This is a genomic window from Paenibacillus sp. FSL M8-0142, from assembly GCF_038597315.1.
GTDB classification, from domain to species: Bacteria; Bacillota; Bacilli; order Paenibacillales; family Paenibacillaceae; genus Paenibacillus_AQ; species Paenibacillus_AQ lactis.
Genome location: NZ_CP152008.1, coordinates 460973 through 576315, shown reverse-complemented (window position 1 = coordinate 576315; position 115343 = coordinate 460973). Strand labels below are relative to the sequence as shown.

Annotated in this window: 99 protein-coding genes and 1 riboswitch (2 of these 100 running past the window's edge); of the genes, 6 read left to right on the top strand and 93 right to left on the bottom strand. The window is 51.2% G+C overall.

The window, feature by feature from the left end:
* Positions 1–581: the 5' portion of an excinuclease ABC subunit UvrA gene (gene uvrA, locus NSQ46_RS02480; protein WP_342576300.1), read on the bottom strand. 2287 nt of this gene lie to the left of the window's left edge; the window shows 581 of its 2868 coding nt (coding positions 1–581); its start codon is at positions 579–581; the stop codon falls past the left edge of the window.
* Positions 582–758: 177 nt separating this feature from the next.
* Positions 759–2750 (bottom strand): excinuclease ABC subunit UvrB, encoded by a 1992-nt coding sequence (gene uvrB / locus NSQ46_RS02475; protein WP_007132260.1) that lies wholly within the window; start codon positions 2748–2750, stop codon positions 759–761.
* 307 nt (positions 2751–3057) lie between these two features.
* On the opposite strand from uvrB, the gene NSQ46_RS02470 reads away from it, so the two are divergent.
* Both NSQ46_RS02470 and NSQ46_RS02465 read left to right on the top strand, forming a co-directional pair.
* Positions 3058–3852 (top strand): flagellar motor protein, encoded by a 795-nt coding sequence (locus NSQ46_RS02470; protein WP_007132261.1) that lies wholly within the window; start codon positions 3058–3060, stop codon positions 3850–3852.
* Positions 3836–4648: a flagellar motor protein MotB gene (locus NSQ46_RS02465; RefSeq protein ID WP_028405460.1), complete on the top strand. Its 813-nt coding sequence runs from the start codon at positions 3836–3838 to the stop codon at positions 4646–4648. The genes NSQ46_RS02470 and NSQ46_RS02465 overlap by 17 nt, the downstream gene beginning before the upstream one ends.
* A 179-nt stretch (positions 4649–4827) precedes the next feature.
* On the opposite strand, the gene NSQ46_RS02460 is transcribed toward NSQ46_RS02465, so the two are convergent.
* The 3 genes from NSQ46_RS02460 to NSQ46_RS02450 are packed head-to-tail and all read right to left on the bottom strand — an operon-like array spanning position 4828 to position 8144.
* Positions 4828–5991, bottom strand: coding sequence for an ABC transporter permease (locus NSQ46_RS02460; RefSeq protein WP_028405459.1), 1164 nt, complete (start codon positions 5989–5991; stop codon positions 4828–4830).
* Positions 5984–7162, bottom strand: coding sequence for an ABC transporter permease (locus NSQ46_RS02455; RefSeq protein WP_210093978.1), 1179 nt, complete (start codon positions 7160–7162; stop codon positions 5984–5986). Before NSQ46_RS02455 ends, NSQ46_RS02460 begins: the two co-directional genes overlap by 8 nt.
* 43 nt (positions 7163–7205) lie before the next feature.
* Positions 7206–8144 carry an ABC transporter ATP-binding protein gene (locus NSQ46_RS02450; RefSeq protein WP_028405457.1) on the bottom strand — a complete coding sequence of 313 codons (939 nt, stop codon included), beginning with the start codon at positions 8142–8144 and terminating at the stop codon, positions 7206–7208.
* Between the two features lie 192 nt (positions 8145–8336).
* Here NSQ46_RS02450 and NSQ46_RS02445 point away from each other — a divergent pair, with 192 nt between their 5' ends.
* Complete coding sequence (locus NSQ46_RS02445) at positions 8337–9500, top strand: sensor histidine kinase (protein WP_007132266.1); 1164 nt, start codon at positions 8337–8339, stop codon at positions 9498–9500.
* Between the two features lie 52 nt (positions 9501–9552).
* Positions 9553–10206, top strand: a complete 654-nt coding sequence (locus NSQ46_RS02440) for a response regulator (protein WP_028405456.1) — start codon at positions 9553–9555, stop codon at positions 10204–10206.
* 208 nt (positions 10207–10414) lie between these two features.
* Here the strand turns inward: NSQ46_RS02440 and NSQ46_RS02435 are convergent, their stop codons facing one another.
* The 6 genes from NSQ46_RS02435 to ftsE all read right to left on the bottom strand — a co-directional run bounded on the left by NSQ46_RS02435 (position 10415) and on the right by ftsE (position 17546).
* A complete protein-coding gene (locus tag NSQ46_RS02435) occupies positions 10415–11491 on the bottom strand; it encodes a hypothetical protein (RefSeq protein ID WP_157462176.1) in 1077 nt (358 codons plus the stop codon).
* Between the two features lie 195 nt (positions 11492–11686).
* Positions 11687–13006, bottom strand: coding sequence for a PDZ domain-containing protein (locus NSQ46_RS02430; protein ID WP_007132270.1), 1320 nt, complete (start codon positions 13004–13006; stop codon positions 11687–11689).
* Positions 13007–13064: 58 nt separating this feature from the next.
* A complete protein-coding gene (locus NSQ46_RS02425; protein ID WP_007132271.1) occupies positions 13065–14534 on the bottom strand; it encodes a S41 family peptidase in 1470 nt (489 codons plus the stop codon).
* 126 nt (positions 14535–14660) lie between these two features.
* The gene (locus NSQ46_RS02420; protein WP_007132272.1) at positions 14661–15935 is read right to left on the bottom strand and encodes a M23 family metallopeptidase; all 1275 of its coding nucleotides are present in this window, start codon (positions 15933–15935) and stop codon (positions 14661–14663) included.
* 26 nt (positions 15936–15961) lie between these two features.
* Positions 15962–16870, bottom strand: a complete 909-nt coding sequence (gene ftsX / locus NSQ46_RS02415) for a permease-like cell division protein FtsX (protein WP_007132273.1) — start codon at positions 16868–16870, stop codon at positions 15962–15964.
* Positions 16860–17546, bottom strand: a complete 687-nt coding sequence (ftsE, locus tag NSQ46_RS02410) for a cell division ATP-binding protein FtsE (protein ID WP_007132274.1) — start codon at positions 17544–17546, stop codon at positions 16860–16862. The genes ftsX and ftsE overlap by 11 nt, the downstream gene beginning before the upstream one ends.
* 208 nt (positions 17547–17754) lie before the next feature.
* Here ftsE and NSQ46_RS02405 point away from each other — a divergent pair, with 208 nt between their 5' ends.
* Positions 17755–19200, top strand: coding sequence for a VanW family protein (locus NSQ46_RS02405; RefSeq protein ID WP_007132275.1), 1446 nt, complete (start codon positions 17755–17757; stop codon positions 19198–19200).
* Between the two features lie 147 nt (positions 19201–19347).
* On the opposite strand, the gene NSQ46_RS02400 is transcribed toward NSQ46_RS02405, so the two are convergent.
* Positions 19348–20076 (bottom strand): polymer-forming cytoskeletal protein, encoded by a 729-nt coding sequence (locus NSQ46_RS02400; RefSeq protein ID WP_007132276.1) that lies wholly within the window; start codon positions 20074–20076, stop codon positions 19348–19350.
* 375 nt (positions 20077–20451) lie between these two features.
* Here NSQ46_RS02400 and NSQ46_RS02395 point away from each other — a divergent pair, with 375 nt between their 5' ends.
* Positions 20452–21228, top strand: a complete 777-nt coding sequence (locus NSQ46_RS02395) for an alpha/beta hydrolase family protein (RefSeq protein ID WP_007132277.1) — start codon at positions 20452–20454, stop codon at positions 21226–21228.
* A 110-nt stretch (positions 21229–21338) separates the two neighbouring features.
* On the opposite strand, the gene argH is transcribed toward NSQ46_RS02395, so the two are convergent.
* The 81 genes from argH to prfA all read right to left on the bottom strand — a co-directional run.
* Positions 21339–22754, bottom strand: coding sequence for an argininosuccinate lyase (gene argH / locus NSQ46_RS02390; protein WP_007132278.1), 1416 nt, complete (start codon positions 22752–22754; stop codon positions 21339–21341).
* A gap of 203 nt (positions 22755–22957) precedes the next feature.
* A complete protein-coding gene (locus NSQ46_RS02385; protein ID WP_342576292.1) occupies positions 22958–24190 on the bottom strand; it encodes an argininosuccinate synthase in 1233 nt (410 codons plus the stop codon).
* A 158-nt stretch (positions 24191–24348) separates the two neighbouring features.
* A complete protein-coding gene (gene argF, locus NSQ46_RS02380; RefSeq protein WP_342576290.1) occupies positions 24349–25305 on the bottom strand; it encodes an ornithine carbamoyltransferase in 957 nt (318 codons plus the stop codon).
* 52 nt (positions 25306–25357) lie between these two features.
* Positions 25358–26596 (bottom strand): acetylornithine transaminase, encoded by a 1239-nt coding sequence (locus NSQ46_RS02375; protein ID WP_144878008.1) that lies wholly within the window; start codon positions 26594–26596, stop codon positions 25358–25360.
* A 190-nt stretch (positions 26597–26786) separates the two neighbouring features.
* Positions 26787–27593, bottom strand: coding sequence for an acetylglutamate kinase (argB, locus tag NSQ46_RS02370; RefSeq protein WP_341035078.1), 807 nt, complete (start codon positions 27591–27593; stop codon positions 26787–26789).
* Between the two features lie 60 nt (positions 27594–27653).
* The gene (argJ, locus tag NSQ46_RS02365) at positions 27654–28880 is read right to left on the bottom strand and encodes a bifunctional glutamate N-acetyltransferase/amino-acid acetyltransferase ArgJ (RefSeq protein ID WP_342576289.1); all 1227 of its coding nucleotides are present in this window, start codon (positions 28878–28880) and stop codon (positions 27654–27656) included.
* An 18-nt stretch (positions 28881–28898) separates the two neighbouring features.
* Positions 28899–29951, bottom strand: a complete 1053-nt coding sequence (gene argC, locus NSQ46_RS02360; protein ID WP_342576287.1) for an N-acetyl-gamma-glutamyl-phosphate reductase — start codon at positions 29949–29951, stop codon at positions 28899–28901.
* A 209-nt stretch (positions 29952–30160) separates the two neighbouring features.
* Positions 30161–30736 (bottom strand): GNAT family protein, encoded by a 576-nt coding sequence (locus tag NSQ46_RS02355; protein ID WP_342576285.1) that lies wholly within the window; start codon positions 30734–30736, stop codon positions 30161–30163.
* Positions 30737–30948: 212 nt separating this feature from the next.
* Complete coding sequence (locus tag NSQ46_RS02350) at positions 30949–31854, bottom strand: YitT family protein (protein WP_341034790.1); 906 nt, start codon at positions 31852–31854, stop codon at positions 30949–30951.
* Positions 31855–31878: 24 nt separating this feature from the next.
* Positions 31879–32992, bottom strand: a protein-coding gene (prfB, locus tag NSQ46_RS02345) for a peptide chain release factor 2 (protein ID WP_100085298.1) whose coding sequence is annotated in 2 segments (ribosomal slippage) — positions 31879–32919 and positions 32921–32992 — 1113 coding nt in all. Because the reading frame shifts where the segments join, the coding sequence is not laid out codon by codon here.
* A 553-nt stretch (positions 32993–33545) separates the two neighbouring features.
* Positions 33546–36059: a preprotein translocase subunit SecA gene (gene secA / locus NSQ46_RS02340; protein ID WP_251535742.1), complete on the bottom strand. Its 2514-nt coding sequence runs from the start codon at positions 36057–36059 to the stop codon at positions 33546–33548.
* Positions 36060–36752: 693 nt separating this feature from the next.
* On the bottom strand, positions 36753–37316 hold the full coding sequence (gene raiA / locus NSQ46_RS02335) for a ribosome-associated translation inhibitor RaiA (RefSeq protein ID WP_007132289.1): 564 nt from the start codon (positions 37314–37316) through the stop codon (positions 36753–36755).
* 394 nt (positions 37317–37710) lie between these two features.
* Positions 37711–37908 carry a cold shock domain-containing protein gene (locus NSQ46_RS02330; protein WP_007132290.1) on the bottom strand — a complete coding sequence of 66 codons (198 nt, stop codon included), beginning with the start codon at positions 37906–37908 and terminating at the stop codon, positions 37711–37713.
* Between the two features lie 214 nt (positions 37909–38122).
* Positions 38123–39328 (bottom strand): flagellin lysine-N-methylase, encoded by a 1206-nt coding sequence (gene fliB / locus NSQ46_RS02325; protein ID WP_342576280.1) that lies wholly within the window; start codon positions 39326–39328, stop codon positions 38123–38125.
* Positions 39329–39330: 2 nt separating this feature from the next.
* Entirely contained in the window at positions 39331–41103 is a 1773-nt protein-coding gene (locus NSQ46_RS02320) for a glycosyltransferase (protein WP_342576279.1), read from the bottom strand.
* A gap of 18 nt (positions 41104–41121) precedes the next feature.
* Positions 41122–42993, bottom strand: coding sequence for a glycosyltransferase (locus NSQ46_RS02315; protein WP_342576277.1), 1872 nt, complete (start codon positions 42991–42993; stop codon positions 41122–41124).
* A 9-nt stretch (positions 42994–43002) separates the two neighbouring features.
* Positions 43003–44097, bottom strand: a complete 1095-nt coding sequence (locus tag NSQ46_RS02310) for a glycosyltransferase family 2 protein (protein WP_342576275.1) — start codon at positions 44095–44097, stop codon at positions 43003–43005.
* A 69-nt stretch (positions 44098–44166) separates the two neighbouring features.
* The gene (locus NSQ46_RS02305; RefSeq protein WP_342576274.1) at positions 44167–48111 is read right to left on the bottom strand and encodes an IPT/TIG domain-containing protein; all 3945 of its coding nucleotides are present in this window, start codon (positions 48109–48111) and stop codon (positions 44167–44169) included.
* 22 nt (positions 48112–48133) lie between these two features.
* Complete coding sequence (locus tag NSQ46_RS02300; protein ID WP_342576272.1) at positions 48134–48463, bottom strand: hypothetical protein; 330 nt, start codon at positions 48461–48463, stop codon at positions 48134–48136.
* A complete protein-coding gene (fliS, locus tag NSQ46_RS02295) occupies positions 48460–48843 on the bottom strand; it encodes a flagellar export chaperone FliS (RefSeq protein WP_342576270.1) in 384 nt (127 codons plus the stop codon). The genes NSQ46_RS02300 and fliS overlap by 4 nt, the downstream gene beginning before the upstream one ends.
* A gap of 46 nt (positions 48844–48889) precedes the next feature.
* On the bottom strand, positions 48890–50425 hold the full coding sequence (gene fliD, locus NSQ46_RS02290) for a flagellar filament capping protein FliD (RefSeq protein WP_342576268.1): 1536 nt from the start codon (positions 50423–50425) through the stop codon (positions 48890–48892).
* A gap of 16 nt (positions 50426–50441) precedes the next feature.
* Positions 50442–50786 carry a flagellar protein FlaG gene (locus NSQ46_RS02285; protein WP_342576267.1) on the bottom strand — a complete coding sequence of 115 codons (345 nt, stop codon included), beginning with the start codon at positions 50784–50786 and terminating at the stop codon, positions 50442–50444.
* 64 nt (positions 50787–50850) lie between these two features.
* Entirely contained in the window at positions 50851–51684 is an 834-nt protein-coding gene (locus tag NSQ46_RS02280; protein WP_099478258.1) for a flagellin, read from the bottom strand.
* A 167-nt stretch (positions 51685–51851) separates the two neighbouring features.
* The gene (gene csrA / locus NSQ46_RS02275; protein WP_099478257.1) at positions 51852–52088 is read right to left on the bottom strand and encodes a carbon storage regulator CsrA; all 237 of its coding nucleotides are present in this window, start codon (positions 52086–52088) and stop codon (positions 51852–51854) included.
* Entirely contained in the window at positions 52066–52527 is a 462-nt protein-coding gene (locus NSQ46_RS02270; protein ID WP_342576263.1) for a flagellar assembly protein FliW, read from the bottom strand. The genes csrA and NSQ46_RS02270 overlap by 23 nt, the downstream gene beginning before the upstream one ends.
* Positions 52528–52601: 74 nt before the next feature.
* Positions 52602–53177 carry a DUF6470 family protein gene (locus tag NSQ46_RS02265; RefSeq protein WP_342576262.1) on the bottom strand — a complete coding sequence of 192 codons (576 nt, stop codon included), beginning with the start codon at positions 53175–53177 and terminating at the stop codon, positions 52602–52604.
* 12 nt (positions 53178–53189) lie between these two features.
* On the bottom strand, positions 53190–54050 hold the full coding sequence (gene flgL, locus NSQ46_RS02260) for a flagellar hook-associated protein FlgL (RefSeq protein ID WP_342576261.1): 861 nt from the start codon (positions 54048–54050) through the stop codon (positions 53190–53192).
* A gap of 45 nt (positions 54051–54095) precedes the next feature.
* Positions 54096–55667: a flagellar hook-associated protein FlgK gene (gene flgK, locus NSQ46_RS02255; protein ID WP_342576260.1), complete on the bottom strand. Its 1572-nt coding sequence runs from the start codon at positions 55665–55667 to the stop codon at positions 54096–54098.
* 19 nt (positions 55668–55686) lie between these two features.
* A complete protein-coding gene (locus NSQ46_RS02250) occupies positions 55687–56187 on the bottom strand; it encodes a flagellar protein FlgN (RefSeq protein ID WP_340898675.1) in 501 nt (166 codons plus the stop codon).
* Positions 56184–56480, bottom strand: coding sequence for a flagellar biosynthesis anti-sigma factor FlgM (flgM, locus tag NSQ46_RS02245; RefSeq protein ID WP_028405620.1), 297 nt, complete (start codon positions 56478–56480; stop codon positions 56184–56186). The genes NSQ46_RS02250 and flgM overlap by 4 nt, the downstream gene beginning before the upstream one ends.
* Before the next feature lie 86 nt (positions 56481–56566).
* Complete coding sequence (locus NSQ46_RS02240; RefSeq protein WP_007132309.1) at positions 56567–56977, bottom strand: TIGR03826 family flagellar region protein; 411 nt, start codon at positions 56975–56977, stop codon at positions 56567–56569.
* A 122-nt stretch (positions 56978–57099) separates the two neighbouring features.
* Entirely contained in the window at positions 57100–57969 is an 870-nt protein-coding gene (locus NSQ46_RS02235; RefSeq protein ID WP_342576259.1) for a ComF family protein, read from the bottom strand.
* A 221-nt stretch (positions 57970–58190) separates the two neighbouring features.
* Positions 58191–60080 (bottom strand): DEAD/DEAH box helicase, encoded by a 1890-nt coding sequence (locus tag NSQ46_RS02230; RefSeq protein WP_342576970.1) that lies wholly within the window; start codon positions 60078–60080, stop codon positions 58191–58193.
* A gap of 370 nt (positions 60081–60450) precedes the next feature.
* On the bottom strand, positions 60451–60873 hold the full coding sequence (locus NSQ46_RS02225) for a hypothetical protein (protein WP_213615917.1): 423 nt from the start codon (positions 60871–60873) through the stop codon (positions 60451–60453).
* A gap of 189 nt (positions 60874–61062) precedes the next feature.
* Positions 61063–61785 (bottom strand): response regulator transcription factor, encoded by a 723-nt coding sequence (locus NSQ46_RS02220; RefSeq protein WP_007133256.1) that lies wholly within the window; start codon positions 61783–61785, stop codon positions 61063–61065.
* Between the two features lie 4 nt (positions 61786–61789).
* The gene (locus tag NSQ46_RS02215) at positions 61790–62944 is read right to left on the bottom strand and encodes a sensor histidine kinase (RefSeq protein WP_007133257.1); all 1155 of its coding nucleotides are present in this window, start codon (positions 62942–62944) and stop codon (positions 61790–61792) included.
* A gap of 45 nt (positions 62945–62989) precedes the next feature.
* Positions 62990–65692, bottom strand: coding sequence for a stalk domain-containing protein (locus NSQ46_RS02210; protein WP_342576258.1), 2703 nt, complete (start codon positions 65690–65692; stop codon positions 62990–62992).
* Between the two features lie 338 nt (positions 65693–66030).
* Entirely contained in the window at positions 66031–67236 is a 1206-nt protein-coding gene (gene metK / locus NSQ46_RS02205; RefSeq protein WP_342576256.1) for a methionine adenosyltransferase, read from the bottom strand.
* Positions 67237–67807: 571 nt separating this feature from the next.
* Positions 67808–68092, bottom strand: a complete 285-nt coding sequence (locus tag NSQ46_RS02200; RefSeq protein ID WP_210093994.1) for an alpha/beta-type small acid-soluble spore protein — start codon at positions 68090–68092, stop codon at positions 67808–67810.
* A 166-nt stretch (positions 68093–68258) separates the two neighbouring features.
* A complete protein-coding gene (locus NSQ46_RS02195) occupies positions 68259–68783 on the bottom strand; it encodes a hypothetical protein (protein ID WP_342576254.1) in 525 nt (174 codons plus the stop codon).
* A gap of 77 nt (positions 68784–68860) precedes the next feature.
* Positions 68861–71821, bottom strand: coding sequence for an S-layer protein (locus NSQ46_RS02190; RefSeq protein WP_342576253.1), 2961 nt, complete (start codon positions 71819–71821; stop codon positions 68861–68863).
* 369 nt (positions 71822–72190) lie between these two features.
* Positions 72191–72535: a hypothetical protein gene (locus NSQ46_RS02185; RefSeq protein ID WP_007133263.1), complete on the bottom strand. Its 345-nt coding sequence runs from the start codon at positions 72533–72535 to the stop codon at positions 72191–72193.
* A gap of 238 nt (positions 72536–72773) precedes the next feature.
* Complete coding sequence (locus tag NSQ46_RS02180) at positions 72774–76436, bottom strand: S-layer homology domain-containing protein (RefSeq protein ID WP_342576252.1); 3663 nt, start codon at positions 76434–76436, stop codon at positions 72774–72776.
* Positions 76437–76653: 217 nt separating this feature from the next.
* The gene (locus NSQ46_RS02175) at positions 76654–77778 is read right to left on the bottom strand and encodes an MraY family glycosyltransferase (RefSeq protein WP_007133265.1); all 1125 of its coding nucleotides are present in this window, start codon (positions 77776–77778) and stop codon (positions 76654–76656) included.
* Positions 77779–77891: 113 nt separating this feature from the next.
* The gene (locus tag NSQ46_RS02170) at positions 77892–78650 is read right to left on the bottom strand and encodes a WecB/TagA/CpsF family glycosyltransferase (RefSeq protein ID WP_007133266.1); all 759 of its coding nucleotides are present in this window, start codon (positions 78648–78650) and stop codon (positions 77892–77894) included.
* 7 nt (positions 78651–78657) lie between these two features.
* Entirely contained in the window at positions 78658–79920 is a 1263-nt protein-coding gene (csaB, locus tag NSQ46_RS02165) for a polysaccharide pyruvyl transferase CsaB (protein ID WP_340898662.1), read from the bottom strand.
* Positions 79893–81914, bottom strand: a complete 2022-nt coding sequence (locus NSQ46_RS02160; protein ID WP_144868384.1) for a DUF5693 family protein — start codon at positions 81912–81914, stop codon at positions 79893–79895. Before NSQ46_RS02160 ends, csaB begins: the two co-directional genes overlap by 28 nt.
* Positions 81915–82052: 138 nt before the next feature.
* Complete coding sequence (locus NSQ46_RS02155) at positions 82053–83771, bottom strand: phospho-sugar mutase (protein WP_028405635.1); 1719 nt, start codon at positions 83769–83771, stop codon at positions 82053–82055.
* 130 nt (positions 83772–83901) lie between these two features.
* Positions 83902–84333 carry a 3-hydroxyacyl-ACP dehydratase FabZ gene (gene fabZ / locus NSQ46_RS02150; protein WP_342576247.1) on the bottom strand — a complete coding sequence of 144 codons (432 nt, stop codon included), beginning with the start codon at positions 84331–84333 and terminating at the stop codon, positions 83902–83904.
* A gap of 414 nt (positions 84334–84747) precedes the next feature.
* On the bottom strand, positions 84748–84996 hold the full coding sequence (locus NSQ46_RS02145) for a DNA-directed RNA polymerase subunit beta (RefSeq protein ID WP_007133271.1): 249 nt from the start codon (positions 84994–84996) through the stop codon (positions 84748–84750).
* 9 nt (positions 84997–85005) lie between these two features.
* Positions 85006–85827 carry a flagellar hook-basal body protein gene (locus NSQ46_RS02140; RefSeq protein ID WP_007133272.1) on the bottom strand — a complete coding sequence of 274 codons (822 nt, stop codon included), beginning with the start codon at positions 85825–85827 and terminating at the stop codon, positions 85006–85008.
* A 73-nt stretch (positions 85828–85900) separates the two neighbouring features.
* Complete coding sequence (locus NSQ46_RS02135) at positions 85901–86782, bottom strand: flagellar hook-basal body protein (RefSeq protein ID WP_007133273.1); 882 nt, start codon at positions 86780–86782, stop codon at positions 85901–85903.
* A gap of 324 nt (positions 86783–87106) precedes the next feature.
* Positions 87107–88105: a rod shape-determining protein gene (locus NSQ46_RS02130; RefSeq protein WP_028405638.1), complete on the bottom strand. Its 999-nt coding sequence runs from the start codon at positions 88103–88105 to the stop codon at positions 87107–87109.
* Positions 88106–88300: 195 nt separating this feature from the next.
* Positions 88301–88585, bottom strand: a complete 285-nt coding sequence (gene spoIIID, locus NSQ46_RS02125) for a sporulation transcriptional regulator SpoIIID (RefSeq protein ID WP_007133275.1) — start codon at positions 88583–88585, stop codon at positions 88301–88303.
* Positions 88586–89014: 429 nt separating this feature from the next.
* Positions 89015–89752: a M23 family metallopeptidase gene (locus NSQ46_RS02120; protein WP_028405639.1), complete on the bottom strand. Its 738-nt coding sequence runs from the start codon at positions 89750–89752 to the stop codon at positions 89015–89017.
* Between the two features lie 244 nt (positions 89753–89996).
* Positions 89997–91076 carry a stage II sporulation protein D gene (gene spoIID / locus NSQ46_RS02115; RefSeq protein ID WP_340898651.1) on the bottom strand — a complete coding sequence of 360 codons (1080 nt, stop codon included), beginning with the start codon at positions 91074–91076 and terminating at the stop codon, positions 89997–89999.
* A gap of 1202 nt (positions 91077–92278) precedes the next feature.
* Positions 92279–93625 (bottom strand): UDP-N-acetylglucosamine 1-carboxyvinyltransferase, encoded by a 1347-nt coding sequence (gene murA / locus NSQ46_RS02110; RefSeq protein WP_028405641.1) that lies wholly within the window; start codon positions 93623–93625, stop codon positions 92279–92281.
* Between the two features lie 488 nt (positions 93626–94113).
* The gene (locus tag NSQ46_RS02105; RefSeq protein ID WP_007128772.1) at positions 94114–94371 is read right to left on the bottom strand and encodes a DUF1146 family protein; all 258 of its coding nucleotides are present in this window, start codon (positions 94369–94371) and stop codon (positions 94114–94116) included.
* Positions 94372–94987: 616 nt separating this feature from the next.
* Positions 94988–95269 carry a hypothetical protein gene (locus tag NSQ46_RS02100; protein ID WP_007128773.1) on the bottom strand — a complete coding sequence of 94 codons (282 nt, stop codon included), beginning with the start codon at positions 95267–95269 and terminating at the stop codon, positions 94988–94990.
* A 229-nt stretch (positions 95270–95498) separates the two neighbouring features.
* Positions 95499–95903: a F0F1 ATP synthase subunit epsilon gene (locus tag NSQ46_RS02095; protein ID WP_007128774.1), complete on the bottom strand. Its 405-nt coding sequence runs from the start codon at positions 95901–95903 to the stop codon at positions 95499–95501.
* Between the two features lie 96 nt (positions 95904–95999).
* Positions 96000–97400 (bottom strand): F0F1 ATP synthase subunit beta, encoded by a 1401-nt coding sequence (gene atpD / locus NSQ46_RS02090; RefSeq protein WP_007128775.1) that lies wholly within the window; start codon positions 97398–97400, stop codon positions 96000–96002.
* A gap of 95 nt (positions 97401–97495) precedes the next feature.
* Entirely contained in the window at positions 97496–98356 is an 861-nt protein-coding gene (gene atpG / locus NSQ46_RS02085) for an ATP synthase F1 subunit gamma (protein WP_007128776.1), read from the bottom strand.
* A gap of 349 nt (positions 98357–98705) precedes the next feature.
* Positions 98706–100220, bottom strand: a complete 1515-nt coding sequence (atpA, locus tag NSQ46_RS02080; RefSeq protein ID WP_007128777.1) for a F0F1 ATP synthase subunit alpha — start codon at positions 100218–100220, stop codon at positions 98706–98708.
* An 18-nt stretch (positions 100221–100238) separates the two neighbouring features.
* The gene (locus NSQ46_RS02075; RefSeq protein WP_007128778.1) at positions 100239–100784 is read right to left on the bottom strand and encodes a F0F1 ATP synthase subunit delta; all 546 of its coding nucleotides are present in this window, start codon (positions 100782–100784) and stop codon (positions 100239–100241) included.
* A complete protein-coding gene (atpF, locus tag NSQ46_RS02070) occupies positions 100781–101269 on the bottom strand; it encodes a F0F1 ATP synthase subunit B (RefSeq protein WP_007128779.1) in 489 nt (162 codons plus the stop codon). The genes NSQ46_RS02075 and atpF overlap by 4 nt, the downstream gene beginning before the upstream one ends.
* Before the next feature lie 95 nt (positions 101270–101364).
* Complete coding sequence (gene atpE, locus NSQ46_RS02065) at positions 101365–101577, bottom strand: F0F1 ATP synthase subunit C (RefSeq protein WP_007128780.1); 213 nt, start codon at positions 101575–101577, stop codon at positions 101365–101367.
* A 102-nt stretch (positions 101578–101679) separates the two neighbouring features.
* Positions 101680–102441: a F0F1 ATP synthase subunit A gene (gene atpB / locus NSQ46_RS02060; protein WP_007128781.1), complete on the bottom strand. Its 762-nt coding sequence runs from the start codon at positions 102439–102441 to the stop codon at positions 101680–101682.
* Positions 102442–102476: 35 nt separating this feature from the next.
* Complete coding sequence (locus NSQ46_RS02055; RefSeq protein WP_007128782.1) at positions 102477–102854, bottom strand: ATP synthase subunit I; 378 nt, start codon at positions 102852–102854, stop codon at positions 102477–102479.
* The gene (locus NSQ46_RS02050) at positions 102847–103080 is read right to left on the bottom strand and encodes an AtpZ/AtpI family protein (RefSeq protein ID WP_007128783.1); all 234 of its coding nucleotides are present in this window, start codon (positions 103078–103080) and stop codon (positions 102847–102849) included. Before NSQ46_RS02050 ends, NSQ46_RS02055 begins: the two co-directional genes overlap by 8 nt.
* 175 nt (positions 103081–103255) lie before the next feature.
* The gene (wecB, locus tag NSQ46_RS02045) at positions 103256–104413 is read right to left on the bottom strand and encodes a UDP-N-acetylglucosamine 2-epimerase (non-hydrolyzing) (protein WP_028405643.1); all 1158 of its coding nucleotides are present in this window, start codon (positions 104411–104413) and stop codon (positions 103256–103258) included.
* Positions 104414–104505: 92 nt separating this feature from the next.
* Positions 104506–105135 (bottom strand): uracil phosphoribosyltransferase, encoded by a 630-nt coding sequence (gene upp, locus NSQ46_RS02040; protein WP_007128785.1) that lies wholly within the window; start codon positions 105133–105135, stop codon positions 104506–104508.
* Between the two features lie 312 nt (positions 105136–105447).
* On the bottom strand, positions 105448–106698 hold the full coding sequence (gene glyA / locus NSQ46_RS02035) for a serine hydroxymethyltransferase (protein ID WP_342576228.1): 1251 nt from the start codon (positions 106696–106698) through the stop codon (positions 105448–105450).
* A 283-nt stretch (positions 106699–106981) separates the two neighbouring features.
* Complete coding sequence (locus tag NSQ46_RS02030; protein WP_251535772.1) at positions 106982–107566, bottom strand: TIGR01440 family protein; 585 nt, start codon at positions 107564–107566, stop codon at positions 106982–106984.
* Positions 107567–107679: 113 nt separating this feature from the next.
* Positions 107680–108138, bottom strand: a complete 459-nt coding sequence (gene rpiB / locus NSQ46_RS02025) for a ribose 5-phosphate isomerase B (protein ID WP_007128788.1) — start codon at positions 108136–108138, stop codon at positions 107680–107682.
* Positions 108139–108250: 112 nt separating this feature from the next.
* Positions 108251–108332: riboswitch (ZMP/ZTP riboswitch) on the bottom strand.
* Between the two features lie 134 nt (positions 108333–108466).
* Complete coding sequence (locus NSQ46_RS02020) at positions 108467–109054, bottom strand: low molecular weight protein arginine phosphatase (protein WP_007128789.1); 588 nt, start codon at positions 109052–109054, stop codon at positions 108467–108469.
* Between the two features lie 177 nt (positions 109055–109231).
* Positions 109232–109795: a manganese efflux pump gene (locus tag NSQ46_RS02015; protein WP_007128790.1), complete on the bottom strand. Its 564-nt coding sequence runs from the start codon at positions 109793–109795 to the stop codon at positions 109232–109234.
* An 88-nt stretch (positions 109796–109883) separates the two neighbouring features.
* Positions 109884–110945 carry an L-threonylcarbamoyladenylate synthase gene (locus NSQ46_RS02010; RefSeq protein WP_341342659.1) on the bottom strand — a complete coding sequence of 354 codons (1062 nt, stop codon included), beginning with the start codon at positions 110943–110945 and terminating at the stop codon, positions 109884–109886.
* A 390-nt stretch (positions 110946–111335) separates the two neighbouring features.
* Positions 111336–112031 carry a stage II sporulation protein R gene (spoIIR, locus tag NSQ46_RS02005; RefSeq protein ID WP_144877966.1) on the bottom strand — a complete coding sequence of 232 codons (696 nt, stop codon included), beginning with the start codon at positions 112029–112031 and terminating at the stop codon, positions 111336–111338.
* 344 nt (positions 112032–112375) lie between these two features.
* Positions 112376–113566: an FtsW/RodA/SpoVE family cell cycle protein gene (locus NSQ46_RS02000; RefSeq protein ID WP_341342509.1), complete on the bottom strand. Its 1191-nt coding sequence runs from the start codon at positions 113564–113566 to the stop codon at positions 112376–112378.
* Positions 113567–113848: 282 nt separating this feature from the next.
* Complete coding sequence (prmC, locus tag NSQ46_RS01995) at positions 113849–114739, bottom strand: peptide chain release factor N(5)-glutamine methyltransferase (protein ID WP_341342510.1); 891 nt, start codon at positions 114737–114739, stop codon at positions 113849–113851.
* A gap of 4 nt (positions 114740–114743) precedes the next feature.
* Positions 114744–115343, bottom strand: the 3' portion of a protein-coding gene (gene prfA, locus NSQ46_RS01990) for a peptide chain release factor 1 (RefSeq protein WP_007128795.1). 468 nt of this gene lie beyond the right edge of the window; 600 of the gene's 1068 nt are visible here — the last part of the coding sequence; its start codon lies off the right edge, out of view; its stop codon occupies positions 114744–114746.

Genomic DNA, 115343 nt, shown 5'->3' with positions numbered 1-115343 from the left:
AGCTCAATACTCTCGGACAGGTCGCGAAGCTCGCCGTCGACCCGCACGCGGACGAAGCCCTGCTTCGCAATGTCCGTGAACAGGTTCTTATGCTCGCCTTTGCGCCCGGAAACGACCGGGGCTAAAATTTGCAGCCTTGTCTTCTCCGGGTACTGCATAATGCGGTCCACCATCTGCTCTACCGTCTGGGACGTAATCTCCACGCCGTGCTCCGGACAGTGGGGATGCCCGATCCGGGCAAACAGAAGCCGCAGATAATCATAAATTTCGGTGACTGTACCGACGGTCGAACGCGGATTGCGGCTGGTCGTCTTCTGGTCGATCGAGATGGCCGGGGACAGACCGTCGATCGAATCCACATCCGGCTTCTCCATCTGTCCGAGGAACTGCCGGGCATATGCGGAGAGCGATTCTACATACCGGCGCTGCCCCTCGGCATAAATGGTGTCAAACGCGAGGGAGGATTTGCCCGAGCCGCTAAGTCCGGTCAGCACAACAAACTTGTCGCGCGGGATCGTGATGTCGATATTCTTCAAATTGTGTGCGCGTGCGCCTTTTATCACAATATTCTCACTTGCCAAACGATATCATCTCCTACTCCGTGCATAAAAATATGAGCCTGTATATATGAACCAAGAAGAACGACCTCCTTGGGCCGTCCTCCTTGTTATCCAAATCCAAAATCCAGCATAATGCCCACGGGAAGCTAATTGCCGGGCATGACTCGCTTAATACGGAGCTCCGATAAGATAAGCTCCCTACTCGGCTTGCAGCTCCAGCAGCGCATCACGAAGCTCTGCGGCCCGCTCGAACTGGAGATTCTTCGCGGCTTCCTTCATTTCGGCTTCCAGACGCTGAATCAGGCTTTGACGCTCCTTCTTCGACATCTTCTGCTTGTCGCCGGCCAAATAGTCCGCCTTGCCCTCGGCCACCTTCGTCGCTTCAATGACGTCCCGCACCTTCTTGCGGATCGTCTGCGGCGTAATGCCGTGCTTCTCATTGTAAGCAACCTGAATGCTGCGGCGGCGCTCCGTCTCCTTGATCGCCCGATCCATCGAATCGGTGATCTTGTCTCCGTACATGATGACCTTGCCGTCCGAGTTCCGGGCAGCGCGGCCGATCGTCTGGATCAGGGACCGGTCGGAGCGGAGGAAGCCTTCCTTATCCGCGTCCAGAATCGCTACCAGGGACACCTCCGGCAGGTCAAGGCCTTCCCGGAGCAGGTTAATTCCGACCAATACGTGGAATGTCCCCAAGCGCAGGTCGCGCAGGATCTGCATCCGCTCCAGCGTCTTAATATCGGAGTGCATGTAGCGGACCTTGATGCCAATCTCCTTGAGGTAATCGGTCAAGTCTTCCGCCATCTTCTTCGTAAGCGTCGTAATCAGCACACGTTCGTCACGGTCAACCCGCTCCCGGATCTCGCCGATCAGATCGTCGATCTGCCCTTCCGTCGGCCGCACGTCAATGATCGGATCGAGCAGCCCGGTCGGCCGGATGATCTGCTCCACCATCGTATCGCAGTGCTCAAGCTCATAAGGCCCCGGCGTTGCGGATACATAGATAATCTGGTTGACCTTCTCCTCGAACTCCTCGAACTTCAGCGGACGGTTATCGAGCGCCGACGGCAGGCGGAACCCGTGCTCCACGAGCACTGTCTTCCTTGCGCGGTCGCCGTTGTACATGGCCCGGATCTGCGGCAGCGTCACGTGCGATTCGTCGATCACGATCAGCATGTCGTCCGGGAAATAATCGAGCAGCGTATACGGGGTTGCCCCCGGCTCCCGGAACGTCAGCGGCCCCGAATAGTTCTCGATGCCGGAGCAGAATCCGACTTCCTTCATCATCTCGATATCATAACGCGTACGCTGCTCCAGCCGCTGCGCTTCGAGCAGCTTGCCCTCGGAGCGGAGCTGCTCAAGGCGCTCCTCCAGCTCCCGCTCGATATTGATCAGCGCAACCCGCATCGTCTCTTCGCGGGTTACGAAGTGGGAGGCCGGGAAGATCGCAATATGCTCGCGCTCTCCGACCAGCTCTCCCGTCAGGACGTCAATCTCCGTTATTCGCTCGATTTCGTCGCCGAACAGCTCGACGCGAACCGCATGCTCGCCCTTCGAGGCAGGGAATATCTCGATGACGTCTCCGCGGACGCGGAACGTGCCGCGCACGAAATTGATATCGTTGCGCTGGTACTGAATATCAACAAGCCGCGCCAGAATCTGATTGCGCGGCTTCTCCATGCCTACCCGGAGCGAGAGCAGCAATTCCCCGTATTCCTTCGGCGATCCCAAGCCGTAAATGCACGATACGCTCGCAACGATGATGACATCCCGCCGCTCGAACAGCGAGCTCGTGGCCGAGTGACGAAGCTTGTCGATCTCTTCGTTGATGCTGGAATCCTTCTCGATATACGTATCGGAAGAAGGGATGTACGCTTCCGGCTGATAGTAATCGTAGTAGCTGACAAAGTAATCAACCGAATTGTTCGGGAAAAACTCCTTGAATTCGCTCGCCAGCTGTGCGGCAAGCGTCTTGTTATGCGCAATGACAAGGGTCGGCCGGTTGACTCTGGCGATGGTCTGCGCGATCGTAAACGTCTTGCCGGTTCCTGTTGCACCGAGCAGGGTCTGGTGCTTCTTCCCCTGGCGCAGCCCTTCAACCAGCTGCTCGATCGCAGCCGGCTGGTCGCCTTGCGGCTGGAACTCGGACTCAATCTCAAAGGATTTGGTACTGACAACTAAATCGCTCATTGTCCATCATCACCCTTATGCTCTAAAATGTAAATCATACTAAAAGATATGTCGAAATTTCCCGATGATATAGTTATTGGGAAATTAGTGGTGTCGGTTAACAGGAATAAGAATATCTGTTCCCGTCTCATTATACCCTTTACGTTTTTTTGATGCAAACAATTTCATGGAATATTCAGCAGCCCGCGATCCGGTAAATTTAGCGCGGGCAAACGCGCGCTTTTCGGTCCGTTTTAAATTGCCTTAAACGGTTTCTATTGAGTTCAATCATGGTTCAACTATAAATAAAGGAGATGATTACAGCATTATGGATATAACAATCATTATCGGCATCCTGGCCGGACTCGCGGCCCTCATCGGAGGCTTCCTCTGGGAAGGCGGACATATCGGCGGGCTGATGCAGGGCGCGGCAGCGCTGATCGTGTTCGGCGGAACCGTGGCCGCTGTCCTCATCAGCTTCCCGCTCTCCCGTCTCCGAACCATCCCCGCCGCCCTCCGGCTGGCCTTCGGCCGCAGCGTCCGTTCACCGGGCGAGCTTATCGATTCGCTGGCCGATATGTCGGTCATTGCGCGAAGAGACGGCGTTCTGGCCTTGGAGCGCGTCTCGGACGAGCATGCCGATCCTTTTCTGAGAGAAGGGATGCAGATGGTCGTCGACGGCACCGATCCCGAAATGGTCCGCCAAATCCTTGAGCTTGAAATCCAGGCCGCCGAGCAGAAGCACGAAGGCTACGCTAAAATTTTCGAATCTGCCGGAGGCTATGCGCCCACGATGGGGATTATCGGAACCGTCATGGGATTGATCCATGTGCTCGGCAGTTTGCAGGAGCCCACGAATCTCGGCCCTTCGATTGCCGTCGCGTTCACAGCTACCTTATACGGTGTTGCCAGCGCCAATATTATCTTTTTGCCCATTGCAACGAAGATTAAAGCACGTTCCGAAGAAGAAATTGTAAATATGGAGCTCCTGCTGGAAGGCATTCTAGCCATTCAGAACGGAGAGCACCCGCTTATCGTCCGCAAGAAGCTGGCCTCCTTCGCATCGGCGGGCAGGTTGGATGGACCGGCATCAAGGGGGTTCGCCCATGAGTGGACCGAATAGACGGAGGCGGCGCTCCCGTCCGCAGGCTGGCGGCGATCAGCGCGACCGCTGGATGATCACCTATGCGGATCTGATTACTTTGCTGCTGATATTTTTTGTCGTCATGTATGGGATGAGCCGTTTGGATCCGGAAAAATATCAATTGGTCACCGAGTCGCTGCAGGCCACCTTTCAGAGCGGGGACAGTATTCTGGAGATGGGCTCCGGCATAACCGGCACGGCCGATACGGAGAACCACAAGAACCCTCCTTCCAAGGCTGAGGAAGACAGCGCCGATGATGCCGAAGACGCCGGGCCGTTAAGCGAGCGTGAGCTCGCCTTCCGCGCCCAGGAAGAGGAGCTGGCGAGCTTCATGGGACTCATTCAGCAATATGTGAAGGATAACCAGCTCGAGGACGATATTTTCATCTCGGACGAGCCCCAAGGAATCGCCATTACGTTAAGCGACCGCTTCCTGTTCGATGTCGGCCGGGCGGAATTGAAGCCGGGTGCCGCTCCCGTGCTCGGCAAGCTGGCGAGCCTGTTTGAAAATTTGGATACCACCGTCAGCATCGAAGGCCATACGGACGATGTGCCGATCGGACGCGGCTCCATCTACAAGGATAATTGGGAGCTTTCCGGCGCACGCGCCATGTCGGTGCTTCGCTTCTTCTTAGAGAAGGAAGGGCTGGATCCAGCGGACTTCCAGTATGCGGGATATGCGGATACAAGACCGGCCGCGGACAATACCACTCCTGAAGGCCGACAGAAAAACCGCCGGGTCGAGATCACCGTGCTGCGACAGCTTCGCCAGTAGCAGGCACCGACTCTCAACGTGAGCGCGGCATTCAAATCTTGCGAGTTGCCGATAAAGCACTCCCTTTCACATCATCAAAGGCCAGGCCGCAGGTTGCGGTCTGGCCTTTGAATTTCTTAGCTATCACGATCGGTACTCGTCAACGAAGCTCGACAGACGAATCATTACAAGAACCGGCTCTAAGCGGCGGTTCCTGTCCCGCTCTCGCTTGGCCGTAGAACGGCAGAGCCGACGGCGAGCAAAATGACGGCCATCAAGCCGAGGACCGCAAGCGGCAGGCTGATATCAGCGAGCGTGCCGCCGGTCGCGGCGATCTCCACCGCTTCAATCGCCCACTTTTGCGGAATAAAGTTGGCGAGCTTCTGCATGAACTCCGGCATGATGGCCAGCGGCCAGAAGCAGCCGCCCAGCATGCAGCTCGGCGTGACGATCATGGAATTGATCATCGCGGCATTTTGATCGTTGCGGATGAGTCCCGCGATCGTGCTGGCAAGCCCCAGCGACACCAGCATGAAGGCCATCAGGATGAGAAAGTGCAGCATGAACGGAATGCCGTACTCGTAACGCAGCACATACCGGCTGAGCAGAAGCACGATGATTACCTGCAGCGAACCGACGACAAGGCTCCCCAGAAAGTTGCCGAGCGCGATCTCGTATGCCCGGACCGGTGCCGTATACATCCGCGACAGCGTGCGCTGCCTCCGGTCGTCCAAGATCATCGCCACGACGCTCGAGATCAGGGTCATCATGAACATAAGCGTAAATCCCGTCACATTCGACAAGCCCGGCTTGGCGTACAGATTCAGATCCGTCACCTTCGTATCCACCCGCTTCTTGGCGGATTGCTCCAGCACCTGGCTCAGCGCTTGCATGCGGCCCTCACCCGAGTCAGACATTTCCCGGATTGCCGAGGCCGATCCGTTCAGACGCTTAACCGTAGAGTCGGCGGTCATGCGGATCATGACCGACGCTTCCGACGTTGATACTTCATACACCTTGACGCTCGGCGATCCCCCTTCCATGATTCCGTCACTGAAGCTTCGGGGAACATAAACGCCGACCGTGCTTTTATTCTGAAGCAGCTCCTCGCGCAGCACATCCTCGGAAGCCGACTCCTTCAGCACATATTGTCCGCTGTGCTCCAGCTGCTCCATCAAGTATTGCCCTGCAGGACCTTCGTCCTCATTCACATAGGAGACAATGATACCGGCTGCCGTCGTTCTGCCCAGCAGAAACACCGTCAGCGTGACGACGACACAGGGCACCAGGACAAAGACAATCCAGCCCCGTCTCCGCCCAAGCGTCCGTTTCACCATATTCCAGGCGATAATCAAGCTAGGCATGGTATCCCACCTTTCGGTACGTGATCATGGCAAAGGCCGACAGCACGGCCGTTATGATCGCCAGCATCCCGATGCAGGAGAGGACGAGGCCGGTCTCGCTGTCCAGCATCATCCGCAGCATGCTCTGCATCGCCCAGTGGTTGACCGTAAAGGCTGCGATCTTCTGAAAAAACTCCACCGGCAGCGGCATAAAGCCTCCGCTGACAAACGTCATGGCGATGATTATGGCCTGCATCAGGCCCCTGGCTCCGGCCGCCGTGCGGGACACGAACGTAATGAGCGCCGCAATCGTCATGGAGGACAAGGTGAGCAGGACGCAGACCGTGATCAGCAGGAGCGGATGCCCTCCCCACTTCACGCCATAAAGCCACATCGATCCAAGCACAATGACAGCAGCTTTCACAAACGTGATCAGACTGCATCCAATGATTTTGCCGGCAAAGATCGTGCCGGGGGATACCGGTGCACTTTGCAGCCGGTACAGGGTCCGGCTCTCCCGCTCGCCCAGCAGGCTGCTGCTTGCCATCAGGCCTGAATACAGCAGAAACATGACCAGCATGGAAGCCGCATAGTATTGAGCGGCAGAATAAGACCCGCCCTTTTCGCTCAATTGTCCAACCTCCACGCTAGCTCCGCCTGGTTTCCCATCGGAAGCCGATGCTGGTACTGCCAGCGCCTGCACGCCGCCGAACACGATCGCCTCCGCCTGTTTATGATTCGCGTCCGCCATAAACGTTGTAAAGACGGTATCCGCCACGAGATTCAGATTATGGTCTCTGCCGGGAAGCAGCTCCAGCTTCACCGCTTCTCCCCGTCCCATCCGCTCGTCGAACGCTTCCGGGATCACCACCGCATAATCCAGCTCTCCCCGGCGGAGCTTTCCTACACCCTCCTCGCGATTCGATAGGATGTGCTGGATAACAATATCCTGAATTTCCGGCGCATTCACGAGTTCCTGCATGCTTGCAGGAAGCTCCCCCTGCGCTTCGGGCAATATGAAGCCCACATTCACCGGCGGCTGCTCAAATTCCTTTTCGTTTCCGAACCAGCCGGATAGCGCGTTACCTAATATAAAGATCAGTATAAGCGGCAGCAAAAATTGATTGATCAGCACCGTCCGGCTCGTAGCCATCCGCTTGAGCTCAAACCAGGCGATAATCGCAGTGTTCATGGTTTGTTTTCTCCCTTCATGTATCCGGAGACCTCCGGCCTGTTTAGTCCCGCAGCTTCCGTCCAGTCAGGCTGAGAAACAGCGTCTCCAAGTCAGGCTCCTCGCACTGCAGCGATCGGAGCGTCGTGCCGTGCTTGCCGCAAATGAACAGAATATCCTGCAGCTCCTCTTGCGCCGATGGAACATAAATCTCGAGCCGATGATCATGTTGCGTAACGCGCCCGACGCGCGGATGAAGCTTCATCTCCTGGATAAGCTCCTCCGTGATCCCATCTGCCGTGAGGATAATGCGCTCCTCTTGAGCCACCCGGGCCCGCAGCTCCTGCTGCGTACCGCAGGCGATGACATGGCCTTGGTCCATAATGGCCACCCGATCGCTGATCGCGGCAACCTCCTCCATATAATGGCTGGTATAAATGACCGTCGAGCCCATCTCATTCAACGTCCGGACAGATTCAAGGATATGGTTGCGCGACTGCGGATCGATGCCGACCGTCGGTTCATCCATGATGATGAGCTTCGGGCGATGGGTAATCGAGCAGGCGATGTTCAGTCTTCGCTTCATCCCGCCGGAAAAGGTCGACGGCCGGTCCTTGGCCCGATCCTGCAGTCCGACGAACGTCAATGCCTCCTCCACCCGTTCCTTCAGCTGCTGTCCCCGGAGTCCGTACAATTTTGCAAAAAAGGCGACGTTGTCCATCGCGGACATTTGCTCGTACAAGGCGAGATCCTGCGGAACCAATCCGATTCTTCGCTTCACCTCAAGCGGCTGATCTTCAATCGATATGCCATCGACCTTGATGCTCCCTTGATCCTTCGGCAGCAGGCCGCAGATCATGCTGATTGACGTGCTTTTGCCAGCCCCGTTCGGGCCGAGCAGTCCGAAGATTTCCCCCTCTTGCACCTCGAGATTCAGGTGATCCACCGACAGCTTGCTACCATATCGTTTCACGACATCCTTCATTTCCAGAAAGACCGCCATACGTACCATCCCCGTTTCCTTAATTCAGCTTTCTGACATTCATTGTATACAAGTTCGTCGTTTCTTTCAGGTAGAAGAAGTCACCTTATGGGGTGACCAAAGTCATCTCCTATCGCTCGAATGTCCTGTGATATAATGAAGCCACTGATGGACCGGGAGCTATAAGTTTATAAAAAAGGTTGCTGATCGCGCATGTCTTCTCCTCTCGCTTATCTTCGTTACGGCTTGATTCTCCTTCCGGCCGCGGCTGATATGTTCCTTCAGCAGCTGGATGACTACGGGGAATATATGGTGTTCGTCCTCCTGTTTCTCGCGGTGACGGTGCTGAGCCGTTTCCTGCCCACCCCGTCCGCGGCCAAGGCGGCTGCGGTGGTTGAAATCGCGTTATCCTTTTGGCTGTGCCATCAATACGGATTTATGATGGTGTTCTTGTCCGTGTCGACGATGTGCGTCTATCTGCCCCTGCTGGAGCGTTCCTGGCGGTGGTGGTTTGCGTTCGCTCACCTCGGGCTGCTGAACATCGCCATTGCCGGCTGGGATCCGCTCTTGACGACAACGGCCAATTTGGTATTTTTGTTCTTCGCGGCGGCTTTCGGCCAAATCCATCAACTGTTTGAAAAACAAGCCGATCACATCAAGCTGTACGATGAGCTCAAGCGGCTGCATTTCCAGCAGGATGAAGCGGGCAGACAGCTGCTGCAATTCGCGCACCAGGTGGAACGGGCGGCGCAAGCCGAGGAACGGAACCGGATCTCCCGCCAGCTGCATGACGATATCGGCCACCGGCTGATCCGCATCAAAATGATGATGGAGGCGGCCGTCCATACCGTCCCCCGCGATTCCGCTCGCGGCATGGAGCTGCTGCACCAGATCCGGGACCAGCTGGGCGACAGCATGGAGCAGCTGCGTTCGGCCGTTAAGCAGATGAGCCCGCACCGGCGCATGGCCGATGATTATTCCCTGGACCGGCTCCTTGCGGAGACCGGAAAGGAAACCGGCATCGAAACCGACCTTGAGCTGCAAGGAATGCCCTATCCGCTCTATCCGAGCCAGCAGGTGGTATTATATAAGAACGCCCGCGAGGCGATCACGAATGCCCTCCGTCACGGAGGCGCCACGCATGTCCGAATTTTTCTGCACTATGGGGAAGATGAGGTTCGCATGGAGGTCAGCAACAACGGCAAAGTGCCGGAGCCGGCCGATGGGCCGGACCCGGGCCAAGGCAAGCAGGGCATCGGCTTCAGCGGCATGCTGGAGCGGACCAAGGTCGTTGGCGGAACGCTTACGGTGCAGCAAAGCGCTCCGTTTACCGTGATCACCCGGCTGCCGGTTTACCGAAAGCGTGAGATCGTATAAATCGATCGCTGAAGGAACAAGCGTCCAATTAAAAGAAAAGGTAGTGCTTACCATGATTTCCGTACTGATTGTCGATGATGACCCGTTCATTCGGGAGAGCTTGAAGCTGCTCGTGGGGATGGATCCGGATATCGAAATAACCGGGGCGGCGGCTCACGGCGGGGAAGCGCTCGACTTGCTGGAAGGCGGGCTTGTGGCCGACGTCGTGCTGATGGACATCCGCATGCCGGTATGTGACGGCGTGGAAGGTACCTTGCGCATTAGGGAGAAATATCCCGACATCCGGGTGCTGATGCTGACCACGTTCGATGATGAGGATTATATTGCGGAGGCTTTGCGGAATGGGGCAAGCGGCTATCTGCTCAAGAACATCCCGCCGGACCGGATCATCCAGGGCATCAAAACCGTCCATGACGGCAATATGCTGATTCATCCCGATATCGCCCGCAAGCTGACCGGCATGCTCCGCCCTGCCGCGCAGCCCGATCCGCAGACGCCGGCCAAGCTGGAGGCGTTCGGTCTGACGCCGGCGGAGTGCAACATCGTCACCCTCATTGCTGATGGCCTGTCCAACAAAGAAATTGCCGGCCGGCTCTTCCTTAGCGAGGGCACCGTCAAGAATTACGTGACCGATATTTTGGGGAAGCTGAGTCTGCGCGATCGGACGCAGATTGCGATCTTTTATTTGAAGAAAGTTCAGAGTTAACAAATAATCGATTTAACCGTCAATAAGGCCTGCAAAGCGGAGTCCCCCCACATGGAGAGCCGCGCTTTGCAGGCCTTGGTTATGATACGGTTGGGTTTACGGACGGTTTACGGTTTGCGGTTAGCGGATTACAGTTACAGGCTACGGTTAGAGGTTACGATTACGGGTTACGGGTTCCATTTACGGTTTGGTTACGCGACTCTATGCTTCAGCGCTGCTCGGAAGCTCTCAGATTGAACCAGCGCTGCAGCTCCTTCACCGATTCGGTACGAAAGAGCAGGTCATCACGGTCGAACACGAGATAGGCCGGCAATCTATCCAGCCCGAGCTCCAGCTTATAATCGACAGCATCTCCCTCACGGTATTCGATGGCGGAATAACCGCCAAATAAAGCTCCAGGCACTTGTGCCGCAAGCTCATCCCATTGCTGGCTTGCGTCACTTCCCGCTTGATCCATCAGAACCGTATGGATTCCGCCCGGCCCTTGGGCAATCAACCTCCTGAGCTTTTCCTTCCTAGCCTGCTCCAGCCTTGTGATCTTATCTGCCCGTAAAGGCTGTTGGCTGCCATCTCGGTCATACCGGTAGCTTCCTCCCGCCGGCACAACATTCAGTTTATCTCCAGTCTTGATGGAGGACAGCTCCAGCTTTCTCTCCTGCTCGTCAAGAAGCTCTGTCTCCTCATCAATGCTCATCCCTATCACGTGCCCGATGTCATCAATAGCACCCTTCTTATCCCGGTTCACCCAAGCCGAAACGTCCAGCTCGATCCGCCTTGCATTGACGTCCAGTGAACGCACCGTACCCGTTATGACATCATCCAGAAAATTAAAATGGAACCGTCCTTCCGGTTCCTGTACAATATCCACGGTTTGTGCCAGGCGAACGGGGGGACGCATATCCAGCTGCTCGTTCGTCGATACCGCCTTTACGCGCTGACCGCGCCGGATGAGATCAAACTGCTCCCGGCTTACCTCATACCACGCTCCATTTGAAGCTACCGCCAGCCGCTCCAGATCGCGCTGCCTGCCGTTCACTGCCGTCTGTTCATTGACCTCACGAAGGATCAGAACTCGGTATTTGATCTTATTCGTGCCCAAGATCGTACTTTTTCCGGCTACCAGCCCTTCATACACGACCGCTTCCTCGGGCCCTGCCGCAGTTTCGGAATCTCTCGTGTCTGCATGGCTCGCGGCAACCCCCGTTGCCGGACCCTGTGGGGCTTCGTGCGCCGGCTTCGGCTGGGAAGATGATCCTCCCGACTCGCATCCAATGATCGATAACACCCCTGCGACGACAACGGTTCAGATCACAGCTGCCTTAGATAATGAAGCCACTTCATTCCCCCCTCTACGCCATCACTGGCTATTTGTGGATACAGACGTACATGACTTCCATTAGGTTGCAAGTGAATTGAAGGACAGCCTGAAATGAAATAAAAAAACGATGCTTGTCTCTTCGACAAGCACCGTCATTTGCATTTATGAATCAAATCCCGCTTCTTCCGATCGGAGAGCCTTCTCGCCCGCCGGATCCTTGCGAAACTTTTGGACATGCAGCTTGTTCGCCAGCAGCGTAATAAGACTTACCGGCTTCAATCGGGCGGCAATGCCATCGCGCGGATCCGGGGCTACGATCGCTCCCAGCTGATGATGGTCCCCGGCATAAATGGCGCGCTGCAAAAACTTGCTTTCGCCCTGATGGTTCTGAACCTCCAGCTTGCAAAAAGCCGGGTTTTGCCGGAGAGCGCCGTGAAGCTGCTCCTTGCTGTGGACCAGGGTACCGTTCACCTTCAGAATCGTCTCACCCGGCTGAATGCCGAGCTCATGGGCCGGGCTATCCGGCAGAACAGCCAGCACCCGTAATCCGCGAACGGGATGCACAAATACCGGACTGCGCTGCTGCTCCTCATACCGGCTGTACCATACCAAGCCTTCATGCAGCAGCAGAGCGGCCAATGCCGCAATCAGGGTCAACGGCGACCACCATTCGGCAAGCATGCTCAATGCGAGCACGACCGCGGCGTAAATGATCAGCCGCTTGGAGGTGATCGCCGCCTTCTCCTTGGGCAGCATGCTCTGCGTCATCTCGCCGAAGCCGATGACGACCGGCAGCGCCATCATCATAAATCCGCCGCTCCACGCATCCCCGCCGAAGAACGGCGTCCACGGAAGCACGGCCCCTCCGCCGGCGGCAGGAACGAGCATGAACAGCGGCAGCGGCCAGAAGCTCTGCATATGATAGCCGCCGACCAGCTTGCCCCGCTTCCCTTCCAGGAACAGCGGCGTCGCAAAGCTTGACCCCTGCAGCTTGACCAGAACGGCCTCGGCGAAATGCAGCACGGCAGCCAGCGCCAGCAGGGCCGGAATATCCAGGCTGCGGATGGTGGACAGCACCGCATGAGCCCATCCCTCCGTTGCCAGATTCGGAAACCAGCTCAACACGAACTGGAGGATGCCGAGCAGTCCGATGGAATAAGCAAAGCACAAATACCGGATATGAAACAGCATCAAGATCAATGAGGTGACCCAGATGCAGATAATCGCCCCCAGGCTTAGGCTTACCCCCAGGAAAGCGACTGCGACAGACACCGCAAGCCCTGCCAGCAATCCGCCGAGAAATGTCCGCCAGGTTTGCAATCCCCAGGAATGCAAGCGTACATGAAACAGCTTACGCTCCAGGAGCACCTGCCTCCGGTAGAGCAGCATTACGAATAGGATCGAAATATAATAAAAGGGCTGCGTCAGAAGTTGCAAGCCTGCATCCATCCCACGCATCAGCAGTTGTACCAGCGTTTCCAACAGCCAGCCACGCTCCTTTCTCGAATCAAAGAAAAAAGAAGGCTAAGTTGCAGCCTTCTTATGGTTTCGACGCTCTTGCCGCGATTTCCTTCCGAACTTCGGAAAGTCCGCGATTCAGTTGATTATCCACTTTCGGATCCTGAATCTTCTCGATCAGTGCTGCCTCCAGGCTTTCCGCCGTCGCACTGTTAAGGACGCCGTCGGATTTCAGCTTATGCTTGCTCTGGAAGCTCTTGACCGCCTTCTCTGTCGCCCGGTCGAAATATCCGTCGGTGCGACCCGGATCAAAGCCGAGCGCCTCCAGCATAATTTGGGCATTCTTGACGTCGCTGCTGTTCGCGTCATACTTGTAGGTCTTCTTCTTGTCAATCGGGGCGACCGTAAAGTATTCCGGCTGGTCTACTTTAATATCCGGTTCAATCCCTTTCTCATGAATCCAGGTGCCGTTCGGCGTGAGCCACTTCGCAATGGTGACCTTCAACAGGCTGCCGTCGCCAAGCTGCTTCTCGAAGCTGGTCTGAACGGTCCCTTTGCCGAAGGAATGCTCGCCGACCAAGGTCGCACCTGCCGATTCCTGAAGCGCTCCGGCCAAAATTTCAGATGCACTTGCGCTGCCCTTGTTCATCAGAACGGTGATCGGATAAGGCTTCGCCTGCCCGTTCGACACATGCTTTTCCCGTTTCTTGTCTTTGTCTTCAACTTGGACGATCAGCTTGCCTTTCGGCACAAAATTCTCGGTGATCCCGATGACCTCGGACAGAACGCCGCCCGGATTGTTCCGCACATCGATCACGAGGCCCTTCATGCCCTGCTTCTCCAGCTTCTCAAGCTCTTCCGTAAAGCGTTCACCGGTATTTGATGAGAATTGGGTAATCTCGATAATGCCGATGCCGTCCTTCTCCATCCGTGCCGTCACCGTCTCCAGGCTAACATCATCCCGAACAATGACAAGCTCGATCGGCTCATCGGAGCCTGCGCGCTTAATTTTCAGCACGGCTTTGGAGCCTTTCGGACCGCGGATTTTGGCTACTGCCGCGTTCAGGTCGAGGCCCTGCAGCGATTCGCCGTTCACGGACAATATGGTGTCCTTCGCCCGAATGCCTGCTTTATCTGCAGGCGAGCCCTTGATCGGCGATACGACGACGACATTGCCGTCCTGCGAGGATACTTCAGCGCCGATCCCGCTAAAGGACCCTGCGATGCTCTCCGTGAATTGCTTCGCGGATTCCTCGCCCATATAGTTGGAATACGGATCGCCAAGGGCTTCCATCATTCCGTTAATCGCCCCGTCAACCAGCTTCGACCGGTCGACGTCCTTATAATAATTGTCTTCGATCAGGTCCAGCGCCGTGCCGAGCTTCCTTGCCTCGGCATCATCGAGCCCGCTGCGATTCGAAATGCTCGCCAGAAGACCTTCACCGTTTCCGGTCTGCTGCGCAGCCGGCAGCTGGGTCAATGCCATGGTTATGAGTACACCGCACAGCATAGCGGCAACCATTAGAAAGACAACCGTTCGTTTTTTCAGCATGTACTTCACCGCCTTTGTACATTTCAACTGCTCTTTCGGGAATCCCGTCCACCTAGTATATGATAGGCTTACCGGGAATATTTATACAGCGGTACGAAGCATGTGTGGCGCAGATGCGCCCTGCCGTTACAGGTAAGGCCCAGGATTAACAGGCGATCCGTTAACCCGTACTTCGAAGTGAAGATGCGGTCCGGTACTTTGACCGGTCGAACCGACCTCGGCAATCTTCTGGCCTCTGGACACCTTGTCGCCCTCACTCACCATGATGCCGCCGTTGCGGATATGTCCGTACAAGGTCCATACGCCGCCCCCATGATCAACAATAACACAGTTTCCGTAACCGCTCCACCATTCGGCCAGAATGACGGTGCCGCTCTCGGCTGCCCGGATCTCCGTTCCTTGCGGAGCAGCAAAATCTTGACCGGTATGCATCTTGCCGACCTCGCCCGTTACCGGATGCACCCGCGGGCCATAGCCCGATGAGAGTCTTGCCCCCGATACCGGAAGCGCAAACGGACCTCCGTTGCCGGTAAATCCGCCTCCCTTGCTTCCGCCAAGCTTGGTCGCCTTCGCCCGTTTCGCCGCCGCAGCGGCTGCCGCTTTCGCAGCAGCTGCTCTGCGTGCAGCCTCTTCAGCCGCGAGCTTGTTCTTCTCCTTCTGCAGATCCGATCGTTTGCTGGCCAAGGCCACCAGCATCTGGTCCTGCTCCTTGGTCAAAATCTCTGCGTCCTCGATCTCTTGATCATATTGGGCCAGAAGCACGCGCTTCTCCTTTTCCTTCTCATTCAGGAGGCTCTTGCGGTCTTCCATCTGTGCGTACAGATCTTTCGCCGTCGCATACTGAGTCTCGAGCTCTTTCTTCTTCTCGATGACAAGCAGCTTGTCCTGTTTATGCTGTACGAGCAAATCCTGGTCCTGATTGACGATCGTCTTTAAGGAATCCGCCCGCTCCAGGAAATCGCTGAAGCTTGTGGATGAGAGCAGCACATCAAGATAGGAAGGCTGTCCGTCCATATAGATCAGACGAATGCGGGATTCCAACAGCTTCTCGCGGGATGCGATGCGCTCCTCCGCCGCTTCGAGCTCCTTCGTCGTCGTTCTCAGGTTATCCTCGGTTTCCTCGATCTTCATCGATATTCTCATCAGCTCGTTGCTGACGATGCTGATTTGTTCCAAGACATATTTCAGGTTTTTGGTCGTCTTATTCTTATAATGCTGCGCTTCCTTCTTCTCCTCGGCAGCCTTGCTCTTCTGCGCTCTGGCCTTGCGGACCTGCTCCTGCAGTACTTTCAGCTCACGGTCGACGTCGGCTGCGGTCTTCTTCTCAGCTTGTCCGTCAGAGGGTTGGATCATAACAGAGGCCAATAATAAGGCTGCTACTCCAGCGGCGATTTTCTTCAACGTTCGCTCCCCATCCTTTACCTGGTTTAGACTTTCAAAAACTTACGGATCGACATGGTGCTGCCCCAGACTCCGATCGCAACACCGAGCACAATGATGATTCCGCCGAGCCACAACCACAGGTCTCCAAGCGGGATCAGGCTCTTGGCAAGCGTCATATCGGTCTGAGCGGCCGCATACAAGCGTCCGTATCCAACAAACAACAGGGTCACCGTGACAATCGAGCCGACGAGGCCGATCAATGCCCCCTCGACGAAAAACGGCCAGCGAATGAAGCTGTTGGTCGCTCCGACCAGCTTCATAATGCCGATCTCACGTCTGCGGGCCAGAATGGTAACACGGATCGTATTCGAAATCAGGAACATCGACATCAGCCCGAGTCCGGCTACGAATATGAAGCCGATATTCCGGACCGTCCGCGTGATTTTGAACAACGTTTCCACCGTTCCTTCGCCGTACTTGACGCGCATGATCGGCTCCTCCGCATACTTCTCGTTCAGAGCGCTAATCTTGTCGGCGACGAAGCCGACGGTCGTAGGCTCGATGACGGATACCTCAAACGCATCAGGCAGCGGGTTCTGGTCCTCTTCGCTGAAGCCCTCCAGCCATTCCGAGCCGAGGCTCTCCTCCAGCTCCTTCATCCCGTCTTCCTTGGATACGAATTTAATCGAGCTGACCTCCGGCATCGTCTCGATCTCGCTGCGGATCTTCTCCCGAAGCGCCTCGTCGACATTCAGATTTAAGTAGGTGTTGATCTGCACATTACTATCTGCTTTATCGGCTAACGCGTTTACGTTCATTACAAGCAGCATGAACACACCCAAAATAAATAAAGACACCACGATGGAAGTTACCGATGCGACAGACATCCAGCCGTTGCGAAATATACTCTTCGCCCCTTCCCGCAGGTGCCGCAAGAAGGTTCTAAAACTCATACCCGTATTCTCCTCTCAGCTGGTCGCGCACGATCTGTCCGCGCTCGATGGCTAGTACGCGTTTGCGCATGGTGTTGACGATTTCCTTGTTATGGGTGGCCATGACAATCGTTGTGCCGCGGAAATTGATCTCGTCCAGCAGCTGCATGATTTCCCAAGATGTCTCCGGATCCAGGTTCCCGGTAGGCTCGTCCGCAATAATGACCGACGGATTGTTCACGATTGCCCGCGCGATTGCAATCCGCTGCTGCTCGCCGCCGGATAGCTGGGAAGGCTCGCGGTTCGCCTTGGCCTTCAGCCCGACAAGCTCCAGCACTTCCATCACCCGTTTCTTGATGATTCGCTGCGGCGCCTCGATGACTTCCATGGCAAAAGCTACATTTTCGTAAGCTGTCAGCTTGGGAAGCAGGCGGTAATCCTGGAAAACCACCCCGATATTGCGCCGAACATAGGGGATTTTGCGCTGCTTCAGCTTCCCGATATTGAATCCGTTCACGGAAATTTGCCCCTTGGTAGGCACTTCTTCTCTATAAATAAGCTTCATAAACGTCGACTTTCCCGCACCGGACGGTCCGACGACATAGACAAATTCATTCCGGTTGATCTTAACCGACACGCCTTGCAGCGCATGAGCGCCGTTCGGGTAAGTCTTCCAAACGTCTTGCATTTCAATCACTAAGAATCACTTCCCAATCCATAATTAGCCTTTATAATTTCGACAGCTTCCATTGAATTCCTTTAAAATTCCTGAAAAATCCTCACAACACCACCTATTGTAACAAATTTGTTACCTTTTGAGTACCCGAAAGTTTATCCCCATCGTGACATATACATGAACAAGCGCATGAACGTCGGCCAATACGAAGTTAAGAGGGTGGTTTTGCATGAAAAAAATTCATCTTGGTCTCATCATTGTCAGCAGTTTGGTGCTGGTCCTCTCCGTAGGATTCGGCATGCTGACCCTGTACGTCAATCAGAAGGAGCTTCCTGAAGGGGTTGTCGTGTCCGGATGGGATGTCGGCGGCAGGCCCGCCGATGAGGTGCTGGCCGAGCTCGATCAGCGGCTGGCTGCCCTGGCCGGCACGAAGGTCAAGCTGCAGGCTGCCATGCTGAAGGGGAAGACGGAGACCTTTACGCTGAAGGAGGCCGGAGTTCAATATGATGCGGAATCGTTCCGGGAGGGTGTAAGCAAGCTCCAGGACAACTCCGGCACCTTATGGGAACAGATGTGGTTCAGGCGAAACTTTCGGTCAGAATGGGAAATTTCCGCCGCGTGGAACCGGGACCTGCTGAAGAAGCGGCTTAATGAGGAATGGGAGAAGGAGCGATTCGGAGAGCCCGTCAATGCCGTGCGGAGCATTTCCGAGGATGATATCGTCAGATATATGCCGGAGAAGACGGCTTACCGCATCGATTGGGCCATGTTATATGATCGGCTGGGGGCAGCGCTGCCGGGCGACCTGTCGGCGGCCGGGAAGCAGGCGGGCACCGAGCTGGTGCTGGAATTGCCTCTAAACCTTGAGAAGCCCCCCGTGACGCTAGAGTCGCTTCAGGCGGAAGGCATAGCGCGTAAGATCGTCGAGTTCTCAACAAGCCTTGGAGCCAGCGGGCCCGGAAGGGTCCATAACGTAACGGCGGCGGCCAAGGCGGTAGACGGCATGATCTTGAAGCCGGGCGATGAATTCAATTATGCGCACGTCATCGATACCGCCAAGAAGGAATACGGCTTCAAGGAAGCGCCTGTTATCGTAAACGGCAAGCTCGTGCCGGGAATCGGCGGCGGCATCTGCCAAGTATCAAGCACGGTGTATCACGCCGCCCTCATGATCGGGCTTGACATCACCGAGCGCCGGAATCACTCTCTGCCGGTCAGCTATATGCCTAAGGGGCAGGATGCCACCTTTGCCGAAGGGGCGATTAACTTCCGGTTCCGCAATAACACCGGGAAGCATCTGCTCATTCTCTCGGAAGTATCGGACGATGCGCTGACGGTCAAAATGTTCGGAACCTTTCCCGAAGATACCGTTTATGAACTGGAATCCTCCACGATCGAAACGCTGCCATCGCCGGAAAAGATCATTCACAACAAAGCGCTGCCGCCAGGCTTCAAGCAGGTCATTCAGCAGGGCAAGCCCGGTTATGTAGTCGAAACATACCGGACCAAAAAGGTGAATGGCAAGCTTGTGGAACGCGTTAAAATTTCCACGGATACGTACCGCGCCCAAGACAGCATCGTTGCCATCAATCCGACCAATGACGGCGGGATGCCGATACCTAACGAAACGCCTAAGGAAGAAGTGGTGGAAGACGGAATTACAGCCGCGCCTTAACATGCTGGACTAACTTCATGCGATATGCGGGACTCTTCTGTACATGCGGGGGATTATGGACATGAAAAAAGAACTGCCCATAGTAGAAAAATCTACTAAGGGGCAGTTCCCTAGCGCGTATGATTTCAGCATGCCCGTCTTGCCGGCTTAAAATCTGTGCGCCGTCCCGATCTCTGCTTCCGGATCCCGGCTCAGCTCATCCCGGAACTCGACCTGCCGCACCTTGCATCCCTTGCCGAGAATAACCCGGTTACCGCGAACAATATCGGCTTCAACGTATTCCAAATCCAGAACGTCTCCCTCAATCACCCGAGCCTCCAGCCTTGGCCCGCTTAAGGAGAACGACAGCATCTCCCACAGCCGCTTGCCCTTCCGGCGCACCGTTATCCGGTCGCCGATGACCTCCAGGGCCTTGCAGCGTCCGAATAGACGGATATCTCCGTTACCAAGATGCAGCCGGCCGCTGATGTTAAAGCTTCCTCTAAGCTCTGCCCATTCGCTCCGAACATCGCCATGTCCGCGGAGATTGCCGCTTAACGTGAGCCGTTCGGATTCCGAATCGCCATGAATGCTGCAGTGCCCCCCGATCTCGATGAAACGGCTGCGCAGCTGATCCTTCAGGTTCAAGTTGCCGGCCACATTTAGGCTTTCCGCCTCAACGGCCCCATGAACGGTGCCGGATCCGTTAACGCGAAGCTTCTGCGTCATCAAGGAGCCGTTCACGCTCATATTCCCGTTCGCAACCAAGTCGACGCATTCGATATCGCCGTTGATTTGGCCCGAGCCGTCGATGCGGACTTTGCCGTACCGGCCGCCCGTTGCATTCCCGGTACCGGCAATTTTCAGATCGGACAGCTTCTCTTCATAGGGTATCATGGTAGCCCTCCTCCAATATATTACATAGGGTGAAATCACCTTATATAGCCGTTATAGTCGGTTATTATAAGTCGTCGAATCGTATCTTTATTTTATCGTTATATTAAGAATTCCACCCTTGTCGGCGGAACCCTCTACCGGATCACAAAAGGAGCATCAGCTCTACGCTGGCGAGCTCCGTTCTCTTAGTAGATTATCACAACAGCATCCCTCGCTAAACCGCCTGATGGCTGAATCTTTCCTCGGTCTTGAGACCGAGGCGTTAAAACGAATGGCCGGGAAATTTTACAGCTGAAGCCTGCTAAATTATGATATGATCCCATATGTAAACGCATTAGCTATTTCTGATCCTGATGATGAAAGGGGATACATACCATGGCTTTGATTCAATGTCATTTCTTCTCCGAGGTGCTTGGGCTCAGCACGTCCATGACCGTCATCTTGCCGCAGCAGACCTCCGCACAGATTGGCATGACCAATACGGCAGGCAGCGGCCTGCATCCAACGCTGTACCTTCTGCACGGCTTGTCCGATGACGATTCGATCTGGCTTCGCCGCACCTCTATTGAGCGCTATGTGGCCTCCATGGGATTAGCGGTCGTCATGCCGCAGGTACACCGCAGCTTCTATACCGACATGGAGCACGGCGGCAAATACTGGACCTTCATCAGCGAGGAGCTGCCGGCTCTCGCCCGCTCCTTCTTCCCGTTATCCCATGCCAGAGAGGATAATTTTGTCGCCGGCCTGTCGATGGGCGGTTACGGTGCATTCAAGCTCGGACTTCGCTGCCCGGAAACGTTCGCGGCGGCTGCAAGCCTGTCCGGTGCGCTTGATATGGTAAGCCGGATCGGTCCTGCCGAGGACCGGCTCTATGACAACAGGCTCATCTACGGGGACCGCGACATCTCCGGAACGGACGACGACTTGCTGCATTTGGTGCGCAAGGTTGACGCCGGCGATGGACCGAAGCCGATGCTGTACCAGTCCTGCGGAACCGAGGACTTCCTGTATGAGGATAATCAGGCCTTCCGCCAGGTCTGCGAGCAGACCTCACTGGATTACACCTATCAGGAAGGGCCGGGCGGTCATGATTGGGGCTACTGGGACACCCATATTCAAGATGTGTTAAAGTGGCTCCCTCTGAAAAAGTAAACCCAAGTAAAAAAAGATGCACTCTTGAGCGAGGGCCGCTGCGGCTGCAGCCGGCGCTTTCGCTCCATGAGTGCATTTTTTTCGTTATTGCATGTATTCAGCTGATGGGATTACTCCACATTGCCTTGCCGAAGGGCAAGCCATTCCTCGGTCGCCTGCAGCAGCTTCACGCTGCGCTCGATCGCATCCTTCACCTGAGCGGTTCCCGTGCCGCCGTATACGTTACGGGCGTTAACCACCGTCTCGGGCTGCAGAACGCCGTAAATGCTGTCATCGAACAGCTCCGAGAACTGACGGAATTCCTCCAGCGTCAGGTCCAGCAAATATTTGTTATTCTGGATGCAGTACAGCACCGTTTTGCCGATCACCTCGTGCGCCTGCCGGAACGGCAATCCCTTGCCGACCAAGAAATCCGCGATATCCGTCGCATTCGAGAAGTCCGTATTTACCGCTTCGCGCATGCGCCCCTTGTTGACCTTCATCGTGGCAATCATCGGCGCGAACAGCTGCAGCGCGCCTTCCAGCGTGGCTACCGTATCGAACATGCCTTCCTTGTCCTCTTGCATGTCCTTGTTGTAAGCAAGCGGAAGCGACTTCAGCACGGTGAGCAGGCCCATCAGATTGCCGTATACGCGTCCGGTTTTGCCGCGAACCAGCTCCGGCACGTCCGGATTCTTCTTCTGCGGCATAATGCTGCTGCCGGTGCAGAATGCGTCGTCAAGCTCAATGAAATTAAACTCCGTGCTGCTCCACAGCACCAGCTCTTCGCTTAAGCGGGACAGATGCATCATGATGATCGAGGCGTCCGCCAAAAATTCAAGAATGAAGTCGCGATCGCTGACCGCATCCAAGCTGTTCTCGTACACGCCGTCGAAGCCGAGCTGCTCGGCGACATAGTGGCGGTCGATCGGGAACGTCGTACCGGCAAGCGCTCCGGCGCCCAGCGGCAAGATATTGATCCGTTTGTAGCTGTCGATCAACCGGTCGATATCGCGCTGGAACATCGACACGTACGCCATCAGATGATGGGCGAACAGAATCGGCTGCGCCCGCTGCAGATGCGTATATCCCGGAATGATCGTATCCAGATTGTCCTTGGCCTGTCCGATCAGCGCCGTCTGCAGCTCATGCAGCATGCCGGTCAGCGCAACGACACGGTTGCGCAGGTACAGATGCATATCGGTCGCTACCTGGTCGTTCCGGCTTCGTCCGGTATGGAGTTTCCCCCCGACCGGCCCGACTTCCTCAATGAGATTTTTCTCGATATTCATATGAATGTCCTCGTCCGAAACCGAGAACTCGATGCTTCCTTCGCGGATGCGCTCAAGCACTTTATTCAAGCCCGCTTTGATCGTCTCCACATCCTCGGCCGGCACGATGCCGCACTTGCCCAGCATGGATACATGCGCCAGACTGCCCTGGATGTCCTCCTCCGCCAGCTGCTTGTCAAAACCGATGGAAGCCGTGTACTCCTCCACCAGCGCGTTGGTCTGCTTCGTAAAACGTCCGCCCCATAACTTGCTCACAACACTTGCCCCTCTCTGTTTGAAGGCAGAGGGCCGCTTCCCGCCGGGGATGGCAGCAAGAGCACCTGCTTAAAGGCTGCTCCTGTTCGCGAATCCCAAGCATGAAAACGGCCTTCAGCCCCTTCATTACTTGCATAGCTTTGCGTGGCTTACAATGCTTATCTTGCTTGCATTTTATATAATGAACTTTTGAACTGGATGGCTTACTGATTCTGGTTTACGCCCGCCGCCACTTTCAGCCGCAGCGCGTTCAGGCGGATAAAGCCGGTGGCATCGCCTTGATCATAGGCTTGCGTTGGATCGGCCTCCATCGTGGCGATATCCGGATTGTACAAGCTGACCGGACTCTTCACGCCGGCGCCGATCACATTGCCCTTGTACAGCTTCACGCGCACCGTGCCGGTGACGTTCTTCTGGCTCTCCGTCACCAGCGCCTGCAGCGCCAAACGCTCCGGCGCAAACCAGAGGCCGTTGTACACGAGCGTGCTGTAACGGGTGATCAGGCTGTCGCGCAGGTTCATCACTTCGCGGTCCATGGTGATGGACTCCATTTTGCGATGGGCGGTGAACAGAATCGTTCCGCCTGGCGTCTCATAAACGCCGCGGCTCTTCATGCCGACGAAGCGGTTCTCCACCATGTCGACACGGCCGATGCCGTGCTTGCCGCCAAGCTCGTTGAGCTTCTCCATCACCTGCAGCGGGCTCATCGCCTCGCCGTTGAGGGCAACGACATTGCCCTGCTTGAATTCCAGCTCCAGGTATTCCGCCTCATCCGGCGCATCCTCAGGCGACACGCTGAGCAGATACATGTCCTTGCTTGCCTCCGCGCTTGCGTCAAACCAAGGATCTTCCAGCACGCCGCTCTCGTAGCTGATATGAAGCAGGTTGCGGTCCATCGAATACGATTTCGCCGCAGAAGCCGTGACCGGAATGCCGTGCGCTTCCGCATATGCGATCATCTCGGCGCGTCCCGGGAAGGAGTTACGGAACTCCTCAAGGCGCCATGGCGCAATTACATCAATGTCAGGAGCGAGTCCGGCTACGCCGAGCTCGAAGCGCACTTGGTCATTGCCCTTGCCCGTTGCCCCGTGAGCGATCGCCGTAGCGCCTTCCGCGCGTGCAATCTCCACCATGCGCTTGGCGATAAGGGGACGCGCGATGCTTGTTCCGAGCAGGTATTGCCCTTCATACATCGCTCCCGCTTGGAACATCGGGAAGATGAAATCTTTAGCGAACTCGTCGCGCAGGTCGTCGATATATACTTTGGAGGCGCCGGTAGCGAGCGCTTTTTCCTCCAGGCCGTCCAGCTCTTCTTTTTGGCCGATGTCCGCCGTGAACGCAATGATTTCAGCGTCATACGTTTCCTTGAGCCATTTGAGGATAACGGACGTATCCAGACCGCCGGAATACGCCAATACGATTTTTTGCTTTGCCATGGTTAAACTCCCTCTCCTTGTAACTAACAAATCCTATTCTTGCGATATTAAAAAGCCAGACCAACAAGCGGTCCAATCTTCGTATTTCAAGATTCGATGCCGAATTACTCGGGTTGACTCACTTCATGATCCAAGGATGACTTTTTGAACAACCTCTATTATGCCATTAATGCGACCATTAACGCCTTTTGCGCATGCAGCCGATTCTCGGCCTGATCAAAAATGACGGAGTTCGCGCCGTCGATCACGCCTTCGCTAACCTCTTCGCCCCGATGGGCCGGCAAACAGTGCAGGAACAAGTAATCCGGCTTCGCCGCCTTGACCAGCTCCTCGTTCACCTGAAAATCCGCAAAAGCAGCCTCCCGTTCGGCTTGCTCCTCTTCAAAGCCCATGCTCGCCCATACATCGGTATAGATGACATCGGCATCCTTGGCAGCTTCGATCGGATCATGCGTGATCGTGATTTTTCCACCGGTTTGCGCCGCAATCTCTTCGCTCAGCTTCACAATGCCTTCATCCGGCGTATAGCCCTCAGGGCTCGCTACCGCCACATGCATGCCCATCTTGGCTCCGCCGATCAGCAGGGAATGCGCCATATTGTTGCCGTCCCCGATAAAGGCCATTTTCAGCCCTTTCAGCTTGCCCTTATGCTCCAGCACCGTCTGCAGGTCAGCCAGCACCTGGCAAGGATGCGCCATGTCGCTCAAGCCGTTGATCACCGGAATGGATGCATGCTTCGCGAGGTTGATGACATTGTCGTGCCCGAAGGTTCGGATCATGATGCCATCCAGATAACGGGACATGACCTGTGCCATATCGCTGATCGGCTCCCCGCGTCCGAGCTGAATATCGTTCTTGCTCAAGAAGAGCGCATGGCCGCCCAATTGGAACATGCCGACCTCGAAGGAGACCCGGGTCCTTGTCGAAGATTTCTCGAAAATAAGTCCGAGCGTCTTCCCCTTTAACGGCTGGTACACCTCTCCGTTCTTCTGCTTACGCTTTAGCTCGATCGCCGAGTCCAGCAAAAACTGGATCTCCTCGGTGGAATACTCGTCCAATTCGATCATATCCCGGCCTTTCAAGCTGATTTCCTGTAGTTGTCCGCTTGCGGTCATACCCCTTGTCCTCCTTGCTGTTTGCTGTATTTTTCTATTGTATCATGACTTTCTATGCTTGGTTAACCGCCGTATGGGCATGAATGATATCGATAAGGATTGACACCGCCTGATCGATTTCCTCCCGTGTGACAAGCAAATTCGGAAGGAGGCGGATCACATTCGGGCCTGCGGTCACGAACAACAGTCCGCGGCGCTGCCCTTCCAGCACCAGCTCGCCGACCGGCTCCGCGCATTCAATGCCGATCAGAAGACCTTTACCGCGAATGCTTTTCACAAAAGGATTTCCCGCGAGCTTCTCTTGCAGCTGAGCCGTCAAGTATTCGCCCGCTTCCGCTGCGTGCTGAGGCACGTTGTCTTCCAGCATCGCCTCGATCGTAGCGGCTACCACCGCGCTTGCCAGCGGCGTTCCGCCAAAGGTCGATCCATGGCTGCCTGCCGTAAAAGCATCGCGCAGATAGCCCTTCCCGAGCATCGCGCCGACAGGGAAGCCGGAGCCAAGCCCCTTGGCTACCGTGAAAATATCCGGCTCGATGCCGTAATGCTCATGCGCGAACAGCTTGCCGGTCCGGCCCATGCCGGTCTGCACCTCGTCAACGATGAGCAGCAGCCCGTGCTGCTTGCACAGCTCCGTGACGGCCTGGAGGAATTCCGGCTCGACCGGATGCACGCCGCCTTCGGCCTGCACCATCTCGATCATGATGGCCGCGGTGTTGTCGTTAATCGCCGCTTCCAGCGCCGGCAGGTCATGCAACGGAACGCTTAGGAAGCCGGCAGGGAGCGGAAGGAAGCCTTCCTTCACCTTGTCTTGTCCCGTAGCGGTCAGCGTGGCCAGCGTCCGGCCGTGGAAAGACTGCGTAAAGGTAATGATTTCATTACGGCCGCTGCCCTTCACCTTCTGGTGATAGCGGCGAGCCAGCTTGATCGCGGCTTCGTTCGCCTCCGCGCCGCTGTTGCAGAAGAAGACCGCGTCCGCGCAGGTGTTTGCGGTCAGCAGCGCCGCTGCTTTTTCCTGTCCCGGAATATGGAACAGATTCGAGACGTGCCACAGCTCATCCAGCTGGGCTTTCAGCTTCTCCTTCACCTTAACCGGGGCATGCCCGAGATTGGTTACCGCAAGTCCGGCCATAAAGTCCAAATATTTATTGCCTTGATCGTCCCACAACCAGCTGCCTTCCCCTTTGACGAGGCTGAGCGGGTATCTCGCATAGGTCTGAAACAATGAGCTCTCATGGCCTCCCGCTGCCGCATTAGCCGCTGCGCTTCCGCTTCCTTGTGCATCTTTCCCCATGACCTGTTACACTCCTTTACTTATGAATTGAAGAGGTAGTTCAAAAAGACGCCTTTTGATCACGAAGCCAATCAAGAAGTAAGCTCGGCATCGAATCTTGAATTCGGCCGGGCCTTCCGATGCTCAAGGGGTCTTACGAAGACCCCGTTCTATGATTGTGATTCTTCAGCTATCCGTACGGTGTTGGCGGCTACATCCGAACAATGCGCGTCCCGAGCACTTCGCCTGCGACTACGCGGCTGAGCACATTCGGCTCGCTGCCGTCCACAATGACGACCTCGCGCACCTTGCCGTGAATGCAGGCAATGGCTGCCCTGACCTTCGGAATCATGCCGCCGTAGATTTCACCCGTACCGATCATATCCTCGATCTCCTGCACCGTAACGGTCGGCAGCACCCGCTTCTCGCCGCCCGCACTCTTCATAATGCCGGGCACGTCGGTTACGACGATCATCCGGGCTACGCCGAGATGAGAAGCGACAGCGCCTGCTGCCGTATCCGCGTTAATGTTGTAGCGCTGCCCTGAGGCATCGACGCCGATCGGTGCTACAACGGGCATATAGCCCATCTCCATCACGCCGTTAAGGATGGAGGACTTCACATGCGTGACATCGCCAACCCAGCCGACCTCTGCGCTGTTCGCAACCGGCCGGGCTTCAATCAGGCCGCCGTCGGAGCCGGACAGGCCGAGGGCCGAGCCGCCGACGCTCTGAATCCGGCGGACGATCTGTTTGTTGATCGTGCCGGCCAGCACCATCTCCACCACATCCAGCACGTCCTCTGTCGTCTTGCGCAGACCGTTCACGAACTCGGTCTCGATCCCCAGCTTCTCCAGGTTTCCGGAGATCGCTGGCCCGCCGCCATGCACAATCACCGGCTGGACTCCTTTCTCCTGCAATCCCTTCAAATCCTCAAAGAAGCTGTCCGGCAGGGCGGCCAGCGTGCTGCCGCCGCACTTCATCACAAACATGTCCCCGCCCGCCTTCTTGCCGGGCATGGTCTCCTCCTGGTTCAACGTGCTGTTCACATCCGTCTCCTCCCGTCACTGCTTGAAGTATTATGTGCGGTAAGCCGCATTGATCCGTACATAGTCGTAGGTTAAGTCGCAGCCCCAGGCGGTGGCTGATCCACTGCCAGTATGGAGCTTCACTTCGATATTCACCGTATCTCCCTGAAGATAGGCCAGTGCTGCATCCTCGTCAAAAGCCACTGGCCTTGACTGCTCCAGCACCGAAATCGGCCCAATCTTAATATCAACCGTATCGGGATTGACCGGCCGGCCGGCTCGCCCTACGGCTGCAATGATACGTCCCCAGTTGGCATCGGCGCCGAACACCGCCGATTTGACCAGGCTGGAGCCGATAATCGTCTTCGCAATGGCCTGGGCGTCCTCGTCGGTCTCCGCTCCGTCGACATGGACCTCGATCAAATGCGTTGCCCCTTCGCCGTCCCGGGCAATCGCCATCGCGAGCATCCGGCACACATATTGAAAGCCGGAAGCAAAAGCTTCCCAATCCGGGTGCGCCGGCGATAGTTCATCATGCCCGGCCAGACCGCTGGCCATGGCAATCAGCATATCGTTCGTGCTCGTGTCCCCATCAACGGTAATCATATTAAAGGTCAGATCGGTCGTCTGGCGAAGCAGCTGCTGCAGCGCTTCCTGCCCGATGACCGCATCGGTGGTGACGAAGCCGAGCATGGTTGCCATGTTCGGATGAATCATGCCGGAGCCTTTCGCCGAACCGGCTATCGTTACGTTCACCCCGCCGACCGAAACGGTTACGCAGGCTTCTTTTTTCACCAAATCCGTTGTCAGAATCGCTTGGTTAAAGGCTTCCGCTCCTTCGCGAGCGCCGCTCAGACGGCCCGGCAGGCCCTCGATGCCCGCAATCACGCGGTCCATCTTAAGCAGCTCGCCGATGACGCCTGTTGACGCCACCGCAACGTCGCTCTCCTCCACGCCAAACTCAGCGGCAGCCCGGGAACGCATCGTATACGCATCCTCTTCACCTTGCTTGCCTGTGCACGCATTGGCATTCCCGCTGTTGACCACGATGGCGCGGAGCCTGCCGTCCGCAAGGCTTTCCCGCGTCACCTTCAGCGGAGCCGCTTGAAATACATTCGTCGTATAGACAGCTGCCGCAACAGCCGGCACCTCGCATACGATGGCGCCAAGATCGTGGCGGTCGGTCTTCTTCATTCCGCAGTGGAGACCGGCAGCCTTGAAGCCTTTCGGCGTCACGATGGTGCCTTCCTCCAAAATCGCAAATAAGTTATCTCCCATGTCCGTCTCCCCCGTCTGTTACGGATACACTGGCGTAAACGTAAGACCGAGGCTTTCCTCCCATCCCATCATCAGGTTCAAATTCTGGATTGCCTGCCCGGCAGCGCCCTTCACGACATTGTCGATGACCGATATGACGGTCAACCGGTTCGTTCGGGCATCCACCGCAAAGCCGATGTCGCAATAATTGGAGCCGCTAACTTCTTTAGTCGCCGGCCATACGCCGTTATCGCGAATGCGGACAAAAGAGCGATCTTTATAGTACTCGCGATACAATCCGATGAAGTCCTCTTCGGTATACGATCCCTTGAGCGTTGCATACATCGTGCTCATAATCCCGCGCGTCATCGGTACGAGATGAGTCGTAAAGGTAACGGTAACGGGCTCGCCCAATACTTGGCTGAGCACCTGCTCGATCTCCGGGATATGCTGATGCTTGTTGACCTTGTAGGCCTTGAAGTTTTCATTGATTTCCGCAAAATGCGTCATGAGGCTCGTTCCCCGTCCCGCCCCGGATACGCCGGACTTCGCGTCGATGATCAAGCTGGCCGGGTCAATCCAGCCGGCGTTAATCGCCGGGATCAGTCCAAGGAGCGTAGCGGTCGGGTAGCAGCCGGGATTCGAAATGAAATCGACGCCCTTCACTTCGTCTCCGAATACCTCGCACAAGCCGTATACGGCTTTTTCAAGAAGCTCGGACGAAGGGGCCGGATGCTTATACCACTGCTCGTAAGCAGTACCGTCCTTCAGCCTGAAATCGCCCGAGAGGTCGATAACCTTCAGCCCTGCCGCTAGGAGCTCCGGAACGAGCTTGGCGCTTACGCCGGAAGGCGTCGCCGTGAACACAAGATCCGCAGCCTGCGCAATCTCCGCAGGATTAACGCCATCCAGATTCTTCGCAACAATATTCGTCAAATGCGGGAATCCGTCCGATATCGGGACCCCTCTGCTCGATGATGAAATCACCGAAGTAATCTCGATGTAAGGATGCGCCTGCAGCAATCGGATCAGCTCCACGCCTCCATAACCGGTGGATCCTACAATGGCAACTCTCAGCTTGTTGTCTGTCATATCCTCATCCCTCTCCCACGGAACATCCGATAGACCGCAAGTGGAAAGGCGCCTGCTTGTTTGTAAGCGTCCTGATCAAGCGGTCTTATGCACGGTTGCATGATTCCAAATCCATTATCCGTCTCATAAATATGTATTATTATACGACTGTATTCATATAAATACAATGGATTCTCATAAATTGGCTGGAAATGGGTCAATCTCTCCCCCTATAAGTCGGACGCACGTTCATATTCTTCTTTTAATATCGAGAATACTTTGAGATTCCAATGCCGGTCCTTCACCTTCATCGCTTTGCGCAGTGTCCCCTCATAACGCATGCCGATCTTCTCCATGACGCGCTGGGAGCCGATATTTTCCTCGAAGCAGCGGGCTTGGACCCGAATCAGATCCATTTCGCCAAAACCAAGCTTCAAGAGCGCGGAAGCCGCTTCGGTCATGATCCCCCGGCCCCAATATTCCCGAGCAAGCACATAGCCGATTTCCGCGCTTTGATGCTCAGGCTTCCACCACACGAAATCGACCGTGCCAACCAGCCTGCCATTCTCCTTCAGTTCTATTCCCCAAGGTGCGATGTCGTGCTTGGCATATTGGGCTAATATGTATTGAATAAATTGCTTGCTGTCCTCAACCGAGCGATGAGTTTCCCATGTTACGTATTGGGCGACCTCATCATTTGAGGCATAGGCGAACATATCCTCCGCATCCCGCATGGATATTCTGCGCAAGCGCAGACGGTCGGTTTCTAGCTCCGGCAAGTTTGCATAGATCCGTTCAATCCCCATCTTTCGTAGCCTCCTCCAAGATATTAGTTCCCATTATAGGCGCTTTCCCGGAAAAATAAAGAAAAAATTCCCTTTTGTTATTTCGACTCCGCCTTTAGTTTCCAGGCTCCTGAATAGAACCTGTTACGGCCACGAACCGGCACAAGGTAACAAGCCATATCCATAAAAAAAGAACGGCGCTCATGCGCCGTTCTTGCATCATGTTATATGATTTAGGTTCTAATATTCCGAAAGCCTTCACCCAGCACCTCGTGTGCATTATGGATAATGACAAACGCATCCGGATCCACCGATTGGACCACCGTCTTCAGCCGGGGAATCTCGCTCTGGCCGACGACGACCATAAGAACGGTCCGGTGTTCGCCGGTATATCCGCCCTCAGCCGTCAGCTTGGTCAAGCCCCGGTCGAGATCCTCCAAAATCGCCTTCGTAATCGGCTCCGTATGATCGGAGATAATGTAAGCGACCTTGGTGAAGCTGAAGCCCAGCTCGATCGCATCAATCACCTTGCCCGTTACATATAATCCGATTAATGCATACAGCGCTTGCTCCAATGACAGCACCATGGCTGCCGAAGAAATGACGATCGCATCCAGAATGACGATGCATAAGGAAAATGCAAGCCCGCTGTATTTGTGCAGCAGCTGCGCGACAATGCTGAGTCCCCCTGTCGAGCCGCGGCCGCGGTAGACGAGCCCCATGCCGACGCCGACGCCGATCCCTCCATAGATAGAGGCGAGCAGCGGATTAGAGAGCGGAATTACCCAATCCTTGGTCAAAAACACGAATAGCGGCAGCACCACGCTTCCCAGCAGGGAGCGGACGCCATATTCGCGGCCGATCAGCCCGAAGGCGAGAAACAGCAGCGGGATATTGAGCGCCCACTGCGTGAAAGCCGGTTCAATGCCAAGCCAAGCTTGGACAAGGACGGATAACCCGGACACGCCCCCCGAGGCAATATGGTTCGGCAGGAAAAACAGATTAAACGCCAGCGCCATAATGAAGGAGCCGGCGATAATAAAGATCGTATCGACGGTCTGACGGAGCGGACCGTTGATCGGAATGATAGGTTCCCGCCTTCTCTTGCTGGCGGATGGTTTACGAACGGACTGCGCCATGTTCTTCAAATCTCTCCTCGCGGCCTATTCGACTTCCTGTTTGATTTGACTGCGCAAATATCCGTCGATAAAAGCATCCAGGTCTCCGTCCATCACGGCGCCAACGTTCCCGGTCTCCACCTGGGTGCGATGGTCCTTCACCATGCTGTATGGATGGAACACGTACGAGCGGATCTGGCTGCCCCATGCGATTTCGGACTGCTCACCGCGGATTTCAGCCAGCTCCTTTTGCTGCTCCTCGATTTTGCGCTCATAGAGCTTGGAGCGGAGCATCGTCATCGCGCGCTCGCGGTTTTTGATCTGAGAGCGTTCGTTCTGGCATGTTACGACGACGCCAGTCGGAATATGCGTAATCCGTACGGCCGAGTCGGTCGTGTTGATGTGCTGACCGCCCGCGCCGCTTGCGCGGTACGTATCGATCTTCAGATCCTCGGTCCGGATTTCCACCTCTACGTCATCGGTAATTTCCGGTACGACATCGCAGGATACGAACGACGTATGCCGGCGTCCCGATGAATCGAATGGCGAGATGCGCACGAGTCGGTGCACGCCTTTTTCCGCCTTTAGATAGCCGTAAGCATTAAAGCCTTTAATCAATAGCGTTACGCTCTTGATGCCTGCCTCATCACCCGGCTGATAGTCCAGCGTCTCCACCTTGAAGCCGCGTTTCTCGGCCCATCGGGTATACATCCGGTGCAGCATCTGGCCCCAGTCCTGCGACTCGGTACCGCCCGCGCCGGGATGCAGCTCGAGGATGGCATTCATTTTGTCATAAGGCTGATTCAGCAGCAGCTGGAGCTCAAACGCCTCCACGCGTCCGACCAGTTCCTTAATGGTATCCCCAATCTCGCCGGCCAAGGAATCGTCTCCCTCTTCATCCGCCAGCTCGATCATCACCACAGCATCGTCATAGTCCTGCTGCAGCTTCTGATAAGAATCCACCGCGGATTTGACCGCATTCATCTCCGAGATAATGCCCTGAGCCTTCTCATTGTCGTCCCAAAAATCCGGAGCCGCCATCTTCTCCTCAAAATTCTCGATTAACTCCTGCTTGAGATCTAAGTCAAAGAGACCCCCTAAGATTGGTTAGTTTCTTGCTGATTTCACGCAGGTCCTGCTTTACGCTTGGATCGATCATAAGTCCTCGTCCTTTCTGTCTTTGCATCGTATCTTCTTCTAGTATACCCTCTCCGATCGGGAAATCGTTCCATTCGGAGGATAAATTTAGCTGTTACTTTCCGAATGACGCGACTAGGCAAAAGCTTTGTAGCTCAAATCGTTCAGCAGCCGTGTCGTTACGGGAGCATGTGCCGTCTCGTATGGGAGCATGTGCCGTGTTCTCAACCGGGATGTCGATATGTCAGATAAACTCCCTTAATCGCTGCCGGGGCTTTGGAGTCATGGCCTTAGCCACCACCCCGACTGCCCAAGCAGCTCTTAAGGGAGTTCAATGATTGCCGGTCCATCGACAAGTCCGGCATGATATGCAGTTACCATTCTTTAAGATTGACTATACCGGGATGTGGGACAAGTACGTAAAATGTTCCTACGATCACTGTTGCTCTCGGATTTCTTGATCAAATGAATTCATAGGTTGAAATCCGATCACAAAGGCGACCGCTGCCGCTTCTTCGAAATCATTTTACTCCCTTGTCCTGCTACCCGCTCTTTAATTCGTCCTATATCGAATGTTACGCGTTCTGCCCATGGCAGTGCTTGAATTTCTTGCCGCTGCCGCATGGGCAAGGATCGTTGCGGCCGATCTGTTCACCGACCTGAACCGGACGCTTCTCGGCAGGCTCGCTGCTGCTGTTCGTGGATACCTTGTTCTCGTCCACTACTGCTTGGCGCTCCTGGTTCGTGGCGATTTGAGCCTTCATGATATACGTGGCGACTTCCTCTTGGATCGTCGCAATCATGGCGTTAAACATCTCAAAGCCCTCGAATTGGTATTCGCGAAGCGGATCGGTACCGCCGTAAGCACGGAGGTGGATACCCTGACGCAATTGATCCATCGCGTCGATATGATCCATCCACTTGCTGTCTACCGCGCGGAGCACGATAACCTTCTCGAACTCGCGTACCATTTCCGGACCGATCGCCTGCTCGCGCTCGTCGTACTTCTGCATGACACGCTCAAAGAGATAATCGGTAATCTCTTGGGCTTCCTTGCCCCAGAGATCTTCGCGCGTAACTGAGCCTTCGTCCAGCAGCTTGCTGTTGATGTAATCGGCAACGTCCTGCAGATCCCAGTTCTCCGGAATATCATCGCTGCAATGAGCCTCTACAACCCGCTCAATGACCGGCTTGATCATATCGACAACGATCTGTTTGATATCCTCGGACTCCAGAATCTCCCGGCGCTGCTTGTAAATGATTTCGCGCTGTTGGTTCATTACGTCGTCATACTGGAGGACGACCTTACGCATGTCGAAGTTGTTGCCTTCTACCCGCTTCTGCGCGGATTCGACCGCACGGGTGATCATCTTGCTCTCGATCGGCTGATCTTCTTCAAAGCCAAGCCGTTCCATCATGTTCAGTACGTTGTCCGTACCGAAACGCTTCATCAGCTCATCGCCCAGGGACAGATAGAACTGCGTAGAACCCGGATCGCCCTGACGGCCGGCACGGCCGCGCAGCTGGTTATCGATCCGGCGCGATTCATGGCGCTCGGTACCGATAATATGCAGACCGCCGATATCTTGCACGCCATCACCCAGCAAAATATCCGTACCGCGTCCCGCCATATTGGTGGCGATGGTAACGGCTCCCGGCTGGCCAGCGCGCGAGATAATCTCGGCTTCCTCGGCATGGTATTTCGCGTTCAGTACTTTATGCTGAACCCCTTTGCGCTTCAGCATTTCAGACAGTCGCTCGGAGTTCTCGATCGAAACGGTACCGACGAGCACCGGCTGATTTTTCTTATGGCGCTCGACGATCTCGTTCACGACCGCTCTGAACTTGCCTTCCTCGCTCTTGTAGACCACATCCGGCATATCAATCCGCTGGTTCGGCCGGTTCGTTGGAATTTGAAGCACTTCAAGACCGTAGATCTTCTTGAACTCCTCTTCCTCCGTCTTCGCCGTACCGGTCATACCCGCTAGCTTGCGGTACATCCGGAAGTAGTTCTGGAAGGTGATGGTCGCGAGGGTCATGCTCTCGTTCTGTACCTCGATGCCTTCCTTCGCTTCGATCGCCTGGTGCAGACCGTCGCTATAACGGCGTCCGGCCATCAGGCGGCCCGTAAACTCGTCGACGATAACCACTTCATCGTCCGTCACGACGTAGTCAACGTCACGGCGCATGATGACATTGGCCTTCAATGCCTGCACAATATGGTGGTTCAACGTAACGTGGTTGTGGTCATACAGGTTGTCGATACCGAAGATACGCTCTGCGGTAGCCACACCTTTTTCCGTAAGGGATACGGATTTGACCTTGATGTCCACCGTGTAGTCCTCTTCCGGAACGAGACGCTTCACGAACCGGTCAGCTGCATAGTACAGCTCGGTGGATTTCTGCGCCTGACCCGAAATAATCAGCGGCGTACGCGCTTCGTCGATCAGGATGGAGTCCACTTCGTCAATGATACAGAAGTACAGCGGACGCTGAACCATCTGTTCCTTGTACAGCACCATGTTGTCCCGCAAGTAGTCGAAACCGAACTCATTGTTCGTTCCGTAAGTAATGTCGCAGGCGTAAGCATGCTGTTTCTCCGGATGCTCCATGCCGCTCAGGTTAAGCCCGACCGTCATGCCCAGGAAATTATATATCTGCCCCATCTCTTCGCTGTCACGCTGCGCCAAGTAATCGTTGACGGTAACCACGTGAACTCCTTTGCCAAGCAGGGCATTCAAGTATACCGGCAAGGTACCTACAAGCGTCTTACCTTCACCGGTCTTCATTTCTGCAATTTTACCTTCGTGGAGGGCCATCCCGCCGACCAGCTGCACGTCGTAATGACGCTTGCCGAGCACCCGTTTGGAAGCCTCGCGGACTGTCGCAAACGCTTCAGGAAGCAACTCCTCAGGCGTCTCACCTTTCTCGATCCGCGCACGGAACTCTTCGGTTTTCGCTTTAAGCTGCTCGTCTGAGAGCGCCTCAAATTCCGGTTCCATTTTGTTGATTACATCGACCGTCTTCATGAGACGTTTGACATCACGTTCATTGGTGTCGCCGAAAATCTTTTTGACAAGTCCTAGCATGGTTAACCCCTTTCGTGCAAAACAAGTGATAGAATCAACTTCATTAAATGCCAAAGGGTTAAATGATGAAATCGATTCATTGATTCCTTATGATGGTCCCATTCCTGGCAGGGTTCACAGCCTGTCCCAAAGAATGAGGGTTTGCCTAAATTGTAACAGTTTGTAAGGGATGCCGCAACAAGTTGCTGCTTCTGCTGCCCGCATTCGTCTGGCGCGAATCCCTGCTTTATAAGACGAAGCAGCATGCATAAAAGTTGCGTGGAGCATTTACCCAGTCCTTTTGACCCCATGGCAGATGACATCGACCCGGTCCTGCTTGATTCGAAGGCGTTCACATTAACCCTGCGAACCAGGACATCTGTATATTTGAAAATTCGAAATGACAGGCAAGAACCCACAGCTAAATTGAAGCATGCTTAAGGCTAAACACCATGCGCCCATTTAGTAACTAAACCACAAATATATTCGTTAAACGCGGCCAGATTTCGAAACAAAGCCACTCAATATTATCGACAAAAAGAGGGTTCCTATTTAGCCCTGAACGGCCTCCAACCAAATAAAGAGCCCCACCCGCGGGTGAAGGCTCATCTTGCATGTTCATTTCAGCTTAAAGGTTTCATTCGTTTTCAGTATGATTCGTTCCGGTCGCTGCAAGGTAAACATCCGCTGGCCCCAGGGACCCGCGTCCTTGCCTTACTCGCGCTCGATCAATCCGTACTTGCCGTCATTGCGCTTGTAGACGACATTTACTTCCTGTGTGTCAATGTTGGAAAATACGAAGAAATTATGACCAACCATGTTCATCTGCAGAATCGCTTCCTCAACGTCCATCGGCTTCATCGTGAAGCGCTTCGTGCGGACCACTTCATAATGATCCTCATACTCGTCCTGCTCGACTTCCGTCTGAGTCGCCGTAGCTGCGCCGTTCCCGGCAACGAGCGTCTTCAAGCCGCCCTCTTGCCTAATCTTTCGGTTCAGCTTGGTCTTGTGCTTGCGAATCTGGCGTTCCAACTTGTCCACAACAGCGTCAATGGAAGCGTACATATCATCGCTTCGGTCTTCCGCACGCAGAACCACGCCTGTGAGCGGAATGGTCACTTCCACTGTGTGCAATCCTCGAACGACACTCAATGTAACGTATCCTTCAGAGGTGGGGGGTGCTTCAAAATACTTATCAAGCCTGCTGAGTTTCTTGTCAACATAGTCCTTCAAAGCATCGGTCACTTCAATTTGTTGACCTCGAATACTGAATTGCATAGGGCACTCCTCCTTTGCACCTTTAGTATACCATTTTGTTAACGCTGTGTAAAAAGACAAATATGTGAATTTCGGCACAAATATTCGAGCAACAATGGCGAACTCCATTGCGGGATAAGAAAAGACAGTTTCAATGACCTTTAGGGACTAGATCCTCATCCTCTCATCGAATTTAAACACGGGTAAAGGACATTAAGCTGGCCACCGCCATGTAACGCACATCACCCAACGTTAAGTCCGCGGTTCAGAAGGGATAGCCGCTTCTGAAGCCATCAAAGAACCAAACAGCTACCCGCAAAAAGAAAAAGACCCCGGATTTACCGGAGTCTCCTCGCTAGCGAATTCAATTCTTAACCATCGATACCGTTTATGTAGGTCGGCTATGCCGGGATGATTATAATTTGATTACGTTAGCTGCTTGCGGGCCACGTGCACCTTCAACGATTTCGAATTCAACGGATTGTCCTTCTTCCAGCGTCTTAAAGCCTTCAGATTGAATCGCGGAGAAGTGTACGAAAACGTCGCCGCCTTCTTCAGTCTCAATGAAGCCATAACCTTTCTCTGCGTTGAACCATTTAACTTTACCTTGCATGCCCTAACATTCCCTTCATTGTCAAATAAAGTGTGACACTAATTGTCCACATTTCCGACTATAGCACCCGGCCTTACTAGTGTCAATCGCCCTGAAGACGGTTTTCTGCTGAAGAAAACGTCTAATCTTGTCGACATGGCTTAAACACTGAGCTCGTGGGTACTGCGGAAAAATGCTTTATCGATAATTACCCAGCAGGGGAGGGGGTGAAACACTATTCATTTACTAATACAATAAGTAATGCTTGTAAATCGAGCTCAACACTCTTAATAAAGTCAGTAATTCTTTTTAAATACAATCCGTCATGTTCAATATTCTTAACACATGCTTGAATAACAGCTACCGCCTCTTCTGCTGTCATCCGCTCATTAAATGCTGCCACTCCCTGAAGATAAAACCTAATTGTGCTATACATAGCCACGAGCAATATATAGTCATCCATTACACTAAAATTGGGGTCAAACAAAAATAATCTTTCAAACACGAGATTCACAAGATAATTTTCTAGTATATAAGAGTGCTGTACCATAAATGGCTGGAAATATTTCGCTTGACCCAATCTAAAACGCTCTTCTATACGTCTTTGATCCAACGAATCAAGCAAGAACGCTTCCTTCAATTGGTTTGTATATTCGTTAAATCTCGCATGATTAGTTCTTCTATTCTCCATTAATTCCATCAACAGCTTAATTTGGACGTGATTGGCAGTTGGTAATTTGGAAATTTGCATACGCATTAGAGGGTTATCTATCTTAATTAAATATTCAGATATCAACTTGTTTATTGCGGACTTATCATTAAGAATTGAAGCCTCATGCAATCTATTACAAAACATACCTAACAAAATCATCCGTTCAGAAATGGAATACTGACGATTCTGGAGCAGGTCTATTACAAATGTACGGATATCCCAAAAAGAGCTTCTCCAGGAATCCCCCTCGGTATTTACTGCTCTGGATATACTATAACGAGAGTTCAAATTACACTCGACTATATCAAATTCCATAATATCTTCATTTAGTAAGGATAATTTTGCTGCTTCGGGACACGATAGTTTAGCAGACATCTCCAAACGATTATCAACGTGATTTAGTACCCTTGGATATACAAGACATGTTTTAGATAAGTAGTCTTCTCCGTAATTCAACTGCAACCCACATAAGCCTTGATCTAGAAATCCACATCTATCATCATTGAGTTTTATATATGCAAAAGCCTCTTCGGTTGGATTATCATTTTCAACTAAAAAATTCGAAACTTTCTCTGCAATACTGCGATCTTTTATTTTACGATATTTTTTATAAGTGGGTTGATCGATGGAAACCTGCCATCCTGAACAGCAGGTATCTGTGCAAGCAGCCCCAATACACTGAAAGTCCCTCATATATTGGGGCTGAAGTACGACAAATTTCTTTTCCATAATTAATCTCTTTTCTGAACGCTGATTGTGTTTGTCTCGTCATTTTTTGTCGACAATACACTTCTCAGCTCTTCATAAATTATTGGGCTGATCTCATTTAATCTGCTCATGAATACCTTAGACTGTTCATTTTCACCAATCACCTGCAAAAAGTAACTGAGATTATACAACGTATCAGCATCTTCTTGATTTAGATAATAACTTTGTTCAAAATATGGCAAAACCCTATCATATTTCCCTAATTCAAAATTAGCAATCCCAATTAAATTCAGCAATTCCACTTTGTCTGTGATTTTTTCTTTTCCGAATACAACTGCCTTGATTATTTCATCGTAGGAATATGGTTCAAGTTTTTGAACTATCGAGACTGCTTCAAGTGTCTGTTCCACTAATGAAGCAAACACTTCATCCAAATTATGTTTTGAAGCACTAACAATATATTGGTAAGCATTAAATTGTACCAGAACATTTTCGTCGAGAAATGGAGCTATCTTATGAATAAGAGAATCTTCACTTAATTTTGTTACAGATTTAGCAAAAATGTTCAGTCGATAATACCCAGCTTGAAACATCATCTTCCGTATGCCGTCTAATGTAAAGAATCTAATATGGGTCTGGTCTAAAATTCCTGATTTGGTATAGTCCCATGATCCTCTCAATAAACTGTCAATAACGCTATGATGCATAACATTCGGGATGCTTGCAATTATCTTTCCATTAAATTTCAGATGCTTTTTAACTCGTTCTAAAACACCCCAAGGGTCGTGCAAGTGTTCTAAAACATCACCGAATATAATGTAGTCAAAATAATCTTCGGGATAGGACAAACAGTTTGATTCAATATCGTCATTCCGAACATCGGCTATCAGTGAAGCGATCTGGGCTGAAGCCTTGTTTAGTTCTATGCCGTATAACGAGCTATTTTTATAGATACTTTTAATTTTCAACAATGTTCCGCCACATGCACAACCGATTTCTAGAACTTTGATAGGATCCATTGGGTCACTGTCTATTACAGTGACAATATCGTTTCTAATAAACTGGGAATAATCAGGGTTAAACCCCCATTTTTCTTCGAACTTTTTTGCATTCTCTGCAAGTAAATGATTAAAGGACTTGGAATTACTACCAAAGGATACACTACCATAATGATGAATAAATGTATCTTTACATAAGATTAATTTGTATCCAGCCAGGCGAATTCTTACGGATAGATCATCATCCTCGTAATTTCCTGGTGTGAATCTTTCATCCAAAGGACCAACTTCTTTAATTACGCTTTTCTTAATTAGGTAACAGAAACCTACTAGTTTCAGCCTCTCTTCCCACTTCGAAGAATCCAGGTGATTAAATTCCCTTGAAAAAGAATGCATTTCTTCTAACGAATTATATGAAGTGGGAATAGATTGTGCATACGAGCTATTGTTGGTGACACAACTTACAGCACCTATCTTTTTGTCACTGTTAAGACAAGCAGTGAGATTATCCAGCCAATTTTCTGTTACAATCGTGTCATTATTCAATAATAGTATTGCCTCACCGGTAGCTATCTCTATCCCCTGGTTGCATCCCTTTGGAAAGCCAAGGTTCTCTTTATTTAAAATCGAAATAATATCATCTTGGTCCATCAGCCATTGTTGCGTTCCATCCGTTGATAAATTATCGATGACAATTAGTTCATAAGTACCTGGGGTTGTAAATTGACGAATACTTTCAATACACTGAATCGTATAATCCAATTTATTGAAGGTGAGAATAATGATGCTCGTTTTCATTTTTAGACTCCTAAAGTTTTATAGTGATTTAGCGTATTCGGAAGTAGGTACCGCTCTTTTCATTAAATGAGCCATTTCCTCTGCCTTTGAAGCTTCGCCGTTCCGCAAATAAATCTCATAACAATCTTCGAGAACATTAAATGTAATCCCTTGATTCAACGCCATTTGATAAAATTCGAGACTTTCCGCATCATTGTGTTCCTTCTTTAAACACTCTCCTATCCAGACCATGCCATCTCGGTCTAAATTTCTAAAGCAAGATTCTATCAATTGAAAGGCTACATCTGTAAAACCATGCTTGTATAAATGTCTTGCAAATCCGAACCGAAGATAATATTCGGGCATGGTTTCGACAAAATAATCTATTAACTCAAATTCTCGTAAAATTATTAATTTCTCAAACCAGTCGATAAACAAAGCTTTAAGAGATTCGGCGCATTCAGACAAAGCAAACTTTTTTCTTTCGATTATTCGATCAATGATTTCCAAGCCTAGCTCATCGAATGAGTAAGATGCTTTGAATTTGTTAAAAGTCCTTTTTGAACCGAGCAATACTCCACATAGCAAGAGATCTGTCTCCTGTTCACTCTCGAAAGTATACTCATCGCTAATCCATAAATCTTCAGCCACTTGATATTGTCCGTCATAAAGATACATAATCACTTTAATGTTATTGTCAACGTTATGCTTATACATCTCACTGTAAGTAATCAATGCTGGATGTCTTAACTTGTATAGAACCCCTATCATTTCTTTCAAATCATCTATGGATTCAATTTCCCACATGCCAGAGATAAAAGAAATCATATCTTTGGAATTAAGTGTTTTTGTTATATCAAACATCAGCTTTACTGCAGGCATGTATTTTTTATTTATCTTCAGAGCCGATTTCAAATTACTAACGGCTTTATCAAGCTCCCCTCTATCAAATTGAATAGAAGCTAGAGAAGTAAACGCCATATAACTCCCAACTCCGTAGAACGTCATTAACTCAGGGTTTCTAACCTCCCCCAGCTCCAAGCACTTTTTAAAACATTTAATAGCGTCATTTCTATACTTCAGCGCTTCGTAAATTTGTCCTTGGAGATAATAAAGGTCAGTGTAAGAGTTATACGCTTCTATGGCTTGAGAACAAATGATCAATGCACTTTCATATTGCTTTAATTCAATATGGCACTGAATCATACTAGAGATTAATTTTGTAATATAGCTATACTCTATGCTTAGAGGGAAAGCTTTCTCATACATTTCTATAGCTTTTTCATACTCTCCCATCATTTTGTATTGCATTCCTAAATTAAACAATCCAAATCCTGTCTCATTCTCCTGTAATTCTGCTTGTAGAATATCTAGATTTCGTTTCTCTTTGTTTTTCTCAGCTATGACTTCCCTCAAATATCCATCATGGTGAATTGTAATACTAGAGTATTCTTGGCTATAACCTGCTGATTCTGTGATTAAAATCTGCTCATGTATCTTTCCTGTAAATCGAAAACCTATATGATTTCTGAATAACCTAATAACAGGATGTACAGTGCTTATTCCACCCCTTAGTACACTTTTTATATTTAGAAAGTACACGTCCTTTATTAGCTCATCAAAACAATGAGCACTGGTAGGATCAATATATTCATCTGCATCAAGAACTAGAATATATTCACCTGTCGCATGTTTTAAGGATTCATTTCTTGCTAGAGAGAAATCATTTTTCCATTCTGTAAAATGAACCTTAGCCCCGAAGGCTTTGGCGATCTGGGGTGTTTGGTCAGTGGAGCCAGTATCAACAACAATTATTTCATCAGCAATTTCCTTCGCACTATTAAGGCATCGCTCCAAAAAACGTTCCTCGTTCTTCACAATCATACAAAGACTTATAGATTTTCTAGTCATAATGCCTCCTTAGTTATTCAATGCTTCAAGCCGATTAATTGCATTAAGAAAACCTTCCTTTGCCGACTGTTCATAATGATTTATGGCCTTCCCTAAATCACCAATAACTTCCCAATAGACACCTAAGTTGTAATGTGCTTTGAAACTTCCGACACCCCTAGATGTTTCATACTTCGTAGGGTCTGATTCTCCTAAAGCTAAACAATGGTTAAATACTGCAGGGATCATTGCTAAAGCATCAGGGTGATTCATTGAAGTCAGTGCTAAACCGTATATAAAATATAGATCGGTATAATCACTAAAAAACTCAATCCCCGATTCAATATATTTTGTTAAAAGATTAAAATTTCTCATATGATATAAACAATAGCATAGGGCTAACCATGCGTCTGAAGCATATGGAACCATCACTTTATTCGTTTTTTCGACATAATCCGTTACTTTTGATAAATATTCAAATGCCATTTCATATTGATGACCGACATAGTATGTCTTCCCGATTTGATACGAAATGTAAAGTCGATCCCCATCCTCATGTTTCATTTTAAACAAAAGCTTAAGATTTCTATTGATTTTATTTTTTTCTTGAATGTTCACATCCATGTAGCCAAAATGGAGCAAAGTAATGCCGGTATTTACACTTTGAGGAGTCCGTCCTTTATATTGAAGCTGTTCATGAATTCTACCTTCATAGCGGTAGTCATGGTTATTAGGGAAAATTCTGTTTGCCTGACTAGTGGAATATTCATCTGTGTCGGTATAATTCTTGATCATCACTTTACCCGATAAACCGGTGCCGCTATTTATATAGTTTTTTAAATTTTCAAATCCTCCTTTGTCAAATCTCTCATCAGCATCCATCATAAAAATATAAGGTTTAGTTGCAGCTTCAATTGCCCGATTACGAGCTGCAGAAAAATTATCACACCATTTAAATTGGATAACGTATGCCCCTAGACTCTCTGCGAGTTGAATTGATCGATCATTTGAACCTGTATCTACTACAATAATTTCAGTTATTATGTGTTGTAATGATTCTATAGCAGCTTCTAGTGAATGTTCTTCATCCCTAATAACCATGCACAATGATATCGGTAGGGTCATTTATTCTCATCTACTTTCTATTGCTAAATACAATCAGGGTACCTATAGGTACCCTGATTGCTAGTTTAATTATTGATATTGATAGGCTAAAACATTACTTGCCTTTCCATCAGGATTCGTGACCATCACGGTTACAGACTGTGGAGAAGCTACTGCAGGAACACGTATGCGTAACATCGTTGGATCCAAGTATGTCGCATCTAGTGTAACCGTACCAATTGTTACTCTAGCTCCAGCCTTAAAGTTTGTTCCGTACAAGTACAACAGATTATTACCACTTATTGGGCCGCCTGTAGCACTTAAAGAAGTAAGAGTAGGGACAATAACCGGTGGAGCATCATAAGTATAACTAGCAGTAGTTGATTGGTTATCCGGATTAGTCAACTTAAGCTCCACGGGTCCTGCAACAGTACCTGCAGGGACACGGAATCGAAGCATTCCTGGGTCCAAGTATGTGATAGCTAGAGGTGTTCCTCCCCAAGTAGCGGTAATTCCATCACGGAAGTTACTACCGTAGATGTAAGTCAACCCTCCACCAGCTAAAGGTCCATGATCTGGGCTTAATGAACTAATGGATGGCGCAGGAAGCGCTGGTGGGGCCTCATACAGATAAGAAGCCGATGCCGTTGAACCGCCAGAGGCACTAGTCAGAACGATCGGCACGCTGCCAGGGGAAGCAGCGGCTGGAGTTCTGAAACGTAAAGTTGAAGTATCCAGCAACTCGTAATTAGTGATATTTCCATTAAATTGGAATGTTAGACCTGTTTTAAAATTCGTACCATAAATATACACTAATTGTCCACCAGCCACTGGCCCTTTTGCCGGTGAGATGCTATTAATCGTAATTGGTGATTCTTTGTAGGTATAGGCACTAGTCAGTGTTGCTAATTGAGAATCAGGATTAATTACAGTGACATCAACCGTTCCCACGACGTTGGAAGCTGGAGCCATCACACGAATTTGTGTAGCATCCAGTAATGTAACTTGTTTTGCTTCAGCAGAACCAAACCGAACTTTTACCCCAGCTTGATAATTCTGACCACGAATATATACATAATTATTTCCTTCAAGCGGGCCTTCAACGGGATCGATACCCGTAATTGTAGGGGCCGGAGGCTTAGGCGGCTCGGTAAAGGTAAATGCAGCCGCTGCAACAACTTCTTGTAAATCCGGATTTACGATCTTAATATCTACAGTTTCTGCTGACGGCCAGACAGGGGCTCTGAAACGTAGCATATTGTCCGCCAATACAGTAACTGGAACCTCAATATCATTCAAATAAAGTTTTGCTCCGTATTGGTAATCAGTTCCAGTAATATAGACTAAAACTCCTCCTGAAGTAAGACTGGTATTCGGACTGATCTCATTAATTGTTGGTGGATTAACAACAGGTGCTTCATATGTGTAAGCATCGATTAATACTGACTCTCCACCATCCGGATTCACCACCTTCACATCAACCGCTTCAGCAACTGGCCATGAAGGAGTTCTGAATCTGAGTGTTGTATCCGATATAAAGCTAGCAACCACTTGGGTATTATCCAAATAAACTTTTACTCCGGAAACAAAGTTTGTCCCAGTAACTGTGATTATATCTCCTCCGGTTGTAAGTCCTGAAGCTGGAGTGACACTCGTTATAGTTGGCTCAGGAGCTTTCGGAGGCTCTTCATAGGTGAATCCATTGAAAGAGACTACTTCCTGCTTATCTGAATTGATAACCTTGATATCTATGGATTCAGCAGCAGACCAAACTGGAGTCTTCACTCGTAATTCCTTATCAGAAAGATACGTGACAGGAACTTCCTTAGAATCAAAATACACCTTAGCTCCTGTATCGAAGTTTTCCCCACTAATCAAAACCAATGTACCACCCGAAATCAAACCTTTATTAGGCGTAACACTGTTTATGACTGGTCCAGGTAATGGCAAGTACTCAAAACCATCGGGAAAGATTGCTTCTTGACCATCTGGATTTACAAGCCTTACATCCACCAGTTCAGACAAAGCCCAAGACGGATTTCTGAACCTCAACTGTTTGTCAGAGATAAAGGTTACAGGGACTTCCACACTATCAAAATACAATTTGGCTCCATTTTGAATGTATTCCCCGGCCAAATTAATAAGATCATTCCCGCTAATTAGGCCAGAATTTGGAGACAACGAATTGATAATAGGTGCCGGAGGTTTTGGTGGTTCAAGATACGTAAATCCATCTGTTAAAGTAAATTCTTCCCCACTAAGATTTACTATCCTTACATCGACCTTACCGGGGGTAGTCCAAGCAGGTGTACGAAACTTAACCTCAGCATTAGAAACTAGTGTTATGGAGACTTCTCTATCATTAAAGAAAAGCCTAGCCCCTGGTTCTATATTCGTCCCCTTCAGTGAAACTAACTCATCACCCTGCAGTTGTCCTTCATTTGGGGTAAGGCTTTCAATTGTAGGTTTAAGCGGCGCTATATAAGTATATCCATCGCTAAGTATGCCACTTCGATTGTCTGGATTCTCAACAGTTACTGTTACTTGACCATCAATAGCCGATTTTGGAACTGTAACAGTCAGTTTGGTGCTACTGTTATAAACAACCTTCGGTGCGTATTGATCTCCAAACTTCACTTTAACACCATTCAAGAAATATTGGCCAGAGAGTGTGACTGTTCCCCCTCCCGACATAGGCCCACTAGATGGTGTTACCAAACTAACTACTGGATCAGCATAGTAGGTATACTTCGCTTTGGCTAATTGTCTGTCATCGTTTATAACGGTCAGATCGACAGTTCCCTGTTCCCCAGGCGGTGCTACTACGCGGAGCTCTGTTGGGCTTACAAATTCAACTTTCGAAGCTTGTATCGGTCCGAATTTTACAATAGCTGCAGGCCTAAAATTAGAACCTGTAATAATTACAGTTTCTCCCCCTTGTACAGGACCGTTATCCAATTCAACCCTTTCAATAACAGGTTTCGGATATGCAACTGTAAGATAAGTTGCAGGTAATGGTAATTTTCTTTGAGTCCCTGTGTAGTCCTTATAAATAATAGTAGAATCTATTGTCGATGTAGGGAATGTACCTGTTGGTTGTCCTTCTTTATGCCGAATTTTGTATGTAAATGAAAGAACATCTGTTTTTAACTCCAGGAAATTCCATGTTAATGTGTTACCACTGATCACAGGTTTTGGAATATTATTATCATATGAACCAGGCACAATTTCAAATTCAGGAGATATAATATCCTTCACCACTACATCATATGCACTTGCCAGGCCGATCTCTTGAACGATCGCTTCGTATATTGCTTCGAGCCCCACAGATCCTAGCACGAAATGATGATGATGTGAAGTTGTAGCCATCTCTTTCAATAAGATATTAGGGCCACTGGTTTGTGGATTATCACTAGACAACAATAAGGCAATTGTATAGAATACAATTCCCTCTTCCTTTGCTAATGTTGCGTTTTCTAGTGCATACTCATAAGCTCTTCCAGTAGGCTGGGTAGCGTCGCCATCAGTCATTAGAACTATCACAGGTTGGGCGTCTGGTCGATGATTTGCAAGTAATTCTCTCGCATACTTGATTGCATCGCCGGTAGCTGTAGATCCGTTTGCTTTGAGGCCATTAATGTAATTTTTTACAGCGTTCGCATCGGTTGATAGCGGGAAAGTTCCAATACTCGTTTCCGAACTAAAATCAACTACACCAACTCGGTGTTTAGTTAAATCCATAAGGTCGACAAATTTCTTAGCTGATTGAATCGCTGCACTCATTTTATTCTCGGTACTCATACTGCCTGAGCGATCAATAATCAATATTACATCATTAGGCCTAATCACATTAACCGGTGGCGTGCCTGTAATATTTAAGGTTACTTCTGCCTCTTCAGGTGTTAAAATTGAAGAAGGGTTAACACTTTTTGTTACGGAGACATAGTTATCTGCTGCTTGAGAAGTGATTGGAAAGCCTCCGAAAAATAGTACTAGTACACATAAAAAAACGATTCCCTTTCTTACTCTAACCACTTACAGCCCTCCTTTGAGTTAATTACCGTTTCTTATCAATAAAATAGGAATCATATTGAGTAGCGGGATTCGAGTACTGGACAGAAGCAATCTTCTTTCTTTCAAAAATGCCCTTTTCCCGCATCAAAAGAGCCTTCTCGTTGTTCATTCGTTCAACCAATTGCTGATTTAGTTGATGAATTTTTTCAAGGAACGGTTTGATTTTTGAGTCCAACTTAATTTTCTGAAGATCAGAATATAGTTGTTCCAACTCCTCCTCATGCTTAAGGTAGGAATCAAACTGATCATCTCGAAGTATTTGAGAATAGATTTCCTCAATCGACAACAGTATTTCTTCAGCTGTAAGGCTCATAAGGTATTACCGCTTTTCACAATTTGTAACACCTGCTTCCATGTATCGAGCATCCCTTTTGCGAAATCCAGGACTTCATCAAGCAAATCTCCATCATGCTTAATGATAACTGTTGCTATGCATTGAGCATAAAAGCTGTACAACTCATACAAGTCATTAGAAAGATCGTATTTCATATCCAGCGTAGACATAAGCTCGAATAAGATATCTCTTCCTTTATGAAGTGGCTCAACACTATTAAACCATTCACCTTGTGCACCAAGCTGACGCGCTTTATACAAGGTTCTAACAAGTTCTTGATATAGTAAAAGAGTCAACTCACCTGGAGAAGCAGTCTCGACCTGAACTTTTAAATACTTATCTTGTATGCTTGTCTGCATTGCGAAGTCCTCACATTCCATTCACTGAATTTTATATTTTAATATTTTATAGGGAGCTAAGTTGAGAAGAAATCCATGACCCTTTATTATTTAAAGATTGCAACGCGGTTTCCATAGCCGTAAACTTTTTATAATACCGATTTTCTATCATAGTAATTCGATCTTGTAAATTTATAGCTCTGGCATTTAATTGTTTTAACTGCTCTCCAAGTACGCTGTCATCAATGGACTCAGCAGAACCAAAACCAATTTTTTTGTTTATCTTACTAATTTGATTATTTATGGACTCATAAAGTCGTTCTGCAAATCCCATTCCCTCAAATCTCTCTTGAGGATCGGCTTTAGCTGATTCGCTAGGAAGTTTCATAAAAATGTTCTTTACTGATTCCGGGTCCGAAGCTAATGCACTTTTTAGCTTCTCCTCGTCAATTTGTAGCTTTCCGTTCTGCTTAGGATCCATCATTACAGTAATACCAATCGAGCTTAGTAGCCTCTTATCGTCAGACCCATCTGGTTTTTGGCCAACCGTGACTGGCTCTCGGAACGCCTTACGGAAATCGTCTAAAGCCCCTTTTAAAATTGAATCGTTATATAGCGATCCTTGTCGAGCCTTCGATTCCCATTTCTCAATTTGAGAATCCTTCATTGCCTCCTTCTCTTCATCAAGAAGAGGCTGATAATTTTTATCAGGACGAGTAGAAGTGGCGCCCATAAACTTGTCAATAATATTATTATATTGATTAACAAACTCCTTGATATTTTCCACAGCGGTATTATTCGATTTAGTAACCATGATCGAAACAGCCTCGGAGGTGGGGGCCTTTAAAGTGAATGTTAGACCATTAAGAGTAAAATTATTAGTGGCACTCTCAAGATAATTATCTAGTCCATTTACATCGTTGTATTCAAATTTCGCATTTTTTCCTTCCACTGACAAAGCAGATAATTTAAAGATCTCTTCTAATGCACCATCGTTATCATTAATTGAGATTTTAGATTCCGCCCCAGTCGTATCCGTTGTCAAAAAGATCCGTCTAGTATTTGCATCATAATTCGCTTTGACACCCGTCATATATGATTGCGCATTAATGTCAGAAATAATGGAAGAAATCGTTGATGTCCCTGATGTAATACTAATTGGAGAGGATGTACCCTTAGGCCCCGTAATTTCGAAAGTCCCATTTACACCTACAACATCTTCCGGTTTCGTACCAATAGGGAGTGCCTGTCCTGTTATAGAGGCCGAGGTTGCGAGATTCAATACTTTTATTGAGTTATATCCCGCTCCAGCACTATTTGATCCACTAACTTCTACAGCCGCTGGGTTACTAGAAGTTACTTGACTACTCTCAAATCCACTGCTCAATCTTAATTTTTCTGCAGCACTACGAAACGAGGAAAGGGCAGTATTCATACTTCTATAATCTTCCCTCTGCCATATTAAACTGGTTCTTTGTCGGGTAAGCTTTTGTAGCGGCAGTCGTTCAACATCCATTAGACTTTTGACAATACTATCAATATCCATTCCAGATCCAAGACCCGTGTATCTAATTGGATTATACAACGATGATATGTTACTCACTTACTATTCACTCCCTTCAACGTTTTTCATCAACAAAGATCCCTAGGCTCTGACATAAATTATAGACCAGATCAAGCATTTTCTCCGGCGGAATCTCCTTTATTACCTCATCTGTGTGGATATCAACTATTTTAACAACAATAGATTGTGTCTTTTCATGTATACTGACCTTTAGCTCTGTCCCATTCTCTTGTAACGCTTTGTTGTATTTCTCAACAAGCTGATCTAACTCCTGTCTATTTACGGAATCCAGTTCAACGTGAAACTCCAGTTGGTCGGATCCATTCTGTACAGGCATCTGGTTGTCCGTTCGTCTATAAGAAGAAATGGAAGCCCGGGTCTGTTCCCCAGAAATTTGCACACCAATTCCCTCCAGTTAATAAGAAAAGCCGGCCGGAAAACCGGCCGGCCCTTCAAAAAATAGATTAACGAAGCAATTGCAATACACCTTGAGGCTGTTGGTTAGCTTGGGCGAGCATTGCAGTTGCAGCTTGTTGAAGAATGTTATTTTTGGTAAAGTTCGACATTTCTTTAGCCATATCAACATCGCGAATACGGGATTCAGCAGCCTGAAGGTTCTCAGCAGTAGTACCCAGGTTGTTGATTGTATGTTCCAAACGGTTTTGAACAGCACCGAGATCGGAACGAATTTGAGAAACAGTATTGATTGCAGTTTGAACTTTAGTCAGAGCAGTAGATGCTGTTGCGTTGGTAGGAGTAGTTGCCAACGAACCAAGCGCTGTCATATCCACACCTAAAGTAGCCGCATCTGCTTTTTGAAGAGCAACTGTGATTGTTTCTCCACTGTTAGCCCCAACTTGGAAAGTAAGATTACCAGTAACGTTAGCGGCAATCAGTTTCTTACCGTTAAATTGTGTTTGTGTAGCGATGCTGTCAATTTGAGCAGACAGCTGTGCAATCTCAGCATCAATTTTTTCTGCATCAGATGTGGTCAAGGTTTCGTTACCGCCTTGTACATATAGCTCAGCCATACGTTGCAGCATTGCATGAGTTTCGTTCAAAGCACCTTCAGCTACTTGGATTAAGGAGATGCCATCCAGTGCATTTTTGTTTGCTTGCTCTAACCCACGAATTTGGTTACGCATTTTTTCGGAAATCGCCAGACCAGCAGCATCGTCAGCTGCACGGTTGATTCTGTAACCGGAAGACAATTTCTCCAGGGATTTACCTTGTTGTGTGTTGTTGAAAGTCAATTGGCGTTGCGTGTTGTAAGAGCTGATATTGTGGTTAATACGCATGATAAAACTCCTCCTTGGAATATGTTGGTGATTCGCATCCATGCTTCACCCTTTTGTGATCAAGACCATAGCATTCGGCCGTCACTGCTACGTCTTTGACCCACTACTATATTTATCGGCGTTTTAACCTTAATGTTTATAGCAGATTGATTTTTTTAATAGATTTTTTATTCCTTTTTTTGTGCTGCTACTTGATTTAAAATATCCTGAATGTCTGTATTAAACTCTATGGCGTGCTGATTCTGCTGTTTGATTGCCTCATAAATTTCTTCTCGATAAATCGCCACATTCGAAGGCGCCTCGATACCGATCCGGACCTGATCTCCGTTGATCTCAATAACGGAGAGAACGATATTATCATTAATCATGATTTTTTGCCCCTTATTTCTTGACAGGATTAACATCAGAACTCTCTCCTTTCTTCCCTCCCAACGGTTGTTTTGTTGTATAGTTCCCATGATCCAAAATGATCTGGGCAGCGATGTTTCTATCCCTGTTCAGTACAATCGGAGCCTTTAAGTTACAGGTAATATCCTCAGCAGAACGAGCCGTTACAATCGCCATTACCTGAACCTCCTCCTCACTTTGCACCCCCAAAACCTCAATCCAATGAGGGTCAAGTTGAAATTCATATTCTTTAAAAAAGATAAACGGATCCGTAACGATAAACGTCAAATTTTCATCCTCAATGGATTGCAAAAATTCAAACGGATGTTGCTTATCTTCAGATTGAATGATCACGTACTTATCCAGGCCATTAAAGCCAAGTACAGGCCCTATAAAAGTTATTACTTGTTCTTCTGTAATGTGGATAGGTCCAAATCTCTTTGTATTGACAATCATGTCTCCCGATCCTCCCTTTCTAACAAGAATAGCTATAATGACACCTGTCCATTATAGCTATTGTATACCTGTCGTCAGACAACTGCATCCAGCTGTTTGCCCGTCGCAGACATAAATATAAAATTTTGATGAACCAAATACGGATTGACCTTGCCAGGATAGTAATCAATGACCGGCTTATAGATCTCGGGATTAAAGGTAACGCCGCCCGGCGTATAATTTGTATGTATTTGGCCCGGTATAAAAGTAATATCCACATTGTCGTATCCCGGATCCCCCGTAATCTCTACTCTTGGCCGCTCTCCAAATACGTTGTCCCTTGCAATCTCTGCAAATACGTTGCCGCCTTCATGAAAAGCCATCATCCGATCCCCGTTACGGGCAATATCTGCAATATTGTGCATGGAGATCTGAAGAGAAGATTGCGACACACGGTCCGTCATTTCCTCGAATCGGGCCTTGCCGAGTGCAGACCAAGCTCTTCTCGAATCAACTTCTAATATAGGACTAGTCCTCTCCATCTCAAGTTGACCGCGCTGCTGCTTCATATTGAGTGATGGTCTTGGCTGCTCGATGCTTTGTTGCCCCTTGGTTGTCTCAAGTCCGATTTGTGAGTATCCTTGCTGAATCTGAATACGGGGAATATTCATTGGTATTCCCCCTTATCTTAGGAAATCCATCAAGCTCGGACGAATGATCCGGGCCATTGTATCCAATGAAGCCTGATAAATGCTCTCCGATGTTTTCAAATCAATAATGACCTTTGAAATATCAGCGTCCTCCACCTTAGATTGAAGATCCATATAATTAATATTCAAATCGCCAAGCCTGCTGAGTGTAAATTCCAATCGATTCTGCTTGCCTCCCATTTCAGCCTGTTTTGTAACGGTGGTCTCCAGGTTTTTTTGTAAAGCAGGAATTGCATTCTGAATACCTGTGGTATCATCCGCAAGTAAAGCTTGCTTCAAATTATTTACCACCACAAAAATGCCAGAGGCATCTCCATGTGCACCAAATACCTGCTCCCCAAGAGTGTTTACAGTAACAGTTATTCCAGCCCCTACCTGATATCGCACTTCACCAGTATCCAACTTGTACGCCGTCCCCACAGGATCGTCCGGAAAAGGCTTCTGGTCCGTCCGTTCCCCGTTAAATATATACTTCCCCTTAAATTGAGAGTTCCCTAATGAAACTAGCTGGTGAAATAGTTGATCCACCTCGGCCGCAATATTTTCACGCGCATCCTTAGGCACCGTATCCGTTCCACCTTGAACGGCCAGCTCCGATAAACGCTGAATGATTTGCGTAACCTCGGTCATGACCGTGTCCCCGTACTTCAGCCACGAGTCCGCATCCTCCGCGTTTTGCTCAAACTGCGTCGTCGCCGTAATTTGGCTGCGGTATTGCAGAGCGCTGGCAACACCAACCGCATCGTCGGAAGGACGATTGATCCGGCGCTGGGTCATCATCTGCTCCTGGTATTTGTCCAGGCGTTTATAGTTACCCTGCAGGCCGCTCATCATGGTGCTAGTCATCATGGATTGCGTTATCCGCATCGTTCATTCCTCCTATCTGCCGACGATGCCGGTGCTGTTGATTAATTTATCCAGCATCTCGTCGATTGTCGTAACAACGCGCGCGGACGCGCTATAAGCATGCTGGAAGCGGATAAGATCGGACATTTCTTCATCAAGCGAGACGCTGCTGATCGACATGCGGAGCGTGTCGGCGTGCTCTACAAGCAATGCCCCATTCTCCACCATTTTCTTAGCGTTACTGCTGTCCGTACCTAATTTGGAAATGACCGACTGCAAATATCCTTCAAAACTTGTAACATCCGTTACGCCGCCGTTATTGTTGTTCGGGTTAAAGCTGAATGTGCGTTCCGACAAGCCGGCGATCAATAAGGCCATACCGCCATTTCCCTTTAGAACGACTTCGGCCGTACTGCCGTCCGGGTTTGTCTTCATCTCCGTCCGTAGGGACGCTGCGATATTTTTCAAATCCGCTTGAATGGTGGTGCTTAATCTCATGTTCCCCGCTGTAATCGGTCCGCCGTCTGCCGACACGAAGAAATCCGTCCCTGCGGTTGCCGGTTCATTCAATGTATAACCCAGCTTATGCAGTCCGTTGAGGCCATCCACCGTATGCTTCGTGTCTTGGGCCAGCTTACGCGGATTGGTAGGATCCATCACCGCATTCGGGATGGAGACGCCTGGAGGCAGAATCGTGCCTGCCGGAAGCGTTACTTCCACTTTTCCGGTCGCGAGCGTATTTGCCATAATGTTAAGCTGGTTGATGTACGTTTCAACATGAATATCGCGGGACGTAACGTAGCCGGCAATCTCACCGCCCGTTAACGTAGTAGCAATCGCTGCGGTTACCGGGGTCGACGCCATATCATCAACTACGACCTGGTTTCCGAACGTCACCTGATACACATCGCCCGTTTCGGTCACGTTGACATTACCGAGGACGGAGAGCTGGTCGACAAGCAGATCCCGCTTATCCCTTAGATCGTTCGCGTTGTCGCCAAGCCCCTCGATCCGTTTAATGCTTCGCGTCAGCTCCGCAATCTGATCGATATAATTGTTAGCTTCCTCCACCTTGGTGTCGATCCGGGAAGTCAAATTGTTGCGAAGCGTATCCAGCTGGGAGTATATGTGATTAAACGTCTCCGTCAATGCGATCGCTTTCTGCTGAACGGCCATGCGGGCCGATAAATCCGTATCGCTCGGATTTTTGCTCAGCGTCTGCCATGCTGTCCAAAACTCCGCAACGCTTGCGCTTAAACTGCTCTCCGAAGGTTCGTTGAAAATCCCCTCGATATTCGAAAGCGTCTCCTGCTGAACGTTCCATGTTGACAAATTCGTGTTTTGATTCCGATATTCAATATCCAGTAGATAATCGCGTACCCGCCGGATGCTCTCAGCTTCCACGCCCATACCGAGCTGGCCCGCTGCCTGCGAGCGCTGCATTCCCGGAAAGGCAATCGGGTTAGATGCAACCAGACGTGTCGTCTGCCGGGAATAACCAGGGGTATTCGCATTCGTTACGTTATGGCCGGCCGTGTTAATCGCAGCCTGCTGGGCAATCAAGCCCCGTTTTCCGATTTCGAGCAAATGAAATGTAGATCTCATCGTACCTATTCCTTTCTTCTTATGCCCTGGTATCAAACATGCTTCGGCTTTTGCCTGCCGTACTCGGCTGGTTCGGATTCTGATATAGCATGTCATCTTCTGGACGGCTGACCAGCAGATTAAGGCTGTAGTCTATAAATGCAAGGGACTGTTCAATCAGTTCCCGGTTGATCTGATTCAATTCCTTAAGCTCCGTCAGCCTGTCCATTAATTGACGTTGTACATCCAGCAGCTCCGTCTTCTCATCCGGGTTAAATACAAGACGAGTCATTTCAGTAACCGTCAGCTGAAGCTGGGAGCGGATGCCCTTCTCGCGCAAAAAATCCTCTGCAGCGCCTTGTCGCAGCGCTTCCGTTTCCGCCACCTGCTTCAGCAGGCGGTTCTCCCTGTTCATGACTGCTGCCAGGCGTTCCACATCGTTCGCTATAATGGCTTGCTTCTTATCATTCCCCGCCTCGATCAGCTGCCGGTGCAGCTCGTCCTGACGCTTCATATAATCAATAATGGATCTTGCACTCACTTGGATTCACCCGATTTATTGTAGGTTTGAAAATACGGGAGCAATTTATCTACAAGACGGTCTGCAGGCACTTCATAGGTGCCGTTAGATACGGCTTCCTTCAAGCGCTGGATTTTCTCTGCACGCTCCGGATCCTGTACCTTGCTTTGTGCGCTCAGTTCCATCGCCTCCGGTGAAATCGATACTTCGTCTTTCTTGCGTTTCTTCTTATCGATATGCTGTAGCTCCCGAGATTCTATATTCCGTTGATACGAATTGACGCCGTTCACGCGTCCCGATTCGTTAATCTTCACGTTTAATCACCTCACTTAAAATAAAAAACCGATAAGCTTTACTAAGTTTATCGGTACGAAATGGAGCATAGTTAATAGTTCAAAAGTTAGTATTTACGCAGTTTATCGACTGCGCGATAAGTCTCTTTCCCTTTGCCGGACCCGGGCTGATGTTCCTGGTCGGTCTCAGCCGCTTGACGAAGCTCCCGCGTCAGTCTTGTCCTGCAGGACTCGCACATATTGCTCTCACGGATCAGCGTGCCGCATACCTCGCACGGATAAGCCATGTTGGGCGCATTGGCAATCGATATCCGGCCTTCCCTGATAAACCGGGTAATCTGGCGGATCGAAACCTCTGTCGCCTCCGATACTTCATGGATCGTCGCGCCTTTCTGCTCCCGCAAAAAAGTAGCGCATTTTTCGTATTCCTTCTCAATCTCTTTCAAGCATTCCGAACACATATCCCGAAAATTCAATGCATACAATCTGCCGCACCGAGGGCAATTCCCCAGATTCATGCTAAACGACCTCCATGCTTATCTAGAACCTTTGATACCCCTAGATTACATGATATCAGGCCTTACGTCTATCTTCCGAATATAGAAATCATGAGATTTCCCATGCGCTCCATTCTAACCTCTTAAGATCGGGCCCAAGTTAAGCAATAAACTTCTATCGGCTGACCCAGGGCTTTTTCATGTTTTCGCAACGCCTCCGCGCAGGCGTGGACCGTGCTCCCGGTAGTATAAATATCATCGATTAACAAAACGCGAAGGGGAAGCAGCGCATCATTGCTCCTATCCGGGACCATGTTCATCCGCTTCTCCGCTGAAGCTGCTGCGAGAGCCCGAGACAAAAGCTCGATTGCATGCGGGCTCGTAACAAATGCGTCCTCCATATCCCTCATTCGATCCATTCGGGTTTTAAAGCTCTGCTTATCGGTATGCCTTTTCCGCTGAAGCAGGCGAAGATACGGCACCTTTATCTGCCGGGCAACTCCCGTTGCCATCGCCTCTGCCTGATTAAACCCCCGTTCCCGAAGCCGGACTTCGCTGACCGGAACCGAAGTTACGGCATGGACCATCCAGCGGCTCATCTGCCCGACCCGCAGATGACGAGCACGCCCCTCAGGGCTGAGCTCCCGTTCCATAAGCGCATAAGCCCGGGCTAGCATTCCCGCCAACAAACCGGCATACCGTTCATTTCCCCGATATTTGTATTGGGCCAGCCATTCGCGCATCAGCCCATTATACATAACCGCGCTCCGATTCATGACAAAAGCCCGTTCGTTCGGCCCTGTACGGCTGCAATCCGGACACCCGATCGCCCTCCCGCAGTCCAGGCAGCGGGGACGTACGATCCAGGGAATCGCTCTGGCACAAGCATCGCATATGCCGGCGAACTCCCGGTTTAATGGAGCGTTCTTCCCGCAGGCAAAGCAAATCTGTGCAGCCGTGCCCAAAAAGCCATGAGCCTTATCCAGAATCTGTTTGAGGGAATGCAAAATCACATCGATCGTCTCCTTCCAAAAAAATCGGTTCGCGCGCGTATTCGTTCCCGTTCTCCTAGCGACTCACCAAGTGGAGTGGGTGGTGCATAACATTCTAAGAATCATTTCCTATGTTGTCTGTCCTGTACCTTGTACACCTCATTAATTCAGTGATCTCGCCAACCATAAGCATAATGGAATCAAAAGCGTCTCATGATTACCAATGTCCCCCTGTAAAGTCCCTATGTAAGCTCTATCCGCAAGTAGCCACCTTTACCCGCAATCCGGTTCATCTGCTTGATCTGGCGTACGGCCTGACTCTGGCTCCGGGTCCATTGGGGAGCGGCGAACACCACCCGCCCGGCCGGATCATCCTTCGATCGCCCTGCCCGTCCTGCCATTTGGATGAGCGCGGCCTCGTCAAACAGATCACTGTTGGCATCAACGATGTAGACGTCGCTCTTCGGTACCGTTACACCCCGCTCGAGAATCGTCGTCGTGACTAGCAGCCGAATCTCCCGGTGGCGAAAAGCCATGACCTTGTCCGCACGTGCAGGATCGACGGAAGACGTTCCATCCATCGGCGTATCCGGCATTGATTGCTGCAGCAGCTCGAGGAAGGGGGCGATATGGCGGATCCGGGAGACGAACAGGAACACCTGAGCCCCGCGCGACAACGAAGCTCTCAAGCTGCGCACCAATGGGACCGGCAGCCGGCGCTGCTGCAAACAGCGGTGCACCGGAAAGATCTTTAGCTTGCGAGGAACCGGCAGCGGATGTCCATGAAAACGGGCCGGAACCTTGGCATGGGGCAATCGTCCCCTGGCAGCCTCCCGTTGGAGAGGGGCAGGAGGAGTCGCCGACAAGTAAATGTATTTGCCCTCCTTCTTGCAAGCATTCCGGGCTGCATAAGCCAGCATCGGATCGTTATGGTAGGGGAAGGCATCGATCTCATCAATGACCACGAGATCGAACGCCTCCCGAAACCGTAACAGCTGATGCGTTGTTGCCAGAGTGATGCTCGCCCGCTTCCATCGCTCGGGGCTGCCACCATATAGCGTAATGACCTGCTCGTCCGGAAAAGCCTTAGACAACCGCGGAGCCAGCTCCAGCACGACATCGCGTCTGGGGGCCGCCACCAGGACGCGGCCACCCGCGTCCAATACGGCTTGTAGCAGCGGAAAGATCATCTCGGTCTTTCCGGCGCCGGTGACCGCCCAGATGAGAAACCGGGCGGGCCCCGCGGAGCCCCCTGCGGGCGGCTCCGCCAAGAACCGCAGCGCAGCGCCGGCGGCGGCGCTCTGCGCTGCGCTCAGCCCCCACCGGCCCAGGGCCGCGGTGGGGGAACCCCCGGCCGTGCCCCGCACGGCCGGCCCTGCTGCGCCATGCAGCAGCAGGGTGCAAGCGCGGCTGCGCCCCATTGCGAGGCAGGCCTCGCAATAGGCGCAAGCCGCCGAGCCGCACGCGGCGCATGCCGTGCGGCTTCGGGCCTCGCTGCCGCATCGCCGGCAGCGGGGGGCCATGGCCCGGCCGCGGCGGAGCCGGCCGGGCGGCACCCGCGGGGCGGGCTGCGCCAGCCCCGCTTCCATGCGCAGGCGGCCCAGCAGGACGCCGAGCTGGGCCGCGGAGCGCCAGCCGCCGTTGCCCCCGGCGGCTTCCGCCAGAAGAGCCTCGACCTCGCCGGCAAGCAAGGCTCGGCCCTCGATGGCGCAGATGAGCTGCTCAGCCTGCCTCATCAGCGCCTTCCATTCCTCGCTGCCCCTTGGCGTCCAGCCGGACAGCACCGCACGCTCGTCGAGCACGCGAACATCCTGCGTGACGGTCCTCCATCTCGCTTGATTCCGCTCGGGCTCCTCGCTGATGTAGCTTGTAATCTTTTTATCCACATAGCCCTGCCACTCGTCTCCCCCCCATTGATCCATTTCTTGAAGCGGTCTGAACGTATCCCGGATCACGGCGGCCCACCCCAGAGGGATCGAAGAAGCAAGGATAACCATACGAGGCGGACGGTCGCTGATCTCTCTTTGCCCCTCTCCGTCTCCATACCACCATTGCAAATCCACCTGCATATCGAGTGAGAGATAGCATCGCCATGCATCCGTTGTCCGGACGGCATATACAATCATCTGCATATCCACAAACCCTCCATTTTCCACCGCTAAAGTTTCTGATAAATCCAAACCACGACGAGGAATCATCCATGCAAAAACTCGAGCCATATTAGAGATCGTAATTTCCAGTCCACGCCTATTCCACCGGAAGGCATTTGCCCCCCCCATCTTCACTGTACCGAGCGAGGCATGCAGCGACTGATGCTTGGCGTTGCCGCCAGGCAGATTGAATGATAACATTCGCAGGCGCGTGATCAGAGCATCAGCAGCCTGATTTTCTCCCCAACGCAAAAAAGCACCCTCCTTCCATCTGGAATCGGAGTGTGCTTCACGCCTCTTGTGTTCGTATTCTATTCCAAAGCATCTTGGGACGAGTCGGCATCTTGATCGTTCATCCTTGGACATAAGGAATCCGGATCGCCTCGAGCGGGTTGCGCAGATCGATCGTCATGATCGGGGGGTCCCCCGACTCCCCATTGGTGTCATGTAAGGACGAATTGCCGGAGCGCCAAGTTCCGTACACCAGCTCAATGCCGGACATAGGCGTTAATCGTTCAACAATCCGCAACGTATCGTCATGCGACTGGTCATCAAGGACGGTGACGCGAATCCGCGTCCCGCTCATCAGAGCATATAATGAAAGGGCTCTCAAGTACCATTCCACCTGCCGCTCATGGTTGGACGTGATCAGCACGTAATGCATGCGCCGCTTGGTGTCTTTTCCGTTTCTACGTAGATGGCGAGCGTGAATAATATGAACCAGAAGGGCAGCGATGCCGTACACCGCAAGGATCCACAGCAAATGGGCAACCATGAGGCTCACCTCCTTCTCATATCCACACTATATGCCGATATGGAAGGGACGGTGACAGTATGTAACGAAACAGCCCACACCGAAACCTGCCGTGGCGGCTCAAAAGGCGTTCGCTTTCCGTTAAGAAAGGAATCCGCCCAGGCAGCCCTCCTAAGTTATACTCGTCCATGCGCTCCAAATGAGCGAAAATTACAGCGTTACCCAGCCATATTTAATGGAGTTGATAACGGCTTGCGTACGGTCGTCAACCTCCATCTTCTGCAAAATGCTGCTGACGTGGTTTTTAACCGTTTTTTCGCTAATGAACAGATATTCACCAATCATCTTATTGCTCTTGCCCTCGGCCATCAGTCTCAGCACTTCGGCTTCGCGGCGTGTCAGCGGGTTATTCTCCCCTGCCACAAACTTAACGCCGGCCTCGCGCGTACCGCTCTCAGCCATGGCGCCTGCCTCGTTCACGTAGGTCATGCGGCGGAGCTGGTGAATCAGTTTGCCTGTCACCTTCGGATGGATAAACGCATACCCTTCATGTACGGAACGAATGGCGTTGATCAGCGATTCAGCCTCCATATCCTTCAAGAGATATCCGTTAGCTCCTTTGCGAAGCGTCTCGAACACGTAGCTCTCGTCGTCATGAATGGAAAGAATGATGACCTTGATCTCCGGGAACATTTCACGCAGCTTTTCGGTTGCTTGAACACCGTTCTCGGTCGGCATATTGATGTCCATCAATACGATATCCGGCTTCACTTCGTTGCAGAACTCCAGCACCTGGATGCCGTCTCCGCATTCGCCGATGACGTCGATGTCGTCCTCCATATTTAAAATGCGCTTGAGACCCTCCCTAAATAACTGGTGGTCATCCGCTAATAAAACTTTAATCAGTGTATTCTCGTTTTCTAAGTGTTCCATCCCATTACTCCTTTCCCTTTTCTACGTTCGTCGGGATATGAATGATGATCTTCGTCCCTTGATTCTCGGCAGATTCGATCTCCATTCTCCCTTCGAGCAGCTCTACCCTCTCCCGCATGCCAATTAACCCAAAGTGGTCCTTGCTCTTCTGTTCCAGCAAGTCGACATTGAATCCCAGGCCATTGTCCTGTACAACAATCTTGACCAATTGGGCCTGGTACGTAATTTCCACCAATACATAAGTCGGGTAAGCATGTTTTGCAGCATTCGTAAGTGCTTCCTGCACCAAACGGTAGATGGCCGCCTCCATCGCAGAAGAGAGACGATGCTCTTTCCCCCGTGTTTCGAAGATCGTGCGGATTTTGGATTTTTCTTCAAAATCATGCACATATTTACGCAGCGTGGGAATTAATCCTAGATCATCGAGTGCCATTGGACGCAGATTAAAAATAACCTTTCGCATTTCCTCCAGGCTAGAGCGAACCTGCCCCTTCAAATCTACTATTTCGTCCTGCACCATCTTAAATTCCTGCTTAGCTAGCATTCTTTCTACAATTTCCGTCCTAAGAACCAGATTGGCAAGCAACTGTGCAGGACCATCGTGAATTTCCCGGGATATCCGTTTGCGTTCTTCTTCCTGGGCCAGGATAATTTTCAGACCGATGACCTGCCGGTTCTTCGCAGATTCGATAATGCGGGACACCTGCCCCAGCTCACCGGACAAGTACTCCAGCACCACGCCCATCTGGGATCCGATCGATTCGGCTCGTTCGACGGAATTCTCCACGTTGCGGACGCGCTTTTGCAGCTCATCCCGTCTTGCCTTCAGATACATTTCCTTCTCCCGGTAGATCATGAGATCCAGCTGCAGCTGTGTCGCCTTCTCGTACGCCTGCTTGATATCCTCTTCCTTATACCGGACGAAATCCCGGCTGACTTCCGTCAGCCGGATCCGGGAACGGCGATAGTTCAGTTCGAGCTGGTCCACTTTCTCCAAGGTTTCCGTCGTTTCCTTCAAAGTCCGCTTTAGTTCCTGATTCAGAGACACGAGCTCCTGCCGAGACGCCTCCAAAATTTCGAACATCTGGTATTTGCTGTCCTCCATCACTTTGATGGCATTCTTTATGACACGGTCGATGGCATCGGCTTGATAATCCACGCACTCTACTCCATTTCTAACGTTTCATATACATATCATACCATATCATGATTCGATCGTAACGGTCTTCGTGTTCTTGTCCCATTTTACTTTAAGGCCTAATTGCTCGGAAACGAGGCGAAGAGGGACCAAAGTCCTACCCCCTTGAACCATAGGAGCCACAGCAGCCGAATGACGCTTGCCGTTCAAAATAAATTCCTTCTTGCCGACGGTCAGCTCAAGCAGCATGCCGCCTCTCAATACGCCTACCCGCTGTGCGGATTGATTCCACGTTGCTTGTCCGCCAAAGGCGTCCAGCACATGCATGATCGGAACATACGTCGTTCCGTTCTTCAGGATCGGCGCTGAATCAATCGCTACCTTGGAGCCGTTAAGCACGAGTGATTTTTGCCCGATCGTCATGACCGCCTTGCCTGTCGGAAGACCTTCGTTGCCCGCAACAGCCGGCATCGTAAACCGTATATCATCAAAGGATACCGAGCCTGTCAGGGCCCGCTCATCCTGTCCCTCATCCACGTTCACGACGTACATGCGCTTCAATTGGGCAGGGAATGCGATATTGTAACCGGTCAAGTCGATATTCAGCGTTTTCCAGCCGGTCCAGTCGATAGCCTTAGCCAAATCAACATAAACGGTCTTGCCGTTGTTGTCCTTCAGCTCAGCCCGGAGCCAGTTCAGGCTGCTGTCGCCTTCCACGTCGATCGCCATGGACGTTGCCTGTGCCGGAATCGTTTTACCGGTCGTTCCGTTGAACTCGGCGTATGCATACATCTTCTGTCCAAGCCCGCCGGTCATATCATAGGTCAGCTTCAGCACCTTGGAGTCGGCATGGCTTCCGCTTCCCTTCACGATGGATGCCGTACCGGTTACGGCAGGCACATTTGTTGTGAATTTGATCGGATAGCTTACATTTTCAAAGTTCTCCCAAGTGCTCTCACCGGCCGCGGACAAAATGACAACCGTGCTAAAGCCGTCATATCTAGCGATCGCATATCCTACCTTGGTGTTGCTGTTTACGGATGTAACGGTCAGGCGGCCGTCTTTGACGCTGCCCTTAAACCCGATGAATTCCCACTTCAGCGCACTGCTTGGAACCTCCAGGCTTTGCCCTGATCTCGTTACAGCCGTTACTGGAACGGACACGCTCGTTCCTGCCTGAAGCGGCGCACTGGATACCGCCGTCGTCAGCGCTGCCAGATCATCGGCTCCCAGTACGTTCACCTGCATCGTTGCCTTCGTGCTGCCGCTAACCGCAGTCAGTGTGGATGTGCCCGGCTTCACTGCCTTAATGCTTTGGCCGTTGATCGCCAGATTACCGTTGCTGGATTTCCAGGTCGGTTTGATGGATCCCGCATCAATCGGGTTGTAATAGGTGTCGTAGCCCTTCAGTTCATACGACCCTGTCTGGCCGATCAGGAGCGTGCTGCTGCCGCTAACCTTTAAGCCCTTTAAGTTGCCCTTGGGAGCTGTAGAGAACACGCCGAGCGCGTTTACGACGCTCCGCTGCGTGGTGCCGTATTCCGTAGGGAATGTCAGCTCCGTATTCATCTCGGCCAGCGGACGATTGACCATCGTGGTGGATCCGCCGCCATCCAGATTCATGCCCTTCCATACCCCGATTTTGCTCATGAAATCCTGCAGCTGCTGCAGGGTCATACCCGTGCTGCCGTCATTGCGCTCGGTTGCAATCAGATACGCATAACGGCCATCCTTCGAGTAGCCTACAGCCGTCCGGGCACGCGTGCCGCCGAGATCGTTAACGTTGCGGGAGAACGAAGCGGCTTTGCCGTTATCCACCAGAATCGTATGACCGCCGATCATCATTTGGAGTGAGGAAGGATCCAGCTTCTGACCTGATTTTTTAGATACTAGGGTGTAATCCGCCGTCAGCTTCTGACCGACTTCCAGGTTATTTTTCACGAATTCGGCAGCTGCTCCGTGAGTACGAAGAACATAGCTGCCTTCCGGGACTGCTGTTGGCAAGCCTGCCATAACGGATATGTCCGTAATGACGCCGTCCGTTACCATAACCTCTGTTGGTGTCGTCGAGCTATTTAATGGACGGTCAATGGCCTTCCAGGCGCTAGTGTACAAATACGCTGCGTTCACATGACTGAAGGTCGATCCGGTACCCTCCGGGTTGTAAGCTGTTTTGTTAATGCCTGCGAGCGGGAACGTTGCTCCATTCTCAGCCGTGATGCTTCCTGAAAAAGCAAACTCATCCAAGATCGGCTTGCCATCCTTGGTGACGGCAAATGCATACATTCCCTTCAGCGCGGATGGAGAGGACATGAGATCGCCATTGGACACTTGAGGACCCATTGGAGCCCCTTCGCGATTCGTAATGAAGAAGTCGCCGTTAATCGCGGCAACCGCCCCATGCTCCTTGGCCATACCGCCTGTGCTCTGTCTTGTTGTAAACTGGTTCCCCTTGCCTGCCATCACATCCAGCTTCACATACGGGTTGTTTAAGTCGACACGGACGACATTGGCAAGCGATTTCGCGCCGGTGCTGCTCGTATATTGATACTTCATCAATACAGCCCCGGAAGTGATAATCTCTTCTCCAAGCTTCTTGACTGACGTCGTTGCCGCATAGGCGACGGAGGCTGGTGACAGCTTGTCTATCACAGGCAAACTGCCGCTAAGTACGGGGCTCACCCAGATGACCCCTGCCAACGTAACGATTAACCATTTTTTACCTACTGTCGTTTGGTTTGACTTCAGTGCTTTCCCCTGTCTTGCCATGTAATCGTAACTCTCCCATCTCTTTGTTCAACACATATGCCGAACATGTAAAGTCTCTAATTAATAGACTTCATTTTTGAGGAAAAGTTACGATTTTGTTATAAAAAAACGCTTGGGCGTATTCTACACCAACTCTTTCTGATTTCACAGGTGGATTTTTTGGTAGGATTGGATCACCTGTCCTATTCTACTATATATTCGTGCAAAAATGACAGTTTTGTCATATAACCTCTTCCTATTTTACCATAAATTAAGCCAAAAAAGCTGATACCCTTAGCAGGCATCAGCTTTTTAAAAAGTTACTTTTTTGTAATAATCATTGTTTCAAATGATGATGCTTAGTTGGCGTGAGCTTGCTCCTTCAGAGCCTCAGCCTTGTCTACGCGCTCCCATGGCAGGTCGATATCGGTACGGCCAAAATGTCCGTAAGCCGCTGTTTGCTTATAGATCGGGCGGCGAAGATCCAGCATGCGGATAATGCCGGCTGGACGCAGGTCAAAGTTATTGCGAACGAGCTCAACGAGCTTCTCTTCGCTGACTTTACCGGTACCATAGGTATCCACGCTGATCGATACCGGATTTGCGACACCAATCGCGTAAGCAAGCTGGATTTCGCATTTGTCGGCCAGGCCGGCAGCAACGAGGTTTTTAGCCACGTAGCGGGCCGCGTAAGCCGCGGAACGGTCGACTTTTGTAGGATCCTTGCCGGAGAATGCACCGCCTCCATGACGAGCGTAGCCGCCGTAGGTGTCGACGATGATTTTACGTCCGGTCAGACCGGCATCCCCTTGAGGGCCACCGATAACAAAACGTCCCGTTGGGTTAATGAAATATTTGGTTTCCGCATCCAATAGTTCGGCTGGAACGACCGGAAGAATGACGTGCTCTTTGATGTCCTTCTGGATTTGCTCCAGCGTAACTTCCTCAGCATGCTGCGTCGATACGACAATCGTGTCCACGCGAACCGGCTTGTCGCCGTCGTATTCAATCGTAACTTGCGTCTTGCCGTCTGGACGCAGGTAGCTAAGCGTACCGTCTTTACGTACCTCGGACAAGCGACGAGCGATGCGGTGAGACAATGCGATCGGAAGCGGCATGAGTTCAGGCGTCTCGTTAGTTGCAAAACCAAACATGAGGCCTTGGTCGCCGGCACCGATGTTCTCGGTTTCCTTATCCACTTGGGAAGGATCACGACTCTCCAGTGCAGCGTTTACTCCCTGTGCAATATCGGCCGATTGCTCATTCAGCGATGTCAGCACCGCGCATGTATTGGAATCAAAACCGTATTTTGCACGCGTGTACCCAATTTCCTTCACGGTGTTCCGTACGATGGATGGGATATCCACGTATTCTGATTTTGTACTAATTTCACCAATGACCAATACCAGACCTGTAGCAACGGAGACTTCGCAAGCCACGCGCGCATTCGGGTCGTTAGCCAAAAATGCATCGAGTACCGCATCGGAAATCTGGTCACAAATTTTATCCGGATGTCCTTCAGTTACGGACTCTGATGTAAATAAACGTCGCCCTGTTAAAGACATGAGATCAACCTCCCATATAAATAGTATGTGAATATTCAAGAGGTCCTACACAAAAAATGAACCTTTTCCGACAGGAAAAGGTTTGAAATGTACAATCCTCAACATGCATATTAACGTATTTGTTACCAGGTGTCAATCCAGTTACCCGCCTGTTTTCAAGGATTTTCTTGGATGTTTTCAATGCGAGGCAAGTACGTAAATTTTCCTACATCGCTGTTGCTCCTGGATTTCTTACTAAGAATAAATAAGTTGAACTTAACGAGGTAGAGCGGACGTGTGAAATGTTCTTACGATCGCTGTTGTTCGCAGATTTCTTTAATTTATCTGAACTCGATTGTGGTAGAAATCCTCTTACAAAGGCGACCACTGTCGTTTTCTTCAAAATCATTTCACACTCTTGCATTACCCTCGTATTTCTTTTGCTCAACTTATCTTAATCCAGTTCAAGAACGATCACAGGCTTGTTCCAGATGAAGCTTTCTTTTAGAAATCTTTTACGGAAGTATTTTACTCCCTTGCTTGCATCTGTTTCTTGGTCCCTTCAAAACATCAGCTAAAAGTTATGAGGCCATTACAATCTGCCGAACAGACTCTGCTCTGCATTTCGTACAAGGCGCTTGGTAATTTCTCCGCCAACGGATCCGTTCTCACGGGAAGTGAGATGACCCCATCCTGGACGGCGGCTTGATGAGCTGCCTCCAATTGCTCCAAGTTCTGATCCAAATTCGGTATCTGCTCCATTCGAACCGCCATATCCCACATTCAAACCAAACTCAGCGGCAATTTCATATTTCATCTGATTCAGCATATGACGGCTTTCCGGTACAACCTGACGATTACGATTGCTGCGTGGCATAATGAAACACCTCCTGTAAATGTGATTACAGAAGTATTATTTGCTTAATATAAGGTACGCACACGTATTAAAGCTTGTCACTGCTGGCAATAATTATAGGAAGAGGCAGTTATCCCTTATAACGTATGCACGGTGAGATGAAAAAGGCACTTCTCCCTAGATTGCTTTATTTAATGGTATAGCCGCCCCGTACCATAACAATAAGACCATTCTTTTGCCCTTCCTTCACCTGAATGCCACGGCCTTCACGCGGGAAGGAGAGCAGGTGGTTCTTCGGCGCAGCTTGTCCATTGAGCAGGTCCTTGCCATCTGTCAGATCAGCAACACCGTTGGAATCCTCGGTGTAGATTACGGCATTACCCGAACGAACGATAAATTCTGCACCAGCATCAGCAATCAGAATTTTACCAGGCTTCAAGGCAACGTTCTTCACTTCATCTGTTCCTTGGGACGGTTGAGATGGAGTGGTTGGGTTCGTTGGGGTAGTAGGGTTTGTTGGAGTTGTTGTCCCCCCACCACCATTTAGCGCTTTTTGGATTTGTTGATCCACGTAGCTCTTGGTCACGACAGGATCGTCGGCTGTGCCGGGGGTGGTGCTGGCGCCGGATACTTGGAAGCTCATAACCGATCCGATCACAATACAACTACTTAATAATAAAACACCCGCCGAAATTTTATATACTTTTTTCAAATGATATGTCACCTCTTCTAATTTAATAAAAAAACTGCCCGGATTTAATCCGGACAGTTTAGCTTAAGGAAGATTAATTATTTGAATTGAATTGTTTCGTAAACTTCCTCAGCAGCGTTACCTTCAGTGTCTACGATCGACTTGCCAGAAGGAATGGATACTTGAGCTTTTGCTTGAGCTGGGATTGCTTCTTCAAGCCAGATACGTGCAGTGTTAGTGCTTCCGCTCAGAAGGGTAGCACCCTTAACTTTTGCAGGGGAACCTGCAACGTATACTTTAAATGCATCCGGAGTATAGTAAACTTCGACATCCTCGTTGAATACAACATCTACGTATACGCTACCCGTAACTGTGGAAGCACCAGTTGCTTTAGGTGCGATACCATCTTTAATGGTTACCGATTGTTTAGGTGCCACTTTATGGCCAAGATAATCAGTAGATTGAGTAGTGTCTTCAGTTGTCAAATTGCCAAGAGCTTTTGGCAGATCTGCATTCAATGTAAACACTACAGTAGTTTTTCCATCACTGAAAGTAGGCTCTCCAGCTACCCCGGAAATACCAGCGAATTTAAAGTCGCTCGACACAACAGAAGTAATATTGCCATCAAACTCTACACTTACTTTATTAGCAGCAGTTGCTTTAGCACTCTTCACAGAAATTTCAACGCTGTCTTTGATTTCTGTCTGCTGTGCAGACAAATAGTTACCATTTTGGTCAGCAACATTTGTTACGCGAATTTCTGCATTTTTAAGTTCAGTAGCATAGTTTTCGAAATCCGCTTTTGGAATGGTGAGACGAACAGTATCAGCGTTTCTCAATGTTGGTTGTGGAGCATTCTTAGTTGGGAATACTTTGTAAACATTGTTAGTTACAGTTACATAGCTGTACTTGTTGATATCAAGTGCAGAACCATTACCGCTTGTAGCAACAGCTCTGTTGAATTGAATATCAATGTAGAGATCGTCACGATCAGATGCATCATACCAAGCTCTTACAAGCTTCAATTCATCCGTATTAGTCACTTCGAAGCTGAGAGTTTGTGGAACCATTGTGTTGCCGATCGCAGCTCTGTCACGGATGTTCGCAACTTCCAGGGTATATTTACCAGCTGGCAGTTTGCCAATGGACTCGATAACTACACGGCTGTATACATCCTGGTTTTGCTTGTTCTTAGCCCAAGTTGGCTCGGTAACAGGTTTACCTTTGTTGAAACCTTTGTCAGTAACCACTTCGCCTTTAGAATTTTTCAAAACAAAGTTGTCGCGGTTTTTGATGTCTTGAGCGTTCACTTCTTCAGAGAAGTTCAAAGTCAAGAGTGTTTTATCAGCTTTAACTTCAACATCCACGCCATTTACAGTTGGACGCTCAGTGTCAAGCACAGGAGTAACCTTAGCTTCACGGTTCGCAGAGTTGTCGCTGTAGTCTCTTACTCCTTCAAGGTAAATCGTGTTTTCTCCAACGCTCAAACGCTTGCTCTCAGTTTCGAAAGTCAAGACAACAACGTTATCTTTAATTTCTACTTTATCAGCAGTCTTAGCGGAAGAAGTGTGGTAAACCTTATCAACGGACTTCACGGATTCGTTGAACTCAACTTCAACTTTAGTCAAGTCTTTAGTTTTAACGGATACCACTTCTGGAGCTGTTGTATCTTCAGCTACAGTGAACTTCACATCAACTGGGCTTACTTTCAATCCAGCGTAGTCTTCAACACCTTGAAGGCTCAGCGTGTGCTCACCAACAGCGATGTTAGTTGTGATGAAGGCAACGTTAGGATAAGTGAATTTCACCCAACCACTTACTGCCTGACCATCGATTTTGTAGTTAGAGATATTGGAAGCTGTAGTAGATTTAACTGGTTCAGAGAATACTACTTTGAAAGCTTTTGTTCCAAGACCTTTAACTTCAGTTACTTGCGGAAGTTGAGTATCTACCGCTCTGAATGTAACTGTTTCATTGAATGTTTTGGAACCATCGGAGTTTTTAACACCTTTGATTTCAAGTTTAGCATCTTTTTGCTCTGGCAAATTCTGTTGGGAATTTTGAGCAACCAGCAATGTCACAGCGCGCTTGTCAGCAGAAAGCTTAGCGGACTCGAAAGTCACACCAGTAACTTTGTAGTTATCTTCGTTCTCAGCAGTTTTAGCTTCTACTTCACCGTCGAACTTCACTACAACTTCTTTGTAGTTAGTAGCCGATACGGAATCGATTTTAGTAGCTGCAGTCACAACCCAAGTTACACTTTCAGTGTAGTCGTAGTTGTTATGTGTAAATTTAACCTCAGTAGCCGTGTTAGCTTTCAGAGGAGTTTCAAGGGTTACTTTCACAACTTCGTTATTAGCAAGTTTGAACTCAACCACTTTACCGTCTTCTTTAACTTCGTAGGAAACTACTTTTGGTTTTTGTTGGGACAGGTAGATGTCATAAGCAACTTCAACCAGTTGAGCACGGGTAGCGTTCGCTTTAGGGTTAGCTTTAGCGTCTACCAGACCAGCGTTGATTGCTGCTTGAACATAACCTTTAGCCCAGTCAGAAGCGTTGTTGTTAGTTTCTGTTGGAATTTCAAGTTTTTGAGCAACAACGAGAACCTTCGCCATTTCTTGAACGGTGATTTTACCGTTGAAGTCGAAGATCATTTTCGTTGTGTTCTTACCTTGCATCAAACCAGCAGAGTAAACAGCTTCTACATAAGGAGCTGGCCATTTGCTAGCTTTGTAGTTCTTATCTTTGAAGGAAGCTTTGCCTTGGATTGGCTCAAGACCCATGATACCAACCAGAACTTTCGCGAACTCAGCGCGAGTCATTTCCTTGTCAAGACCAGCAGATCCGTCTGGGTAGCCAGAGAAGATCTTAGCTTCTTTAAGTACGTCATACTTTTGTTGCGTGTTAAGTGCGTCGTCACCGAATGCAACAGAAGCAAACATGGAGAATGCCATTGCTGTAGACAGTGCTACGGATAAAATTTTCTTCATAACCTTTTTTTCTCCTCCTTGAATCATCACTTGATTGTTTTCTTTAATTTGGTAGCTCTTGTCACTCATTAGCCCTGCACCTCCTTTCCCGAGTTGAGCATAAATCATAAATGATGTCTGTGACGAGATCACAGAATCTTGTTAACGAGAGAACACTACATACTAGAATAGATTCCTAATCCTACCTAGGTATTATACAACGAGTCCCCAGCACCGTAAAGAACAATTTTCTAATTTATAGACAAGTTTCTTCTTCAGGTTAAACTTGGTTGCCTCATTGGGTTCTACATTATAAACGTTTAATTTTCCGAAAAGTTGCGGGGGTTGCAAAGTTTTTTTAAAAAAATTTTTCGAAGTTTTCGCACTTCCTCTAACAACAAGGGTTCTCCATGTTACGACAACAAAAAAAGACGCCCTAAAGGCGTCTCTTGTTGAATTCTATCGAATCTTCATGGCAAGCTGGATAATTTTTGCACGCATCTCCGGATCCTGATTCAATCTGCTGTACATTAAATCGATCTCCGCTTTATTCGAACGATATGTCTTGTCGTGTTTAATGGTTGTATGGGACCACTCGATCAGCGCATTCTCGGCTACGGTCAGTTCATTGAAGGAATCATGAAAGCCAGTCTCTAGTACGAGCCCCTCCATAATTTCTTGCGTTATCTCATTATGAGCGGCACGTGCCAGCTCAATTTTCTTCTCCATTACTTTGGCTTTATCTTCGAACTTCGTCTTCGCCTTCATGTAGTCGAGCTGCGCTTTGGATAAAATCGGCTTCATAAATTCATCTTCACCCTCTAAAAATAGTATGTGCTTTCGCTATTGTAGCGTATTCCATGCGAAATTACAAAAAATAGATTTTGGTAACCGCTTCTATTTACCGCTTATCGGAAGGCGCAATGCTTATGTCTGTCCTAGCATAGTCACCTTCAACGGATACAGCTGCTCACGAAAAACGAGAGCATCACCTGGAGATCCAGGCATATGCTCTCGTTCAACTGCAATCAGCAATTCTGGCTTACAACAGCTTCAATTTGCTCATCATGCGTTTCACCACAGTTGCGGTATCTGCTCTATTCATGACTGCATCCGGGTTAAAGTTGTACGTAGGTTTTTTCTCGCCTTCTTTCAGGCTATTGGCAACCCCAGTCAAAATGCCTGCTTTTGAAACGGCAAGAATGGCTGGATAAGAATAGTTGGACTTAATTTTGCCCACGTCCTCAAACTGCTTCTGTAGCGTTGCCTTGTCTTTCTCGATCTCGCCCATTTTCAGGTTGAGCGCACGGGCAATAATGTTCGCCGCTTCTTCCCTTGACAGCTCCATATTTGGCGCAAAGCTTCGCGGAGCAATGCCTCGGATGATCCCTTTCCGTGCTGCTGTTTCGATATAACGATAATCCCACAAGGCATTTGCCGGGATTGTCTCCTGGTAAATGTCATCGAAGGTCAGCTTGTTCGAGCTGTTGTTAATCGGCACATCGTAATCCAGCGGAATATCGAGCAGCTTCACAACGATGGTTGCGAACTCACCGCGGGTCATCGGGTCATATACACCGAATGCGTCCTGCTTGGCCGCCTTCATATAACCTCTTGCCAGCATCAGCTCAATATCGTTCCGGGCCGTTTTATGTGAAATCGCATCGGAGTAGCTGTAACGCAGCGACTTGACGGCATAATAACCAAAACCTTTAAACGTAGCGGTGACTGTCTTTTTCTTGGAATCGACCTTGCCGCCGATATTGGTCCAAGTGCCCTGGGACGGGTTGTACCACCAGATACCCAGGTTGCCGGAAGCTGCATTAACCAACGCGGAATCATATTTTAGTGTAATAGTGCCTTTCTGGGAAAGCTCCATCCAGTTTTGCGGAATCAGGCGCTGATGGAATTCATGGCCCTTCGCGTATGGATGCGTAGCTTGCTTCACGTTGAAATCTTCAACATTGCTGCTGTAAGCGTTCAGCGAGCCCGCATCCAGCCAATACAGCGGCGAAGCATATCCGAAATGAGGAGCCGGAGTGAAGCGGAACGCATTGCCGCTGTCACCAGGGATGAACGATAGACGTCCATCCATCTCTACTCCGTTTTCGATTTCCCCAATGCGATTGTATGCCTTGATTGTACGTCCATCAATCTGGTTCGCAATTCCGAATAAAATGTCATGCTCGCCAAGTAGGTTAATGGTCGGCACTTCGGCTTTCGGGTTGGAATTCGCTTGTTGGAGAACCGTTCCCTTCGGCAGTTGCAAGGACAGTCCACCCTTAAATACATTGATTTTGCCTGATTTCGAGATGCTTGCTTTATATTGAGAACCTTCTGTTGCATCATCCACATACTGCACGACAATTTGGCCGTTTGTCTTCTTGCTGCCTTGCTCGATCGTAAACTTAATGGTGTTTTTGCCGTTCTTCAGGTTTTTAACTTCCAAACGGAAAATGTCGCTGATTTCGGATTTTACCATTGGCTCTTTGCCGATGGTAACAGAGTCAGCTCCTTCAGCCTTAATGCTGACTTCTACGAAGTTCTGCTTCAGTACGCCTTCGTTCGGCAGCTTCGGTGACAACACTTGATAAGGCGCCCGTTCACGCGTGATTTCAATCGTATCCGTTGTCGTGACGGATTGAATGCGGGATCCAATCGAAATGGCCTGCAAACCTACCTCGGGCAATGCCAATTCTTTAAGCACAACTCGTACATTACTTGAGCTTGTGCCGGTTGTAATTGTGTAATACAAGTTGTGATCTACTTGGTTGATCGCATCAAGCTGTGTTTTCAATGCGCCACCGGTGAGTCTCCATGTTCCGGTATTGTCTTGCGTAAACACGGCAAAAATCGTTGATGAAGGATGACTTAGCGTTACGGTCACTTCATCCGTATTATCGACTTCGAACCGAAGACCCATTTCTTTTTCGTAAGTTGTGAATGCATTTTTATCAGTTTCCGTGAACAGCTTGTCCGGATCAGATTCCGTTGGAGAGCCGACTGGGAACGGAATCATGTTTTTAATAACAGAACGGTTGTCACTGAAATACAGAAGCGTTAATCTCGTAGAAATTTTACCGCTTTTATCGGCTACAACCAAAGTGTTCGGTCCTGGAACCAGCTGTAAGAATCGATTTGCGGCTTGAGGTGACTCAACGTAATTGAATTCGCCATTGCTGCTAACCGGCAGATCAATCGTGTTGCCGTTCAAGGCCAAAGTTAGCCCTTGGGTACCGGTGTAATTCACGATACGGCCAGACACCTGGGTGAAGTCGGTGCTGTTTTTGAATAATTGGTTGTTGTACAGGTTATAAACATCAATATAGGAAGAGGACAGGAACGTTACCGGGATGACCTTCGTATCCGATACGCCGGATCCGTTGCTGACCTTAATGATCAGATTTTGCTGTCCGGAAGGCAAATTCGTAATTTTAAATACGGTGTTTCCGTTATACGTAAAGGTTGAAGCTATGTTTGCGCCTTTACTGGATTCAATCGTGGCGGTTCCCGCGTTTACTTGTTCTACCATTAAATAGAGAGGCAGTTCATTTAGAACCGTGTCGTTGCTGCTTGGAAAAATCGATTGCGAGCTAAAAGACACCGTACTGCCGCTCTCGGTTACGCCATATAATTGGTGGACCTGTTTGATCGTCGGCGCATTGGCATCGCGATACGTGAATGTCTTTTGTACATCATATCCGGTTGCGGTGTCCTTAATGTAGACCAAGTACTCCCCGCTTTGCGTAATGCTTACTGTTCCGTTTGTCGTAAAAGGATACATCAATGTATTGTTAAGAATGGAAGCTTGGCCCACGGTAGCTGTCAAATTCGCAATCGGTACGGTGGACCCAACCGGGAATACCCCTACTTCAAGCACCGGCGGAACCGGAGTAGCACCTGCAGCGGGAGCGTCCACAACGACATAACCGGTAATTGTGCCATTGACATTCCCTGTTACGACAGCCTGTCCGTCAATGCTGGTGCCGCCGATTCTTAGGTCATTGGCCGTCAAGGATCCTGTCGGATGATATACGACCTGACGATGGATTGTCTGGGTTCGGGATTCGGAGTTAACCACGATGACCAGATCGTTGACGCCTTTCTTCAATTGAATACCTGCGGAATAGAACATATCGCCGCCGCCTGGATACATCGACTGTCCGTTTACGGTCACGCCTTTGGATCCGTTTGTAGCCTTAACGGAGATGCTGATCGTTTCGGTTGTAACGACAACAGGTCTCGAGCTGTTTTCCTCAAGAACCCGGCCGTCGCTCAGCGCGACTTCATAAACAGCCGGAACATCCGAAAACTTGACATAGGCTGTTGCGCTTACTTGCTGCCCTTGAGTGCTCATGCCCGAGACGATAATTTTGTTCACGCCCTGATTCAACTGAACGTTCAAGAACTCGAATGTGTTGGCCGCTTCGTCCAGAATCGGCTTTACACCCGTTCCGCCCGTCGTCGTATCATCAAAACGCTTAATTTCATAGGAAATCGTATTAGGGTTAACGCCGTTATACGTACCCGACACCTTGATGGAGCTGCGGTTTTCGGGCGTTGGCGAATTTGGATCTGTGCTCAGATTAGAAAAATGGAAAAATAAAGCCCCGTTTGCGGCGGAAGCCGGTAGTGCCGGTATCAATGAAAAGAACATCGCTACAGCCAGCAGCAGGCTAGCCATAGTACGGAATGGACGTCTCAACGGTTTTACCTCCTTGTTCGTTCGGACCTGCGGGTCCGCTTTGGGTGTTCGATCTTTCACTTGCTCCCCTCTCTTTCCCTGACAGTTGGTATTAACGCATAGTTCATATATCGGTCCCATACATTCAATTTTTTAGAAAAAAACACAAAAAAGCCTCACCCCTTTTCGGGTGAGGCCTGCATGTCCAATCGTATGCAAAAAGAATTAGAATAAGTTCTTATTTGGAGCGGCTTTCGGGATTCGCCTTCATCCGCATGCGGTTGATCAGGCCCAGGATCGGCCGTTTGGTCTTGCCTACAAGCCCGATAACCTCTGCGCCGATCTGCATGAAGCACATCATGACACAGATGACGACGAAGGTTACCCAGTTCGCCTCATACATGGCCGCCGAGGATTGAATGACGGCCAGAACGCCGAAGAAAGCGGCAATCACATAAATGATCAGCACCGTCTGGCGGTGGCTGAATCCAAGCTCGCGCAGGCAATGATGCAAATGGCCTTTGTCCGGCGCGAAGATCGGCTTCTTCTGAATTTTGCGGCGCACGATCGCGAAGAACGTATCCGACAGCGGCACCCCGATAATAATCAGCGGCGTAATGAACGATACGATCGCAATCTGCTTGAAGCCGAGCAAGGACAGCATGGCCAAACTGAACCCAAGGAACAGTGAGCCGGTATCCCCCATGAAAATCTTGGCGGGATGGAAGTTAAAGAACAGGAATCCGATAATTCCGCCCAAGAGCAGCAGGCAGAGCAGAGCTACGGTCGTATTTCCCATAAGGAACGCCATGACGGAAATCGTCCCGATCGCAATACCGGACACGCCCGCAGCAAGACCGTCGAGGCCGTCAATCAGGTTGATGGCATTGGTCACCCCGACAATCCAAAAGATGGTGAGCGGAATCGACACCCAGCTCTCGAGCGCCGAGTACCGGTCCTGAAACGGTATATTTACAAAATCCACAGTAATATTAAATCCGAACACGACAACGCAGGCCGCTGCAATCTGTGCCAAGAACTTGACTTTGGCCGACAGCTCAAATCGGTCATCCAGGGCTCCGATCAGTACGATCATGGAACCGCCGATCAGAAAAGCCTTCATAAAGTTGGCATCCCGCGGCGAAAGGCTATCCGGCAAGAAAGGAAGCACTGCAATGAGTCCGAGCACAAAAGCCAGATAAATGCCAAGCCCGCCGAGACGGGGCATGATTCGAGTATGAACTTTACGGGCATTCGGCACGTCGACGGCACCGATCTTGACCGCGAATTTTTTCACCAGCGGCGTAAGAACCAGAGCCAAAGCAAGCGCCACGATAAACCCGATGATGTATATCATTAACATGTAATCATTCGACCCCCAATATTGTCTACCGGTTGAATTATACTCCCTTCGGGTCCGAAATCCAATACCAATTTCCGGTGAAATCCCGGATATTCGCCATAGAAATAAGCGATTTAGCTTGTTTTCGTTACGTTTTCTCTCTCGCGCAGCACTTTCACTACAAATTTCGGCAGCGCAAGCATTCTTTTGTAACGGGAGGGCTCCTTCAGAAGCCGGTAGAACCACTCAAGGCGCAGCTTCTGAAATACCTTCGGAGCGCGCTTGAGCTTGCCGGAAATAATATCGAAGGATCCGCCGACGCCCATAACGACAGGAACCTGCAGCGCCTGCTTATGCTTGGCGATCCAAGGCTCCTGATTGTCCGCACCGCGAGCGACAAACAATATGTCCGGCGAAGCGGCCCGGATCTCCTCGATGACGGCGGCATCTTCCTCAGGTCCGAAAAATCCGTCCCGATACCCGCATATAATTGCAGCCGGATATTGCATTTGTAACCGATTGGCGGCTTCCTGAATCACTTCTGCCGTGGTTCCGAGCAAGTAAAACTTCCATCTGTAGGTTTCCCCGACCCGGAGCAATTCATGTAACAGATCGAAACCCGTAACACGTCCCTCCAGCGGATCGCCCCCTACTCCGGCAGCCCATACGATTCCGGTTCCATCCGGTACGATGATCTCGGCGCTTTGCATCATGGCTTTATACTCGGGATTATTCTCTGCGGTCATGACCATAATCGGATTGGCTGTAATGACCTGATGCGGTTTCCCGGACTTTACGGCCTCCGTCAGATATTTCACGGTATCCTTCATGTCCATCTTGGAAAATGGAACCCCGAACACGGAAACGGTTGGAAAAGGTTTTGTCTGGTTCATGATCTAATCATCCTCTGTGGCGTAAATATTCGACGATGCGGCGGGCCGGCAAAGCAGCCTCCCGCTTCAGCTCAGCGATGGGTGCTTCATGCTCCGTCACCCATGCTTGCCCGCCGTCAAGCAGCTTCACAATCTCGCTCTTCAACCTGTCCGGATCCAGAGCCTCGCTGCTTCCGACAGGTTCGCAGCCCAGCCGCTTCAAGAAATGGTCAATCTTCGGATCATAGGAGATGCCGAGCAGCGGCACACGCCGATTCGCCGCATAGATCAAGCTGTGGAGGCGCATACCGAGCACCACATCGCATCGGCTGACCTCCCTCAGCATATCCTGGGGCTGCTGCTCCTCTACATAGTAGCTGATCTCGGAGCCGTTCGACCTAACATCGCCGATCAGCTCGGCTATATACCGGGAGGCTTCCAGATCATCCGGCTTGTGGAACGGAAGGAAGCGGAGATGCACTCTTCGGCTTGCTGCCAATTCCTTCAGCCCATCCGCGATGCTCTGAAGCTCCTTGAGCTCAGGGTGCCAACGGCGAACCGAAATTCCAATCGTCGGAAGATGGCCGTCACCCTGATCAATCTGACCAGCGGATGCTCCTGCACCGGACGCCGACGGATGAGCCTCGAGCGGAGCAGCTTGTCCTTCATCCGCTGCGATCCGTCGTTCACCTTGAGTATCTTCCAGAGCCGCTCCATCCAGAACTCCATGGCTATGCTCCTGCTTGTCATCGGGGAGCGGAAGGCCCATGACCGGATCGGGAACAACCTGAATCGCATCTGCCGAAATTCCCATCGTCTGAAGGAGCTCGCCCGATTGGGTATCGCGAACAGAGATATACGAACATTTTCGGAACACCGAGCGGATCATTGGATGGAAAAGCTTTCGGTTTACCGGTCCGACGCCCTGTGCGTAAATAAACGTCGGCTTGCCCAGCCACTGGGCAATCTTCAAAATGCCAAGGTAATATGGAATCGTCTTCGGACTGGTCGCATCCTGCAGAAGGCTGCCTCCCCCGCTGATCAAACCATCGCTCTCCTTGATCGCTTGCCTGACCTCGCCCAGCCTCATCCGATGCACGGATTTCACGCCGTACATCGCCTCCGTCCATTCCGGATCGATTGAAAGGACGACCGGGTTGATGTTCACGCCGGCAGCCTGACCTTCCTGCTCGAGCGCGGTCAAAATCGACTTAAGCACGGCCTCGTCGCCGCTGTTTTTAAATCCGTAATATCCGGAAATGACTATCGTCTTAGAAGTAGTGGTGACCATCGTTTCCAGATCCTTTCTAATATCTGCCACGCCGCAATCGCAATCAAACCGATGATCAGGCCGAGTCCAAGGCCGAGCACCACGCGAATCGCCGAAATATAGATTGGCGTATGAATATGCGTAAACGTTCCGACCATCGACAACTGCCCCATGACGCCAATAATAAGCAGGTAGACCGCATGGCGGTATTTAAAGGATAGGAAGACGCCAAGCACCATCATGGGATGGGCCAGCAAAAATTCCTTGTTCCGCGGACGAACCCCAAAGGTGTTCTCCAGGAACGAGCGGAAGGCCATCTCGATCGGAGAAACAGCGCCTGCGTTGCCGGTCCGGCTTAAGTAGTACATGCCGACGATTCCAACGATGCCGGCCGCGATCACCCATGTGAGCGTAATCGGTGCCTTAAGCAGCTTCTGAATCGAGCTGTAAGTAGATCCGCCCCGGTACAACACGACATAAACGGCAATCAAGGCGATCGGTGCCGCCGCCAGAAGGCTTACGCCGCGGAACTGATCCAGTACGAGCATATAGGTCACATTGTTCAGCAGCGCAACCACGACCGGAACTGCAGCGAGCGATATGATCGTTGTTTTCACCAGCAAAACAATGGAATGCGACACTCTTCGGCCTGCGCTCATGTCCGGAATGATCTTCTGCGTATCGTTGACCTTCCGAATGGCCAGTATGACGGCAACGGTCGGCGCACTGATGGCGGCAAACAAAGCGAGTGCCTGCTCGAGCAAGGTAGGCTTGAGAACGTACAGACCTGCGCTGCCAACCAAGCCAAGCAAGAAAGCCGGTACCGTCAGGAATGGGATGTAATACGAAATCATCAGCGTGATCAAGGCGATTGCGCCTATAACCGCTCCAAGCTTGAAGTAACGCTGCATGGAGGAGTCGGTGACTTTAAACGGCTCTGCAAGCCCCATCGTAAATCCGTTGTCTTCCATCTTCTGAATCGCTTGTCCCGTACCCGTCAATGCGTCGATCAGATTATCCAACGGATGGGTGATCGATGCTTTGGTCATGTCCCGGCTCGGCTCGGCATTCAAATAAAACATGCGGATATTCCGGTCCTTTGATGCGAGCGCAAACCGGTCCCCGATGGTTTCCGGGTCAAGATTAGCATCCCGCTCACTGAGGGAATAAATACGGGTGACGTTATAATCCGTCATATAAGCAAGCTGGGTAAATCCTTTTTGCGGACGCTTAATGTTTTCGATAGCCACAAGGCCGATATTGTACTGATTCAGGAGTTTACCGAAGGCGTTCAAACTCTTCTTATCGGCATTATCATTGAAGCCCTTGGCTGCATCACCTTCAAACAAAATCCGCTTGACGCCGATATCGGAGAAATACGCCATCAGCTGCTCGACGTAAGCCTCGTCATACGGCAGACTGTCGGATAGACGCGGCACTATGGTAAAGCCCTTGTCCCGCAGCATCGCAATCGTTATCGGATCCGGCGTCATCGGTTTAATGACGGCATTGGAACGAGGCGTTTCAAGAACAAGACCGTCCACAGCCTTTTCATAGTTCCATGCTCTCACCGGAATCCCCAGTCTCGAATAGGTCTCCTCAATGATCGGCTTAATCAGAACTGCGCTTTCCTCGCTATTAAACGCAATATACGTAAAGTTCTCATTCGGCGAAATCGTCGTTCCGGTTAAATCCGCTGCTTGCTGCGCGTCATAGACGGTAATTCGGCGGGATTTCACCAGCTCGTCGAGCGTGCTCTCGTAGAGCGCCATGCTCATAACGCCATTTTCCTTCAAGCGATCCAGCTGCTCGGATATGAAATCCTCCGGCTTGGCTTGGTATACCGACACATCCAATAAATCACGGTAATCAAATACCAGTTCTACATTCTTGGATGTTGATTCTGTCTGCAGCCGGTCATAGCCCACCGGCAGAGACGCTGCAACGCCCAGAACAACCAGAATCCACAGCCACTTCCGGGCTGCCGTGTTCCAGCGTTTCCATTTCTGAACCACGAAAGTACCTCCTCATTGAACCTACAGGGTTAGCGAAGCGAAAAGCGATGCCTACAGTCTATCGGCATACGCTGCAACTCGCTTCGCTGTTAGCCTAAGTTTGTCCATCTCTAAATTCGTTTCTATTCCTTCAATCCGTCAGGCATCGACGCGAGCCATTACACGCTCAACCAGCTGTTGAATTTTCTCCTGCGCATCTGCAATGGAAGCTCCGCGAACGGCGAAATATACCTTAATCTTCGGCTCGGTGCCCGATGGTCTCAAGCAGAACCAGGAGCCGTCCTCGAGCAGATACTTCAGTACATTTTCTTTCGGCAAGCCGTCGAGACCGTTCGCGTAATCAAGCACCTGCTCGACCCGTATGCCGCCGATTTCCTGCGGAGGATCGTTGCGCCAATCTGACATTTTTGCCGCGATTTGCGCTACGCCATCCTTCCCTTTCAAGGTTCGGGACTCGAGCCTTTCCAGGAAATAACCGAACTGCTCGTACAGCTCCTGGAGTACATCATACAAGGTCTTTCCTTGTCCTTTATAGTAAGCGGCCGCTTCGCAAATCAGCATGGAAGCCAGCACCGCATCTTTATCGCGGGCATAATTGCCTGCGAGGTAGCCGTAGCTTTCCTCATAGCCGAACAAGAAGGTGTGGCTGCCGGACTGCTCAAACTGAGTCATTTTCTCGCCGATATACTTAAAGCCCGTCAACGTATTCAGCACTGCTGCTCCGTAATGCTCGGCAATGGCCGCGCCCATTTCGCTGGTTACAATCGTCTTGATAACCGCTCCATTGTTCGGCAGCTTGCCCGCATCCTTCAGCTGGCTCATCAGATAATGAATCATGATCGCACCGGACTGATTGCCGGTCAGCACGACATATTCTCCCTGACGGTTCTTAACGACGGCCCCCATGCGGTCGGCATCGGGATCGGTACCGATCAGAATATCAGCGCCCACTTCCTCGCCAAGCTTCATGGCCAGCGTAAACGCCTCGCGCTCTTCCGGGTTCGGAGACTTCACCGTGGAGAAATCGGCATCCGGCTGCTGCTGCTCCGGCACCACATAAATATGCTTGAATCCGATCGTTTCGAGGACGCGCTTAACCGGCTCATGACCCGTGCCATGCAGCGGGGTAAACACGATTTTGAAATCATCGGCAAGCCGGGATGCAATCGCCTCCCGATTCACGGAAACAGCGGCAACCGTATCGATAAAGGCTTGATCTTCAGCTTCGCCAAGCCATACGAGCAGACCCTGCGCTTCCGCTTCCTCCCTCGAAAGCTTCTTCACGGCGGCAAAGGAATCCACCTGCTGGATCAGGGCGATGACCTTCTCCGCTTCATGCGGCACCAACTGGCCTCCCTCCTGATTGTATACCTTGTAGCCGTTATACTCCGGAGGATTATGGCTGGCCGTGATTACAACTCCCGCCGAGGCACCCAGATGGCGGACGCTGAACGATAATTGCGGCGTGGAGCGCAAAGACGGATACAGCTTGGCTACAATGCCATTACCGGCAAGCACCAGAGCGGCCTCAAGCGCAAACTCCGGCGAGAAATGCCTCGAATCATGAGCGATGACCACCGAAGGCTTCCCTTCCTTTTGACCATGGGTATCGAGAATATATTGGGCGAAGCCTTGCGTAGCCCGTCCTACGGTATATTTATTCATCCGATTGCTGCCGGCGCCGATCACGCCGCGAAGTCCGCCTGTACCGAACTCCAGATCGCGGTAGAACCGCTCCTCCAGCTCACGGGTATCATTCTCCAGTGCGCGAAGCTCCCGTTTTGTCTCCTCATCGACATAAGGGTCGTTTAACCAGCGCTGAACCGTATCCTTCGTTCTCTGACTCATCTCTGACATGAAAAAAGTCTCCCTTCAAGCAAGAATTGTCTGCAAGAGGCTGTTCAAAAAGCCGTCTTTTGATCACACGGGAGTGAACATGAAGACGTAATACTGATAAAACCGACTTTTTGAACTCGCACTGCATGGGCTATTCCTTGTCCGCAAGCGCGAACATAATTTCCCCCTCGGCAACCACGCGTCCGTCGACCGTTGCTGTCGTTTTTCCTTTTCCGATCATGCCCTTCAGGCGAATGATTTCAACTTCCAATCGGAGCGTATCCCCCGGCACGACTTGACCGCGGAACCGGAAGCCGTCGATCCCTGCCAGAAATCCCAGCTTTCCGCGGTTGCTCTCCACATTGAGAATAGCGACCGCACCGACTTGTGCCAAGGCCTCCACAATAAGCACGCCCGGCATCACGGCATATTCGGGAAAATGGCCGACAAAGAACGGCTCGTTGATCGTTACGTTTTTGATACCGACCGCGCGCTTGCCGTCCTCGATCTCCACAATTTTATCAACAAGCAGAAACGGGGGGCGATGCGGAATAATCTCTTGAATCTGTTTAATATTCAACATTCTTCAAAATCCTCCTTATGTACGTACCCGCCAAGCACAGCATTTGAAAACGCGGGCCTCGAACTGACGGCTGTCTTTCGTGCTATGCTCTTGCCAGCGAGCATTAGGGTAACCTTCATTGTTCATCTCTAAGTTGAGCTTTTCTTTTCAAGTATGCATAAAAAAACGGGCATGCGGAAAAAATGATGATATCCTTCACCACTGCAGAAGTGAAGGTTTCACATAAGGGGCTTTTTTCGCAGGACAGCTTTGTCGTTGCGGAGAAGGCCCTTTTTACGCATATGTGATTTCCTCATCAAAGAACCGATGTGCAAGTCCCATCCCATTATACCGTTTTACCCTAAAAAAAGAAAACTCCCGGATTGGGAGTTTCAGCTTATATTAACACATTATTTCCATCACGTACTGCACCGGCTAAGGTGCGAAAATCAGGTCAAAAACATGCCTCCAAGTGTCCCATTTAAACACTTCGCTAAGCTCCTGCTTGCCCAGCACGACATAACCGAACGTCATGCCGCCAAACAATGCCAATATGAGCAAAATCGGGATCATGATCCGTACGGCAATTTTCCACCCGGAAGTTTTGGAGCGCGGCTTCGCTGCTTCCTTACTCTTGGATTCCGCCTTGGTTTCACGTTTCGCCCCGCTTTTCGGTTCGCTCATGATGCCCACCTACCCTCGCATAGTGTTGGCAAGGTTCATCATAGTGTCGCTCGAGCTGAGTGCCCGCGAAGCCAGCTGATAAGCCCGCTGAACTTCCATCATTTTGGTCATTTCCTCCGTCAGGTTGACGTTGGATTGCTCTACATAGCCGGACAGGACCTTGGATTTTGCCGGATCAACCGGATTTCGCGGCGTCAGGTCGAACACATCCCCTTCGGCGAGCCCGTTACCGAGCACGAACTGATTATCCCCTACGGATACAAGCCCCTCCGGACGATTCAGCTCGACCAGTTTCAATGTAGCCCCAGGTCTCCGACCAGCAGGCGTATCCAGGATGATCTGCCCGTTCTCATCGACCGCAACCTTGCCATTAGCCGGCAGCGAAATCGGACGATTATTAACGTCCAGCACCGGATAGCCCTGGGAATTCACCAGCAGCACATTCTCGGCGTTGTTCGGATCCGGCGAAACATCAAAAGCGCCTTCCCGGGTATAGACGATCGTTCCGCCTGCCTGAACGGCAAACATGGCTTGTCCCTCAATCATCAGATCGAGCGGGTTGCCGGTTTCCCGCGGAGCCCCTTGATCCATATTCATCCCGAGGGAGGATAACCTCATCCCGTAGCCAAGCGTATAGCCTAGCGGCGTTGCGCGCCCGGGCCGGTCAAAATCCTGATGATGCCGCTGCACCTGAGTCAGGACATCCTCAAAGGACGCCTCTCGCTTCTTATATCCGACTGTATTCACGTTCGCCACATTGTCTGCAATTACATCCAGCCGCTGCTGGAGCGCATTCATCGAGACCATGGCACTAATCATGGAGTTGTTCATTCCTTACCTCCTGTAGGCTTACCTAATCCTAAAACGAAATCTGCCGTCAGACCAGTTGGAGCTGCAGCCCATACTAGACTCGGCCAATCTCATTTACGGCCTTCTCCAGCGTCTTATCGTAATATTGCACGATCCGCTGATTCGTTTCATACGCCCGCAGCGCAGCATTCAATTCCACCATCGATTGCGTCGGATCCACATTGGAACCCTCGATGAAGCCTTGGCGGATCTCTCCGTTATCCGCAGCCGTCATGAAACGAACCTCGCCGTCAGGATCGGCCATGCGAAACACGCCGTTTCCTTCCCGGATCAGGCCATGAGGCTCGCTTACAATGCTAATGCCGAGGTAGGTGCCTGTCCCATTGCCGTCCGCGTCTATGATTTGCCCTTGCTCATCCACTGTAAAGTTACGGGCCGAGCCTGTCAATACAATCGGAGTGTTATTGTTATCCAGCACTTGATAACCGGCCTCGCTCAGCAGGCTGCCATCCGGGTCAACACGGAAGCTCCCGTTACGGGTATAACGGATATCCCCATTCTCGTTCCGAACGGTGAAAAAGCCTTCCGGCCGGTAAATAACGTCCCCATTCTCGTCCACATATCGACCCGAGGCGTCGAATTCATAATTCTCCCCCGTGGCCGGATTCTGGACGTTGAAGGATGATACCAGCGCAAAATCCGTGCTTTTCCCGGTCTCGCGTAGCGCTCCCTCGGTATATAAGGAGATGCTCTCCTCCGCATAGACACCGGTGTTAAACTTGCCGAGCTTCCGGTTCGAATTGGAGGGATCGTTTCCGCCGATCATGGAGACGAGCACTTCCGGGAATGAGCGCTGTACGCTATTGACCGCCTTATAACCGGTCGTGTTCAGGTTCGCAATGTTTTGGGTCACGGTATTGTGGCGCTGCTCCTGGGTCATCATCCCTGAAGCTGCGGTATAAAGTCCTCTTAACAATGAAGACACTTCCTTCCATATTAACGAATGTTAAGAACCCGGATGTCCAGCCATGGAGTTGGCATATTCTTCGCTGCTTGTACACCGGTCCTTATCCAGATCCAGTCATCCTATCATCAATATAGATGAACAAACGAATTGGATATCGGGCAAGCACGTAAAATGTTCCTACAATCGCTGTTGCTTCCGGATTTCTTGTTCTTATCAATTCAACAAGGTAGAAATCCGGTCACAAAGGCGACCACTACCGTTTCTTCGGAATCATCATTTTTCTCCCTTGCCTGTATCTCATTCTTTAGTACATCCTATATTTATATCGGAAGGTTAGAATTTTTTCTTAACGACCTTGTCCAAATTATCCAGCATAATGCCCGTTCCCTTAACCACACAGTGCATCGGATCCTCCGCAACGAGAACCGGTACCCGGAGCTCCTCTGTAAGCAGCTCGTCCAATCCGTGAAGCAGTGCGCCCCCGCCTGTCAAAATGACGCCGCGGTCGATAATGTCAGCCGACAGCTCCGGCGGTGTGCGTTCCAATACGGACTTGGCGGCCAGCACGATCGAGGATACCGGATCCCATAGCGCCTCCTGTACCTCTTCGGAGGATACCGTTACGGTTAACGGGAGTCCCGATACCATATCCCGCCCCCGGATGTCCATTTCCGCTTGCCGTCCCCCCGGACGAACGGTGCCGATCGCAACCTTGAGATCTTCCGCCGTACGTTCACCGATCAATAATTTATATTTATGCTTAATGTACTTCGTGATCGCTTCGTCGAACTTGTCCCCCGCGACTTTAATCGAAGAAGCGGTGACAACATCGCCCATGGACAGGACGGCCACATCTGTCGTGCCGCCCCCAATGTCCACAACCATGTTACCGCTAGGCTGAAAAATATCCATGCCAGCGCCGATGGCCGCTGCCTTCGGCTCTTCTTCCAGGAACACATCTCTGGCGCCGCTGCGCTCAGCCGCTTCCCGAATCGCCTTCTGCTCCACCGACGTAATATTCGTCGGCGCGCAGATCAGGATACGGGGCCGGCTGTGCCAGCTGCGCGCCCCCACGCGATCAATAAAATACTTCAGCATCATTTCCGTTATGTCGAAGTCGGCGATGACCCCGTCCCTCAGCGGGCGGATCGCCGTAATGTTGCCGGGAGTGCGTCCGACCATACGCCGAGCTTCCTCACCGACCGCAAGGACCCTCTTCATGTCGGTCTCAATCGTGACTACGGAAGGTTCGTCTAACACTACCCCCTTCCCCTTAACGTGAATTAGCACGTTTGCCGTCCCTAGATCGATTCCTATATCCTTGCTCAACATCATGAAAAGCCCCCAAAGTGTTATTTTATGGTAAAGAGTCCTCATTCACTGCCCCGATATTCAATCGACAATTTCCAGCAATCCATGATAATTTACGGCAAGGCAGGTCCCATGATTCGATCCTATACCAGCATTTAACATATCATACTTTAGGGGAGGGATTCAACGTCATTCTAGCGACCTAAGCACTATTTCTCAGGATTTTGCCGTGGCCACCGGTTCACGATTGCTGCCGGATTTTTTGTACTTGATCTTCGTGGCTTCCCCGCCTCTTAGATGGCGGATGGATTTGTGGTATTCGAGAATGTGCTTCACCTGATCCGCCAGATCCGGGTTAATTTCCGGCAGACGTTCGGTTAAGTCCTTATGCACCGTGCTTTTGGACACGCCAAATTCTTTGGCTATAGTTCGAACCGTATGCCTCGTTTCCACGATACAGCGTCCGATTTTAATGGTCCGCTCTTTGATGTAATCGTGCACGCTCCCGCCTCCCTACTGTGTGGATAGTTTGGTACATTATATGAGGGGCATGACGGGATATTCGCGGTTTCACGGGCTGACAAGCTTAAGCAGACCCATTTATTTTCTGGACATGCCGGGACGAGGCCGGACCAAAAGCACGAAAACGCAAGGCGCAGCAAGGGTTGGACTTGCCTTCACAGCACGCTAGGAGGGGCAGCCGGATCCCCCGTTATGTTTCACCGGATATCCACGGCCCCATATGCTTTTCCTTCGGGACTTATTCGTAAAAAATCAACCGATCCTACAGGGTATGAAGGCGAATCTTTGTCCATCAGCTGCTGCTGCCTTTCAATATGTCTTGGTTCATTTCAAGCAGATAAAAAAAGGACAGGATCTGAATCCTGTCCGGTGTCGAGCGCGGTGGGCGCCGTTAGCATAATATTCAAATTATTTTTGCGGGAGCAGCTTCTCCGGGTTCACCAGCTTATCGCCTTCATACACCTCGAAGTGCAGATGATTACCGAGGTCCTTCTCAAGCTCATTGCGGCCGGCGGTAGCAATCGCATCGCCCTGCTTCACTTCAGCACCCTCGGAAACCTTCACCTCATTCAAGCTCTGGTACACGGTTCTCGTGTCACCCGATGTAACTTCCACCACGTTGCCGTTCAGCGGATGATTCTCCACGCGTGTCACTTTACCGGAAAGCGCGGCTCTGACTTCAAATGCTTGATCGTCGGCGGTCGCCAGATCAATCCCCAGGTTCGGGCTGAAGGTGTCGTTATATTGCACCATCGCCTCTTGATGCGTTTCCGGGGACTCCTCATCGAAGTAAGGCTTAACCACACTTACCGCAACGTCATCTGCTACAGGCCAAATCATCGATTGCGCATTCGCGGTCACTTCAACAGCTTCTCCGTCTTTGCCTTCCGCAGCCGGCGTCTCCGAACCTACTACCGATCCAGATACCGTACTGTTTTCCTCTTGTGGCTTCAGCGTTTTTTGGCTGGCGTCCTGGTAGACCCACACGAGGGTTAGTATAATTGCCGCTGCTGCTAAGTATGCTGCCGGGAACACCCACCGTTTGGATAATGCTTTCTTCCACGAAGACGACGTTGCCGACGAATCTCCCTGCACAGTTTTAGGAGCTTCTTCGTGGGGTTTAGTATTTTTGTTTTGTTCATTCATTTGCAATCACCTCAGTAACCTATTGTTACCGGGGGGAAATCTTTTATACGTTATCTCACTATTATTTTTTTAAGAGGTTGTTCAAAAAGTCGTCCTTTGATCACGAAGTGAATCAAGAAGTAACTCGGCATCGAATCTTGAATTCAGCCGGGCCTATGCAGATGCTTCCGAAGCATGTTTCCTGCGGAAACATTTCAGGTGCTCACGTACCTAAAACGTACGCTCTGCTCCTCAGTCCCTGGCTTCATTCAACCTTCTCGGTGCTGAAAATCCGACTTTTTGAACTCTCTTTTAAAGACAGAAGATTGGAAGTTTGGTCAAACGAAATATCCGTATAGTAGTGCTTCAGGATGTCCTGGGCCTTGTAGCCTTCCCGGGCCATCCCTTCGGCCCCGTACTGGCTCATGCCAACCCCATGCCCGTTGCCGTAGGTCGTAATCTCGATTTTCCCGTCTATCATCTTAAAGCTGAATTGGCTGGATTTCAGCCCAAGCTTCTCTCTCACTTCACGCCCCGTAAACGTCTTGCCTCCAACCTTCAGTCTCTCGATCCGATGACCTTCCGTATATGAAAGAATCTTCACGATCGGCGAACCGCTCCCCTGCCCGCCTGCCGATACCGGAACTGCGCCATCCGTAAGCCCTAGCTTGTCTATGAACTCCGCTCGGGACATTGTTACGGTCGTTTTATACTTTGGTGAAATCTTGACATCCCACGGGCTCTCCACGCTTCGCAGATAGGGAATCTCATTCTTCCAATAATCCTCTGAATTTTCCGTAAAGCCGTTGCTTGTCGAGAAAAAAGAAGCCGTAATCGGCTCTCCTTGGTAGGTCATGACCATTCCCCTCGTCTCGTCCACGGCCCGTTTGAGCTTCGCCAGCTCCGCTTCCTTCCCTGCTTGCTTCCATTCCTTCTCCAGCTGATCCTGAGACAGATAGGCCTGGTGGCTAATCGTATCCGTCACCACGGCCTTGGGGTCCGGTACGCCGCTGCGGTCACCGGACAACAGCCGCTGCACGATATAGGTCCGTGCAGCGATCGCCTGCGCCTTGAGTGCCTCCGGCTGGAATTCCGCCGGCATTTCGGCGGCGAGTACGCCGACCAGGTAGGTTTCCAGCGGGAGCTCCTCCACGGTGTCCGTCCGCGTTAGATAGACGGACACCGTGGGCTCCTCCGCCGCCTGCGGCTCGGCGGAAGGTACGGGCGCCGGGCCCGGCGGGAGCGGCTCTGGCTGGCCGTTGCCGGGGGCAACGACCAGCAGCGGCAGCGCAAGCGCCAGGGCCAGGAGCCCGGCTATGGCCCAGACGGCAGGGTGCACCCGCACCCGCCGTCTTCCGGCCGCCGGGCGGCGCCGCGCGGCAAAGCCGCGGCGCCACAGCCCCCGGGGCCGCGCACGGAACGTGCGGCCCCCGCGGGGGCGCGGCCGTCCGCCGCCGCAGTGCGCGGCGGCCCGGCCGCGGGCTGCGGGCCATGCGGCATGGCCGCCGGCCCGCCAGGGTCCGGCGCAGCGCCGTGCGGTGCGCGTGCGCCAGCGGGGCTGCCGGGCGGCGGCGTCTGCGCCGCCCGAAGGGGCCGGCCGGACTTGCCGGAGGCGTCCGGCCCGCCGGGGCCTCGGTGCCCGCGCTGCCCCTGTGCCGGCTCGTATTGTTCCTCCTCGAGCCGGCCGGGCGAAGGGCGGCCCCCCTGGGCCTGCGGCTCAGGGGCTTCCGGGAACGCCCACTTCAATACCGGTGCGGCCGCGCCTTCCGTGAATTCATGATACGCCTTAACATCATCCTCATTCGCTTGCACCGCCGGACCCAAAACTTGTTCCTTATCTGAAAGATGGACATTCATCCGATACTTGGAATCTTTCATTTGCGTTTCCCTCCTGACTTCGCTCTTCCAGCACTTTCGTTTCTACCTTTCGTACGCTCTACTTTATCTGTATGAAGCGAAGGGAATTGCTAGAACTGTTCTGAGAGAAAAGAAAGGGAATCAAATGGGGAGAAAGCTGTCGGTATGAGAAACGGGGAGAGATCCTCTATCTGAGATCACATTCTTGTACGGGGCCATCAATAAATAAGAACAACCAATGTCATATAAGAAGCTCCATTCCTACTTGTGAGCCCCATTATTGACGCTGCTTGAAAAATTAGATGGCATAGGCCTCCATACGCTTGCTTCAGTTATCTTTTTTATTACTAAAACATAACGCCTTACCAGTGATGAGAGTTCTTGCTGGATCGACGGAGAATACGAAAGCTCGCTGGACATAACAATTCTCCTAGAACTTCAGTAACGTTTCCGCTAGACCCACGCGATTCCGGATTAATCGAGCATATGCTCCGATCCATAAACCATCCGGAAAGAAAGATCCCTGCGCGTTTCCTGCAGCTGCGATTACTGCCTGGCCAAGTGCCTTTGCCGATTTGCGCATTTTTTGATATATAAACGACAAATGGCCTTGCCCTCAGGCAAAGCCATTTGCTACTCCGCATTAAATTCATGAATCTTGAATTAGAGAGTCTTCAAAAAACGAGGTCATTAAGCCCAGGTAGGCTGAACATTAAACAGTTTGCTGTCTTCCGCGTCGTCCGCAGGCTTCTTCGAAGCCTTCTCGGTGCCCGGCTCCTCCGTGGAAATTCTCCAAATGTCTGCGCCAAGACCCGACAGCTTCTCGGCCAAATTGACATAGCCGCGGTCGATATGCTGAACGCCGCCAACCTCCGTCGTGCCTTCCGATACCAAACCGGCCAGGATCAGAGCAGCTCCCGCACGCAAATCGGTAGCGGTCACTTTGGCTCCCTTCAGCTTGGCTCCACCGGTAACGATGGCAGAACGTCCCTCAACCTTGATTTCCGCATTCATCAGTTGGAACTCATCCACATGCATAAAGCGGTTCTCAAATACGGTTTCCGTCACGACACTTGTACCTTCCGACACCAACAGAAGCGCCATCATCTGAGACTGCATATCCGTCGGGAAGCCAGGATAAGGCAGCGTCTTAACGTCTACCGATTTCAGCGGTTTGTCCGCAATAACGCGAATGCCGTTCTCATCCGGCAGGATCGTAACACCCATCTCCTCCATTTTGGAGATCACTGGCCCCAAATGATCCGCAATTGCACCCTCGACGTACACATCGCCCCCGGTAATCGCGGCGGCAGCCATAAATGTGCCTGCCTCAATCCGATCCGGTATGACATGATGCTTCACGCCGTGCAGCTGCTCGACTCCCTCGATCCGGATAATCCCTGTTCCGGCACCGCGAACTTTAGCGCCCATGGCATTCAAGTAATTCGCCAAATCGACAATTTCCGGCTCTTTCGCCGCATTTTCGATAACCGTGACACCTTCAGCCAAGGTTGCGGCCATCATAATATTTTCCGTTGCGCCTACGCTTGCGACGTCCAGATATATCTTCGCGCCGCGAAGCTTACCATTGCTCTTTGCTTCGATATATCCTTGTCCGAGGCTGATCTCAGCCCCGAGTGCTTCAAATCCTTTTAAATGCTGATCGATCGGTCTTGTGCCAATCGCGCAGCCCCCCGGAAGAGAAATCCGGGTTTGTCCGCAGCGTGCAAGCAAAGGTCCCATGACCAAAAAAGACGCCCGCATCTTCCGCACCCACTCATAAGGTGCTTCACATGTCGTTATGTGCTCTGCATTCACACGAATGACTTCATCCTGATATGTAATGCCTGCACCAAGCGACTCCAATACTTTACTGATTGTAATTACATCGTCAAGAGGAGGAGCGTCAATAATAACACTTTCCCCAACTTCCCCTAGTAGAGAGGCAGCGATGATCGGAAGAACTGAATTTTTTGCTCCGCTGACTTTGACGCTTCCGGTCAGTCTTTTGCCACCGCGGACGATAAATTTGCTCATCATGGTTTCCCTCCGCGTCCATAATATTCCTCAAGCATAGTTGTAGTGCATTTCCTTGCTAATTCCCTAAATTTCATCTTATCATTGTTATTTTCCGCTAAACAAGCGATCTTTGAACTATTTATGACATCTGATACGGCGTTTAGTCCAGGAACTGAAAAACTCATGATGCACTTCCAAGACGCATCTGTTATCCACAGTATGGACCTATCGAAAGGTACCACGACTGACATGCAATTGTCAATGTGTAACCATTACCGGGAGAACAAGATAGTCCGGAAGTCATATCGTCCGCCCGATCGAATCCTTAACCTCAGTGTTCACATAATAAAATGTGTTTATTCGACATCTTCTTCAAGCAACCTAACAGAGATATAACCATTCGCACAATCATTCAAACAGGGGAGATATTTACAAATACCTAACCTTATGTACGGTTCAAAATTTCTTTCCCTAAGCTTGATGATGATACGCCGTTCACTCTTGCTTTAAAGCATATATCGGATCATTTGACTCCATGTAATATAGTCAATTAGAAATTCAGCAACAAAACGTCCTAATACGATGGCTAGCAGCAGATGCAGAAGCTTCCCCTGCGGTCCCTTCGGATGTCGGACGACCAAATCCAGTTTCAGATGTTGTAACGCCCACCATGCCAACGCAATACAAGCCAGGGAAACGATAATGGACATTAGTCCGTTAACCCCTACAGCACCGGAAATTGAATTGGATAAATCCTGATTCATGTCCCCTCCTCCATTCTTCAATTATCTGCCCATAAGGCTCGACTATTCTATAATACTTTGCCCGGACCGAAGAATCCAGCACTTTCTATCCGACATTTCCTCGGAAATAATAAAGATTGTCGACAAGATGATCAAATGTTCGGTCCAACGCAATTAGCAGAAGTCTAATCCCGGTATTGGCGTTTCTATTATGAACATTCATATTATGCGTATTTCCTCACAATTTAGCCTGTAACATCAACTATTCGCCTAGAATATACCATTGTTTGATCTTTTGCTCATGGAACTATAATCCTTTTCTGATTAATTCGATTTCCAAATACTAGTAAAAATTGTTTTAAGTTCTTCCCTATGCAACAGTAATTATCCGTCACAAAAGATGCCGTATGCTTAAGCTCCCATTGCAGCACTCCCTCAAATTGCCTGTAGCTCCTGGAAGTGTTTTGCTCTCCCATGCCTGCAGTTCATCTTCTCCTATGCGTTCTATTGAATCTGTCTTAAGCTCTTTTTTTATGAAAAAAGCCTTGTTTTGATTCTTTGGTCACATGATTTCATTTATGAAAAAGAACCTCATTTCGAGGTTCCCATTGAAATTTCGGCTATTTATTTCTTTCAATTATACTGCCGTGGCAATATGAATCGTTCCGAAAGCAGGCACTGTTCCCGTCAGAAGCGCGGCCACCAACAAGTTGTCGACTGTGAGACTAAGACTGTTAAATCCAGGAATAACATAAGTGGTTACCGGTTCATTGACGCGGGTTAGGACGAGCCCCACGGCTCCTTCAGAAAAGTTGTTGACGATTATGGTGGCAGGATCGCCTCCTGTCAGGTTTTCGTAATAGGATTTACCGACTTGCGGCGCCAAATCAAATATTTGTTCCGGAAGCAATATAGCCATTGGAGTTACCTCCTCTCCTATTGGATGCTACAGTTTATGCTACGAATCTAGCAAAAGTTATGGATATTTGGTGCCTTATACCGGCATATTTTCATAGATTCATAATTTCCCCCTATCCGTTGGCTGATATTGTAGCTTGGGTCTAATCGTTCTGTAGCTTCTCCGTTTTTCGCGCAAAATAAAAAAGACAGCCCGCCGCAATAGCATTGCAGCCAAGCTGTCTGTACGATTAACCTTGGGTTACCTTAATCCGGTTCATCGCTCTTTGCAGAGCGAGCTCTGCACGGCGATGGTCGATTTCGTCCTGTCTTCCTTTCGCGTTCAAGCGGGCTTGCGCGCGCTCTTTCGCGGCTTCTGCACGCTCCCGATCGATTTCGTTCGCTCGCTCGGCGCTTTCAGCCAGGATGACAACCTTATCTTTGCGGACTTCGACGAACCCGCCTTGTACCGCAAACGGGGTGCGTTCATTACCGATCTTCACATAGACAGGAGCTATCTGAAGAGGCGTCACGAAAGGAATATGCCCAGGCAAAATGCCCAGCTCCCCTTCCACCCCGCGCACCGTAACACTGTTCACTTGCTCGGAATAAACGACGCGGTCCGGTGTTACGATTTCCAACAAAAAGGTGCTCACTTCCATCCCTCCTCACCGTTATCCGCGAATCACTCGCATACCAGGCTGCATGGCTGCAGCCCGATATGGTCAGATACACCCGCGAAGGTGTCCGGCTTACAGTGTTTTCGCTTTTTCAACTGCCTCTTCAATCGTGCCTACGAACAGGAAGGCAGCTTCAGGAAGGTGATCGTGCTTGCCTTCCAGAATTTCTTTGAAGCTGCGAATCGTTTCTTTAACCGGCACGTATTTACCCGGCATGCCGTTGAACTGCTCCGCAACGTGGAATGGCTGGGACAGGAAGCGCTGAACGCGACGTGCACGAGCAACGATCGCCTTGTCTTCCTCGCTCAGCTCATCCATACCGAGGATGGCAATGATATCTTGAAGCTCGTTGTAGCGGGCAAGAATTTGCTTAACGCCTTGAGCGACATTGTAATGCTCTTCGCCTACGACTTCCGGAGTCAGAATCCGGGAGCTGGAAGCGAGCGGATCTACCGCTGGATAGATACCCATCTCGGAGATCTTACGCTCCAGGTTTGTCGTAGCATCCAAGTGAGCAAACGTTGTTGCAGGAGCCGGGTCCGTGTAGTCATCCGCAGGTACGTAAATCGCCTGGATGGACGTTACCGATCCTTTTTTCGTTGATGTGATCCGCTCTTGCAGACGTCCCATTTCGGTTGCCAGCGTTGGCTGGTAACCTACCGCGGACGGCATCCGTCCAAGGAGGGCGGATACTTCGGAACCCGCTTGCGTGAAGCGGAAGATGTTATCGATAAACAGAAGCACGTCCTTACCTTCTTGATCACGGAAATATTCCGCCATCGTCAGACCGGTCAAGGCTACGCGAAGACGTGCGCCCGGCGGCTCGTTCATCTGTCCGAATACCATGGCAGTTTTGCTGATAACGCCGGAATCGCTCATTTCATGATACAGGTCGTTACCTTCACGGGTACGTTCACCAACACCTGCGAATACGGAGATACCGCCGTGCTCCTGCGCGATGTTGTTGATCAGTTCCTGGATGGCAACCGTTTTACCTACACCCGCACCACCGAACAGACCGATTTTACCACCCTTTTGGTATGGAGCCAGCAGGTCGATAACTTTAATACCGGTTTCCAGCATCTCCGCTTGCGTCGAAAGCTCGTCGTAAGCAGGAGCTTCGCGGTGGATTGGATTGTTAACCTCGGAAACAACGTCTCCCGCATTGTCGATAGGCTCGCCAAGTACGTTAAATACACGGCCAAGCGTTGGGGCACCAACAGGTACCGTGATCGGAGCACCCAGGTCGACTGCTTCGATTCCGCGTACCAGTCCGTCTGTGGAGGACATTGCGATACAACGTACCAGATTGTCGCCCAGATGGTTAGCTACTTCCAGAGTCAGGTTTATAGAACGGCCGCCTTCCAATGCGCCTTCAATTTTGATGGCGTTAAAGATCTCGGGAAGATGACCGCGTTCGAATTCAATGTCAACAACAGCACCTTGAATGCTGACAACGCGTCCTTTTTTCATTGTTTGATTTTCCCTCCTACACACTCACTATGGCAAGTGCTCTTCTTAAACCGCATATTTCATGATCGATAGATTCCGATAAAATATCAATGATATTACTGCTGCGCGTTTGCACCAGCGACAATCTCCGAGATTTCCTGCGTAATCGCTGCCTGGCGGGCACGGTTGTACGTCAGGGTAAGCTCCGAGATCAGCTTGCTTGCATTCTTCGTAGCCGCACCCATTGCCGTCATTTTCGCGCCAAGCTCACTTGCTTTGGCATTTAACATCGCGCTGAAAATGAGGGTTTCGGCGTATTTCGGAAGAAGCACTTCAAGCACGCGCTCCGGTGAAGGCTCGTATTCATAGCTCGCTACCGAGACGCCGCCGCCGATGTTCTCCATCGGGAGAAGCTGATCGACCTGCGGATCCTGCGTCAACGCATTAACGAAGCGGTTATAGCATACGAACAGCTCATCGATCTTGCCGTTCTCGTATTGGCCGACAGCCGCATTCGCAATCGCCTTGATATCGCCGAAGGTCGGGCTGTCCGACAATTCGGTCAGCTCTTCCACAACCGGCATTTCTCTGCGGCGGAAGTAGTCGCGACCTTTGCGTCCGATGACGAAAATGCAGTATTCGTCCTTGGATTGGTGACGCTCCGCAATGAAATTAGACACTTTACGCAAAATGTTGGAGTTCGACGCACCGGCAAGACCGCGGTCGGACGTAATAACGAGGTAACCGGTCTTCTTCACCTCGCGTTTCTCCAGCATCGGGTGGCTGATTCCTTGGGTGCCGGCGGCAATGCTGCCAACCACTTCTTTCAGCTTATCCGAGTATGGAAGTGCAGCGGTTGCTTTCTCCTGGGCTCTTCTGAGCTTGGCGGCGGCAACCATCTCCATCGCTTTGGTGATCTGCTTCGTGTTTTGGATACTCTTGATTTGCCGTTTAATATCACGTAATCCTCTTGCCATGATTTCACCACCTCAAAACTTTGGCGGAGCCAAAGTTACTTCGTAAGCATGAGCCAAGCTTTGGCGAAGCCAAAGCTAACTTCGAAAGCATAAGCTTAACTTTGGCAGAGCCAAAGTTACTTCGTAAGCATAAACCTAGCTTTGGCGAAGCCAAAGCTAACTTCGTAAGCGTAGACCTAACTTTGGAGGAGCCAAAGTTACTTCGTAAGCGTAAACTTAACTTTGGCTGAAACCAAAGTTGCTTGTTAATCCAGCTCGCTTTGGCTTTAGCCAAAGTTACATTCCATATGATGAAAGAGGATACCGGACATTGCCGCCCGGTTCCCCTCCTTATGCCAAACCCAGGAGCTTAAACCGAAGCGGCAAAGCCCTTCTTGAATTGATCGATGGCTGCTTTCAGCGCGTTCTCGTTGTCTGCTGTCAGGTCTTTTGTATCCGTGATGGACTTCAGGATTTCCGGCTTGTTGCTCTCGATAAACGCCAGGAATTCCTTCTCGAAACGGCGGACATCCGCTACTTCGATGTCATCCAGATATCCTTTAACAGCGGTGTACAGGCTGACAACCTGCTGCTCAACGGACAGCGGCTGGTTGACGCCCTGCTTCAGGATTTCCATCAGCTTGGAACCGCGGTTCAGACGAGCGAGCGTCGATTTGTCCAGATCGGATCCGAACTGGGAGAACGCTTGAAGCTCACGGTATTGGGCAAGGTCGAGTTTCATACCGCCCGCAACCTTCTTCATCGCTTTAATTTGTGCGGAGCTACCAACCCGGGATACGGAGATACCTACGTTGATCGCCGGACGCTGACCCGCGTAGAACAGGTCGGACTCCAGGAAGATCTGTCCGTCGGTAATCGAAATCACGTTGGTTGGGATATATGCGGATACGTCGGAAGCCTGCGTCTCGATGAACGGCAGTGCGGTCAAAGAACCGCCTCCGAGCTCGTCGTTCAGCTTCGCAGCGCGCTCCAGCAAGCGGGAGTGCAGATAGAATACGTCACCCGGATACGCCTCGCGGCCCGGAGGACGACGGAGAAGCAAGGACAGCTCACGATAAGCTGCTGCTTGTTTCGACAAGTCATCATAGATGATAAGGGCATGCTCGCCTTTGAACATGAAATATTCGCCCATCGCGCAGCCCGCATAAGGAGCGATATACTGCAGCGGAGCAGGCTCGGATGCGGACGCGGTCACGATAATCGTGTATTCCAGCGCGCCGTGGCGGCGGAGCGTTTCCACAACCTGTGCAACGGTCGATTGCTTTTGACCGATCGCAACGTAAATACATTTAACGCCGCTGCCTTTTTGGTTCAGGATCGTATCGATCGCAACGGTTGTTTTACCTGTTTGACGGTCACCGATGATCAGCTCGCGCTGTCCGCGGCCGATCGGTACCATCGCGTCAATCGCTTTAATACCGGTTTGAAGCGGTTCATGTACCGATTTCCGGTCGATAACGCCCGGCGCGTTGCTTTCTACCGGACGGAACGCTGCAGCTTCAATCGGTCCTTTGCCGTCAAGCGGCTGGCCGAGCGGGTTTACAACGCGTCCAAGCAGCGCTTCACCGACAGGAACCTCCATGATCCGTCCTGTACGCTTAACCTGATCGCCTTCCTTGATCTCGGAGTAAGGTCCAAGGATAACGACACCGACGTTGCTCTCCTCGAGGTTGAGTGCAAGACCGGATACGCCGTTTTGGAACTCGAGCAGCTCCCCGGACATTGCATTCTCCAGGCCATATACGCGAGCAATACCGTCACTAACTTGAATAACCGTACCTACTTCGGAGACCGTGATATCGGATTTGTATTCTTCGATTTGACTTTTAATTAAAGTACTAATTTCTTCAGGTCTGATACTCAACGTTTTCACCCCTATCTACTATGCTCGTCTATTAAAAGACTTTTCGAGACGCTCCAGCTTGCCGGCAAGGCTTCCGTCATACAGCTTGTCGCCGATCACGACTTTCAAGCCGCCGAGCAGGCTTTCGTCTACCACATTGGTCACCCGGATATTCTGCTGAGCCAGCTGTCCGAATTCCGTGGCTACTTGTTCTTTTTCCTGATCGCTAAGCGGGTAGGTAGAATAGACTGTGGCATCCGCCATTCCCAGGCTGGCACCCTGAATCTTCACGTAACTGTTCAGAAGCTCGGCAAACATTTCCGTACGCCCTCTTTCAAGAAGCAGCTCGATGGTATTCAGCACAGGCTGCGAAACCTTTCCTGCTAACGCCCTTTTCAAAACGTCCATTTTTACGGACAGCGGAATATTCGGCGTGGAGATGAACTTCTGAATGTCCGCGTCTCCTTCGATCGCCGATACGACGGCGCGCAATTCCGCTTCCACTTCCAGACCCTTCTGCTGCTGAGCCGCCACGTCGAACAGCGCCCGCGCATACCGCTTGGCTGCTACTGTATTTTGGCTCATGGTCTGCCTCCTACCTCTTTAAGGTATTGGTCAACCAGTTCTTCCTGTGCTTTATCATTCTTAACTTCCCGTTCAATCAGCTTGGATGCAATCTTGACGGAAACGCTGCCCAGCTCGCTGCGGAGCTCTTCGACTGCCTTCTTCTTCTCGTTCTCGATATCCCGGACCGCTTCGGATTTGAGACGAACCGCCTCTTCCTTGGCTTGCTCCAGAATTTGCTCAGCCTGCTTGTTGCTCGTTTGTCTGGAACGCTCGATAATATCGTGAGCGTCTTGACGCGCTTGCTCCAGTGCCTTCTTCTGCTCTTCTACGTAAGCAGCCGCCTGCTGGCGGGTCTGTGCCGCTTCGTTCATCTGGCTCATAACCAGCTCACGACGCTGCTCCATGATGCCGAACAATTTGCTGAACGCAAATTTTTGAAGCAAAAAATAAAGAACAATAAACGAAATGATCGTGATTACGATATTTTCCCATAGAATGTTCATTGAGGTCACTCCTTTCCATCAACACGAAGTGCGGTGCCTAACAAAACGAAGGCGCGGATGGCATCGGCCCTCCCCGCCAAACCGTTGTATTGTTATTAAGAAAACATGATCAAGAACGCGATTACGGTAGCCGCCAAAGGAATAACCTCGACGATACCAACACCGATAAACATCGTCGTTTGCAATTGACCGCGTGCTTCCGGCTGACGAGCGATAGACTCAACTGTTCTGCTTACGATCATACCGTTACCCAAACCTGCGCCAAGAGCGCCAAGACCTACTGCAATAGCTGCTGCCAAAAATTCCATTGTTAAATATCCTCCTTAAAATTGGTTCATAATAGAGTGGTAGTGCTATAAATATATCTCTTTCGAAAAACACCGCTGTCACGGCGGATTCGTCCGAGTGAATCAATGCTCTTCATGAATCGTTGTTTGCGAAATGTACACCATGGTTAAGATTGTAAAGATAAACGCTTGCAGTGCTCCGATGAAGATACTGAAGCCTTGCCATGCGGCCATGAACGGAATACCGAAGAATCCGGTTTTCAGAATGACCGTGATCAGAACTTCCCCTGCGAAAATGTTCGCATATAGCCGGATCGCCAGAGCGATTGGCTTCGCCAGGTTCTCAATGATGTTAAGCGGCAGGAAGATCGGGAATGGTTCGATATAGTGCTTCAGGTAATGCTTGCGGTTCAGCTTCAGGCCCAGGTAGTTCATGAGCACAAATACGACAAGCGCCAGCCCCGCAGTAACGGAAATGTCCGCTGTTGGTGATTTCCACCACAAGACGTGAGCGTAGTGTCCCGGCTCGAGACCAACCGTAGCCTCAATTGTCTTACCAAAGACTTTGAAATCTGCCGGCAAGTCGGTGATAACCGAGAACGGCAAGCCGAGCAGGTTCGCTACGAAGATGAATAGAATCAGAGTCAGGCCCAGCGATATGTACGCCTTCCCCTTCTTCAGATCCATAGCGCTTGCTACGACACCCTGCACAAATTCCACTACCCATTCCATGAAGTTCTGCAGTTTGGAAGGGTTTTCGACAGATAGATTCCGAACAGCCAGACGCACAAGCACAAAGACAATGATCCCTGTAACCAGCAGCATCATGACAGCGGATAGATCCAGACGGAATCCACCTAAATCAATAATCGGTGATTCATGCATAGAATTATTTTCACCCCTTTCCAAGTTAGCGCTGATCAATGATTGTTTCTCAAACTGAATACAATGCTGACAGGAATGGTCAACAATTGGGGGATGAACAGACCGGCGATAGCGCCGCCGAGCGACACCTGTTCGAGCTTCGCCGCGAAGACGACGATCAGAAAGCCGATGCATAGTCTCGTGATGAAGCCGAAGTTGTATCTCTTCGGTTCAGGATTGACAGCCAATTGTGCCAGCTGCTGCACTTTCATGGAAAGGAAGCGAACATTAAACAATCCCGCCGCCATGCCCATGATCATCCCCACGATGACGGGGCGATATTCCGGGTAAAGAGCCCATCCCAGAAACAAGGCAGACAATAAGAGCAATGATACTCTAAATACAGCGTTCACAATGGAAGTCAGATCATTCACTTTGTGCCCCCAGAAACTTTTTAATGAGAAGAGCAATATTCAAAATCCCTATAAAGAGCCCTAAAACGGTTCCAATCGCCAACCAGTATCTGGGCCCGTCCAGCCATTCGGCCAGCCACTTGCCTGTCAAAAAACCGATTACGATATACACGGCCAGTAATCCACCGGCCCCGCTGATATACAGCGCTATCAACCAAGGGTTGTCTTGACTATTCGGATTTTTCATATAAACCTCTAATCCCAACTCATTTTACTGAATATGACAAGACTTTGTCAATGAATCGATTTTTTGATTTTCCGTGTAAAATCGGGCGTTTTGGGCTCCCTAAACTGCGCAAAACGCCGCGGTAACCGTACAGTTCAACTGTATGCTGTCCCCTTGCGAATCAGAATGCGGCAAACTATGCCTTTGTGAACATTCTGTGAAATTCTTCAGGGCGTTCTTTGAGGATGCCAAAATGGTGCAAAATCGCATTGACAATCCGCTGGGAAGCTTGTCCATCGCCATATGGATTCGCTGCCTTGCTCATCTTCTCATACAGCGCATCATCCGTCAGAAGAGCCTTAATCCGACTATATACCTTCTCTTCTTCCGTCCCTACCAGCTCCAGCGTTCCGGCCTCAATGCCCTCCGGACGCTCGGTCGTATCCCGGAGCACCAGCGTCGGTACGCCGAAGGAAGGCGCCTCCTCCTGCATGCCGCCGGAATCGGTAATGATGAGGTGCGTATGCGGGTAGAAATTGTTCATATCCACCACATCCAGCGGATCAATCAGCTTGATGCGCGGATGGTCGCCCAGAATCCGGTGAGCCGGCTCCTTCACCGCAGGACTCGGGTGAACCGGATAGACGATCGCAATATCCTCGAACTCATTGGCAATGCGCTTCACAGCCTCGAAAATTTGACGATGCGGCTCCCCGTGGGATTCCCGGCGGTGCGCCGTCATCAGGATCAGTCGTTTGCCCTCGGCCCAATCCAGCACCGGATGCGTATAGTCGTCACGTACCGTATATTGGAATACGTCCGTAGCCGTATTGCCCGTTACATAAATGCGCGACTCCGGCTTGTTCTCTCTGCGGAGATTGTCCGCGGACCATTCGGTCGGCGCGAAATGGACATCCGCCAATACGCCGGTCAGCTGCCGATTCATCTCCTCCGGATACGGAGACAGCTTGTTCCATGTCCGAAGGCCGGCTTCGACGTGGCCGACCTGGATCTGCTGCAGGAAGGCCGCATAGCTCGCCAGGAACGTCGTCAGCGTGTCGCCGTGCACGAGCACGATATCCGGCTTGGCCTCGCGCAGCACCGGCTCAAGACCTTCCAGAACGCGAACGGTGATTTCATTTAATGTCTGGCGTTCCTTCATGACGTCCAGATCATAGTCCGGAACAATCTTGAACACCTCAAGCACCTGATCCAGCATCTGTCGGTGCTGGGCCGTAACGCACACCACGGATTCAATATGCTCTGGGTGACGCTGCAGCTCCAAAATGAGCGGCGCCATCTTGATCGCTTCAGGGCGCACCCCGAATATGGTCATCACTTTCACTTTAGACATGGCTGATATTACCTCTCCTTATCATCCTTGCTTCCGATCCCGCCGGCCTCCCTGGTCAGGCAAGCCGGTTAGCGGACAGTCAGCGGATTCTATTATTTCGTCCCGTAGAGCCGGTCTCCCGCATCGCCTAAACCAGGTACGATGTATCCATGGTCGTTGAGACCCTCGTCCAATGCAGCAACATAGATGTCCACATCCGGGTGCGCTTCCTGGACCGCCTTAACGCCTTCCGGCGCGGCTACGAGATTCATCATTTTAATCTGGGTGCAGCCCCGCTTCTTCAAGACGTCGATCGCAGCAATCGCGGAGCCTCCTGTTGCGAGCATCGGGTCGATTACGATCAATTCTCTTTCGGTCACATCAGTCGGCAGCTTCGTGTAGTATTCCACGGGCTGCAGCGTTTCCGGATCACGGAACAAGCCGACGTGCCCGACCTTTGCTGCCGGCAGAAGCTTGACCACCCCGTCCAGCATGCCTAAACCGGCACGGAGAATCGGCACCAGCCCGAGCATGCGGCCCGAGATAACCTTGCCTTCGGTTTCGGCGACCGGGGTTTGGACGGAAATCGTTTCAAGCGGAACCTCCCGCGTGATTTCATAAGCCATTAATGTCGCGACCTCATCTACAAGCTCGCGAAAGTCTTTTGTGTTAGTCCGCATATCGCGAATAAATGTTAGTTTGTGTTGAATCAACGGGTGATCACAAATCACCAATTTTCCCATGTCAGGTCCCTCCGGTTGGATACAAATATGTTTTCAATATGGGCGTATAATATGGTAAGCTCCATAAATCCTGTCTATTATATCATTCCCTCCGGCCATTTGACACCCGCATAGGTCATGTTTCTTTCGACTCGAAGGGCACGTTAAAGCTCCTCGCCACCCACCCTATATACGGTTCCCATTTTTTCCAACAAAGATGCTCCTTCCAGGATTCAAACGACCTGCCTCTCGCAGCCGAAACCCTCCATATGCAAAAAAAGGGTATTCCTGCAGGTTCATAACCCTGAGGAATACCCACCCCGTCGATCCCGATTAGTACTTGAGGTCCGGATACAGCGGATACTGATCCGTCAGCTCGGCAACCATACGGCCTGCTTTCTCGAGCGTCGCCTCATCCTTCGGAGCCTTCAGCGTCATCGCGATGATCTTCGCGATGGTCACCATGGCCTGCTCATCCATGCCGCGCGACGTAACCGCCGGCGTACCGATCCGAATGCCGCTGGTAACGAACGGGCTGGTCGGGTCGAACGGAATCGCATTTTTGTTGACGGTGATGCCGATCGAATCCAGAACTTTCTCCGCATCCTTGCCGGTGATGTCCAGATTGCGCGTATCCACCAGCATCAGATGGTTATCCGTTCCGCCGGAAACGATGTTCAGGCCTTCCTCAATCAGCGTATCGGCTAGTACCTTCGCATTGTTCACGACATTTTGAGCGTAGGTTTTGAAGGACGGATCCAGCGCTTCGCCAAGAGCAACAGCCTTCGATGCGATGACATGCATCAGCGGTCCGCCCTGCGATCCCGGGAATACGGCCTTGTCGATCGCTTGCGCCCAAGCTTTTTTGCACAGAATCATGCCGCCGCGCGGCCCGCGGAGCGTCTTATGCGTCGTTGTGGTCACGAAATGCGCGTGCGGAACCGGATTCGGGTGAAGTCCAGCCGCAACAAGACCTGCGATATGAGCCATGTCGACCATAAACAGCGCGCCGACATCATTGGCGATCGCAGCGAGCTTCTCGAAATCAATGATGCGCGGATAGGCGCTTGCGCCGGCAACAATCAGACGAGGGCGATGCTTGAACGCCGCTTTGCGGACTTCATCATAATCAATGAGGAACGTGTCCTCTTGAACGCCGTAAGCCACGAAATTGTACAGCAGACCGGAGGCATTGACCGGGCTTCCGTGCGTCAGGTGACCGCCATGGGCAAGGTTCATGCCAAGAACGGTATCGCCAGGCTTAAGCGCTGCAAGATACACCGCCATATTCGCCTGCGCGCCGGAGTGCGGCTGCACGTTGGCATGATCGGCTCCAAACAGTTCCTTCGCGCGGTCACGAGCGATATCCTCGACAATGTCGACACGCTCGCATCCGCCGTAGTAGCGTTTGCCAGGGTAGCCTTCCGCATATTTATTGGTGAGGACGGTGCCCATCGCTTCCATGACCGCTTCGCTGACAATATTCTCCGATGCAATCAGTTCGATATTGCTGCGCTGGCGCTTCAGCTCCAGCTCCATCGCTTCAAGTACAGCAGGATCGTTCTTACGCAAATGTTCCATCATTTTTATATCCTCCTATGATCCAAAATCTTACTATAAATATTCTGTTTCCGTATTACACAGGGCCAACTACCAAATGGGATGTGGAGCAAGCACGTGAAATGTTTCTACAATCGCTGTTGCTCCCGGATTTCTTTGATCTATTGAATTCATCCAAGGTAGAAATCCGTTCACAAAGGCGAACACTACCATTTTTTCGAAATCATTTCACTCCCTTGCCTGCATCTCTTTCTTTAGTTAACCCTACAAACAAGCAAAACAGGATGTCCAAGCCGTTCCAATCGAATCAATTGCATGATCCGGAATCCGCATCCGGCACCTGGCGATAAACGGCCCGCTCTCCGCCGATCAGCTTTGGCCGGGTATAGGCGGCCGTAACCCGAGCCTCGCCGATATACCGCTCACTCGGCCTGAAGGGAACCGCCACGCTGCGCAGATGCATGCCGATCAGCGTCTCGCCGATGTCGATACCCGCATGCGCCTGAATGGATTCCGCCAGGCAAGGCTGCTTCATGCTGCGGTAGGCGCTGGCTGCCATGGAGCCGCCGGCTCCCGGAATCGGTACAGCCGCCACTTCCGTCAAGCCAAGCCGCTCGAGCAGCTCGCGCTCAACGACCAGCGCTCGGTTCAGATGCTCGCAGCATTGGAAGGCCAGCGAGAATCCGTACTCCGCCTGAACCTCGGCAATGCCTTCAAGCAGCTGCTGCGCCGTCTCCAGCGCGCCGCCTGTCCCTATCCGCTTGCCCGCAACCTCGCTCGTGCTCGCGCCGACGACCAGCACCTTGCCCGGTCCAAGCTTCGCCGTCTCGGCGAGCTCGCGGACGATGCGGGCGGTCTGCCCGTTTAAGGAAATGTTGGAAGCATCGCTCATGCCACAGTCCTCCCTTAATAGTCTCTACGTCGCTTCATGCCCTCGTCCCGCACAGCTTGTATGCGGGGAACCGTCCGGAATACAGACCAAATGGCCTTACGGAAAGAAACGTCCTATCCGTTCTTTAGGTAGCGTTCCTCGATCGCCTTGATCTTGTTGACGCGGCCGACATGACGCTCGCCGTGACTGAACTCGGTTGTCAGCCAGGCGCTGACGATTTCCGCAGCAAGACCAGGGCCGACTACGCGTTCGCCGAGCGCGATCACATTGCTGTCGTTATGCTCGCGCGTCGCTTTGGCCGAGAACACATCATGCGTCAGGGCGCACCGGATTCCCGGCACCTTGTTCGCCGCGATGCTCATGCCGATGCCGGTTCCGCAGATCAGAATGCCGCGATCGGCTTCGCCGGACACGACCTTCTCGCATACCGGCAGCGCATAGTCCGGATAGTCGACGGAATCGGAGCAGCCGCAGCCGAGATCCTCCACCTCATGTCCAAGGCTGCGAATAACCTCCATGATCTCCTCTTTCAGGCGAATGCCCGCATGATCCGTGCCTAGTGCAATTTTCATCGATGAAACCCCCTCATATGTTCGCTTTCGCGTGATTAGCTTGTTTCATTATAACCCAAATATCCCGCAAAAGACGAAAAAAGAGCAGTCGGCGCACACGTAGTGCTCCAATGCTCTTTGCCCAGGCGACCGGCCGTATACTCCGGTGCTCCACCGTGGTTTCATCCACTTCGTCGCCAGTTACACCGGATCTATTGTTGTTTCCCCTACATCTTAAATCAATCGTCCGGGAAAGGCAAGCGGCTTTTTTAGCCACGCCTGCAGCTGTGACTTTTCCACTCACGTGCTCTGATGCCAGAGTCATAATTCATCCGCCCGCAGCAAGCGATTACGCCTGCCCGCCCGCATTCAGCTTGTCCAACAAACGAAAGAGCGCCGTCCGAATCTCGGCTGCGGTCGCTTCATACTCTTCCTTCGTGCCGCCGAACGGGTCCGAGATATCAAAGCTAGGAATGCGCTGGCGAAGCTCAATCAACCGTTCGCGATCCTTATCGCTGACATTTTGACCAAGCGCTCGGGCCAGCTCAATCGATGCGTACAGACTGTCTTGCTCCTGCAAATCTGCAAGCACCTTGCTGTCATCCTCAACATATTCCTTTAAGGTATGCATTTTATCGGCCGCGTGAGGAAACTGCCGAATGGCATATTGCTTATGCGATTGGGTTAGAGTCAGAACGAGATCAGCCCATTCCACCAGCTCTGAGGTGAGCGGCTTTGATACGAGCTCGTCCCGGATATCCTGATCCCGCAGTACGGATTCCGCATGATGGGACACCGGCATGCCATCTATCGCCGATACGCCGGCGGATCGCACCTCCAGCGGAATGCCCCGCTGCTTCGCCAGCTTGCGCAGCATCCCTTCGGCCATCGGACTGCGGCAGGTATTTCCGGTGCAGACAAATAGTATCTTTTTCACAGTCTTAAGGCTCCCTCCCGTCAGTATTAGGTCACTAGGGATATTGTATCAAATCTCATCACAAATTTCGCAACTTCTATATTACTTGGACAAATGATTCCACAAAAGTCTACTCTGCCGGTCAACGAATTCCCGCATTCATCCTCATTTCATATCCGGTGTGCCTTACCACCCGTATCAGACAATAAACATCACGCCGAACACAACCAAAATAAGTCCTCCCAGCATCTCGCCGTACTCGCCCAGCTTGCTGCTGACCTGACGGCCCAGCATCAAACCGAGAATCGACATCAAGCCGCCGACCACCCCGAAGGTTACAACGATCAGCGTTACATCATGCACGAACATGCCCAGCGATAATCCGACCGAGAACGAATCGATGCTGACGCTAAGCGAGAACAACAGCATACCCAGCAGTGCGGATGGATGAACGAGCTTGCCCTCGCCTCCGCGAAAAGCGTTATGGATCATATGGCCCCCGAGCAGAACCAGCAATCCGCCGGCGGCAAGCCCGGTAACCTGTCCCAGCAGCAATCCGACATAACGGCCGGCAGCCAGCCCCAGCAGGGGCATCAGCATATGAAACAGGCCGATCAGAAAGCTCATGCCCAGCATATGACGGTGGCGCAGCCCGCCTCGCAAACCGACGCCGATGCCAAGCGAAAACGCGTCTAGCCCGAGTGCAACCGCCATGAGCAGAATCGCCGCAAGCTGTCCCGATTGGACAGACGCCTCCAACATGCCCATTCCCCCAAGTCTCATGGTCTTGTACACCATATGCGGACAAGGGATAAATGATTCCTGATCGGCTTTGGAAAAAAGGCTGCGGTTAATGATCCACGTCGATAACGCGATGTCCTGCCGCCTTCAGCAGCCGGTTCATCACCGCGGCGCCGAGGCCCTCTTCAGGGCAGGCTTCCGCAAGAATGAAGGTGGCGCCGGCCTCGTCGAACCTGCGCAGGCCGGCGTACAGCCGGCGGGCCGCTTCCTCCGGCGCGGCCTGGCGGCCGAGCGGGACCGCCACGTCCGCGCGGTAGCGACCAATGTGCTCGTCGAACGACAGCACACCGGTCACCTCGCCGCGGCGGGCGGCGGCCGCAAGCTCGGCCGCGATGCGGGCCGCTACCGCTTCGGCGTCGCGGCCCTGCACCACGCACATCGCGCCCTTCGGCGCGTAGTGCGTGTATTTCATGCCCGGCGAGCGGGGCGCCGGGCTCTCCGCCTCCCCGGCGGCGCTTGTTAGCGCCGGGTCGAGGCGCACGCTTGCCGCCACCGCGGCAAGCTGCTCGGCCGTGACGCCGCCGGGACGGAGCACCGTCACGGCACCGTCCTCGCCGGCTTGCACGACCGTCGACTCGACGCCGACCCCGGCAGGGCCGCCGTCAAGCACGCCGTCGATCGCGCCGGCCAAATCCTCCAGCACATGGCCCGCAAGCGTAGGGCTCGGCCGGCCGGAGCGGTTCGCGCTCGGCGCGGCCAGCGGGCAGCCGGCCGCGCGAATAAGCGCGAGCGCAGCCGGGTGGTCAGGCATTCGCACCGCGACCGTGTCCAGCCCCGCCGTCACACGGGACGACACGGCACCCGGCTTCACGGGCAGCACCAGCGACAGCGGGCCCGGCCAGAACGCCTTCATCAGCGCACGCTCGGTATCGTTTACCCGAAGCGCCAGGTCATCCAGCTGGGACAAATCCGATATATGCACGATCAGCGGGTTGTCCGAAGGCCTTCCCTTCGCCGCAAATATACGTTCAACCGCTTCCGTGCTTCCCGCATCGGCGCCCAACCCGTAGACCGTCTCCGTCGGGAAGGCGACAAGCCCGCCGCCTGCAAGCACCCGACCCGCTTCAAGCAGAGCCTGCTCCTCTTCCGGAGTTCGGCTGCCGGATTCCATCGATTCAATACCGATACGCCACACCTTCGTCGGTTGTGACTGCGGGTCAACAGGCTGTTCGTTATGTTCCAATTGGCGGCTGTCCTCGCGGCCGCTTGCAGTATGTTCCATTCCCTATCCCAAGCTTTCTGTTTATGAAGTATATTAACCATCAAGCACGCGCCTTGCTGGAGCTAATCCCAATGGCTTTAGAGTTGATACTTTTTGACATTTAAAAAAGCGCTTCGATTCTTCAGTCCCGTCCCGGGTCCCCACCCGGGCAGCCGGTCGCGCTAAAGAGAAAGCACTCTTCTAAATGAAAGTGTATCACACTCGACTCGAATTGAAAATCAAACGGCCTGCATGTCTTCCTATCAATCTTTCCGAATATCATCCTATGCATCCGCTAGATTATCCAAACAATCCTGCCACCCAATTCCAGATCCCGATAAACATATCCCATAAGAAAAACCGGACTTCAGGCTCGGTATCGCCCGCATTGACTGGCTCATCCGCCTGGCTCTTATCGGCTTGCGCCGAGACGGTCTGGACGCCGGCATCCGCCGGCTGCGCCGCCGCGTCTCCGCTGCCCCCGTCGATGAAGCACAGCGGCGGGAACAACACGCACCACCAGTTCTGTCCCTGTCCCTCGCCAAGCGTGATGCGCACCGCATCATAATCGCCTGCCGGATAGACCGTGCCGCCGTACAGCTTTGTCGGGAACGGTACGACGCCGAGTTCCACATTGTAGCTGTAGGTGATTCCCCGTTTTCTCAGCTCTTCACCGACCAGCTGGCGAATTTCCGGCAGATGCCGGCTCGTCAGCGCCTTAGCTTCCTCGAGGCTCTGCGGGTTATCCAGCTGCTGAACCCATAGCTGCATTTGCTCCACGACCGCATCGCGGATTTCCCGCTTCACAAGCTGATCGGAGGGACTGTCGGAATTGGCCAAGATGCGCAGCCGGATCGATTCCTGAGGAATCGGCCCCCCCACAACAGAAGCATCAATTCGCTGACCTTCCCACACGGTAATGACCATAAACATACAGGATAAGAGCAAAATCATTTTTTTCACGATAATACGGAGGGTTTCGCTATAATGGTTCATCTTGGACAACCGCCTCTCTATCAACCGATAATCTATGATGCTATCAGTATGTCCGGCCGCCGAAGATCTAAACGTGAATCTAGCAATTTGTTTAAAAAGATGATAGAGACACCTGTCGCAAGGTCTTTCAAACCATATCCCCCGTTACCCTGTCAGCCCTCCAATAGGTTACTTCCTTGCCTAGGGCTAATCACAGGCTCATTTCTTGTCCTTACAAAAAATAAAAGATGCTGCCCCGTATGGACAACATCTCTTCATAAATGTATTTGGAAATTTCGGGTATCCTGGTTCAAGACAGGCCATTTCGAATAGGATAGCCCCCACCAGTGCACGATGGCTACGGCTTAGGCCTGCTTCGCCACCGTCGACCGGTGGGCATGCGGATCCGGCATATCCTCCTCGATTTCCCGGCCGTGCAGCTTCACGCTCATGGCTACCCCGAGGCTCGCCATGCTGATTACGAGCGACGTTCCCCCGTAACTGATAAACGGCAATGTAATCCCCGTCAGCGGCATGAGGCCGATAAACATCCCGATATTCTCAAAGATTTGGTATAAGAACATGGACACGATCCCTATGATGAGAAACGGACCGGCACGTTCACGCGATTCGAGCGATATCAGAATCATCCGATGGATCAGAATGAAATAGAGCAGGAGCAGCACGGAAGAGCCGATAAACCCGTATTCCTCCGCAATCTGCACGAAGATGGAGTCGGAATAGGTATACGGTACCCGTCCCGATTGCACCGAGGTCCCCTGCATAAAGCCTTCCCCGGTCATGCCGCCGGAAGCGATCGCCAGCTTGGCATTGTGGGTGTGATAGCCGGCACCGGCGTTGTCCGTCGTCTCGGGCATCAGCCACGGGTCGATCCGGTCCAGCCAGTGCGAGCGGCTCCCTTCCTTCATGAAGGCTGTAATCTCGTCATGGTAATGAATGTAAGCCTGGATTCCGCCGAAAGCGGTGCCCGCAACGAGCACCAGACCGATCAGCGCATGCGATAATTTGACATTACCAATCCACAGCAGCCCCATCAAAATGATGACGTAGCTTAGCGCATTCCCCAAGTCGTTGATGCCCATGACGAGCACGAAGGGAATAAACGCCAGGAAGCCGACCGGAATGACATCGCGGATAAAGGAAAGCTGCGATTTATTTTTCTTCACCAGTATAAAAGTCAGGAAGATAATCAAGACCAACTTAAACATTTCCGCCGGCTGCAGGCTCGTAAACCCGAGATTAATCCAGCCCTTCGAGCCGTTAAGCGTTGACCCGAAAAACATAACGTACACAAGCAGCAGCAGGCCGCCGATATAAATGTAGGTCGCGTGTTTAATGAGAACGCGGTAATCCAATAGGCTCATGCCGAAGAAAGCGATAAAGCCCGCAACGTAAAAGATGAGCATCTTAATATGGTACCCGTTCCAATCAGCCGATCCGATGGTTACACTGTACAAGGAAGTTATGCTGATGATCATCAGCATGACAAGGACGGTTACGACAACAAAGTCTATTTTTTTAAATTTCTGAAGCATGCCTTTGATCCCCCTGTGCCGGAGCTTATCGCTCCGATGTGCCTTACCGGCCATATAACGATCTGCCCGGATAAAAAGTTTGGGCTCTCCCGGCCCATACCTGGCGCATTAGCCATCGCCCCAACAGCCTTTCAAGGATGCGGGCGGACGATAAGACAGAATACGAACCTTATGAGCACGAACGGATCATGAGCATGAGAAGCCTGCACGGGAAGCAGCGGATTTCCGCAAGTAAACCCATGATCATCATATATTGTAAAAGAATTTCCCTCCGAACACAATTTAACGGGCAATTCCCAAAACATGCCTGTCGATTCCCGCCAAATCCGGGATCGTAACGATCTCGTCCCAATGACCGGCAGCCCGCAGCATATCCGCTACATCCTGCGCCTGGCCCATGCCCAGCTCGAAGGCGATCAGTCTCGGCGGCGTCGCAAGCAGCGGGAGCTGATCCATCATCACACGGTACGGATAGAGGCCGTCGGGCCCGCCGTCCAGCGCGGTTCGCGGCTCATGATCCCGCACCTCGGGCTGAAGCTCTTCAATGTCGCTGGCCGGAATATACGGCGGATTGGAGACAATCATATCCGGCGCCAAGCCGGCGAACGGCTCGAGCAGATTGCCCTGCCTGAACTCCACGTCGGCTCCGAGCCGGGACGCATTACGCCGCGCAACATCCAGCGCCTGCGGCGAAATGTCGCTCGCCAGCATGCGCAGCCCTTTCGCCTCCAGCGCCAGCGTTACGGCGATGGCACCGCTGCCGGTGCCGATGTCGACGGCGGTCAGTCTTTCGCCAGGCTGCGGTGCCAGCTGGTTTCCGTACTTCAGCACGGCCTCGACGAGCAGCTCCGTTTCAGGACGCGGAATCAGAACGGCCGGCGTCACCTCGAACGATCGCCCGTAGAACTCCTGCTCCCCGATGATGTATTGCGCCGGGACGCCGTCGGCCTTCCGGTTGATGACGTCCTCGAAATCGCTGCGCCGGTCCTCGGGAAAACCGTCGCCGAGGGCCACGTAATACGCCGTGCCGGTCAGCCCCAGCACATGCTCCAGCAGCAGCTGCGCATTTCGCTGCGGCTCCAGGACCCCGACCCCGTCTAAAAAAGAAGAAGCCTCCAGAAAGGCTTCCCGTATGCTGCGCTCCGGCGTCAATGCAAATTTGTTTCGCTCCAAAGCGTTATACTCCTTTATCCATCATTTCCGCTTGCTCTGCGATGGTCAGGGCGGAAATGATCTCCTCGATTTCGCCGTTCATCACCTGATCCAGCTTATGCACGGTAAGCCCGATCCGATGGTCGGTCACCCGGCTTTGCGGGAAATTGTACGTGCGGATCCGCTCGCTTCGATCTCCGGTGCCGACCTTGCTCTTGCGCTCGCCGGCGTACTTCGCTTCCTCTTCCTGGCGCATCATGTCGTAGATGCGCGCGCGAAGCACCTGCAGCGCCTTCTCCTTATTGGAGTTCTGGGACTTGCCGTCCTGGCACGTAGCCACAATGCCGGTCGGGATATGCGTTACGCGAACCGCCGACTTCGTGGTGTTAACGGACTGACCGCCCGCACCGCTGGAGCAGAACGTATCCACGCGGATATCCTTATCCAAAATCTCGATATCGACTTCCTCGGCTTCCGGCATGACCGCCACTGTTGAAGTGGAGGTATGGATACGACCGCCGGATTCCGTTGCCGGAATACGCTGCACCCGGTGCGCGCCGCTCTCGAATTTCATTTTGCTGTAAGCACCGCGGCCATTGATCATGAAGATAACCTCTTTAAAACC

Excerpts from the sequence above, each read along its gene's own strand:
- ftsX (WP_007132273.1), bottom strand. The coding sequence starts at position 16,870 with ATGAGTTTTAGAACCTTCTTGCGGCACCTGCGGGAAGGGGCGAAGAGT.
- argC (WP_342576287.1), bottom strand. The coding sequence starts at position 29,951 with ATGACAGACAACAAGCTGAGAGTTGCCATTGTAGGATCCACCGGTTAT.
- uvrB (WP_007132260.1), bottom strand. The coding sequence starts at position 2,750 with ATGAGCGATTTAGTTGTCAGTACCAAATCCTTTGAGATTGAGTCCGAG.
- murA (WP_028405641.1), bottom strand. The coding sequence starts at position 93,625 with ATGAGCAAATTTATCGTCCGCGGTGGCAAAAGACTGACCGGAAGCGTC.
- NSQ46_RS02010 (WP_341342659.1), bottom strand. The coding sequence starts at position 110,945 with ATGGAATCCGGCAGCCGAACTCCGGAAGAGGAGCAGGCTCTGCTTGAA.
- NSQ46_RS02145 (WP_007133271.1), bottom strand. The coding sequence starts at position 84,996 with ATGAGCGAACCGAAAAGCGGGGCGAAACGTGAAACCAAGGCGGAATCC.
- spoIIR (WP_144877966.1), bottom strand. The coding sequence starts at position 112,031 with ATGAACCATTATAGCGAAACCCTCCGTATTATCGTGAAAAAAATGATT.
- NSQ46_RS02000 (WP_341342509.1), bottom strand. The coding sequence starts at position 113,566 with ATGCTTCAGAAATTTAAAAAAATAGACTTTGTTGTCGTAACCGTCCTT.
- NSQ46_RS02330 (WP_007132290.1), bottom strand. The coding sequence starts at position 37,908 with ATGCAAGGTAAAGTTAAATGGTTCAACGCAGAGAAAGGTTATGGCTTC.
- wecB (WP_028405643.1), bottom strand. The coding sequence starts at position 104,413 with ATGTCTAAAGTGAAAGTGATGACCATATTCGGGGTGCGCCCTGAAGCG.
- csrA (WP_099478257.1), bottom strand. The coding sequence starts at position 52,088 with ATGTTAATCCTGTCAAGAAATAAGGGGCAAAAAATCATGATTAATGAT.
- NSQ46_RS02350 (WP_341034790.1), bottom strand. The coding sequence starts at position 31,854 with ATGGCGCAGTCCGTTCGTAAACCATCCGCCAGCAAGAGAAGGCGGGAA.
- NSQ46_RS02130 (WP_028405638.1), bottom strand. The coding sequence starts at position 88,105 with ATGTTGAGCAAGGATATAGGAATCGATCTAGGGACGGCAAACGTGCTA.
- NSQ46_RS02465 (WP_028405460.1), top strand. The coding sequence starts at position 3,836 with ATGAGTGGACCGAATAGACGGAGGCGGCGCTCCCGTCCGCAGGCTGGC.
- NSQ46_RS02185 (WP_007133263.1), bottom strand. The coding sequence starts at position 72,535 with ATGAAGCCGATTTTATCCAAAGCGCAGCTCGACTACATGAAGGCGAAG.
- NSQ46_RS02320 (WP_342576279.1), bottom strand. The coding sequence starts at position 41,103 with ATGAAAACGAGCATCATTATTCTCACCTTCAATAAATTGGATTATACG.
- NSQ46_RS02190 (WP_342576253.1), bottom strand. The coding sequence starts at position 71,821 with ATGAGTGACAAGAGCTACCAAATTAAAGAAAACAATCAAGTGATGATT.
- NSQ46_RS02450 (WP_028405457.1), bottom strand. The coding sequence starts at position 8,144 with ATGGCGGTCTTTCTGGAAATGAAGGATGTCGTGAAACGATATGGTAGC.
- NSQ46_RS02140 (WP_007133272.1), bottom strand. The coding sequence starts at position 85,827 with ATGAACAACTCCATGATTAGTGCCATGGTCTCGATGAATGCGCTCCAG.
- NSQ46_RS02100 (WP_007128773.1), bottom strand. The coding sequence starts at position 95,269 with ATGGCTATATTGCTTCCGGAACAAATATTTGATTTGGCGCCGCAAGTC.
- fliS (WP_342576270.1), bottom strand. The coding sequence starts at position 48,843 with ATGCAGACAAGCATACAAGATAAGTATTTAAAAGTTCAGGTCGAGACT.
- NSQ46_RS02225 (WP_213615917.1), bottom strand. The coding sequence starts at position 60,873 with ATGGTTGCCCATTTGCTGTGGATCCTTGCGGTGTACGGCATCGCTGCC.
- NSQ46_RS02050 (WP_007128783.1), bottom strand. The coding sequence starts at position 103,080 with ATGAAAAATCCGAATAGTCAAGACAACCCTTGGTTGATAGCGCTGTAT.
- fabZ (WP_342576247.1), bottom strand. The coding sequence starts at position 84,333 with ATGTTGAATATTAAACAGATTCAAGAGATTATTCCGCATCGCCCCCCG.
- NSQ46_RS02395 (WP_007132277.1), top strand. The coding sequence starts at position 20,452 with ATGGCTTTGATTCAATGTCATTTCTTCTCCGAGGTGCTTGGGCTCAGC.
- fliB (WP_342576280.1), bottom strand. The coding sequence starts at position 39,328 with ATGGAAAAGAAATTTGTCGTACTTCAGCCCCAATATATGAGGGACTTT.
- raiA (WP_007132289.1), bottom strand. The coding sequence starts at position 37,316 with ATGCAATTCAGTATTCGAGGTCAACAAATTGAAGTGACCGATGCTTTG.
- flgL (WP_342576261.1), bottom strand. The coding sequence starts at position 54,050 with ATGATGAGCGGCCTGCAGGGTAACTATAAACGCCTGGACAAATACCAG.
- NSQ46_RS02315 (WP_342576277.1), bottom strand. The coding sequence starts at position 42,993 with ATGACTAGAAAATCTATAAGTCTTTGTATGATTGTGAAGAACGAGGAA.
- NSQ46_RS02015 (WP_007128790.1), bottom strand. The coding sequence starts at position 109,795 with ATGTTGGAGGCGTCTGTCCAATCGGGACAGCTTGCGGCGATTCTGCTC.
- atpF (WP_007128779.1), bottom strand. The coding sequence starts at position 101,269 with ATGAACATTCTATGGGAAAATATCGTAATCACGATCATTTCGTTTATT.
- NSQ46_RS02075 (WP_007128778.1), bottom strand. The coding sequence starts at position 100,784 with ATGAGCCAAAATACAGTAGCAGCCAAGCGGTATGCGCGGGCGCTGTTC.
- NSQ46_RS02375 (WP_144878008.1), bottom strand. The coding sequence starts at position 26,596 with ATGGGGAAAGATGCACAAGGAAGCGGAAGCGCAGCGGCTAATGCGGCA.
- atpE (WP_007128780.1), bottom strand. The coding sequence starts at position 101,577 with ATGGAATTTTTGGCAGCAGCTATTGCAGTAGGTCTTGGCGCTCTTGGC.
- upp (WP_007128785.1), bottom strand. The coding sequence starts at position 105,135 with ATGGGAAAATTGGTGATTTGTGATCACCCGTTGATTCAACACAAACTA.
- NSQ46_RS02385 (WP_342576292.1), bottom strand. The coding sequence starts at position 24,190 with ATGGCAAAGCAAAAAATCGTATTGGCGTATTCCGGCGGTCTGGATACG.
- NSQ46_RS02310 (WP_342576275.1), bottom strand. The coding sequence starts at position 44,097 with ATGACCCTACCGATATCATTGTGCATGGTTATTAGGGATGAAGAACAT.
- NSQ46_RS02170 (WP_007133266.1), bottom strand. The coding sequence starts at position 78,650 with ATGAACCAGACAAAACCTTTTCCAACCGTTTCCGTGTTCGGGGTTCCA.
- atpB (WP_007128781.1), bottom strand. The coding sequence starts at position 102,441 with ATGCATGAATCACCGATTATTGATTTAGGTGGATTCCGTCTGGATCTA.
- atpD (WP_007128775.1), bottom strand. The coding sequence starts at position 97,400 with ATGAAAAAAGGACGCGTTGTCAGCATTCAAGGTGCTGTTGTTGACATT.
- NSQ46_RS02230 (WP_342576970.1), bottom strand. The coding sequence starts at position 60,080 with ATGCAGATGATTGTATATGCCGTCCGGACAACGGATGCATGGCGATGC.
- NSQ46_RS02200 (WP_210093994.1), bottom strand. The coding sequence starts at position 68,092 with ATGCCACGCAGCAATCGTAATCGTCAGGTTGTACCGGAAAGCCGTCAT.
- NSQ46_RS02470 (WP_007132261.1), top strand. The coding sequence starts at position 3,058 with ATGGATATAACAATCATTATCGGCATCCTGGCCGGACTCGCGGCCCTC.
- NSQ46_RS02440 (WP_028405456.1), top strand. The coding sequence starts at position 9,553 with ATGATTTCCGTACTGATTGTCGATGATGACCCGTTCATTCGGGAGAGC.
- rpiB (WP_007128788.1), bottom strand. The coding sequence starts at position 108,138 with ATGAAAATTGCACTAGGCACGGATCATGCGGGCATTCGCCTGAAAGAG.
- NSQ46_RS02355 (WP_342576285.1), bottom strand. The coding sequence starts at position 30,736 with ATGGGGATTGAACGGATCTATGCAAACTTGCCGGAGCTAGAAACCGAC.
- NSQ46_RS02460 (WP_028405459.1), bottom strand. The coding sequence starts at position 5,991 with ATGCCTAGCTTGATTATCGCCTGGAATATGGTGAAACGGACGCTTGGG.
- NSQ46_RS02265 (WP_342576262.1), bottom strand. The coding sequence starts at position 53,177 with ATGAATATTCCCCGTATTCAGATTCAGCAAGGATACTCACAAATCGGA.
- atpG (WP_007128776.1), bottom strand. The coding sequence starts at position 98,356 with ATGGCAAGAGGATTACGTGATATTAAACGGCAAATCAAGAGTATCCAA.
- NSQ46_RS02270 (WP_342576263.1), bottom strand. The coding sequence starts at position 52,527 with ATGATTGTCAATACAAAGAGATTTGGACCTATCCACATTACAGAAGAA.
- NSQ46_RS02280 (WP_099478258.1), bottom strand. The coding sequence starts at position 51,684 with ATGCGTATTAACCACAATATCAGCTCTTACAACACGCAACGCCAATTG.
- argF (WP_342576290.1), bottom strand. The coding sequence starts at position 25,305 with ATGACCGCAAGCGGACAACTACAGGAAATCAGCTTGAAAGGCCGGGAT.
- NSQ46_RS02030 (WP_251535772.1), bottom strand. The coding sequence starts at position 107,566 with ATGAGCGATGCTTCCAACATTTCCTTAAACGGGCAGACCGCCCGCATC.
- metK (WP_342576256.1), bottom strand. The coding sequence starts at position 67,236 with ATGTCTTTAACAGGGCGACGTTTATTTACATCAGAGTCCGTAACTGAA.
- secA (WP_251535742.1), bottom strand. The coding sequence starts at position 36,059 with ATGCTAGGACTTGTCAAAAAGATTTTCGGCGACACCAATGAACGTGAT.
- flgK (WP_342576260.1), bottom strand. The coding sequence starts at position 55,667 with ATGAGATCTACATTTCATTTGCTCGAAATCGGAAAACGGGGCTTGATT.
- NSQ46_RS02400 (WP_007132276.1), bottom strand. The coding sequence starts at position 20,076 with ATGATACCCTATGAAGAGAAGCTGTCCGATCTGAAAATTGCCGGTACC.
- csaB (WP_340898662.1), bottom strand. The coding sequence starts at position 79,920 with ATGGTCACCACTACTTCTAAGACGATAGTCATTTCCGGATATTACGGA.
- glyA (WP_342576228.1), bottom strand. The coding sequence starts at position 106,698 with ATGATGGAACATTTGCGTAAGAACGATCCTGCTGTACTTGAAGCGATG.
- argJ (WP_342576289.1), bottom strand. The coding sequence starts at position 28,880 with ATGGGAGATAACTTATTTGCGATTTTGGAGGAAGGCACCATCGTGACG.
- NSQ46_RS02405 (WP_007132275.1), top strand. The coding sequence starts at position 17,755 with ATGAAAAAAATTCATCTTGGTCTCATCATTGTCAGCAGTTTGGTGCTG.
- NSQ46_RS02105 (WP_007128772.1), bottom strand. The coding sequence starts at position 94,371 with ATGAATCAGGATTTATCCAATTCAATTTCCGGTGCTGTAGGGGTTAAC.
- NSQ46_RS02155 (WP_028405635.1), bottom strand. The coding sequence starts at position 83,771 with ATGTCAGAGATGAGTCAGAGAACGAAGGATACGGTTCAGCGCTGGTTA.
- NSQ46_RS02220 (WP_007133256.1), bottom strand. The coding sequence starts at position 61,785 with ATGGAACACTTAGAAAACGAGAATACACTGATTAAAGTTTTATTAGCG.
- argB (WP_341035078.1), bottom strand. The coding sequence starts at position 27,593 with ATGCCCGGCAAGAAGGCGGGCGGGGACATGTTTGTGATGAAGTGCGGC.
- NSQ46_RS02120 (WP_028405639.1), bottom strand. The coding sequence starts at position 89,752 with ATGAATGAACAAAACAAAAATACTAAACCCCACGAAGAAGCTCCTAAA.
- NSQ46_RS02445 (WP_007132266.1), top strand. The coding sequence starts at position 8,337 with ATGTCTTCTCCTCTCGCTTATCTTCGTTACGGCTTGATTCTCCTTCCG.
- NSQ46_RS02210 (WP_342576258.1), bottom strand. The coding sequence starts at position 65,692 with ATGGCAAGACAGGGGAAAGCACTGAAGTCAAACCAAACGACAGTAGGT.
- NSQ46_RS02425 (WP_007132271.1), bottom strand. The coding sequence starts at position 14,534 with ATGCTGAAAAAACGAACGGTTGTCTTTCTAATGGTTGCCGCTATGCTG.
- NSQ46_RS02240 (WP_007132309.1), bottom strand. The coding sequence starts at position 56,977 with ATGAATCTGGGGAATTGCCCTCGGTGCGGCAGATTGTATGCATTGAAT.
- NSQ46_RS02455 (WP_210093978.1), bottom strand. The coding sequence starts at position 7,162 with ATGAACACTGCGATTATCGCCTGGTTTGAGCTCAAGCGGATGGCTACG.
- NSQ46_RS02175 (WP_007133265.1), bottom strand. The coding sequence starts at position 77,778 with ATGTTAATGATATACATCATCGGGTTTATCGTGGCGCTTGCTTTGGCT.
- NSQ46_RS02300 (WP_342576272.1), bottom strand. The coding sequence starts at position 48,463 with ATGAGCCTTACAGCTGAAGAAATACTGTTGTCGATTGAGGAAATCTAT.